The organism is Promicromonospora sp. NPDC110617 (assembly GCF_055598465.1).
This window is the reverse complement of sequence record NZ_JBVKBM010000001.1, coordinates 1,425,418-1,537,527: the sequence shown is the minus strand read 5'-3', so window position 1 is coordinate 1,537,527 and position 112,110 is coordinate 1,425,418. Positions and strand designations below refer to the sequence as shown.

General features: G+C 71.9%; 108 protein-coding genes (2 of these 108 cut by a window edge). 36 read left to right on the top strand and 72 right to left on the bottom strand.

Annotated features, from left to right (window positions below; translation table 11 throughout):
* Nucleotides 1-425, bottom strand: the beginning of a protein-coding gene (locus tag ACZ7LE_RS06730) for an LCP family protein (RefSeq protein ID WP_470402530.1). It extends 541 nt beyond the left edge of the window; only the first 425 of its 966 coding nucleotides appear in the window; the start codon lies at nt 423-425; its stop codon lies beyond the left edge, outside the window.
* A gap of 352 nt (nt 426-777) precedes the next feature.
* On the opposite strand from ACZ7LE_RS06730, the gene rfbA reads away from it, so the two are divergent.
* Nucleotides 778-1,641 (top strand): glucose-1-phosphate thymidylyltransferase RfbA, encoded by an 864-nt coding sequence (rfbA, locus tag ACZ7LE_RS06725; RefSeq protein WP_470402529.1) that lies wholly within the window; start codon nt 778-780, stop codon nt 1,639-1,641.
* A 143-nt stretch (nt 1,642-1,784) separates the two neighbouring features.
* Nucleotides 1,785-2,333, top strand: a complete 549-nt coding sequence (locus ACZ7LE_RS06720) for a hypothetical protein (protein WP_470402528.1) — start codon at nt 1,785-1,787, stop codon at nt 2,331-2,333.
* Between the two features lie 124 nt (nt 2,334-2,457).
* Here ACZ7LE_RS06720 and rfbD read toward each other — a convergent pair whose 3' ends face one another.
* Nucleotides 2,458-3,330, bottom strand: a complete 873-nt coding sequence (gene rfbD / locus ACZ7LE_RS06715) for a dTDP-4-dehydrorhamnose reductase (RefSeq protein WP_470402527.1) — start codon at nt 3,328-3,330, stop codon at nt 2,458-2,460.
* A gap of 54 nt (nt 3,331-3,384) precedes the next feature.
* On the opposite strand from rfbD, the gene ACZ7LE_RS06710 reads away from it, so the two are divergent.
* On the top strand, nt 3,385-4,008 hold the full coding sequence (locus ACZ7LE_RS06710; RefSeq protein WP_470402526.1) for a dTDP-4-dehydrorhamnose 3,5-epimerase family protein: 624 nt from the start codon (nt 3,385-3,387) through the stop codon (nt 4,006-4,008).
* A 160-nt stretch (nt 4,009-4,168) separates the two neighbouring features.
* On the opposite strand, the gene rfbB is transcribed toward ACZ7LE_RS06710, so the two are convergent.
* Nucleotides 4,169-5,164, bottom strand: a complete 996-nt coding sequence (rfbB, locus tag ACZ7LE_RS06705) for a dTDP-glucose 4,6-dehydratase (RefSeq protein WP_470402525.1) — start codon at nt 5,162-5,164, stop codon at nt 4,169-4,171.
* A 3-nt stretch (nt 5,165-5,167) separates the two neighbouring features.
* The gene (locus tag ACZ7LE_RS06700; RefSeq protein WP_470402524.1) at nt 5,168-6,334 is read right to left on the bottom strand and encodes a nucleotide sugar dehydrogenase; all 1,167 of its coding nucleotides are present in this window, start codon (nt 6,332-6,334) and stop codon (nt 5,168-5,170) included.
* 155 nt (nt 6,335-6,489) lie between these two features.
* Here ACZ7LE_RS06700 and ACZ7LE_RS06695 point away from each other — a divergent pair, with 155 nt between their 5' ends.
* Nucleotides 6,490-7,290: a siderophore-interacting protein gene (locus ACZ7LE_RS06695; RefSeq protein WP_470402523.1), complete on the top strand. Its 801-nt coding sequence runs from the start codon at nt 6,490-6,492 to the stop codon at nt 7,288-7,290.
* Nucleotides 7,291-7,317: 27 nt separating this feature from the next.
* On the opposite strand, the gene ACZ7LE_RS06690 is transcribed toward ACZ7LE_RS06695, so the two are convergent.
* The gene (locus tag ACZ7LE_RS06690) at nt 7,318-7,857 is read right to left on the bottom strand and encodes a DUF402 domain-containing protein (protein WP_470402522.1); all 540 of its coding nucleotides are present in this window, start codon (nt 7,855-7,857) and stop codon (nt 7,318-7,320) included.
* 242 nt (nt 7,858-8,099) lie between these two features.
* On the opposite strand from ACZ7LE_RS06690, the gene ACZ7LE_RS06685 reads away from it, so the two are divergent.
* Nucleotides 8,100-10,829 (top strand): glycosyltransferase, encoded by a 2,730-nt coding sequence (locus ACZ7LE_RS06685; RefSeq protein WP_470402521.1) that lies wholly within the window; start codon nt 8,100-8,102, stop codon nt 10,827-10,829.
* Between the two features lie 125 nt (nt 10,830-10,954).
* Here the strand turns inward: ACZ7LE_RS06685 and deoC are convergent, their stop codons facing one another.
* From deoC to ACZ7LE_RS06625, 12 genes are all read right to left on the bottom strand, one after another.
* On the bottom strand, nt 10,955-11,710 hold the full coding sequence (deoC, locus tag ACZ7LE_RS06680; RefSeq protein WP_470402520.1) for a deoxyribose-phosphate aldolase: 756 nt from the start codon (nt 11,708-11,710) through the stop codon (nt 10,955-10,957).
* Nucleotides 11,707-12,864 (bottom strand): adenosine deaminase, encoded by a 1,158-nt coding sequence (locus ACZ7LE_RS06675; protein WP_470402519.1) that lies wholly within the window; start codon nt 12,862-12,864, stop codon nt 11,707-11,709. Before ACZ7LE_RS06675 ends, deoC begins: the two co-directional genes overlap by 4 nt.
* A gap of 34 nt (nt 12,865-12,898) precedes the next feature.
* A complete protein-coding gene (locus ACZ7LE_RS06670) occupies nt 12,899-13,108 on the bottom strand; it encodes a hypothetical protein (protein ID WP_470402518.1) in 210 nt (69 codons plus the stop codon).
* 40 nt (nt 13,109-13,148) lie between these two features.
* Nucleotides 13,149-14,039 carry a hypothetical protein gene (locus tag ACZ7LE_RS06665; protein ID WP_470402517.1) on the bottom strand — a complete coding sequence of 297 codons (891 nt, stop codon included), beginning with the start codon at nt 14,037-14,039 and terminating at the stop codon, nt 13,149-13,151.
* A 135-nt stretch (nt 14,040-14,174) separates the two neighbouring features.
* Entirely contained in the window at nt 14,175-15,557 is a 1,383-nt protein-coding gene (locus ACZ7LE_RS06660; protein ID WP_470402516.1) for a thymidine phosphorylase, read from the bottom strand.
* Entirely contained in the window at nt 15,554-15,991 is a 438-nt protein-coding gene (locus ACZ7LE_RS06655; protein ID WP_470402515.1) for a cytidine deaminase, read from the bottom strand. The genes ACZ7LE_RS06660 and ACZ7LE_RS06655 overlap by 4 nt, the downstream gene beginning before the upstream one ends.
* A gap of 11 nt (nt 15,992-16,002) precedes the next feature.
* Nucleotides 16,003-17,298: an ABC transporter permease gene (locus tag ACZ7LE_RS06650; protein ID WP_470402514.1), complete on the bottom strand. Its 1,296-nt coding sequence runs from the start codon at nt 17,296-17,298 to the stop codon at nt 16,003-16,005.
* Nucleotides 17,295-18,647, bottom strand: a complete 1,353-nt coding sequence (locus ACZ7LE_RS06645) for an ABC transporter permease (RefSeq protein WP_470402513.1) — start codon at nt 18,645-18,647, stop codon at nt 17,295-17,297. Before ACZ7LE_RS06645 ends, ACZ7LE_RS06650 begins: the two co-directional genes overlap by 4 nt.
* Nucleotides 18,644-20,167: an ABC transporter ATP-binding protein gene (locus tag ACZ7LE_RS06640; protein WP_470402512.1), complete on the bottom strand. Its 1,524-nt coding sequence runs from the start codon at nt 20,165-20,167 to the stop codon at nt 18,644-18,646. Before ACZ7LE_RS06640 ends, ACZ7LE_RS06645 begins: the two co-directional genes overlap by 4 nt.
* Nucleotides 20,168-20,300: 133 nt before the next feature.
* Nucleotides 20,301-21,383 (bottom strand): BMP family lipoprotein, encoded by a 1,083-nt coding sequence (locus tag ACZ7LE_RS06635; RefSeq protein WP_470402511.1) that lies wholly within the window; start codon nt 21,381-21,383, stop codon nt 20,301-20,303.
* Between the two features lie 153 nt (nt 21,384-21,536).
* Nucleotides 21,537-22,766, bottom strand: coding sequence for an amidohydrolase (locus tag ACZ7LE_RS06630; RefSeq protein WP_377233618.1), 1,230 nt, complete (start codon nt 22,764-22,766; stop codon nt 21,537-21,539).
* Between the two features lie 160 nt (nt 22,767-22,926).
* Nucleotides 22,927-24,060 (bottom strand): mannose-1-phosphate guanylyltransferase, encoded by a 1,134-nt coding sequence (locus tag ACZ7LE_RS06625; protein ID WP_470402510.1) that lies wholly within the window; start codon nt 24,058-24,060, stop codon nt 22,927-22,929.
* Nucleotides 24,061-24,330: 270 nt separating this feature from the next.
* On the opposite strand from ACZ7LE_RS06625, the gene sdhC reads away from it, so the two are divergent.
* The 4 genes from sdhC to ACZ7LE_RS06605 all read left to right on the top strand — a co-directional run bounded on the left by sdhC (nt 24,331) and on the right by ACZ7LE_RS06605 (nt 27,840).
* Complete coding sequence (gene sdhC, locus ACZ7LE_RS06620; RefSeq protein ID WP_285102742.1) at nt 24,331-24,714, top strand: succinate dehydrogenase, cytochrome b556 subunit; 384 nt, start codon at nt 24,331-24,333, stop codon at nt 24,712-24,714.
* The gene (locus ACZ7LE_RS06615) at nt 24,714-25,178 is read left to right on the top strand and encodes a succinate dehydrogenase hydrophobic membrane anchor subunit (protein WP_377228863.1); all 465 of its coding nucleotides are present in this window, start codon (nt 24,714-24,716) and stop codon (nt 25,176-25,178) included. The genes sdhC and ACZ7LE_RS06615 overlap by 1 nt, the downstream gene beginning before the upstream one ends.
* A 68-nt stretch (nt 25,179-25,246) precedes the next feature.
* Nucleotides 25,247-27,079 carry a succinate dehydrogenase flavoprotein subunit gene (gene sdhA / locus ACZ7LE_RS06610; protein ID WP_397392583.1) on the top strand — a complete coding sequence of 611 codons (1,833 nt, stop codon included), beginning with the start codon at nt 25,247-25,249 and terminating at the stop codon, nt 27,077-27,079.
* On the top strand, nt 27,079-27,840 hold the full coding sequence (locus tag ACZ7LE_RS06605) for a succinate dehydrogenase iron-sulfur subunit (protein WP_470402509.1): 762 nt from the start codon (nt 27,079-27,081) through the stop codon (nt 27,838-27,840). Before sdhA ends, ACZ7LE_RS06605 begins: the two co-directional genes overlap by 1 nt.
* An 83-nt stretch (nt 27,841-27,923) precedes the next feature.
* Here ACZ7LE_RS06605 and ACZ7LE_RS06600 read toward each other — a convergent pair whose 3' ends face one another.
* The 7 genes from ACZ7LE_RS06600 to sigE are packed head-to-tail and all read right to left on the bottom strand — an operon-like array spanning nt 27,924 to nt 33,963.
* Nucleotides 27,924-28,865: a YihY/virulence factor BrkB family protein gene (locus tag ACZ7LE_RS06600; RefSeq protein ID WP_470402508.1), complete on the bottom strand. Its 942-nt coding sequence runs from the start codon at nt 28,863-28,865 to the stop codon at nt 27,924-27,926.
* Between the two features lie 10 nt (nt 28,866-28,875).
* Nucleotides 28,876-29,415 carry a 2'-5' RNA ligase family protein gene (locus ACZ7LE_RS06595; protein ID WP_470402507.1) on the bottom strand — a complete coding sequence of 180 codons (540 nt, stop codon included), beginning with the start codon at nt 29,413-29,415 and terminating at the stop codon, nt 28,876-28,878.
* Entirely contained in the window at nt 29,412-30,485 is a 1,074-nt protein-coding gene (gene trpS, locus ACZ7LE_RS06590) for a tryptophan--tRNA ligase (protein WP_470402506.1), read from the bottom strand. The genes ACZ7LE_RS06595 and trpS overlap by 4 nt, the downstream gene beginning before the upstream one ends.
* Before the next feature lie 40 nt (nt 30,486-30,525).
* Entirely contained in the window at nt 30,526-30,912 is a 387-nt protein-coding gene (locus tag ACZ7LE_RS06585; protein WP_470402505.1) for a twin-arginine translocase TatA/TatE family subunit, read from the bottom strand.
* A 56-nt stretch (nt 30,913-30,968) separates the two neighbouring features.
* Nucleotides 30,969-32,426 (bottom strand): S1C family serine protease, encoded by a 1,458-nt coding sequence (locus ACZ7LE_RS06580; RefSeq protein ID WP_470402504.1) that lies wholly within the window; start codon nt 32,424-32,426, stop codon nt 30,969-30,971.
* Nucleotides 32,423-33,361, bottom strand: a complete 939-nt coding sequence (locus ACZ7LE_RS06575; protein WP_470402503.1) for a zf-HC2 domain-containing protein — start codon at nt 33,359-33,361, stop codon at nt 32,423-32,425. The genes ACZ7LE_RS06580 and ACZ7LE_RS06575 overlap by 4 nt, the downstream gene beginning before the upstream one ends.
* On the bottom strand, nt 33,358-33,963 hold the full coding sequence (gene sigE, locus ACZ7LE_RS06570; RefSeq protein ID WP_470402502.1) for an RNA polymerase sigma factor SigE: 606 nt from the start codon (nt 33,961-33,963) through the stop codon (nt 33,358-33,360). Before sigE ends, ACZ7LE_RS06575 begins: the two co-directional genes overlap by 4 nt.
* Nucleotides 33,964-34,138: 175 nt before the next feature.
* Between sigE and ACZ7LE_RS06565 the strand changes: the two genes are divergently transcribed.
* On the top strand, nt 34,139-34,711 hold the full coding sequence (locus ACZ7LE_RS06565; protein WP_470402501.1) for an O-methyltransferase: 573 nt from the start codon (nt 34,139-34,141) through the stop codon (nt 34,709-34,711).
* A 63-nt stretch (nt 34,712-34,774) separates the two neighbouring features.
* Here ACZ7LE_RS06565 and ACZ7LE_RS06560 read toward each other — a convergent pair whose 3' ends face one another.
* From ACZ7LE_RS06560 to dapE, 4 genes are all read right to left on the bottom strand, one after another.
* Nucleotides 34,775-34,942: a DUF3117 domain-containing protein gene (locus ACZ7LE_RS06560; RefSeq protein WP_084467633.1), complete on the bottom strand. Its 168-nt coding sequence runs from the start codon at nt 34,940-34,942 to the stop codon at nt 34,775-34,777.
* A 170-nt stretch (nt 34,943-35,112) separates the two neighbouring features.
* Entirely contained in the window at nt 35,113-36,060 is a 948-nt protein-coding gene (gene folP, locus ACZ7LE_RS06555; RefSeq protein ID WP_470402500.1) for a dihydropteroate synthase, read from the bottom strand.
* Nucleotides 36,061-36,912 (bottom strand): LOG family protein, encoded by an 852-nt coding sequence (locus ACZ7LE_RS06550; RefSeq protein ID WP_470402499.1) that lies wholly within the window; start codon nt 36,910-36,912, stop codon nt 36,061-36,063.
* Nucleotides 36,913-36,921: 9 nt separating this feature from the next.
* A complete protein-coding gene (gene dapE / locus ACZ7LE_RS06545) occupies nt 36,922-38,073 on the bottom strand; it encodes a succinyl-diaminopimelate desuccinylase (RefSeq protein WP_470402498.1) in 1,152 nt (383 codons plus the stop codon).
* 42 nt (nt 38,074-38,115) lie between these two features.
* On the opposite strand from dapE, the gene dapD reads away from it, so the two are divergent.
* Nucleotides 38,116-39,063, top strand: coding sequence for a 2,3,4,5-tetrahydropyridine-2,6-dicarboxylate N-succinyltransferase (gene dapD / locus ACZ7LE_RS06540; RefSeq protein ID WP_397392557.1), 948 nt, complete (start codon nt 38,116-38,118; stop codon nt 39,061-39,063).
* Nucleotides 39,064-39,152: 89 nt separating this feature from the next.
* On the top strand, nt 39,153-40,121 hold the full coding sequence (locus ACZ7LE_RS06535; protein WP_470402497.1) for a hypothetical protein: 969 nt from the start codon (nt 39,153-39,155) through the stop codon (nt 40,119-40,121).
* A gap of 65 nt (nt 40,122-40,186) precedes the next feature.
* Here the strand turns inward: ACZ7LE_RS06535 and ACZ7LE_RS06530 are convergent, their stop codons facing one another.
* The 5 genes from ACZ7LE_RS06530 to ACZ7LE_RS06510 all read right to left on the bottom strand — a co-directional run bounded on the left by ACZ7LE_RS06530 (nt 40,187) and on the right by ACZ7LE_RS06510 (nt 47,248).
* Nucleotides 40,187-42,004, bottom strand: a complete 1,818-nt coding sequence (locus ACZ7LE_RS06530) for an ABC transporter ATP-binding protein (RefSeq protein WP_470402496.1) — start codon at nt 42,002-42,004, stop codon at nt 40,187-40,189.
* A gap of 2 nt (nt 42,005-42,006) precedes the next feature.
* Complete coding sequence (locus ACZ7LE_RS06525) at nt 42,007-43,005, bottom strand: ABC transporter permease (RefSeq protein WP_470402495.1); 999 nt, start codon at nt 43,003-43,005, stop codon at nt 42,007-42,009.
* A gap of 27 nt (nt 43,006-43,032) precedes the next feature.
* Entirely contained in the window at nt 43,033-44,553 is a 1,521-nt protein-coding gene (locus ACZ7LE_RS06520; RefSeq protein WP_470402494.1) for an ABC transporter permease, read from the bottom strand.
* Between the two features lie 194 nt (nt 44,554-44,747).
* The gene (locus ACZ7LE_RS06515; protein ID WP_470402493.1) at nt 44,748-46,562 is read right to left on the bottom strand and encodes an ABC transporter substrate-binding protein; all 1,815 of its coding nucleotides are present in this window, start codon (nt 46,560-46,562) and stop codon (nt 44,748-44,750) included.
* A gap of 230 nt (nt 46,563-46,792) precedes the next feature.
* Nucleotides 46,793-47,248 carry a cold-shock protein gene (locus tag ACZ7LE_RS06510; RefSeq protein WP_470402492.1) on the bottom strand — a complete coding sequence of 152 codons (456 nt, stop codon included), beginning with the start codon at nt 47,246-47,248 and terminating at the stop codon, nt 46,793-46,795.
* Between the two features lie 219 nt (nt 47,249-47,467).
* Here ACZ7LE_RS06510 and ACZ7LE_RS06505 point away from each other — a divergent pair, with 219 nt between their 5' ends.
* Together ACZ7LE_RS06505 and ACZ7LE_RS06500 are read left to right on the top strand one after the other, a co-directional pair.
* Complete coding sequence (locus ACZ7LE_RS06505; RefSeq protein WP_470402491.1) at nt 47,468-48,049, top strand: histone deacetylase; 582 nt, start codon at nt 47,468-47,470, stop codon at nt 48,047-48,049.
* A gap of 9 nt (nt 48,050-48,058) precedes the next feature.
* Nucleotides 48,059-48,589 (top strand): GNAT family N-acetyltransferase, encoded by a 531-nt coding sequence (locus tag ACZ7LE_RS06500; protein ID WP_470402490.1) that lies wholly within the window; start codon nt 48,059-48,061, stop codon nt 48,587-48,589.
* Nucleotides 48,590-48,592: 3 nt separating this feature from the next.
* Here ACZ7LE_RS06500 and ACZ7LE_RS06495 read toward each other — a convergent pair whose 3' ends face one another.
* From ACZ7LE_RS06495 to ACZ7LE_RS06465, 7 genes are all read right to left on the bottom strand, one after another.
* On the bottom strand, nt 48,593-49,381 hold the full coding sequence (locus ACZ7LE_RS06495) for a GNAT family N-acetyltransferase (protein ID WP_470402489.1): 789 nt from the start codon (nt 49,379-49,381) through the stop codon (nt 48,593-48,595).
* Nucleotides 49,382-49,486: 105 nt separating this feature from the next.
* A complete protein-coding gene (locus ACZ7LE_RS06490) occupies nt 49,487-51,328 on the bottom strand; it encodes a BCCT family transporter (RefSeq protein ID WP_470402488.1) in 1,842 nt (613 codons plus the stop codon).
* Between the two features lie 174 nt (nt 51,329-51,502).
* Nucleotides 51,503-52,462: a carbohydrate ABC transporter permease gene (locus ACZ7LE_RS06485; RefSeq protein WP_470402487.1), complete on the bottom strand. Its 960-nt coding sequence runs from the start codon at nt 52,460-52,462 to the stop codon at nt 51,503-51,505.
* Nucleotides 52,452-53,342 (bottom strand): carbohydrate ABC transporter permease, encoded by an 891-nt coding sequence (locus ACZ7LE_RS06480; protein WP_470402486.1) that lies wholly within the window; start codon nt 53,340-53,342, stop codon nt 52,452-52,454. The genes ACZ7LE_RS06485 and ACZ7LE_RS06480 overlap by 11 nt, the downstream gene beginning before the upstream one ends.
* A gap of 2 nt (nt 53,343-53,344) precedes the next feature.
* Complete coding sequence (locus tag ACZ7LE_RS06475; RefSeq protein ID WP_470402485.1) at nt 53,345-54,658, bottom strand: ABC transporter substrate-binding protein; 1,314 nt, start codon at nt 54,656-54,658, stop codon at nt 53,345-53,347.
* Nucleotides 54,659-54,733: 75 nt separating this feature from the next.
* Nucleotides 54,734-56,356 (bottom strand): FAD-dependent oxidoreductase, encoded by a 1,623-nt coding sequence (locus tag ACZ7LE_RS06470; RefSeq protein ID WP_470402484.1) that lies wholly within the window; start codon nt 56,354-56,356, stop codon nt 54,734-54,736.
* Nucleotides 56,353-57,480: a LacI family DNA-binding transcriptional regulator gene (locus ACZ7LE_RS06465; RefSeq protein WP_470402483.1), complete on the bottom strand. Its 1,128-nt coding sequence runs from the start codon at nt 57,478-57,480 to the stop codon at nt 56,353-56,355. The genes ACZ7LE_RS06470 and ACZ7LE_RS06465 overlap by 4 nt, the downstream gene beginning before the upstream one ends.
* Before the next feature lie 285 nt (nt 57,481-57,765).
* On the opposite strand from ACZ7LE_RS06465, the gene ACZ7LE_RS06460 reads away from it, so the two are divergent.
* From ACZ7LE_RS06460 to ACZ7LE_RS06445, 4 genes are all read left to right on the top strand, one after another.
* Nucleotides 57,766-59,478 (top strand): DUF1349 domain-containing protein, encoded by a 1,713-nt coding sequence (locus ACZ7LE_RS06460; protein ID WP_470402482.1) that lies wholly within the window; start codon nt 57,766-57,768, stop codon nt 59,476-59,478.
* A 240-nt stretch (nt 59,479-59,718) separates the two neighbouring features.
* Nucleotides 59,719-59,934, top strand: a complete 216-nt coding sequence (locus tag ACZ7LE_RS06455; protein ID WP_470402481.1) for a hypothetical protein — start codon at nt 59,719-59,721, stop codon at nt 59,932-59,934.
* Nucleotides 59,935-59,978: 44 nt separating this feature from the next.
* Nucleotides 59,979-61,007: a metalloregulator ArsR/SmtB family transcription factor gene (locus ACZ7LE_RS06450; RefSeq protein WP_470402480.1), complete on the top strand. Its 1,029-nt coding sequence runs from the start codon at nt 59,979-59,981 to the stop codon at nt 61,005-61,007.
* A 25-nt stretch (nt 61,008-61,032) separates the two neighbouring features.
* A complete protein-coding gene (locus tag ACZ7LE_RS06445) occupies nt 61,033-61,458 on the top strand; it encodes an arsenate reductase ArsC (RefSeq protein ID WP_470402479.1) in 426 nt (141 codons plus the stop codon).
* Nucleotides 61,459-61,467: 9 nt separating this feature from the next.
* Here ACZ7LE_RS06445 and ACZ7LE_RS06440 read toward each other — a convergent pair whose 3' ends face one another.
* Entirely contained in the window at nt 61,468-62,898 is a 1,431-nt protein-coding gene (locus ACZ7LE_RS06440; RefSeq protein WP_470402478.1) for an FAD-dependent oxidoreductase, read from the bottom strand.
* Between the two features lie 87 nt (nt 62,899-62,985).
* Between ACZ7LE_RS06440 and ACZ7LE_RS06435 the strand changes: the two genes are divergently transcribed.
* The gene (locus ACZ7LE_RS06435) at nt 62,986-63,363 is read left to right on the top strand and encodes an ArsR/SmtB family transcription factor (RefSeq protein WP_470402477.1); all 378 of its coding nucleotides are present in this window, start codon (nt 62,986-62,988) and stop codon (nt 63,361-63,363) included.
* A gap of 16 nt (nt 63,364-63,379) precedes the next feature.
* Here the strand turns inward: ACZ7LE_RS06435 and chrA are convergent, their stop codons facing one another.
* From chrA to ACZ7LE_RS06390, 9 genes are all read right to left on the bottom strand, one after another.
* Nucleotides 63,380-64,768: a chromate efflux transporter gene (gene chrA, locus ACZ7LE_RS06430; RefSeq protein WP_470402476.1), complete on the bottom strand. Its 1,389-nt coding sequence runs from the start codon at nt 64,766-64,768 to the stop codon at nt 63,380-63,382.
* A gap of 158 nt (nt 64,769-64,926) precedes the next feature.
* A complete protein-coding gene (locus tag ACZ7LE_RS06425) occupies nt 64,927-65,304 on the bottom strand; it encodes a DUF4259 domain-containing protein (RefSeq protein ID WP_470402475.1) in 378 nt (125 codons plus the stop codon).
* Between the two features lie 87 nt (nt 65,305-65,391).
* Complete coding sequence (locus ACZ7LE_RS06420) at nt 65,392-66,243, bottom strand: amidohydrolase family protein (protein ID WP_470402474.1); 852 nt, start codon at nt 66,241-66,243, stop codon at nt 65,392-65,394.
* Nucleotides 66,243-66,698: a VOC family protein gene (locus ACZ7LE_RS06415; RefSeq protein ID WP_470402473.1), complete on the bottom strand. Its 456-nt coding sequence runs from the start codon at nt 66,696-66,698 to the stop codon at nt 66,243-66,245. Before ACZ7LE_RS06415 ends, ACZ7LE_RS06420 begins: the two co-directional genes overlap by 1 nt.
* Complete coding sequence (locus ACZ7LE_RS06410) at nt 66,695-67,768, bottom strand: Gfo/Idh/MocA family protein (protein ID WP_470402472.1); 1,074 nt, start codon at nt 67,766-67,768, stop codon at nt 66,695-66,697. Before ACZ7LE_RS06410 ends, ACZ7LE_RS06415 begins: the two co-directional genes overlap by 4 nt.
* Before the next feature lie 54 nt (nt 67,769-67,822).
* Nucleotides 67,823-68,566 (bottom strand): SDR family NAD(P)-dependent oxidoreductase, encoded by a 744-nt coding sequence (locus ACZ7LE_RS06405; protein ID WP_470402471.1) that lies wholly within the window; start codon nt 68,564-68,566, stop codon nt 67,823-67,825.
* 32 nt (nt 68,567-68,598) lie between these two features.
* A complete protein-coding gene (locus ACZ7LE_RS06400) occupies nt 68,599-69,387 on the bottom strand; it encodes a carbohydrate ABC transporter permease (RefSeq protein ID WP_470402470.1) in 789 nt (262 codons plus the stop codon).
* Between the two features lie 2 nt (nt 69,388-69,389).
* Complete coding sequence (locus tag ACZ7LE_RS06395) at nt 69,390-70,337, bottom strand: carbohydrate ABC transporter permease (protein ID WP_470402469.1); 948 nt, start codon at nt 70,335-70,337, stop codon at nt 69,390-69,392.
* A 109-nt stretch (nt 70,338-70,446) separates the two neighbouring features.
* Complete coding sequence (locus ACZ7LE_RS06390) at nt 70,447-71,838, bottom strand: ABC transporter substrate-binding protein (protein WP_470402468.1); 1,392 nt, start codon at nt 71,836-71,838, stop codon at nt 70,447-70,449.
* A gap of 153 nt (nt 71,839-71,991) precedes the next feature.
* Here ACZ7LE_RS06390 and ACZ7LE_RS06385 point away from each other — a divergent pair, with 153 nt between their 5' ends.
* The 4 genes from ACZ7LE_RS06385 (at nt 71,992) to ACZ7LE_RS06370 (ending at nt 76,829) form a co-directional block, all read left to right on the top strand.
* Nucleotides 71,992-73,047: a LacI family DNA-binding transcriptional regulator gene (locus ACZ7LE_RS06385; protein ID WP_470402467.1), complete on the top strand. Its 1,056-nt coding sequence runs from the start codon at nt 71,992-71,994 to the stop codon at nt 73,045-73,047.
* A gap of 51 nt (nt 73,048-73,098) precedes the next feature.
* A complete protein-coding gene (locus ACZ7LE_RS06380; protein ID WP_470402466.1) occupies nt 73,099-74,388 on the top strand; it encodes an endo-1,4-beta-xylanase in 1,290 nt (429 codons plus the stop codon).
* Nucleotides 74,389-74,516: 128 nt separating this feature from the next.
* Nucleotides 74,517-76,316 carry a galactose-binding domain-containing protein gene (locus ACZ7LE_RS06375; protein ID WP_470402465.1) on the top strand — a complete coding sequence of 600 codons (1,800 nt, stop codon included), beginning with the start codon at nt 74,517-74,519 and terminating at the stop codon, nt 76,314-76,316.
* Nucleotides 76,317-76,463: 147 nt separating this feature from the next.
* Entirely contained in the window at nt 76,464-76,829 is a 366-nt protein-coding gene (locus ACZ7LE_RS06370) for a nuclear transport factor 2 family protein (protein ID WP_470402464.1), read from the top strand.
* 15 nt (nt 76,830-76,844) lie between these two features.
* Here the strand turns inward: ACZ7LE_RS06370 and ACZ7LE_RS06365 are convergent, their stop codons facing one another.
* The 7 genes from ACZ7LE_RS06365 to ACZ7LE_RS06335 form a co-directional block, all read right to left on the bottom strand.
* On the bottom strand, nt 76,845-77,141 hold the full coding sequence (locus ACZ7LE_RS06365; RefSeq protein WP_470402463.1) for a hypothetical protein: 297 nt from the start codon (nt 77,139-77,141) through the stop codon (nt 76,845-76,847).
* A 68-nt stretch (nt 77,142-77,209) separates the two neighbouring features.
* Complete coding sequence (locus tag ACZ7LE_RS06360; protein ID WP_470402462.1) at nt 77,210-77,746, bottom strand: AAA family ATPase; 537 nt, start codon at nt 77,744-77,746, stop codon at nt 77,210-77,212.
* Nucleotides 77,743-78,042 (bottom strand): hypothetical protein, encoded by a 300-nt coding sequence (locus ACZ7LE_RS06355; RefSeq protein ID WP_470402461.1) that lies wholly within the window; start codon nt 78,040-78,042, stop codon nt 77,743-77,745. Before ACZ7LE_RS06355 ends, ACZ7LE_RS06360 begins: the two co-directional genes overlap by 4 nt.
* A gap of 267 nt (nt 78,043-78,309) precedes the next feature.
* Nucleotides 78,310-79,395 carry a redox-regulated ATPase YchF gene (gene ychF / locus ACZ7LE_RS06350; RefSeq protein WP_470402460.1) on the bottom strand — a complete coding sequence of 362 codons (1,086 nt, stop codon included), beginning with the start codon at nt 79,393-79,395 and terminating at the stop codon, nt 78,310-78,312.
* A gap of 11 nt (nt 79,396-79,406) precedes the next feature.
* Nucleotides 79,407-80,183 carry a DinB family protein gene (locus ACZ7LE_RS06345; protein ID WP_470402459.1) on the bottom strand — a complete coding sequence of 259 codons (777 nt, stop codon included), beginning with the start codon at nt 80,181-80,183 and terminating at the stop codon, nt 79,407-79,409.
* Between the two features lie 73 nt (nt 80,184-80,256).
* Nucleotides 80,257-81,870 (bottom strand): hypothetical protein, encoded by a 1,614-nt coding sequence (locus ACZ7LE_RS06340; protein ID WP_470402458.1) that lies wholly within the window; start codon nt 81,868-81,870, stop codon nt 80,257-80,259.
* Nucleotides 81,852-82,682 carry an ABC transporter ATP-binding protein gene (locus ACZ7LE_RS06335; RefSeq protein ID WP_470402457.1) on the bottom strand — a complete coding sequence of 277 codons (831 nt, stop codon included), beginning with the start codon at nt 82,680-82,682 and terminating at the stop codon, nt 81,852-81,854. The genes ACZ7LE_RS06340 and ACZ7LE_RS06335 overlap by 19 nt, the downstream gene beginning before the upstream one ends.
* 196 nt (nt 82,683-82,878) lie before the next feature.
* On the opposite strand from ACZ7LE_RS06335, the gene rmuC reads away from it, so the two are divergent.
* Nucleotides 82,879-84,378 carry a DNA recombination protein RmuC gene (gene rmuC / locus ACZ7LE_RS06330; RefSeq protein WP_470402456.1) on the top strand — a complete coding sequence of 500 codons (1,500 nt, stop codon included), beginning with the start codon at nt 82,879-82,881 and terminating at the stop codon, nt 84,376-84,378.
* A 277-nt stretch (nt 84,379-84,655) separates the two neighbouring features.
* On the opposite strand, the gene ACZ7LE_RS06325 is transcribed toward rmuC, so the two are convergent.
* The gene (locus ACZ7LE_RS06325; RefSeq protein ID WP_470402455.1) at nt 84,656-85,693 is read right to left on the bottom strand and encodes a 4-hydroxy-3-methylbut-2-enyl diphosphate reductase; all 1,038 of its coding nucleotides are present in this window, start codon (nt 85,691-85,693) and stop codon (nt 84,656-84,658) included.
* Between the two features lie 63 nt (nt 85,694-85,756).
* Between ACZ7LE_RS06325 and xseA the strand changes: the two genes are divergently transcribed.
* The 4 genes from xseA to ACZ7LE_RS06305 all read left to right on the top strand — a co-directional run bounded on the left by xseA (nt 85,757) and on the right by ACZ7LE_RS06305 (nt 89,688).
* Nucleotides 85,757-87,019: an exodeoxyribonuclease VII large subunit gene (xseA, locus tag ACZ7LE_RS06320; RefSeq protein WP_470402454.1), complete on the top strand. Its 1,263-nt coding sequence runs from the start codon at nt 85,757-85,759 to the stop codon at nt 87,017-87,019.
* Between the two features lie 32 nt (nt 87,020-87,051).
* Entirely contained in the window at nt 87,052-87,948 is an 897-nt protein-coding gene (locus tag ACZ7LE_RS06315) for a phosphotransferase enzyme family protein (RefSeq protein ID WP_470402453.1), read from the top strand.
* 40 nt (nt 87,949-87,988) lie between these two features.
* Complete coding sequence (locus ACZ7LE_RS06310) at nt 87,989-89,131, top strand: epoxide hydrolase family protein (RefSeq protein WP_470402452.1); 1,143 nt, start codon at nt 87,989-87,991, stop codon at nt 89,129-89,131.
* A gap of 149 nt (nt 89,132-89,280) precedes the next feature.
* Nucleotides 89,281-89,688, top strand: a complete 408-nt coding sequence (locus ACZ7LE_RS06305) for a RidA family protein (protein ID WP_470402451.1) — start codon at nt 89,281-89,283, stop codon at nt 89,686-89,688.
* Here the strand turns inward: ACZ7LE_RS06305 and ACZ7LE_RS06300 are convergent.
* On the bottom strand, nt 89,649-90,332 hold the full coding sequence (locus ACZ7LE_RS06300) for a TetR/AcrR family transcriptional regulator (protein WP_470402450.1): 684 nt from the start codon (nt 90,330-90,332) through the stop codon (nt 89,649-89,651). The two genes, ACZ7LE_RS06305 and ACZ7LE_RS06300, sit on opposite strands and share 40 nt — an antisense overlap.
* Before the next feature lie 49 nt (nt 90,333-90,381).
* Entirely contained in the window at nt 90,382-91,131 is a 750-nt protein-coding gene (locus ACZ7LE_RS06295; protein ID WP_470402449.1) for a class I SAM-dependent DNA methyltransferase, read from the bottom strand.
* A gap of 94 nt (nt 91,132-91,225) precedes the next feature.
* Between ACZ7LE_RS06295 and sigJ the strand changes: the two genes are divergently transcribed.
* Nucleotides 91,226-92,182 (top strand): RNA polymerase sigma factor SigJ, encoded by a 957-nt coding sequence (sigJ, locus tag ACZ7LE_RS06290; RefSeq protein ID WP_470402448.1) that lies wholly within the window; start codon nt 91,226-91,228, stop codon nt 92,180-92,182.
* Here sigJ and ACZ7LE_RS06285 read toward each other — a convergent pair.
* Nucleotides 92,148-92,891, bottom strand: coding sequence for an SDR family oxidoreductase (locus ACZ7LE_RS06285; protein ID WP_470402447.1), 744 nt, complete (start codon nt 92,889-92,891; stop codon nt 92,148-92,150). The genes sigJ and ACZ7LE_RS06285 overlap by 35 nt on opposite strands.
* A gap of 93 nt (nt 92,892-92,984) precedes the next feature.
* Nucleotides 92,985-94,604: an ABC-F family ATP-binding cassette domain-containing protein gene (locus ACZ7LE_RS06280; protein WP_470402446.1), complete on the bottom strand. Its 1,620-nt coding sequence runs from the start codon at nt 94,602-94,604 to the stop codon at nt 92,985-92,987.
* Nucleotides 94,605-94,730: 126 nt separating this feature from the next.
* Here ACZ7LE_RS06280 and ACZ7LE_RS06275 point away from each other — a divergent pair, with 126 nt between their 5' ends.
* The 4 genes from ACZ7LE_RS06275 (at nt 94,731) to ACZ7LE_RS06260 (ending at nt 98,123) form a co-directional block, all read left to right on the top strand.
* A complete protein-coding gene (locus ACZ7LE_RS06275; RefSeq protein WP_470402445.1) occupies nt 94,731-95,003 on the top strand; it encodes an exodeoxyribonuclease VII small subunit in 273 nt (90 codons plus the stop codon).
* Complete coding sequence (locus ACZ7LE_RS06270) at nt 95,000-95,926, top strand: carbohydrate kinase family protein (RefSeq protein ID WP_470402444.1); 927 nt, start codon at nt 95,000-95,002, stop codon at nt 95,924-95,926. Before ACZ7LE_RS06275 ends, ACZ7LE_RS06270 begins: the two co-directional genes overlap by 4 nt.
* Nucleotides 95,927-95,934: 8 nt before the next feature.
* Nucleotides 95,935-96,585: a carbonic anhydrase gene (locus tag ACZ7LE_RS06265; protein WP_470403285.1), complete on the top strand. Its 651-nt coding sequence runs from the start codon at nt 95,935-95,937 to the stop codon at nt 96,583-96,585.
* Between the two features lie 92 nt (nt 96,586-96,677).
* Nucleotides 96,678-98,123 (top strand): class II fumarate hydratase, encoded by a 1,446-nt coding sequence (locus ACZ7LE_RS06260; RefSeq protein ID WP_470402443.1) that lies wholly within the window; start codon nt 96,678-96,680, stop codon nt 98,121-98,123.
* Nucleotides 98,124-98,191: 68 nt separating this feature from the next.
* Here ACZ7LE_RS06260 and ACZ7LE_RS06255 read toward each other — a convergent pair whose 3' ends face one another.
* Nucleotides 98,192-98,959 (bottom strand): GOLPH3/VPS74 family protein, encoded by a 768-nt coding sequence (locus tag ACZ7LE_RS06255; protein WP_470402442.1) that lies wholly within the window; start codon nt 98,957-98,959, stop codon nt 98,192-98,194.
* A 272-nt stretch (nt 98,960-99,231) separates the two neighbouring features.
* Complete coding sequence (locus tag ACZ7LE_RS06250; protein ID WP_470403284.1) at nt 99,232-100,491, bottom strand: PhoH family protein; 1,260 nt, start codon at nt 100,489-100,491, stop codon at nt 99,232-99,234.
* Nucleotides 100,492-100,995: 504 nt separating this feature from the next.
* Between ACZ7LE_RS06250 and ACZ7LE_RS06245 the strand changes: the two genes are divergently transcribed.
* Nucleotides 100,996-101,559: a DUF1697 domain-containing protein gene (locus tag ACZ7LE_RS06245; RefSeq protein ID WP_470402441.1), complete on the top strand. Its 564-nt coding sequence runs from the start codon at nt 100,996-100,998 to the stop codon at nt 101,557-101,559.
* A 112-nt stretch (nt 101,560-101,671) separates the two neighbouring features.
* A complete protein-coding gene (nhaA, locus tag ACZ7LE_RS06240) occupies nt 101,672-102,964 on the top strand; it encodes a Na+/H+ antiporter NhaA (RefSeq protein WP_470402440.1) in 1,293 nt (430 codons plus the stop codon).
* A gap of 97 nt (nt 102,965-103,061) precedes the next feature.
* Here the strand turns inward: nhaA and ACZ7LE_RS06235 are convergent, their stop codons facing one another.
* The 5 genes from ACZ7LE_RS06235 to ACZ7LE_RS06215 form a co-directional block, all read right to left on the bottom strand.
* Nucleotides 103,062-104,321, bottom strand: coding sequence for an acetyl-CoA C-acyltransferase (locus tag ACZ7LE_RS06235; RefSeq protein WP_470402439.1), 1,260 nt, complete (start codon nt 104,319-104,321; stop codon nt 103,062-103,064).
* Between the two features lie 73 nt (nt 104,322-104,394).
* Complete coding sequence (locus ACZ7LE_RS06230) at nt 104,395-105,045, bottom strand: CoA transferase subunit B (protein ID WP_470402438.1); 651 nt, start codon at nt 105,043-105,045, stop codon at nt 104,395-104,397.
* A 3-nt stretch (nt 105,046-105,048) separates the two neighbouring features.
* Nucleotides 105,049-105,903, bottom strand: coding sequence for a CoA transferase subunit A (locus tag ACZ7LE_RS06225; protein ID WP_470402437.1), 855 nt, complete (start codon nt 105,901-105,903; stop codon nt 105,049-105,051).
* 82 nt (nt 105,904-105,985) lie between these two features.
* On the bottom strand, nt 105,986-106,750 hold the full coding sequence (locus tag ACZ7LE_RS06220) for a 3-hydroxybutyrate dehydrogenase (RefSeq protein ID WP_470402436.1): 765 nt from the start codon (nt 106,748-106,750) through the stop codon (nt 105,986-105,988).
* Between the two features lie 85 nt (nt 106,751-106,835).
* Complete coding sequence (locus ACZ7LE_RS06215) at nt 106,836-108,197, bottom strand: MFS transporter (RefSeq protein ID WP_470402435.1); 1,362 nt, start codon at nt 108,195-108,197, stop codon at nt 106,836-106,838.
* Between the two features lie 167 nt (nt 108,198-108,364).
* On the opposite strand from ACZ7LE_RS06215, the gene ACZ7LE_RS06210 reads away from it, so the two are divergent.
* Nucleotides 108,365-109,294, top strand: a complete 930-nt coding sequence (locus ACZ7LE_RS06210; protein ID WP_470402434.1) for a LysR family transcriptional regulator — start codon at nt 108,365-108,367, stop codon at nt 109,292-109,294.
* Between the two features lie 276 nt (nt 109,295-109,570).
* Here ACZ7LE_RS06210 and ACZ7LE_RS06205 read toward each other — a convergent pair whose 3' ends face one another.
* The 3 genes in view from ACZ7LE_RS06205 to ACZ7LE_RS06195 are tightly spaced (at most 17 nt apart) and all read right to left on the bottom strand, a layout consistent with a single transcriptional unit that may run on beyond the window.
* The gene (locus ACZ7LE_RS06205; RefSeq protein ID WP_470402433.1) at nt 109,571-110,548 is read right to left on the bottom strand and encodes an alpha/beta fold hydrolase; all 978 of its coding nucleotides are present in this window, start codon (nt 110,546-110,548) and stop codon (nt 109,571-109,573) included.
* Nucleotides 110,545-111,177 (bottom strand): TetR/AcrR family transcriptional regulator, encoded by a 633-nt coding sequence (locus tag ACZ7LE_RS06200; RefSeq protein ID WP_470403283.1) that lies wholly within the window; start codon nt 111,175-111,177, stop codon nt 110,545-110,547. Before ACZ7LE_RS06200 ends, ACZ7LE_RS06205 begins: the two co-directional genes overlap by 4 nt.
* Nucleotides 111,178-111,194: 17 nt before the next feature.
* Nucleotides 111,195-112,110: the 3' portion of a class I adenylate-forming enzyme family protein gene (locus tag ACZ7LE_RS06195; RefSeq protein ID WP_470402432.1), read on the bottom strand. 635 nt of this gene lie beyond the right edge of the window; 916 of the gene's 1,551 nt are visible here — the last part of the coding sequence; its start codon lies off the right edge, out of view — the gene reads right to left on this strand; the stop codon is at nt 111,195-111,197.

Below are 112,110 nucleotides of genomic sequence, written 5' to 3'. Positions count from 1 at the left end.
ATGCGCACCCCGGTCAGGGCCTCGACCGTCTGGACCATCAGGCCCGGGCCGCCGTAGGAGAAGGCCCCGTTGATCTTCCCCTCGCCGAAGCCAGGGATGTCCACCCAGGAGTCCCGCGGGATCGAGATCACCGCGGCCGACTTGCGGTCCCCCGACAGGTGCAGGAGCAGGATCGCGTCGGTGCGCTGCGCGCCGAGCTCCCAGGCGGAGGGGTCGCCGGCGGAGATCCGGCTGTCGGAGCCGAGCGCCAGGATGTTGACGGGCGCGGCGGTGCCCTCCACGGGCGCCGGCTCGGGGCGGGCGGCCTCGTCGATGTCGGCGAACGGGTCCTCGATGCGCTCGATCTTCTCGTCGAGCGAGATCTTGTAGCCGTAGTACGCCATCGCGCCGCTGGCGCAGACGAGCACCAGGGCGCCGACGATCACCAGCGCGACGAATCCCTTGCCCCGGCGACGACGTCGCGCAGGAGCACCCTCGGGTTCGGCGGGACGTGGCGCGGTAAGGAGGTCGCCGACTCCATCAGGTCCATGCATACCCATCTGAGTACCGCTCGGAGGACCTGCGCCGCATCACCCTGCGAAAGAGATCACCCGTGGTTCACCCTGCCCCTGACCTGCACGATGACGGCCCGTGTGCGAGGAAAGCATTTCATCCGGGTGAATTCTCCACGGGTATTTCCTGATGAGAGAAAGACGGCGGAGGAAGAGCAGGAGAACACCCTCCGACCACCCGCTTCCGCCCTTCGGTGACCGGCCGTCGCGTGGGAAGATCCGGCTCATGCGCGGAATCATTCTCGCCGGCGGTTCAGGGACACGGCTGCACCCGATCACCCAGGGAATCAGCAAGCAGCTCGTGCCCGTCTACGACAAGCCGATGATCTACTACCCGCTCTCCACCCTGATCCTGGCCGGGATCCGCGACATCCTGGTCATCACCACCCCGCACGACGCGGGCCAGTTCGAGCGCCTGCTCGGCGACGGCAGCCAGTTCGGCATCTCGATCACCTACACGACGCAGGCTTCGCCCGACGGCCTCGCCCAGGCGTTCGTGCTCGGCGAGGACTTCCTCGGCGCCGACTCGGCCGCGCTCGTGCTGGGCGACAACATCTTCTACGGCCCCGGCCTGGGCCACCAGCTCACCCGGTTCGCGGACCTCGACGGGGGCGCGGTCTTCGCCTACCGCGTCGCCGACCCCACCGCCTACGGCGTGGTCGAGTTCGACGAGCACGGCAAGGCGCTCTCCCTGGAGGAGAAGCCCACGCGGCCCAAGTCGAGCTACGCCGTACCCGGTCTGTACTTCTACGACAACGACGTCGTGGCCATCGCCAAGGGGCTCGAACCCTCGGCGCGCGGCGAGTACGAGATCACCGACATCAACGCCGAGTACCTGCGCCAGGACCGGCTCCAGGTCGAGGTGCTGCCTCGCGGCACTGCCTGGCTCGACACGGGGACGTTCGACTCCCTGCTGGAGGCCTCAGACTACGTCCGCACCATCGAGCGCCGCCAGGGCCTCAAGATCGGCGCCCCGGAGGAGGTCGCGTGGCGGCGCGGTTTCCTGTCGGACGACGACCTGCGCGCCCGGGCGGAGAAGCTCACGAAGTCGGGTTACGGCACCTACCTGCTGAGCTTGTTGGACCGCTGAACAGGAGACGCCGACCTGCCCATACCGGGCGTACGGCGTGTCACCCTTGCAGCCGCAAAGTCGCACCTCCGTAGCCTCACCACACCTACGGAGGAGATCGAGTGAGCGCCCGCATGCCCAGAAGCCGACGACCAGACCCCGTGGTGAGCTCCACGGCTACCGCGAGCCCCGCTCACTGGTTCGTGGACGAGACCAAGGGGAGCCGGTTCATCGTCGTCGTCGCGGCTGTCTCGACCGCGGCGCTCGGTGCCGCCCGGAAAGATCTGCGCCAGCTTCTCCGCGCCGGACAACGGAGCTTGCACTTCACCAAGGAGAGCAACTCGTCCCGGCACGCCGTCCTCAAGATCATCGCCGATCTGCCCATCGAGGTCACTGTCTACCGGGTCGTCGGCAAGCACGGCGCACGGGCGTCCCGTGAGCGGTGCATCCGAGCGCTGGCCCGTGCCGCTGTCACCACGAGGCCTCGGCGGATCGTCCTGGAGCGAGACGACTCGCTGCAGGTCCACGACGAGCGATGGCTCTACGAGGAGCTCGGCCCGGGTAACCGCCGCGACACCGAGTACCAGCACCTCAACCGGCACGATGACCCGATGCTCTGGGTCCAGGACGCGATCGCCTGGTGCATCCAGAAGGGACGGCCCTGGCTGGACGAGGTGGCGAACATCGTCGTGCGCACGGTCGACCTGCCGTAGACAGCGCGAAGCCCGGCTCACCAACCGTCCGGATGGCTGCCGGGCTCACTTCTCGGAGCTCCTGCCCCTAGCGGGATCAAGAGTACGACACCGGTTGTGCCCTGTCCACGACATGGCCTACCGCTCAGCGGGTCCCCAGCACCGCCGGCGCCGCCGCCTTCCAGCGGTCGGCCCAGTCGCCGATCGGCTCCACGCCGACCTCCCGGAGCCGGTCGTGCCCGAGCACCGAGTACGCCGGCCGGGGCGCCGGGAGCTGGTAGGCGGCGCTCGTGGTCGGGTCCACCGGCGTCGTGAGCCCGGCGGCCGCCACCACCTCGCGGGCGAACCCGTGCCACGTCACCCGGCCCGACGCCGTCCCGTGGTACAGCCCGCCGGGCGCCCGCGCCGCCACGAGCCGCACGATCAGGTCCGCCAGGTCCGCGGTCCAGGTGGGCTGACCGGTCTGGTCGTCCACGACGCTCAGCCGGTCCCGCTCCCCCGCCACACGCGCGATCGTCTGCGGGAAGCACTTCCCGCCCGCCCCGTAGAGCCACGCGGTCCGGACCACGAGGGCGTCCGGCGCGTGGGCCCGCACGGCCCACTCGCCGGCGGCCTTGGTGCGCCCGTAGGCCGACCGGGGGTCCACCGGCGCGTCCTCGGCGTAGGGCTGCGTCGCGCCGCCGTCGAACACGTAGTCCGTGGACACGTGGACCAGGCGCGCCCCGGACGCCGCGGCGGCGCGCGCGAGGTGCGCGGGCCCGGTCGCGTTGGCGGCGAAGGCCTCGGCCTCGTGCGTCTCGGCGTCGTCGACGGCGGTCCAGCCCGCGCAGTTGACGACGACGTCGTGGCCCGCCACCGCGACGAGCACGGCCGAGGCGTCGGTGATGTCGACGTCGGACCGTCGGATCTCGGTCACGCGGTGGCCCGCGGTACGGGCGGCGGCCACCACGTCCTGGCCGAGCATGCCGGCCGCGCCGAAGACCACCCACTGCTGTGCCGTGCTGCGTCCGCTGGTCACCCTAGGATCCTAACCAGGGCCGCAGGACCGCCGACGAACCACGCGAGGAGTTCCATGGAGTACCGCGAGCTGACCGTGCCCGGCGCCTTCGAGATCACCCCGAAGCAGTTCGGCGATCCGCGCGGGCTCTTCCTGGAGGCGTTCAAGGCGGGCCCGTTCGCCGACGCCGTCGGGCACGCGTTCGACCTCCAGCAGGCGAACTGCTCGGTCTCGGCCGCCGGAGTGGTCCGGGGCGTCCACTTCGCCGACGTGCCGCCCAGCCAGGCCAAGTACGTCATGTGTGTCAGCGGGGCCGTGCTCGACGTCGTCGTGGACCTCCGCGTGGGCTCGCCCACCTTCGGCACCTGGGACGCCGTCCTCCTGGACGACGTCGACCGCCGCGCCGTCTACCTGTCCGAGGGCCTGGGCCACGCCTTCATGTCCCTGGAAGACGGCTCGACCGTCCTCTACCTCTGCTCGGCCGGCTACGCCCCGGGCCGCGAGCACGGCGTCCACCCCCTCGACGAGGACCTCGCGATCGCCTGGCCCACCACCGCCCGAGACGGCACCCCGATCAAGCCCCTCCTCTCGGACAAGGACGAAAAGGCCCCCACCCTGGCCGAAGCCAAGGAACAAGACCTCCTCCCCACCCAGGAAGCAGTCGACGCCTTTCTCGCCACCCCAGCGACCAGGCCCTGACGGAGCCCAAGTACGCGGCCTCGGGACAGCCAGCCGAACGCAGAGGCCGGGGGCGAGAGCAGTGTGCGCGCCGCCGTAAAGCCGTAGCGGAGGGCCCCCTGGGGCCCGTGAGCGAGGCGGCGCGCACACTGCTCTCGCCCCCGGCCGGACCCAAGGAACGCTACTGCCCCGAAGCCGCGTACTTGGCCTCCGTCAGCGCCTTCGCACCTCTCCACCAGGTCTCGTTCTCCCGGTACCACCTGACCGTCGCCTCCAGCCCCGCCCGGAAGTCCGTGTACCGCGGCGCCCACCCCAGCTCCGTCCGGAGCCGGCTCGCGTCGATCGCGTACCGCAGGTCGTGCCCCGGCCGGTCGGTCACGTGGTCGAAGTCGTCGGCATCCCGCCCGAAGATCTCCAGGAGGGTGCGCACCACGTCGAGGTTGCTGGTCTCACCGTCGGCACCGATCAGGTACGTCTCGCCGATGCTGCCCTTCTCGATGATCGTCCACACGGCCGCGTTGTGGTCCTCGACGTGGATCCAGTCGCGCACGTTGAGCCCGGCGCCGTACAGCCGGGGCCGCACGCCGTCGATCAGGTTGGTGACCTGGCGCGGGATGAACTTCTCGATGTGCTGGTAGGGGCCGTAGTTGTTCGAGCAGTTCGAGATGGTCGCCCGCACGCCGAAGGACCGGACCCAGGCCCGGACCAGGAGGTCGGAGCCCGCCTTGGTCGAGGAGTACGGCGACGACGGGTTGTAGGGCGTCTCCGGCGTGAACCGGTCAGGCGTGTCGAGCGGCAGGTCCCCGTACACCTCGTCCGTCGAGATGTGGTGGAACCGCACCTCGTGCCGGCGCACCGCCTCCAGCAGCGTGAACGTGCCCACCAGGTTCGTCTGCACGAACGGCGACGGGTCGTTCAGGGAGTTGTCGTTGTGCGACTCGGCCGCGAAGTGCACCACGAGGTCCGCGTCCCCGACGAGCCGGTCGACCAGCGGCGCGTCCGTGATCGAGCCCTCGACCAGCTCCACCCGGTCCGCGACCGGGTCGAGCGAGGTGCGGTCGCCCGCGTAGGTCAGGGCGTCGAGCACGGTGACCCGTGCGTCAGGACGCTCGCGCACGGTCTGGTGCACGAAGTTCGCGCCGATGAAGCCCGCGCCGCCGGTGACCAGGACCCGCATCGGTCAGTCCCGCCCGTAGATGTCGCGGGTGTAGACCTTCTCCGCGACGTCGTCGAGCACCTCGGTGCGCCGGTTGGCGATGATGACGTCGGCGCGCGCCTTGAACTGGTCCAGGTCGCGCACCACCTCCGAGGAGAAGAAGTCGTCCGCCTCCAGGGTGGGCTCGTAGACGATGACCTCGACGCCCTTGGCCTTGATCCGCTTCATGATGCCCTGGACGCTGGAGTCCCGGAAGTTGTCCGACCCGGCCTTCATCACCAGCCGGTACACGCCCACGGTCTTCGGCTCCCGGCGCAGGATGTCCGCGGCCACGAAGTCCTTACGGGTGGTGTTGGCGTCCACGACCGCGTTGATCAGGTTCTGCGGCACGGTGGCGTAGTTGGCCAGCAGCTGCTTGGTGTCCTTGGGCAGGCAGTACCCGCCGTACCCGAAGGACGGGTTGTTGTAGTGCGTCCCGATCCGCGGGTCCAGGCCCACGCCCTCGATGATCTGCGCGGTGTCGAGGCCGTGCGTGGCCGCGTAGGTGTCCAGCTCGTTGAAGTACGCCACCCGCAGGGCCAGGTACGTGTTGGCGAACAGCTTGATCGCCTCGGCCTCGGTCGGATGGGTCAGGAGCACCGGGGTGGTCTCGTCCAACGCGCCCTCCAGCAGGAGGTCGGCGAACTGCTTGCCGCGGTCGCCGCGGTCCCCGACCACGATCCGCGAGGGGTGCAGGTTGTCGTACAGGGCCCGGCCCTCGCGCAGGAACTCCGGGGAGAAGATGATCCCGGCGTCGGGGTGCTCCGCCCGCATGCGCTCGGTGAACCCGACCGGGATCGTCGACTTGATCACGATCGTCGCGTCGGGCACGCGCTCCAGGACGTCGTCGATCACGGTCTCGACCGAGGACGTGTCGAAGAAGTTGGTGACCTCGTCGTAGTTGGTCGGTGTCGCGATCACCACGACACCGGCTCCTGCGTAGGCCTGTTCCTTGTCCAGCGTCGCGGTCAGCGCGAGCTCGCGGCCGGCCAGGTACTCCTCCAGCTCCGGGTCCACGATCGGCGAGATCCGGTCGTTGACCTGGGCCACCTTGACCGGGTCCACGTCCAGCGCCCACACCTCGTGCTTCTGCGCCAGCAGCACCGCGTTCGACAGCCCGACATACCCCGTACCGACAACAGCGATCTTCACGACCAGGCTCCTGACAGGAAGAGTTCGACCACGGGCCCATGGTAGGCGCGCCGCGCGGTCCGTAGGTCCGGCGCCGGAGCGCCCCGGAGTCGCTTCATCCAGTGACGCACGCCACACCGGCGACCGAGCGTGCCCGAGGTTAGGCTTGCCTCACCATGTCTGAGACCACCACCGCACCCCCCGCAAGGCCCCGCAAGGGCGTCCGCACCACGGCGACCGTGACCGCGGTCCGGCAGCTCACGCCGCACATGATCCGGGTGACGCTCGGTGGCGAGGCGCTGGCCGGTACCGACCCCACGCCGTTCCCCGACCGCTACGTCAAGCTGGTCATGGCCGAGCCCACCGAGCCCGAGGGTCGCCCGACCCTGCGCACCTACACGATCCGCGCCGTGACGGAGTCCGGCTGGGACATCGACGTCGTGACGCACGGCGACGTGGGCCACGGCGGCCCGTGGGCGCAGCGGGTCCGGCCGGGCGACGAGGTCTCGTTCGTGGGACCGGGCGGCGACTACGCGCCCTCCCCCGAGGCCCCGTGGCACCTCCTCGCAGGCGACGAGTCCGCCCTCCCGGCGATCGCGGCCGCGTGCGAGGCCCTGCCCGACGGCGCCGTGGCGCACGCCTTCGTCGAGGTCGCCGACGCGTCGGAGGAGCAGGAGATCTCCAGCGCCGCGAACCTGCACCTCACCTGGGTCCACCGGTCCACGGGGGCGAGCCTGGCCGACGTCGTGCAGGCCGCCGAGCTGCCGGACGGCGCCCCGCACACGTTCCTGCACGGCGAGGCCGGCTGCGTGCGCGACCTGCGCCGCTGGGCGCGCGGGACGCTGGGCGTGCCGCGTGAGCTGCTCTCGGCGTCGGGCTACTGGCGGCTCGGCCGCGACGACGAGCGCTGGCGCGCGGAGAAGCCCGAGTGGCGGGCCGCCGTCGAGCAGGACGACCTGGTGCTCAGCGCGCACTGAGCCCGCCGCGCCCGGGCGTACCGCCTCCTAGAGCGCGTCGAGCACCGCGAACCAGCGGTCCGCCGTCGCGCCGTCGTACGGTGCCTCCCCGGCGCTCACCGCGGCGAGCAGGGCGTCGGCGTCCGCCCGCACCTGGGCCACGACCTCCGGCGGGTACCCGTACCGGACGGTGTGCTCGGCGAACTCGTCCTCGTCGTCGACGAAGAACTCGCCCTGCGTCCTGGCCCGCTCGCTGCCGGGCTGCAGGGCGAGCACGTCGAGGTCCATGTCGACGGCGGAGACCTCGAACGCCGGACGGCGGCGGCCCCCACCGTCCGGGACCGCGCGCCACTCGGGCACCGTGGCGAGGTCGATGTAGAGCAGCACGCCGCGCGGGTTGCCGCGGTAGAGATCCGCGACCCACCCGCCGTCGCCGAAGAGGACGACCCCGGGGTGGCGCGTACGGTACTCCCGCCCAGGTCGGCTGAACCGGGTGCCGGTCGGGTAGCCGAGCCACACGCCGTGCTCGTCCCGGCCGAGGTACGCGGCGTCGAACCGCCAGTGCGGCGTGCCGTCCCACTTGCGCATGCGGCAGCCCACGAGGGTGCCCCGCTCCGTCGGTTGCGACGCCGACCCGGAGGTCCGCCCGGACGGCGGCTGCGACGACGAAAAGGCCTGGTCAGCAGGTTGTTGCGCAGACATGTCCGGGAGCCTACCCAGTCGTCGTCGGGGCGTAACCGGAGGGCACTACGCTCTGGCCACCGTCGGCGCCGTGCACACGCCGGGACGACGGTTCTCCTGCTCAACCGTCGACCCCACGAGGAGTCTTCATGTCCCCTGCAAGCCGCCGTCTCGCCGCGTCCGGTGAGACTGCGCACCAGGTCCCGGCCGCCGACGAGATGATCGCCGAGGCGCTGCTCACCGCCACCGCCGAGACCCTGTACAACCCGCATCCCGACAACCCGGGCCCGTTACCCGAGGCCCGGCCCCTCCCGACTCCCGACCAGGAGTCCTGGACCCAGGCCAAGGAGCCCAGCCGCCAGCCGCGCGAGGTGTGGTCCGCCCCGGACCGTGCCGCGGACCGCCCCTTCCAGGAGCGTCCCGAACCCCTCTCCGGTGACGCCGTGGTCACCGCCGCCCTGCGCCGCGGCCTGCCGATCGACGAGGCCGTCACCACCTCGATCCGCATCTCCGGCAGCCTGGACACCGCCCAGTGGCGGTCGCTCTGCCACTCGCTCATGGCGCGCCCCGAGACGCGCCGTGCCGGCGTCGCCGGCGCCGCGCTGATCGCGCAGCGCGTGGGCCTGCGCGAGCTCGCCTGGGACCTGCTCCGCCAGCTCGGGCCGGACGACGCCGCCCGCCTCGCCCCGGCGGAGTACCTCCGGGCGGGCATCGCCATGGCCAGCCCCGACGTCGCCCGCACCGCGGCGACCTGGGTGCGGCACGGGATCGTGTCCGACGCCGCCGTCCTGCTCGACCTCGCACGGCTGCTGTTCGTCGCCGACGAGGCCGCGCTGGCCGCCGAGGCCCTCGACGCCGCCCGCCGCGGGGCCGGCCTGACCGACCAGGTCCAGGCCTCGATCGACCACCTGGCGCCCTGGATCGACAAGGCGCACCGGCCGGCCGCACCGGCCCGCGTACAGGCCGGGCACGTGTCGTTCGCCGTGCTCGACTACAAGGCGCCCGACGAGAACGTGGCGTCCACCAACATCGGCGACACGATCCAGACCGTCGCGAGCCTCGGCCACCTGCTGCGGCACGAGGGGCTGCGCCTGCACGGCGACGCCGCCGTCACCGAGCCCGTGCGGCTCCTCGCCGACCGTGTGCGGCCCGAGCACGTCGTACCGGGTCCCGGCGCCGACGTCGACCTGACGCTGGTCCAGCGCGACATGTCGCGGCTGGACGCCGTGCCGGAGAACACGTGGATGCTGGCGTACGGCTGGTACATGCACAGCCAGTTCGACCTGCGGTTCGACTTCCCGTTCCACGAGAACCTGCAGCCGCTGTTCGTGTCGTTCCACGTCAACAAGCACGCCGTGCTCACGCCCGCCGCCGTCGACTACCTGCGGGCCCACGGGCCGATCGGCTGCCGGGACTGGACCACGGTGCACCTGCTGCTCAACGCGGGCGTCCCGGCGTTCTTCAGCGGCTGCCTCACCACCACCGTCGACACCGTGTTCCCGGCCGGCTTCACGTCCGCGCCCGCCGGTGCCCCGGCCGCGTACGTGGACGCACCCGTCCCGGAGCACGACGTCACGGGTGAGTCCGTCACGCACCTGTACCCCGAGGTGCGCCGGAACTCGTTCGCCCGCAACGTGCGCGACGCCGTCGACCTGCTCGACGCCTATCGCAGCCGGTACTCGCGCGTGGTCACCTCGCGCCTGCACGCCTTCCTGCCGGCGTGGTCGATCGGAGCCGACGTCGACTTCCGGCCCCGGAACGACGCCGACATCCGGTTCGCCGGCCTGCTCGATGCCGACGAGGCCGGCCGGCGTGCCATGCAGCGGCGCATCCGGGACGTCGTCGCCCCCGCGATGGCCCGGATCCTCGCCGGCGCCACGCGCGACGAGGTCTACGCGACCTGGGCCGCCACCGTGGCCCCCGAGGTCGAGCTGGCGCGGGCGGTGCACGCCGCACCCGTGGCGGTGCCGCCCGGCACCTGCGACGTGGCCGGCATCGTCGCCGGGGTGCGCGCCACGCGGACCGTCGTGGAGGCCGTCTCGCCCCGCACCGGCACGGGCCTGGCACTGAACGTCGCCATGGCCCTCGACGGCAACCTGCGCTCCCAGATGGAGGTGGTCGTGGCCGGGGTGGTGCGGCACACCGACCGCCCGCTGCGGGTGATCGCGCTGACGCGGGACCACACGGCCGCGGACCACGAGCGCCTGGGGGCCCTGTTCCCCGAGGTGACGTTCGAGTGGTACGCCTGCGACGGGATCGACTACGGGCCGGTGCTCGGCATGCTCAAGCACATCACGGTCGCCACGATGGACCGCCTGCTGCTGCCCGACCTGCTGCCGCACCTCGACCGTGTGCTCTACCACGACCTGGACGCGCTGTGCGTGGTGGACGTGGCCGAGCTGTACGACACCAACCTCGGCGGTGCGCCGCTGGCAGCCCGCCCGTCGATCTCGTACAACTACCGGCACGGCGTCGGAAACGTCATCCGGTCCACGCGGCTGCTCCAGCACGACCCGGGTGCCGCGCGCGACCTGGTGCGCGCCATGATGCAGCGGCACCGGCACGGCTACCAGGGCTTCAACGCGGGCATCCTGGTGCTCGACCTCGCCGTCATGCGCGCCGACGGCTTCACCGCGGAGTTCGTGCCGTACGCGGAGCGGTACGGGCTCAACGACCAGGACGTGCTGAACGCCTACGCGGGATCGCGCTACCGCGTCCTGGACGCCCGGTGGAACGCGTGGCCCACGCAGGAGCTCGTGGACGAGCCGGGTCTGATCCACTGGGCCGGCCCGGTCAAGCCCTGGCACGAGGACCGGTACATCCTGCTCAAGGAGCACTGGGCCGCCGCGGAGGCATGGCTGGCCACCCGCCGGGCCTGAACTCGCTGGTCGAGCGACCTCGCTGGTCGAGCGACCTCGCTGGTCGAGCGACCTCGCTGGTCGAGCGACCTCGCTGGTCGAGCTTGTCGAGACCCGGGTCTCGACAAGCCCGACCAGCGAGCACGTCAGTAGGTGTCGGTCGAGGCCGGCGGCGGGGTGGGCCCGTCCTGGTCGAAGCCGGCCAGGACCGAGGCCGTGCCCGACAGGCCCAGGCGGGTGGCGCCCGCCTCGATCATCGCGAGCGCCGTGTCGAGGTCCCGGATGCCGCCCGAGGCCTTGACCCCGAGCCGGCCCCCGCCCCCCGCGCCCACGGTCCGCGCCATGAGCGAGACGGCGTGCACCGAGGCACCGCCCGCCGGGTGGAAGCCCGTCGAGGTCTTGACGAAGTCGGCGCCGGCGGCCTCGGCCGCCTTGCACGCGCCCACGATCTGCTCGTCGGTGAGGGCGGCGGACTCGATGATCACCTTGAGGATGCGGCCGGGCTGCACGGCCCCGCGGACCGCGGCGATGTCGGCCTCCACCACGTCGAACCGGCCGGCGCGCGCGGTGCCGACGTCGATCACCATGTCGACCTCGTCGGCGTCGTCGGCCACGGCGCGGGCCGCCTCGAACGCCTTCACGTCGGTCATGTGCTTGCCAGACGGGAACCCGCACACCGTCGCGACGGCGAGACGTCCGGCGGCGACCTCGACCGCGAGCGACACGAACGACGGCGAGACGCACACCGAGTAGACGCCGAGCTCGGCGCCCTCCTCGACGAGCGCCGCGACGTCGGCGGCCGTGGTCTCCGGCTTGAGCAGGGTGTGGTCCACGAACGCGGCGAGGGACGCCTTGTCGCGCGGCATCCGGGCGGGCTGCGACGCGTGGGTCTGTGCGGTCATACGAGGGCACCTTCGACTTTCTGGAATCCGGGCATGATGACCTGGTCGACCAGGTCGCGGCGCTCGTCGTGGTGCATGAAGGCACCCCAGGCGGCGGTGACGGTCACGTCGACGAGGTCGTCGATCGTCCAGCCGGCCTCGTCGACGAGCAGCTTCATCTCGTGCGTCATCGACGTGCGGGACATGAGGCGGTTGTCGGTGTTGAGCGTGACCGCGAAGTCCAGCTCCTTGAGGCGCGTGATCGGGTGCGTCGCGATCGAGTCGGCGACGCCCGTCTGCAGGTTCGACACCGGGCACAGCTCGAGCGGGATCTGGTGGTCGCGCACCCAGTGCGCGAGCCGGCCGAGGTCGGCCGATCCGCCGCGGCCGTCGGCCGTGAGCGCACCGTCGGACGGGTCGTGGTCGCCGTCGGTGACGAAGGCGATGTCGTCGATGATCCGGGCGCCGTGGCCCAGGCGGTCCGCCTGCCCGAGGTGCACGGCCTGCCCGATGGAGTCGAGGCCGGCGGCTTCGCCGGCGTGGATGGTCACGGGGACGTCCTGCTCCGCGAGGAAGCGCCAGATCCCGAGGTGGCGCGACGGCAGGAACCCGTCCTCGGGCCCCGCGATGTCGAACCCGACCACGCCGCGGTCCCGGTAGGTGACGGCCAGGTCGGCGACCTCCTGCCAGCGGTCGGCCTGGCGCATCGCGCCGACGAGCTGGCCGACCCGGATGATGTGGCCACCGGCCGCGGCGGCCGCGATGCCGTCGTCGATCCCGGCCTGCACCGCCTCGACGGCCTCGTCGAGCGACAGCCCGCCCCGCAGGTGCTGCTCGGGCGCCCAGCGCTGCTCGGCGTAGACGACGCCGTCGGCGGCGAGGTCGAGCACCGCCTCGCGGGCGACCCGGGCCAGGTTGTCGGCCGTCTGCATGACGGCGATGGTGTGCTCGAAGGTCTCGAGGTAGCGCACCAGCGTGCCGGAGTCGGCCGCGTCGCGGAACCAGGCGGCGAGGGAGTCGGCGTCGGTCGCGGGCAGCTCGTGCCCGGCGGCGTCCGCGAGCTCGAGGACGGTCTGTGGCCGCAGGCCCCCGTCGAGGTGGTCGTGGAGCACTACCTTGGGCAGGGCGCGGATCAGCGCCTCGCCGGGGCGCGCCCCGTGGTCTTGCGTGGTCATGCTGACAACCTACCGTCCGGCACCGACACCGGCGTCAGCCGGCGCCGGGGCTGTCGTCGCCCTCGTCGGCGGAGGCGTCCAGGGCCTGCTCGACGACGTCGGCCTCGTTCGCGTCGCCGTCGCTGTCCGGGCGGGGCGCGTCCGGGACGTACTCGTCCGGCTCGTGCGTGGTGTCGACCTCGGCGTCCTCGGGCGGGTCCAGCCCGGCGTCGCGCCAGGAGTCGGGGCCGGGCAGGGTGCTCATCTGGCCTCCTCGTCGGCGGTCCGGCGTCACGGTCCGCCTGTCAGTGGGCTTCCATCGTCGCCCCGGTGCCGCCGCCCTGCCACCGCCCCGCGCGCTCCGGCAGCACCACCCAGGTCACGTGCGGCCAGCCGCCGAGCGCCGCGGTGAGCGCCTTGCGCACCCGTGCGGCGGTGCGGTCACCCGTGGTCTGCTGCGTCGTCTGCTGCGTCTCGGCCTCCCGCGACGGGGCGGGCGGCGGGTCGAGCAGCACGGCCACGGGGACGGTGTGCAGGCCCGCCCCGGACGGCTCGTAGATCACCGCGTTGCCCTCGGTGCCCTCGCCGTCGGCCAGGGTGAGCAGCACGACGTGGCGCGGGACGGCGGCGTCCCATCCGCTCGTCACGTCGCCGCCCGTGTACAGGGGCACCGGGATGCCGGCGCGGGCGGCGGCGACCGCCGCCTCCAGCAGCCCGCGGGAGCCCGCGACCCGGTGGGTGTAGCGCACGCCGCCGTAGCTGGCGAACCGTGCGGCGCCCCAGGGCGGCGTGCCGTAGGTGCGCGGCCAGGCGGCCACGACCAGCCCGTGCCGGTTCGTGGCCGCCTGGACGGCGTGCTGCAGCCGCACGAACCGCGCGGCGGGGTCGTCGCCGGCGATCCGCAGCGCCGCCCGCGGGTCGCCGGCCAGCCCCAGCATCGCGAGCACGGCCGACCCGCACGTGGTCTCGTCGACCTGCACGGCGGCGGCGGTGTCGCCGTCGAGCGACGGAAGGTTCAGGCGCCGGGGGAAGCCGACGGTCCCGGTGCCGCGCTCGCGCCCGAGCGGGTCCAGGACGGACCGCCGGGCGCGCGACGTCACCGACTCGAGCCGCCGCTCGACGTCGTCCGGGATCGCGGGGCGCTCGAAGCGGCCACGCGGCGGCGGCGCGGGGACGGGCCCGGCGAATGCACGCATCGCACCGAGCAGGGACGAAAGGCGCAATGTCGACTGCACGTTCGTCAGGCTAAGCCGCGCCCGGGCGACTCGCCGGTTCGCCACGCTGGGGAAGCGGGGCGACCCTCTTCCGGTGGGTGAAAACCGCCTCTCACCTCAGACGATGCGGTCGAGGACCACCGATCCGCGCGACGCCAGGGCGGCGCCGACCAGGGCACCGGCCCCCATGTCCATGCTCGCCAGCGCGCCGGCGGCACCCCCGAGAGCGCCGCCCAGCACGCCGTCGCCGGCCGGGTCCACGGACCAGCCGCCGTCAAGCGCCTCGCGGGCCCGGGCGAACCGCTCGGGCGTGTCGGTGTGCAGGGTCAGCAGGGGCTGCCCGGCGGTCACCTCCTCGCCCGGCTTCACGTGGATCTCGATGCCGGCCGCCGCCTGGACCGCGTCCTCCTTGCGGGCCCGGCCCGCGCCCAGGCGCCGGACCGCCACGCCCACCGCGTACGCGTCCAGCGACGTGAGCACGCCGGACTCGGGCGCCACGACCGTCTCGGTCTCCTTGGCGACCGGCAGCGGCGCGTCCACGTCGCCGCCCTGCGCGGCGATCATGGCCCGCCACTTGTCCATGGCGCGGCCGTCGGCCAGCGCGGCCCGCACGTCGTCCTCCGGCCGGGGCCGGTCCGCCGCGGCGAGCATCTCCACGGCGAGCGCCACGGTCAGGTCGACGACGTCGGACGGGCCGCCGCCCGCCAGCACCTCCAGCGACTCCCGCACCTCCAGGGCGTTGCCGGCGGTCAGCCCGAGCGGCACGGACATGTCCGTGACCAGGGCGACGGTGCGCACCCCGGCGTCGGTCCCGAGGTCCACCATGGTGCGGGCGAGCTCGCGCGCGCTGTCCAGGGTCTTCATGAAGGCGCCGGAGCCGACCTTGACGTCGAGCACCAGCGCGCCGGTGCCCTCGGCGATCTTCTTGGACATGATCGAGCTCGCGATGAGCGGGATCGCCTCGACGGTCGCGGTGACGTCGCGCAGCGCGTACAGCTTCTTGTCCGCCGGGGCGAGGCCCGCGCCCGCGGCGCAGATGACCGCACCCACGGAGTCGAGCTGGGCCATCAACTCGGCGTTGGTCAGCGAGGCCCGCCAGCCCGGGATGGCCTCCAGCTTGTCCAGGGTGCCGCCCGTGTGACCGAGACCGCGGCCCGAGAGCTGCGGCACGGCGACGTCGAACACCGCGACCAGGGGTGCCAGCGGCAGCGTGATCTTGTCGCCCACGCCGCCGGTGGAGTGCTTGTCCGCCGTGGGCCGGGAGAGCGCGGAGAACGACATGCGCTCGCCGGACCGGATCATCGCGGCGGTCCACCGGGAGATCTCCTGCCGGGTCATCCCGTTGAGCAGGATCGCCATGGTCATCGCGGACATCTGCTCGTCGGCCACCGCGCCACGCGTGTAGGCGTCGACCAGCCAGTCGATCTGGGCGTCGGTCAGCGACTCCGTGTTGTCGCGCTTGACCCGGATCAGGTCGACGGCGTCGAACGGCTCGGTCATCGGGTTGCCTCCCGCACGTGGTCCAGGTCGCCCGGCCCGAAGGCCTGGGGCAGTACTTCCGTCATCGGCACGATGCCCAGCGGGGTGTCCACGAGCAGCTCGGCGCCGCCGTGCTCCCACAGGAGCTGCCGGCACCGCCCGCACGGCATGATCGTCTCGCCGAGCGCGTTCACGCAGGTGAACGCGGCCAGCCGACCGCCGCCCGACATGATCAGGGCGCTGATCAGCGAGCACTCGGCGCACAGGGTGACCCCGTACGCCGCGTTCTCGATGTTCGCGCCCGTCAGGAGGCGTCCGTCGGCGGCGAAGGCCGCAGCGCCCACCTTGAATTCCGAGTAGGGCGCATAGGCCTTGGTGACCGCGTCGCGGGCCGCGGCCCGCAGGCCGTCCCAGTCCACGACGCCGTCCGGGCGCACCTGTTCCGCAGAGCTCACGTCCACCATCCTCACCCCTTGACGTACGGTTCGCCGGACGCGGCCGGCGGGCGCGAGCGCCCGACGAGACCCGCGACGGCGAGCAGGGTGACGACGTACGGGATCATGAGCATGAACTGGCTCGGCACGGGCGAGCCGACCACGGACAGCACGTTCTGCAGGTTCGACGCGAAGCCGAACAGCAGGCCCGCGAAGGCGGCGCGCACCGGGTCCCACTTACCGAAGATGACGGCGGCCAGGGCGATGTAGCCCGCGCCGCCGGTCATGTTCTCGCCGAACTGGCTGAGCTGGACGGTCGTGTAGAACGCACCGCCCAGGCCCGCCACGGCGCCGGCCACGAGCACGGCGTTGTACCGGGTGCGCACCACGTCGATGCCCACGGTGTCGGCGGCCTTCGGGTGCTCGCCCACGGCACGCAGGCGCAGGCCCCAGCGGGTGCGGTTCAGCGTGTACCAGACGGTCGGCACGGCGATGAACATCAGGTAGATGAGCAGCGGCTGGTCGAACAGGACCGGGCCGATCACGGGGATGTCCGACAGCACCGGGATCGGGATGGACTGGAACCGCGTGGTCGAGTTCAGCGTCTCCGCGCTCGGCACGAGCACCTGCGAGTACAGGAAGCTGGTCAGACCGACCACCAGCACGTTGAGCACGACACCGACGATCACCTGGTTCACGTGGTACGTGATCGCGAACACGCCGAGGACCAGCGCCACCAGGGCGCCCGCGGCCACGGCCGCGACCAGGCCGGCCACGGCGCTGTTCGTGATCGAGGAGACGATCGCCGCGGTGAACGCCGCGCCGAGCAGCTGCGCCTCGATCGCGATGTTCACGACGCCCGCGCGCTCGCCGATCACGCCGCCCAGCGCGCCGTACACGAACGGCACGGACCACAGCACGGCACCACCGAGCAGACCCACGATCGACAGGTCGCGGGGGCTGCCCGCGCCCGCCCACGCCAGGAAGCCGAGCAGTCCCGCGAAGGAGAAGAGCACGACGAGCCAGATCGACGTCCGGCGCCCACGCGCCGTGAGCAGGAAGGCGACAACCGTCACCGCCAGCATCACCGCGCCGCACACCCACGCGAGCACCGTCGCGGGGAGCACGATGACGGGGATCTGGAAGAAGTCGCCGCGCTGGGACAGCAGGAACCGGGTGTCACCCGCGTGCGGCACGGCGAGCAGCAGCAGCGCGTACAGCACGGTCACGGTGAGCAGCACGCCCGCGGTCTTCCACGACACGACCGTGACGGTGCGCGTCGTCTCCGACAGCGGCGCGTCGAGCTGGGTGGTGGGGTCGGCGCTCACGCTGCCGCCTCCTTCCGGTTCCGGGCCGCCTTGGCCTTCTTCGGTGTCCGACGCCGGTTCGGGTCGGGCAGCCGGAAGATGGCCCGCACCAGCGGCGGCGCGGCGATGAACAGCACGATGAGCGACTGGACCACGAGGACGATGTCGCTGGGTACGCCCTCGGCGGCCTGCATGGTGGTGCCGCCCGCCTTGAACGCGCCGAACAGGATGCCTGCCGCGAGCACGCCCCACGGGTTGGACCCGCCGAGCAGGGCGACGGTGATCGCGTCGAACCCGATCCCGGCGTCGATGTCGGAGCTGAAGCCGGTGGTGACGCTGCCCAGCACCTGCGAGGCGCCGGCCAGGCCGACCAGGCCACCGGCCACGAGCATCACGTTGATGGTGGCGCGCCCGGTGTCGATGCCCGCCACGCGCGCGGCGCGCGGGTTCTCGCCGACGGCGCGGAACGCGAAGCCGGTGGACGAGCGGTTGAGCAGCCACCACACGCCGACCACGGCCAGCAGGGCCAGCACGAAGCCCCAGGTCACGTTGAACCGGTCGCCCAGCAGGGCGGGCAGCTGTGCCGACTCGGGCGTCGGCGGCGTCTTGGGGTTGGACGAGCCGGGCGCCTGCAGCAGGCCCGGCGTCGCCAGGAAGTAGGAGATCAGGTAGTACGCGACGTAGTTGAGCATGATCGTGACGATCACCTCGTGCGCCCCGGTGCGGGCCTTGAGCACGCCCGCGATCCCGGCCCACACCGCGCCCGCCGCGATACCGGCCACGAGGGCCAGCAGCAGGTGCAGCGGGAACGGCACCCCGCTGACGCCGAAGCCCACCCAGCCGGCCGCCGCGGCCGCCACGAGCATCTGCCCCTGGCCACCGATGTTGAACAGGCCAGCCCGGAACGCGAGCGCCACGCCGAGGCCCGCCGCGATGAGCGGGGTCGCGTAGCTGAACGTCTCGGTCAGCGGCCGGATCGCGGTGACGAAGTCCGGCGCCTGCAGGTTCACCACGGAGCCGCGGAACAGCGCGGCGTAGGCGCCGCCGACCGCCTGCCCGATCGCGACGAAGGTGTCGGTGGGCCGTGCGAAGAAGTACACCGCGGACGCCTTCACCTCCTCGTCGGTGAACGCGATCATGATCGAGCCCGCCAGGACGGCGAGCAGCACGGCACCGAGGGCCACGGTCCAGGAGCTGGTCATCGTCTGCTGCAGGGCCCTGGCCATGCGGCTGGCGGTGTCCTGCACCTCTTCGCCGGCGGGTGCGCCCAGCTCGCGGGCGCGCTCCTGCTCCAGCTCCTCGGCGGTGCCGGGGTCGAGGCCCGGCTCCTGCTCGGGGTTGCTTCCCGAGCTCGGTTCGGGCGCGTTCACGCGACCTCTCCCTTCGCGTCTTCCGGCGAGATCCCCGCCATCATCAGGCCCAGCACGTCGCGCGGGGTGTCGGCGGGCACGATGCCCACCACCTTGCCGCGGTACATCACCATGATGCGGTCGGCCAGGGCCACCGCCTCGTCCAGCTCGGTCGAGACCACGACCACCGGCACCCCGGCGTCGCGCGTGGCGACGATCCGCTTGTGGATGAACTCGATGGAGCCCACGTCCACGCCGCGCGTCGGCTGGGCCGCCACGAACAGGCGCAGGTCGCGGGACAGCTCGCGGGCGAGCACCACCTTCTGCTGGTTGCCGCCCGACAGACGCCCCACCGGTGTGGTGATGCTCTGCGTGCGGACGTCGAACTCGGCGACCTTCTCGTCGGCGAACCGGTCGCGGTGGGACAGCTGCAGCGCGCCTGCCTTCACGAAGGGCGGCCCGTCCGTGCGGTCGAGCATGAGGTTCTCGGCGATGGTGAACTCGCCGATCAGCCCGTCGAGCGTGCGGTCCTCGGGCACGAAGCCCACGCCCTGGTCGAGGATGCGGCGCACCGAGCGGCCCACCAGCTCCTTGCCGTCGAGCGCGATGCTGCCGGACACGTCCGCCTGCAGCCCGATCAGGGCCTCGGTGAGCTCGGTCTGGCCGTTGCCCTGCACGCCGGCGATCACGAGCACCTCGCCGCCGCGCACCTCGAAGCTGACGCCGTCGACCACCACGACTCCGGACTCGCTGGTGACCACCAGGTCGGAGACCTGGAGCGCGTTGTCCCGCAGGGTGGGCGTCTCCTTCTGCACGGTGAGCTCCACGGCGCGGCCCACCATCAGGGACGCGAGCTCGGCGTCGGACGCCGTCGGGCTGGCCTCGCCCACGACCTTGCCGTGCCGGATCACCGTGATGCGGTCGGCCACGGCGCGCACCTCGCGCAGCTTGTGGGTGATGAACACGATCGCGGAGCCCTCGTCGCGCAGCTGGCGCATGATCGCCATCAGCTCGTCGGTCTCCTGCGGCGTGAGCACCGCCGTCGGCTCGTCGAAGACCAGCACGTCGGCGTTCCGGGAGAGCGCCTTGATGATCTCGACCCGCTGCTGCACGCCCACGGGCAGGTCCTCGACCACGGCGTCGGGGTCCACGTGGAAGCCGAAGCGGGCGGAGATCTCCCGCACCTGGGCGCGGGCCGACTCCAGGTCGAGGCGCCCGCCGCCGCGGGTCTGCTCGTGACCGAGCATGACGTTCTCCGCCACGGTGAAGACCGGCACGAGCATGAAGTGCTGGTGCACCATGCCGATGCCCGCACCCATGGCGTCGCCCGGGCCGGCGAAGTCCTGGACGACGTCGTCCAGGAGGATCTCGCCCTCGTCGGCCTCGTACAGGCCGTACAGCACGTTCATCAGGGTGGACTTGCCCGCCCCGTTCTCGCCCAGGAGCGAGTGGATCTCACCTGGTTGCACCACCAGGTCGATGTGGTCGTTCGCGACGAGCGCGCCGAAGCGCTTGGTGATGCCGCGCAGCTCGAGCCGCATAGGAATCCTTCCCGACAGGGGTCCTGCTCATGACAGGTCCCGGGGCGCACGGCGCGTGCCGTGCCCCCCGGGACCATCTTGCGTCAAGTCTCGACCGTCGACCGATCAGCCGTCCACGGCCATGACCCGCGGGTCACTTGGCGAGGTAGGACTCCACCGCGACGTCACCGGCGATGATCGACTCCTTGAGGGCCTGGACCTCTTCCCAGAGGGCCGGGTCCACCTTGTCCTCGAAGTTGTGCAGCGGGGCGAGGTCCACGCCGCCGTTCTCGAGGGTGCCCACGTACGGCGTCGGGTCGAACTCGCCGTTGCCCGACGCGACCACGGCCTCCTGCGTGGAGACGTCCATACCCTTGAGGATGGAGGTGAGGACCAGGTCCTGGGTGGTCGGGTCCGACTCGAAGAAGTCGGCGTCGACGCCGATGAGGGCGACGTCCTCACCCGAGTCGGCGATGGCGTCCATGGCCGACTGGTAGATCGGGCCACCGACGGGCAGGATCACGTCGACGCCCTGGTCGAGGACGTTCTGCGCGGTCTGCTTCGCCGCCGGGTCGGCCGCAAAGCCGCCCGTGAACGAGCCCTTCTTGCCGTCCCAGCCGACGAGCTCGACGTTCTCGCCCTTGGTCTCGTTGTAGTAGTCGACGCCCTGCTTGAAGCCGTCCATGAAGATGGTCACCGTCGGGAAGTCCATGCCGCCGAACGTGCCGACCTTGCCGGCCTCCGAGTAACCCGCGGCGAGGTAGCCCGCGAGGAACGCGGCCTGCGCCGTGTCGTACAACAGCGGCTTGATGTTCTCGGCGTCCGCCTTGCCGTCGAAGTCGGCGTCCGCCGCGTCGTCGACGAGGATGTAGTCGATGTCCGGGTTCTCGGTCGCCGACTCCACCGTGGTCGCCGACAGGGCGAAGCCGACGGTCACGATCGCGTTGCAGCCCTCGGCCACGAGGGACTCGACGTTGCCCTTGTAGTCGCTCTCGGAGGTCGACTGGACGTCGACGAGCTCGGTGCCGAGCTCCTCGGCCGCCGCGGTGGCGCCCTCGAAGCTGAGCTGGTTGAAGCTCTTGTCGTCGAACCCGCCGGCGTCCGAGACGATGCAGGGCTTGAAGTCACTGCCGGCGGCGGACTCGCCGCCGGTGGACTCCTCCGGGGCGGCGCCGCACGCCGAGAGCGCGAGCGCCGTTGCTCCCGCCAGGGCGGTGAGCCAGACAGCCTTCTTCACTGGTGCTCCTTCGATGATCCTGAGGGCGATGTCCAGACGGGTCTGGAGCCCTATACCGCACCGAGGGTAGCCAGCGCATCTGGCATTTCGCGTTTCGAGACGGTAACCGGAGTAAGTCGTTACCGAAGCGTCATCGACAGCAACACTTCTCGCTCAGGAGGCAGCGAACTGGGCGAGTGTCCTTACGCCGACGCCGATCGCCCGCTCGTCCACGACCAGGTCCCCCTGGTGCAGGTCGTAGGTGCGGCCGCCCGGCGTCCGCACGCCGAGCCGCGCCATCGTGCCCGGGACCTTGCGCAGGTACCAGGCGAAGTCCTCGCCGCCCATGGACTGCTCGGTGAGCTGCACGGCGTCGGGCCCGACGGCGTCCCGGATCGCCGCCTCGAGGTCGCCTGTGGCCTCCGCCTCGTTCTCGACGGGCGGCACGCCGTGCGTCACCGTCACCGAGATGTCCACCTGGTACGGGGCAACGACCTGCTCCACGGCCTCGCGGACCAGCTCGCCGGCCTTCTCCCAGGCGCGGACGTCGAGGCAGCGCAGCGTGCCCTTCAGGATGCCGGTCGAGGGGATCGCGTTCGGCGTCGAGCCTGCCTGGACCGCGCCCCACGTGAGGTTCACGCCCGAGCGGGGGTCCAGCCGCCGGCCGAGCACGGCGGGCGTCTGCGTGATGACCTGGCCGAGCGCGAAGACGACGTCGCCGGTGAGGTGTGGGCGCGAGGTGTGGCCGCCGGGCGACGAGATGGTCACCATGACGGAGTCGCTCGCCGACGTGATGGGGCCGATGCGGGTACCCACGTGGCCGACGTCGAACTTCGGGTCGCAGTGCAGCGCGGCCATGCGGTCCACGCCGTCGAGCTCGGAGGTCTTGTTGATGATGTCCTCCGCGCCACCCGGGAAGACCTCCTCGGCGGGCTGGAAGAAGAGCCGGACGCCACGGCGCAGCCGTCCCTCCTCCTGGAGACGGGCGAGCACGAGACCGGCGCCGAGCACCACGGTGGTGTGCACGTCGTGCCCGCAGGCGTGGGCCACGCCCGGCCGGGTCGAGGCGAACTCCACGCCGCTCGTCTCGTGCAGCGGGAGCGCGTCGAGGTCGGCACGCAGGCCCACCCGGCCCTCGCCGTCCGGCCCGTGGTCAGGACCGATGTCGCAGACCAGGCCGGAGCCCGTCGGCAGCGGGCGCGGGTCCAGCCCGGCGGCCCGCAGTCGCTCGACCAGCAGCGCGGAGGTGCGGATCTCCTGGCGCGACAGCTCGGGGTGTCGGTGCACGTCGCGGCGGAACGCGACCAGCTCCGCGTCGAACCCGTCGGCCAGCTCGCCCACCCGGGCCGCCAGACCTGCGACGACGTCCGTCGCGTTGCCCCCGGGCACGTCCCCGACCGGCATCTGATCGTGCGAAACGATCTGATCGAAGTCGGCAATACTGACGGGCTGCTGGGTCGGGTTCACGCACTCACGGTAGCGCCGTCCGCCTCGCGAGACACGGCAACGGGCGATGCGTCCCACCATGCGGACAACTGTGAGACATCAGGGAAAGATCCTTGATTCAGAGCAGATCCTCCCTGCCCCGTTCGCGCACCGCGGCGACCACGTCCTTGACCTGTTGCGCACGTGCGCGCGTGGTCACCAGGAGCGCGTCGGGCGTGTCGACGACGACGACGTCGTCCAGCCCCAGCACCGTCACCAGCCGGCCGGACGCCGGGACCACCACGGAGCCGGCGCTCTCGATGCGCAGCACGTCGCCGGGGTCACCGAGCACCTTGGCGCCGCGGTCGTCGTCGGACGGCAGCAGCACGGCCAGCGAGTTGTAGTCCCCGACGTCGTCCCACCCGAAGGTCCCGGGCACGACGGCGACGCCGCCGGCCTCGGCGACCGGCTCGGCCACCGCGTGGTCGATCGCGATCTTCTCCAGGCCCGGCCACACCTCCGCGAGCACGGCCGCGCGGCGCGGGGTGTCCCACGCGTCGGCGACGGTCCGCAGGCCGTCGTGCAGCGCGGGCCGCTGCTCGGCGAGGTGCCCCAGCAGCACGGACGTGCGCGAGACGAACATGCCCGCGTTCCAGCGGTACTCGCCCGAGGCGAGGTAGGCGCGCGCGGTGGCGGCGTCCGGCTTCTCGGTGAACCCGCGCACGTGCAGCGTGTGCGGCGCGCCCTCGACGCCGAGCGGCTCCCCCGAGCGCACGTACCCGAAGGCGGTCGACGGCCGCGACGCGGCGATCCCCACGGTCGTGACGTAGCCCGCGCGCGCGGCGGCCACGGCCTCCCGGACCGCCAGCTCGAACGCACGCGTCCCGTGGATCACGTGGTCGGCGGCGAACGAGCCGACCACCACGTCGCCGTGCCGCTTCTCCAGGACGGCCGCCGCCAGCCCGATCGCCGCCATCGACTCGCGCGGCGACGGCTCGGCGAGCACCACGTCGTCCGACAGGCCGGGAAGCTGCGCGCGGCAGGCCGCGACGTGCTGCTCCCCGGTGACCAGGACGACGCCGTCGGGCCCCGCCAGCGGGCGCAGCCGGCGCTCGGTGGCCTGGAGCAGGGACTGGCCCGATCCCACGAGGTCGTGCAGGAACTTGGGCTCCCCGCCGCGCGACAGCGGCCAGAGCCGGGTGCCGGACCCACCGGCGGGTACCACTGCGAAGAAGTCGTCGATCGGGGACGATAGGGCGGCGGCCGAAGTCATGCCCCGCAGGATGTCAGCCGGACAGTGTCCCCGCAGCCAAAACTCGCCGAAATCCGGGCGAACCCTGGCTGATACCAGGGGCGGGTCCGGGCAGCAACGCACGAGCAACCTGACGGGTGCCCGAAGCCACGACATCTCCCCTGTGGGATCAGTCACAAATGCCGTGTCTTGATGCCCGCGAGGGCTGCCGGGCGGCGATCGAGGCGAACCTTTGTCATTACAGTGGGGACCAGCCACCCCCCAGCCGGACAGCCATAGGAGGCTCCCGAAGTGCCCACCGCACCAGCAGGCACGTTGTACCGCGGCCGCGAAGGCATGTGGTCGTGGGTCGCGCACCGCGTGACCGGCGTGCTGATCTTCTTCTTCTTGCTCGTGCACGTGCTCGACACAGCCCTGGTGCGCGTGTCCCCCGAGGCGTACAACGCCGCGATCGGCACGTACCAGACCCCGATCATGGGGCTCGGCGAGGCCGGGCTCGTGGCAGCGATCGTCTTCCACGCCTTCAACGGCATCCGCATCATCCTGGTGGACTTCTGGGCCAAGGGCCCCAAGTACCAGAAGGTCATGCTGTGGGTCGTCGTCGGCCTGTTCGTCGTGACGATGGCGGGCTTCCTGCCGCGCCACCTCATCAACGTCTTCACCGGGGGTCACTGATGGCACACGGAACCGCTGCGGTGGCCAAGATCGACTCCCCCCGCTCCCCGTACGTGCGTCGCAAGACGACGCGCGGCAACTACGAGCTGTACTCCTGGGTCTTCATGCGCGCGTCCGGCGTGGTGCTGATCGTCCTGATCTTCGGCCACCTGTTCGTGAACCTGATGGTCGGCGACGGCGTGCACGCCATCGACTTCGGCTTCGTGGCCGGCAAGTGGGCGAGCCCGCTGTGGCAGGTCTGGGACCTCCTCATGCTGTGGCTCGCGATGATCCACGGCACCAACGGCGTGCGCACCATCATCAACGACTACGCGACGCGGGACCTGACGCGCGGCATCCTCAAGGGCCTGCTGCTCCTGGCGTTCACCGTCGTGGTCGTGCTCGGCACCCTCGTGATCTTCACGTTCGACCCGTGCCCGCCGGACGCTCCCGCGGAGCTGCTCGCCTCCTTCTGCACGGCCTAGCGCTCCCGCACGACCGGCACACCCCCAGCCCCACACTCCGAACCTCATAGCAGGAGGCATCGAGCCCGATGCAGACCCATCAGTACGACGTCGTGATCGTCGGCGCCGGCGGCGCAGGAATGCGCGCCGCCCTCGAGTCGTCGAAGGAGGCCCGCACCGCGGTGATCTCCAAGCTGTACCCCACCCGCTCCCACACGGGCGCCGCCCAGGGCGGCATGGCCGCGGCCCTCGCCAACGTCGAGGACGACAACTGGGAATGGCACACCTTCGACACCGTCAAGGGCGGCGACTACCTCGTCGACCAGGACGCGGCCGAGATCCTCGCGAAGGAAGCCATCGAGTCGGTCCTCGACCTGGAGCGGATGGGCCTCCCGTTCAACCGCACCCCCGAGGGCAAGATCGACCAGCGCCGGTTCGGCGGGCACACGCGTGACCACGGCCAGTCCGCCGTGCGCCGCGCGTGCTACGCCGCCGACCGCACCGGCCACATGATCCTCCAGACGCTCTACCAGAACTGCGTCAAGCAGGACGTCGAGTTCTTCAACGAGTTCTACGTGCTGGACCTCATCACCGACCACGACCTCACCACCGAGGAGATCGCGGACGGCGAGGAGGTCAACGCCACCGGCGTGGTCGCCTACGACCTGGCCACCGGCGAGATCCACGTGTTCCAGGCCAAGGCGATCATCTTCGCCACGGGCGGCGCCGGGAAGATCTTCAAGACCACCTCGAACGCCCACACCCTGACCGGTGACGGCATGGCGCTGGCGTACCGCCGCGGCCTGCCGCTGGAGGACATGGAGTTCTTCCAGTTCCACCCGACAGGCCTGGCTGGCCTGGGCATCCTCCTGTCGGAGGCGGCCCGCGGCGAGGGCGGCATCCTGCGCAACTCCGAGGGCGAGCGCTTCATGGAGCGCTACGCCCCCACCATCAAGGACCTCGCACCCCGCGACATCGTGGCCCGGTCCATGGCGAACGAGGTCCGTGAGGGCCGCGGCGCCGGTCCGAACAAGGACTACGTGCTGCTCGACCTGACGCACCTGGAGCCGGCGCACATCGACGCCAAGCTCCCGGACATCACCGAGTTCGCGCGCACCTACCTCGGCATCGAGCCTTACACCGAGCCCGTCCCGGTGTACCCCACGGCGCACTACGCCATGGGCGGCGTACCGACCAACATCCAGGGCGAGGTGCTCCGCGACGGCGTCAACGTGGTCAAGGGCCTCTACGCCGCCGGTGAGGTCGCCTGCGTGTCCGTGCACGGCTCCAACCGCCTCGGCACCAACTCGCTGCTCGACATCAACGTGTTCGGCAAGCGCTCCGGCCGTGCGGCCGCCGCGTACGCCAAGACGGCGACGTTCCACGACCTCCCCGAGGACCCGACGGTCCGCGTGGTCGAGCAGCTCGACGAGATGCGCAACCGGCCCGACGGCGAGCGCGTGGCGGACATCCGCAAGGCGCTGCAGGACACCATGGACCTCAACGCCCAGGTGTTCCGCACGGGCGACTCGCTGAACGCGGCCCTGGCCGACATCCGCGAGCTGCAGAAGCGCTACCGCAACGCGTCCGTCCAGGACAAGGGCAAGCTTTTCAACACCGACCTGCTGGAGGCGATCGAGCTGGGCTTCCTGCTCGACATCGCCGAGGTCACCGTGGTCGCGGCGATCAACCGCAAGGAGTCGCGCGGCGGTCACTACCGCGAGGACTTCCCGAACCGCGACGACGCCAACTACATGCTGCACACCATGGCCTACCGGCGCCCCACCGCGGCGTCCGACCAGGCTGAGGGTCACGTCGAGGGCTACTTCGACCACGTCGAGGAGTTCGACGGCTACAAGGTCGTCCTGGGCTCCAAGCCCGTCGTCCAGACCCGGTACGAGCCGATGGAGCGTAAGTACTGATGACTGCCACACTCGAAGCCGCCGCACCCACCCCCGCCGCCGGCGAGATCCCCTCGTTCACCGTCACGCTGCGCATCCGGCGGTTCAACCCCGAGGTGTCCGACGAGGCCACCTGGCAGGACTTCACCGTCGAGGCGCACGGCACCGACCGCATCCTCGACGCCCTGCACAAGATCAAGTGGGACGAGGACGGCTCGCTCACGTTCCGCCGCTCCTGCGCCCACGGGGTGTGCGGTTCGGACGCGATGCGGATCAACGGCCGTAACCGCCTGGCCTGCAAGACGCTCCTGAAGGACGTCAACCCGGACAAGCCGATCACGGTCGAGCCCATCAAGGGCCTGCCGGTCGTCAAGGACCTCGTGGTCGACATGGAGCCGTTCTTCGCCTCCTACCGCGAGATCATGCCGTTCCTCATCACCTCCGGGAACGAGCCCTCCAAGGAGCGCTACCAGTCCCCCGAGGACCGCGCGAAGTTCGACGACACCACCAAGTGCATCCTGTGCGCCGCGTGCACGTCGTCCTGCCCGGTGTTCTGGACGGACGGCCAGTACTTCGGCCCGGCCGCGATCGTGAACGCGCACCGCTTCATCTTCGACAGCCGTGACGAGGGTGGCACGCAGCGCCTGGAGATCCTCAACGACAAGGAGGGCGTGTGGCGCTGCCGCACGACCTTCAACTGCACCGAGGCGTGCCCCCGCGGCATCGAGGTGACGAAGGCGATCCAGGAGGTCAAGCGCGCGATGATCACTCGGGCATTCTGAGCCCTCGCGTTGCTTCCGCCGCGGGCGGAAGGTAGTGGCGGCCGGCCTCGCTCACGCGCCCCAGGGGGCGCTCCGCTACGGCTTTACGGCCGGCCGCCACTACCTTCCGCCCGCGGCTCTTCTGTGCCCGAGCCGTCCGCATTCCCTCGCCCGGCGGGAAGGTCGGGGTCGGCCATCCAGGCGCAGGCCATGAGCAGGACCCTCGCCAGGAGGTTGACCAGGACCAGGATGGTCACCACCACCGCGAACGACGCCAGCAGGGCGTTGCGGGCGGCGGCGTTCGAGATCACCTCGGTGCCGAGGTAGCGCAGCGCGCCGGCGACGACGCCGACCGCGAGCGAGCCGAGCAGCAGGTCCCGCCAGGCGGGCCGCACGCCGCCCACGTACCGGACCACGGCGGCCACGACCACCGCGTCCAGCGCCAGGGTCACCAGGGCCCCGCCGACGCGTACCGCGAGGGACACCGCGCCCCCGTCCAGGCCCAGGCTCTCCAGCGTCCAGGGCACCGCCGCCGAGACGGCCACGCTGGCCGCCGCCGTGACGAGGACGCCGACGCCGAGCAGCACGAACCCGAGGAGCTGCCGCAGGCGGTCGGTCACCGGGTTGCCGTGCCCGTCGATCTCCCCGAACATCGCGCGCACCGACGTGCGCAGCGCGCCCATGAAGTTCGTGGCGGACCACAGCAGCACCAGCGCCGCCACGGCCGAGGTCCAGCTCAGGCCGGTGGAGATCACGAGATCGTTCGGCGACAGCACCCCGCCGCTGCCGGTGTCGACCAGCCCCGGGATCCACGTGTCGATCTGGTCCAGCACCGCGACCCGCAGGTCGGCGTCGCCGCCGAGCACCCGCACGAACACGGTGTAGCCGATCGCGAGGGCCGCGAACAGGGAGAACAGGGCGGCGTAGGCCATGCCCCCGCTGAGCACGGCGCCGTTCGCCGTGTTGAACCGGGTCAGTGCCCGGCCGGGACGGGTCGCCTCCCAGCGCGCCCAGAGCGCCTGCCCCCACTCGATCAGCCGCCTCATCGCGACGAGACTAGACGCCGAGGGGGAACGCCGCCTGTGGTCGCCAGATCCCGTCGTCACCGTGCTCGTACTGGTAGAACCGGTCGACGTCGAAGTCCGCGGAGTAGTCCGCCATCGCGTCGAACGCCTTGTCGAGGTCGGCGTCCGGCACCTCGTGCGCGATGGTCACGTGCGGGTGGTAGTTGAACCGCAGCTCACCGTCCAGGATCCCCGAGCGCACGCTCGCCTCGAGCCGCTCGCACTCGGAGATGCCCTGCGCCAGCGCCACGAACACCACCGGCGAGATGGGCCGGAAGGTGGCCGTGCCGCGCAGCCGCACGGTGAACGGCGGCGCGGCCGCGGCCACCGCCGCCAGGTGCTCCCGCGCCTCGGCGAGCCGCCCGGCGTCGAGCAGCGTGGGTCCCAGCAGCGTGATGTGCGGAGGGATGAAGTTCGCGAGCGGGTCGTCGGCAGCCACCCGCGCCGCGCTGAGCTGCGCGGCGTAGGGCTCCGGGATCTCGATCGCGATCCCGATGCGGACCTGGCCCGGTCCGCGCTCGGGGAGGTTCACCGTTCGCCTCGCGCGGGCAGCAGCCCGAACCGTTCGTACATCCGGTCCAGCACCGGGCGGGCGATCGCGCGGGCCCGGTCGGCGCCGTCGGCCAGCACCTTGTCGAGCTGCGCGGGGTCCGCGAGGTACGTGTTCGCCCGGTCCTGGAACGGCTCGAGGAACGCGACGACGGCGTCGGCCAGGTCCACCTTGAGGTAGCCGTAGCCGCGGCCGTCGTACTCCTTGGCGATCGCGTCGATGTCGCGGCCGGTCACGGCCGAGAAGATCGTCAGCAGGTTCGAGATGCCCGGCTTCTCCGCCGGGTCGAAGCGCACGCCGTAGGACTCGTCGGCGTCGGTCACGGCCGACTTGATGGCCTTGACCGCCTTCTTCGGGTCCTCCAGCAGCCATACGACGCCCTTGCCGCCCGTGCTGGACTTGCTCATCTTGGCGCTGGGGTCCTGCAGGTCCTGGATCTTCGCCACGGCCTTGACGATGTGCGCGTCCGGCACGACGGCGGTACCCGCGCCGAAGCGGGTGTTCAGCCGCTCCGCGAGGTCGCGGGTGAGCTCCAGGTGCTGGCGCTGGTCCTCGCCCACGGGGACCAGGCCGGCGTCGTACAGCAGGATGTCGGCCGCCATCAGCACGGGGTAGGTGAAGAGCCCGACCGTGGTGCCCTCGCTGCCCTGCTTCGCGGACTTGTCCTTGAACTGCGTCATGCGCCCGGCCTCGCCGAACCCGGTCTGGCAGCTCAGCAGCCACGCCAGCTCGGCGTGTGCCGCCACGTGCGACTGCACGAAGAGGATGGACCGCTCCGGGTCGATGCCGCCGGCCAGGTACTGCGCCGCGGTGCGGCGGGTGCGCTCGCGCAGCAGCGCCGGGTCGGGGTTGACCGTCAGCGCGTGCAGGTCGACGACGCAGTAGAGCGCGTCGTAGGAGTCCTGCAGCGCGATCCACTGGGACAGGGCACCGATGTAGTTGCCCAGGTGGAGCGAGCCGTCGGTCGGCTGCATCCCGGAGAAGATGCGCTTCCGGGTGGGGTGGTCGGCCACGGCAGCGGTGTCCGGCGCGGTCGGGGTGTGGGACGACATGGCCAACATTCTGGCAGGTCCATGCGCGCTCACCGAATCCTCAGGTCGCTTCGTCGTCGTACGGCGCCTTCCCGGGTTCCGCGGCCGGTCCGGCCGACGTCGCTGACATGCCGTTGCGGGCCGCCACCCCGTCCGCGGCCCGCGCGGCGGCGGACCGGGTGTAGTCGGACGGGCTGTCGTCCATGAGCGCGTCCCGCACGATCCTGCGCGGGTCGTACTGGCGCGGGTCGAGCTTGGACCAGTCGACGTCGCTGAACTCCGGCCCGAGCTCGTCGTCGACGCGGGCCTTGGCGTTCTGGAGCAGGTCGCGGCCGCGGCGCACCATCGCGCCGAGCTGTTCCGCGTAGGTGGGCAGCCGCTCCGGGCCGATGACGAGCATCGCGATCACGACGATGATCACGAACTCCCAGCCGTTGATACCGAACACGGGTCAGAGCCTACTCGCGTCGCGGGACGGCCCGGAGAACGCCGGATGAATCCCGTTCACTGGCCGCTCGACCGCTCTTCGAGCACCACGCGGACCTCGCGCTCGTCGTTCCCGGAGCGCACCTGGAGCGTCACCGGGTCGCCGGGCGCCTTGGCGCGGATCGCGACGATGAGCTCGTCGGCCACGGACACCGGCCGGCCGTCGACCGCGAGGATCACGTCGCCGGGCTTGATGCCCGCCTGGTCGGCGGGGCCGTCCGGCGTCACCGCGGGCGTGCCCTGCTGGGCCTCCTGCGACACCTGGACGCCCTCGCCCTGGTAGCTGGGGTCCAGCAGCACGCCGATGATCGGGAACGTCGCGGAGCCGGTCTCGATGAGCTGCTCCGCCGTGTGCCGTGCCTGGTTGGACGGGATGGCGAAACCGAGGCCGATGTTGCCGGTGGCCGTGGTGGTGCCCGGCCCCTGCGCGATCGCGGAGTTGATGCCGATCACCTCGCCCGCCGAGTTGACGAGCGGGCCGCCGGAGTTGCCCGGGTTGATCGCGGCGTCCGTCTGGATGGCGTCGATGAACGCCGCCTCCGCGGACTCCCCCGCCTTGACCGGGCGGTGCAGCGCGCTGACGATGCCGGTGGTCACCGTGGCCTCCAGGCCCAGCGGCGAGCCGACGGCGAGGACCGAGTCGCCGACCACGACGTCGTCGGAGTCGCCCAGCACGAGCGGCTCCAGCCCCGTCTCGTCGACCTTGATGACGGCGAGGTCGTAGTCCGGCGTGGCGCCCACCAGCTCGGCGGGCTGCTCGTGGCCGTCCGAGAAGGTGACCGTCACGTCCGCCCCCGAGGCCGCCTCGGCGACCACGTGGTTGTTGGTGAGGATGTAGCCCTCGGACTTGAGGATCATGCCCGACCCGGTGGCCACGCCCTGCTGGGCGCGCACCTCGATCGACACCACGCTCGGCAGCGCGGCCGCGGCGATCGCGGCCACCGAGCCCTCCGGGCGGTCCACGTGGGTGGTGCCCGCGGCGGGCTGGGGCAGCGCGGCGTCGGCCGGGCGCGCCGTCCCGCGGGCGTCCAGGAGCGCGTAGGCGCCGACGCCGCCGCCGGCACCGGCGAGCAGGCCCAGCAGCACGACGGCGGACACCGCGCCGGCGCCGAGCCGGCTCCGGCGCGACCGGGGCGGCTGCGCCGTGCCGTACGGGGCGGTCCCCGCGTGGGACGCGTGCTCGGAGCCCTCGTGCGCGTCCTGCCCGGCGCCGGACGGCGCGGGGATCGTGGTCAGGTAGCCCGTCGTCGGGAGCTGCTGGGTCGGCTGAGCCTGCGTCGGCGGGACCGGCGGGACCGGCTGGGCCGGGGCGTGCTGCGCCGGGAGCTGCTCCGTCGGGCGTCCGGCGGCCGGCTGCTCTGCCGGCGTCCCCGCGGGCGCGGGTTCGGGCGTGCTCCCCGCGGCCGGCGTCGGCTCGTTCGCGGGGGGCACTGCTGCGCGCGGTGTAGGAGGCGCGAACGGGTTCTCGTCGGTCATGGGCTTTCGATGGCTCCTGTCACGGTGTGCCACCCGCGGGCGATGCGGGGCAGGACCCCGGCATCGTAGCCATGCTCACCGAACGACGCCACGAGCTCGGTCAGTACCTCTTCCGGCGCGTCGGCGACGACGTCGACCACCATGTCGTCGGACTGCCACGCCACGTGCGCGGGCTCCGTGGCGAGCACCTGGACGCCGCCGACCGTCGTACCGCCCTGGGCGAGCTGCCCGGCGCGCTCGCGCACCACGGCGTGCCCCGAGGGCCCGGTGAGGTCGATCTCCAGCGTCTGACCCTGCTCGCCCACCAGGCGCATCGCTGAGACCGTGTAACCGTCGGGCAGGTCGGCGGGCGCCACCCAGCCGTTGTCCGCGGCCCAGTCGAGCGCGGCGGGCGTGACCTGGCCGGGGTCCACGTCGAGCTCCGCGAGCACGTCCTGGCCGGCCGCCGCGGCGTCCGGCCCCGTCCGGCCGAGCATCGTCATGCTGGTCTGCGCGGAGAGCTGCGGGGACACCACGGGCACGTCGCCGAGCGTGAAGAGGGCGAGGCCCAGCACACCGGCGCCGCCGACGCCGAGCGCGGTGATCCGGGCGGTCCTGCGGCGGCGGGCCGGGCGGTCGATCCGCCCGTCGAAGTCGCCGAACCCCGAGGCCTGCCACACCGGCGCGGCGAGCGGGTCCGGACCCAGGAACGGCCGGCGCAGCGGGTCCTCGTCCGTGGACGGGATGCTGGCCTGGAGCGCCATGAGGCGGGCGGTGAGGGCCGGGTCGGGCACCACGTCGGCGGCCGACGAGAGCGCCCGCCGGGCGGCGCGCGCCGTGTCGAGCTCGCGGGCGCACAGGCGGCACATCGTCACGTGGGAGAGCGCGCGCTCCGTCTCCGCGGGCGAGAGCTGCCCGTCGGCCAGCGCGCTGACCAGGTCACCGAGGTGGCTCATCGCACGCCCCCGCGCGTCGGCGCGAGGTGCTCCAGCGCGTCGCGGAGCTGGGCGCGGGCGCGGTGGATCCGGGAGCGCACGGTGCCGAGCTTGACGCCCAGGGTCACGGCGATCTCCTCGTAGCTCAGGCCCTCGATGTCGCACAGCACCACGGCCGCGCGGTACTCGGGGCGCAGGGCGTCGAGCGCGCGCTGCACGTCCTGGTCGAGGTTGGCGTGCTCGTACCCGCGCTCCGGCCGGCCGAAGTCGCCGGTGTCGGCGACGTGGCCGTCGTCGTCACCCATCGCCTCCATGCGGATGCGCTTCTTGCGGCGCGCCTGGTCCAGGAACAGGTTGGTGGTGATGCGGTGCAGCCAGCCCTCGAACGTGCCCGGCGTGTAGCTCGACAGCGAACGGAACACCCGGATGAAGGTCTCCTGCGTCAGGTCCTCGGCGTCCTGCTTGTTGCCGGTCAGACGATAGGCGAGCCGGTAGACGCGCGCGGAGTGCTCGCGCACGATCTCTTCCCAGGTAGGCGGCTGCCAGGGCAGGTCTGCCGCGCCGGCCCCGGAGGGTACCGACGCGGTCGCGTCTGCTGCTGGGTGAGTGCTCACAGAAGTCATCGTCCTCTCAACGTACGTCAAAGCCCAGGCGTTCCCACGGGCTGTACCCTGACGCCGCACGTGATGTACACAACTGCCCGGTTCAGCGGAGGAAGCCATCAGCACAGCGGAGCCGTCAGGCCACGGCAGGGTCGCGGCCTGGGTCTACAGCGAGGCCTTCGTCCCCGAGGACGAGGTGCTGCTGCGCGCCCGCGAACGCGCCGCGGAGCTGGGCTGCACCGCCGTGCTGCCCGGGGTCGGGGCGGTGCTCCGGGTGCTCGCGGCCGCCACGAACGCGCACGCCGTGGTGGAGGTCGGCACCGGGGCCGGGGTGGCCGCGCTCTGGCTGCTGCGGGGCATGCCGCAGGACGGCCAGCTCACCACCATCGACCGGGAGGTGGAGCACCAGCGCGCCGCGCGGGCGGCGTTCGTGGAGGACGGCGTGGCCCCGCACCGCACCCGCATCATCCCCGGGCGGCCCGGGGACGTGCTGCCCCGGCTGGCGGACGGCGCCTACGACCTGGTGCTCGTGGCGAGCGACCCGCTGGCGTACCCCGAGTACGTCGACGAGGCCCTGCGACTGCTGCGCCCGGGCGGCGTGCTCGCCGTCGACAGCGCCCTGCTGCGGGACCGGGTGGCGGACCCCGCACGCCGCGACGAGCTCACCACCGTGGTGCGCGAGGTGGGCCGGACGCTGCGGAACGACGAGCGGGTGCTGCCCGCCATGCTGCCGAGCGGGGACGGGCTGCTGCTGGCCGTCCGCCGCTGACCCGCCGAGAGGCCGGTTCTCGCGACGGACGGCCGCCGAAAGACTGGAGACCGGGTCGGCCGGTCAGCCGACGACGGTCTGGAGAGCGTCTCCGAGCTCGCTGGCCTCGGTCGCGTTGAGCTCGACGACGAGCCGACCGCCGCCCTCGAGCGGCACACGCATGACAATGCCGCGCCCCTCCTTGGTGACCTCGAGCGGTCCGTCACCCGTTCGCGGCTTCATCGCAGCCATGTGTGGCTCTCCCATTCCGTTGTCCGGTGTGTAGCAGCATTCATGTCTCCGGCGAACGCCGAGGGCACAGACCCATTCTAGTTCAAATGACGCCCCTTACTTTCCACTCGCCCATTCGTCGGCCGTTCACCCGACCGGGTGCCCGGAAGGGAGTCGAATCGTGCGTGGGCTCAGGCAAGACCCCTCAGGGCGGCGGCCGGTGGCGCCTCGTCGCGCAGGGCCGCCACGAGGTCGAGCACGCGGCGCGTCGCGGCCACGTCGTGGGCCCGGAAGACCCGCGCGCCGAGCCACGCGGCCACCGCCGTCGCGGCCAGCGTGCCCTCCAGGCGCTCCTCGGGCGGCAGGTCGAGCGTCTCCCCCACGAAGTCCTTGCGGGAGAGCGCCATGAGCAGGGGGAAACCGAGTCCGGCGAGCGCCTCGGTGCGGCGCAGGAGATGCAGCGAGTGCCACGTGTTCTTGCCGAAGTCGTGGGTCGGGTCCACGAGCACGGACTCGCGCGGCACGCCGCACGCGACGGCCCGCTCCGCGGCGGCCCGCAGGGTCGCCACGACGTCGGCCACGAGCCCGTCGCGGCCGTCCCGCTCCCCCGTGTCGGGGTATTCCACGCGGTACGGGTCGGTGCGCGGCACGGCACCGCCGGTGTGCGAGCAGACGACGCCGACGCCGGCGGCGCCCGCCACCTCCACGAGGCCGGGGTCGTGCCCGGCCCAGGTGTCGTTGATCAGGTCCGCGCCGGCGTCGATCGCGGCGCGGGCCACCCCCGCGCGCCACGTGTCGACCGACACCAGCAGGTCGGGCACGGCACGGCGCACGGCCGCCACGAACGGCACGACGCGCCGGATCTCCTCGGCCTCGTCGACGGGGGCGCCGTTGCCCGCCCGCACGCCGCCGACGTCGAGGATCTCGGCGCCGTCGGCCCAGGCGCGCTCCGCGGCGGCCAGCGCCGCGGCGTCGTCGGGCAGCCGGGCGGGCGCGTAGAACGAGTCGGTGGTGCGGTTGAGCACCGCCATCACGACCGGGCGCACCTCGCGGCCGGCCCGCCCCACGTCGCGCCCGCGCAGCACCAGCCGCTCGGACGGCGGCGGGACCACACCGGCCGCCGTCTCCGGGCGGTCCACCTAGGAGTTGCCCACGACGACGTCGTGCCGGCCCGCGACAGACGCCTGCTCGGTGGCGCGCTCGGCGGCCACCGCCGCCTGCAGGGCTGCCTGCTCCGCCGCGATCTGGTGGGCCCGGTCGACCACGTGCCGCACCGCGTCGGCCGGGTCGTCGGTCAGATGGATGATGTCGAGATCGGCGGCGCTGATGACACCGTGCTCGAGCGCCGTCGTCCGGACCCACTCCAGGAGCCCGCCCCAGTACTTCTTTCCCACCAGGACGATCGGGAACTGGGTGACCTTGTGCGTCTGCACCAGGGTGACGGCCTCGAAGAGCTCGTCGAAGGTGCCGAAACCGCCCGGCATGACGATGAATCCCTGTGCGTACTTCAGGAACATCGTCTTTCGCGCGAAGAAGTAGCGGAAGTTGATTCCGAGATTTACGTACTCGTTCACACCCTGCTCGAAGGGCAGCTCGATACCGAGGCCCACGGACGTGCCGCCCGCCTCGGCGGCGCCCTTGTTCGCGGCCTCCATGATGCCGGGCCCGCCACCCGTGATCACGGCGTAGCCGGCCTCGACGAGCAGCCGGCCCACGGTCTCACCGGCGGCGTAGTCCGCGTGCCCCGGCTTGGTGCGGGCCGAGCCGAACACCGAGACGGCCTGGCCGAGCTCGGCCAGCGCGCCGAACCCCTCGACGAACTCGCTCTGGATGCGCAGCACCCGCCACGGGTCGGAGTGCAACCAGTCGGTGTCCTGGTCGGAGGCCAGGAGGCGCTGATCCGTCGTGGTACGCGGAATCTGGTTCCCGCGCAGGAGCACCGGCCCACGGCGATAGCCGCGGCCGGACTGTGGAATGCCGTCGTCGCTCATGCGTCCAAACTAGTCGTCCAGGAGCCAGGCTCGCAGCGCGTCGCGGCACTGCGCGAGCTGCGCGACCGGCAGGTGCTCGTCGTCCTTGTGCGCGAGCAGCGGGTCGCCGGGCCCGAAGTTCACCGCGGGCACCCCCAGCTCCGAGAACCGGGCGACGTCGGTCCACCCGTACTTGGGGGCCGGGGCGCCACCCGTCGTGGCCAGCACCGACTTCACGAACTGCGCCGCCAGCGGGTCGTCGAGACCCGGGCGGGCGCCGCCGGCGGCGTCCGTCACGAGGACCTCGAAACCGTCGAAGACCTCCCGCAGGTGGGCCTCCGCCTCCGCGACGGACCGCGAGGGGGCGAACCTGTAGTTCACCTCCACCGTGCACGCGTCAGGGATCACGTTGCCCGCGATGCCGCCCTCGATCCGCACGGCGTTGAGGCCCTCGCGATAGACCAGCCCGTCCACCTCGACCTCGCGCGGCTCGTAGGCCGCCAGCCGGGTCAGCACGGGCGCGACCGCGTGGATCGCGTTCTCGCCCGTCCAGGCCCGCGCCGAGTGCGCGGCGACGCCGTGCGTGCGCACCTCGACGCGCATCGTGCCGTTGCAGCCGCCCTCGATCCCCGCGTTCGAGGGCTCCCCCAGGATCGCGAAGTCGCCCCGCAGCAGCTCGGGGTGGTTGCGCGCCAGCCGGCCCAGGCCGTTCAGCGCGGAGTCCACCTCCTCGTGGTCGTAGAAGATCCACGTCAGGTCGTGGGCGGGGGCGGTGCCGGGCGCCCCGAGCTCGGCCGCCAGCGCGAGGGCCACGGCGACGCCGCCCAGCATGTCGACGGTGCCGCGGCCCCAGAGGACGGCGTCCGACCCGCCGTCGGGGCCCGTACCGTCGGCCCCCTCGACCAGGCGCGTCGGCAGGTTGTCCGCGATCGGCACCGTGTCGATGTGCCCGGCCACGACCACACGCCGGTCGCGGCCGAGGTGCGTCCGGGCCACCAGGGCGTCGCCGTCGCGCAGCACCTCCAGGTGCGGGCAGTCGCGCAGGACCGCCTCGATCGCGTCGGCGAGGGCCTTCTCGTCGCCGCTGACGGACGGGATGTCGCAGAGGATCCGGGTGAGGGCGACGAGGTCGGCCCCCGCACCGGACGGGTCGAGCAGGGCAGGGTCGATCGCGGTGTCCACAGGGCAAGCCTATGGGCTCCCCGTGGCCGTTAGGCTGGACGCATGACGACCGCATGGGGCTTCGGCCTTGCCACGATCGCCGACGACGGCACCACCCTCGACACCTGGTACCCGGCGCCCGCCCTCGGCGACGCGCCCGCCGGCGCCACGCCGCCCGAGTCGCTCGCCGCGGCCGCCGGCACCGACGACGTGCGACGGGTCCGGCTGGAGGTCGTGACCACGCAGATCGACCTCGCCGACCCGCCCAAGAGTGTCTCCGACGCGTACCTGCGGCTCCACCTGCTGTCCGCCCGCCTGGTCCGCCCGCACGGGCTCAACATGGACGGGATCTTCGGGGCCCTGACGAACGTGGTCTGGACCAGCGCCGGCCCGTGCGCCGTGGACGGCTTCGAGGAGACCCGCCTGCGCCTGCGGGCCCGCGGCCACGTCACCGTCTTCGGCGTCGACAAGTTCCCCCGCATGGTCGACTACCTCGTGCCGTCGGGCGTCCGGATCGCCGACGCCGACCGCGTCCGCCTCGGCGCGTACCTCGCGCCCGGCACGACCGTGATGCACGAGGGCTTCGTCAACTTCAACGCGGGCACGCTCGGCACGTCCATGGTCGAGGGCCGCATCTCCGCGGGCGTCACGGTCGGCGACGGGTCCGACGTCGGCGGCGGCGCGTCGATCATGGGCACCCTGTCCGGCGGCGGCAAGCAGGTCGTGTCGCTCGGCGAGCGCTGCCTGCTGGGCGCCAACGCGGGCCTCGGCATCCCCCTCGGCGACGACTGCGTGGTCGAGGCCGGCCTGTACCTCACGGCGGGCACCAAGGTGACGGTGCTCGGCGCGGCGGCCGACCCGTACGGCGACGGCACCGCCCCGGTCAAGGCGCGCGACCTCGCGGGCCGGAGCAACCTGCTGTTCCGGCGCAACTCGACCACGGGCGCCGTCGAGGTGCTCGACCGGACCGGCGTCGGCATCGAGCTCAACGAGGTGCTGCACGCCAACTGAGGCACCCGTCCCCGTTTTGCACCATCCCTGACCAGGCGGATTACAATTCGTGGCCCTCCTGATACCGCCCCGGACGACAGGGAGCTCGCATGGCCCTCCTGGCTGAGACCGGTTCGTCGGTCCCGCCACCCGCAGACGGCCCCACGCCGCCGCGGTCGGTCGGTCGCGCCCTGAAGTACGTCGTGGCGGTCGGGGCGGTGTGCGTGGTCGCGACGGTGGGCGTCGTCGTGGGTCTGAACCGCCTCGCGGGCTCCGGTCCCGTCACCGAGCGCTGCACGGCGGTGCTGGAGGACGCGAACTGGTACCTCTCGCCCGACCAGGCGGACAACGCGGCGCTCGTCGCCGGCACCGCGGTGGCCCGCGGCCTGCCCGCCCGGGCGGCCACGATCGGCCTGGCCACGGCGCTGCAGGAGTCCAAGCTCATCAACATCGACTACGGCGACCGCGACTCCGTGGGGCTGTTCCAGCAGCGGCCGTCCCAGGGCTGGGGCACCGTCGACGAGATCCTCGACCCGGCCTACTCGACCAACGCCTTCTACGACGTGCTCATCGAGGTCGAGGGGTACGAGGACATGGAGGTGACGGACGCCGCGCAGACGGTGCAGCGCTCCGCCTACCCCGACGCGTACGCCCAGCACGAGACGCGGTCGCGCGCCTGGGCCTCCGCCCTCACGGGCAACTCCCCCGCCGCCCTGTCCTGCGAGCTCGCCCCGGTGGCCGACGGGGACCAGATCGCCCCCGAGGCCGCCCGCGACGTCGTGGCGGGCCGCCTGGGCCGGGACCTCGGGCTCGCACCCGCGACCGGTGCGGCGGACCCCAACCGGCAGGACCCGGCATCGGCGACCGTGACGGTGGACGCGGCGCCGCTGACGCCCGACGACCCGGTGCGCGGCGCCTGGGCCACCGCCCAGTGGGCCGTCGCGACGGCGCAGGCCACGCAGGCGGTCGAGGTGCACGTGGACGACCAGGTGTGGCTGCGCGACGAGGCAGCCTGGAGCGAGGCCGAGACGCGGCTGAACCCCGGCGAGGTCCGCATCACGGTGGACGCCGCGGAGTAGCCGGAACGTGTCAGACCCTCAGGTCACCGGGGTGATCCGAGGGTCTGACACGTCAACCGGGCGGGTCAGTTCCCGCCGTCGGCCATGAAGCCGCCCAGGCCGGAGGGATTGCCACCCTCGTCCTGCTTCGGACGGGGCCGCTCGTAGTCGTCCTCGATGTGCAGCTCCGCGACGTCGTCGCCGAGCTTGTTCAGCAGCGCGTGGCGCGCCTCGCGACGGCGCCGCTGCTCCAGCGGCTCCGGCACGGGGGCGGCCGCGATGAGCCGCTGCGTGTACTCCTCGCGGGGGTGGTGCAGCACCTCCTCGCGCGGGCCCTGCTCCACGATCCGGCCGTTCTGCAGCACCACCACGCGGTGGGCCAGCAGGTCGATCACCGCGAGGTCGTGGCTCACGAAGAGGCAGGCGAACTTGTACCGCTCCTGGAGCGCCGTGAACATCTTGAGCACGTTGGCCTGCACGGACACGTCCAGGGCCGACGTCGGCTCGTCGGCGACCAGCAGCTCGGGGTCGAGCGTGAGCGCACGGGCGATGCTCACGCGCTGGCGCTGACCGCCGGAGAGCTCGTGCGGGTACCGGTTGAAGACGCTGCGCGGCAGCTCGACGGCGTCGAGCAGCTCCAGCACGCGACGCCGGCGCGACTTGTCGTCACCCTCCTTGTGCACCACGAGCGGCTCGGCGATCACGTCGCCGATCGGCAGGCGCGGGTTGAGCGACGACGCCGGGTCCTGGAACACGACGCCGATGCGCTTGCGCAGGGCCTTGAGCTCCTTGCCGCGCAGCTTGCCGAAGTCGGACCCGAGGATCGACACCGAGCCGGAGGCCGCGGGGATGAGCCCCAGCGCGCACTTGGCGATGGTGGACTTGCCGGAACCCGACTCGCCCACCAGGCCCACGATCTCGCCCTGCGCCACGGCCAGCGACACGTCGTCGACGGCCCGGAAGGTGGGCTTGCCCAACCGGTGGTACTCGATGACGAGGTTGCCGAGGTCGAGCGCCGGCAGGTCCTCGGGCGCCGCCTCGACCGGGGCGACGTCGCCGAACTGGCCCGGCCCGGAGCCCAGGTGGGGCACGGCGGCCAGCAGGCGCTTGGTGTACTCGTGCCGCGGGTGGTTGAGCACCTGGTCGGCGGTGCCTGTCTCCACGAGGTCGCCCTTGAGCATGACGGCGACGCGGTCGGCCATGTCCGCGACGACACCCATGTTGTGGGTGATCAGCAGGATGCCGGTGTTCAGCTTGTCCTTGAGCGAGCGCAGCAGGTCGAGGATGTCGGCCTGCACGGTCACGTCGAGAGCCGTGGTGGGCTCGTCGGCGATGATCACCTTGGGGTCGCACGCGATGGCCATGGCGATGACCACGCGCTGGCGCTGACCGCCGGAGAGCTCGTGCGGATACTGCTTGAGCCGGCGCTCGGGCTCGGGGATGCCGACCATGGCGAGCAGCTCGGCCGCCCGCGCCATGGCCTGCTTGCCGAACGCGATGCCGTGCAGCTGCAGGCCCTCGGTGAGCTGGTCGCCGATCGTGAGCACGGGGTTCAGCGCGGTCATGGGCTCCTGGAAGACCATGGCCACGTCGTTGCCGCGCATGTTGCGCAGGCCCCGGCCGTCCAGCCCGCCCACGACCTTGTCGCCCACGCGGATGGTGCCGCCGACGCGCGCGTTGCGGGGCAGCAGGCCGAGCGCCGTCATCGAGGTGACGGACTTGCCCGAGCCGGACTCACCCACGAGCGCGACGACCTCACCGGGCCGGACCTCCAGGTCGATGCCCTTGACGGCGTGCACGTCGCCGAACTCGGTCTTGAACGTGACGTTGAGGTCCTCGAAGGAGAGGACGGCGTCGCCGGTCGCCGAGGCGGAACCCGGCGCGCTGATGTCGAGAGTCGTCATCTTCAGTCCTTGCTCCGGTTCTGGCGGGGGTCGAACGCGTCGCGCAGGCCGTCGCCGATGAAGTTCACGCACAGGGCGATGGCCAGGATCATCAGGCCCGGCCACCAGAACAGCCACGGCCGGGTTGTGAAGGCGGCCTGGTACTCGGAGATCAGCGTGCCGAGCGAGGTGTCGGGCGGCTGGACGCCGAACCCGAGGAAGCTCAGCGAGGTCTCCAGGAGGATCGCGCTGGAGATCGAGAGCGTCGCGGACACGATGATCACGCCGACGGCGTTGGGCAGCACGTGCTTGCTGATGATGCGCCACGGGCTCGTCCCGACGGCCTGGGCGGCGAGCACGAAGTCGCGCTCGCGCAGCGAGAGCACCTCGCCGCGCACCAGGCGCGCGAGGCTCGTCCAGGTGACCAGGCCGAGCACCAGGGCCAGGCCCCAGATGCCCCAGCCCGACGCGGTCTTGCCCAGCACGGCGGCGATCACCAGCAGCGGGATGACGATGAAGACGTCGGTCAGGCGCATGAGCACCGACTCGACCCAGCCCCGGTAGAAGCCCGCCAGGGCTCCGATCAGCGTGCCCACGATGGTGGAGATGATGCCCACGGCGAACGCGATGATCAGCGAGAACTGGGTGCCGCGCATGACCAGGGCGAAGTAGTCCTTGCCGCCGGTGTCCTGGCCGAACGGGTACTGCCAGGTGGGCGCGCCGTCCCCGATCTTGTCGTACTGGAGCGTGTAGTTGTTGGGCCACCAGCCAGGGATCGGGCCGATGCCGATCGAGGTGAAGGCCACGATGATGATGATGCCGAGCACGATCATCGAGCTGAGCGCCGCGCGGTGCCGGAAGAACCGGCGCGCGACGAGCTGGCCCTGGCTGTAGGACTTGTCCTCGCCGGGCAGCGGGGCCGCCGAGCCGCCGGCAGCGAGGCCGACCGCGTCGGTGCTGGCCACGGAGATCTGGGGCTCGTAGTCCTCGCCGCCAGGGGTGCTGTTCCTGATGTCACTCATGTCTGTGTCTCCTGCCGTGGCCCGCGCTCAGCGCCGGATCCGGGGGTCGAGGGCCGCGTACGCGATATCTGCCAGCAGGTTCATCAGCACGGCGGCAATACCCGTGACGAGGAAGAACGCCATGACCGGCGCCGGGTCCACGGCGTTCAGGCCGTCCTGGAACAGGGCACCCATGCCCTTCCAGCCGAACACCTGCTCGGTGATGACCGCGCCGCCGATGAGGGCCGCGAAGTCGAAGGCGACGATCGTGGTGATCGGGATGAGGGCGTTGCGGAAGGCGTGCTTGACGATGACCTCGCGCTCCGACAGGCCCTTCGACCGGGCCGTGCGCACGTAGTCCTGGTTCAGGGTCTCGAGCATCGACGACCGCGTGTACCGGGAGTGCGTCGCCACCGAGACCAGGGTGAGCAGGATGGTCGGCAGCAGGATCTGCGTCGCCATGTCGAGCACCTGCTCCCAGAAGCCCCCGGTGAAGTTCGGGGTCTGGGAGCCGATCGTCGAGATGGGTCGCGACTTGACGCCCAGGAAGCTGGCCCAGTGCGCGATCAGGAGGTCCGCGAAGACCATCAGGCTGGTGATGACGCCGGTGATACCGGTGACCAGCATCGACTGCTTGCGCGCGTAGCCACCCCAGGCGGCGCCGACGGCCACCGAGACGACGATCGCGAGCACGAACAGCCCCGCGAGCAGCGCCCAGGACGGCTGGTTGACCAGGAGCGGCGCGAAGACGAGGTAGGCGATGACGCCCACGACGACGGTGGTGAGCGATGCGTAGAGGGCACGCCGGTTACGCAGGCCCGCGACCAGTGCGGTGACGAGCACGGCCCCCGCGGCTGAGACCAGAAGCACGCCGCCGATGCCGAACATCGGGTTGCGCCACCAGTCGAGGGCGTTGAAGACGAAGAGCATGACCGCGACGAAGGCGAACACGGCCGCGGCCGTCACCAGCCGGCGTTTCCGGGACCCGCCGAGCACCGCCTGGATCAGGAACCCCGCCACCACCGCGATGATGACTATGGTCCATGGCGCGTACTGGCCCACCGCGATCCAGTTGTTGTACTGGATGGCCGCGTACTCCTTGAGCAGCGTCGCCGCCCAGAAGACCGGCAGCGAGAAGAAGAGGAACGCGCTGAAGGTCACGCTGTAGTCGAAGCCGGAGTACTGCCGGATCGCCGTGAGGATGCCGAGCGCGATGCCGACGACGATCGCGAGCACCGTGGCGATGGTGATGAGGCGCAGCGTCGAGACCGCCGCCTGCTGCGTCAGGCCCAGCACGTCGACGCCGTTGACCGTGACGCCGAGGTCGCAGTTCCCTGTGAAACAACCTCCGACGCCCTTGAGCCAGTCCCAGTACCGCTCGTACCAGGGATCGTCGAGCCGCATGATCGCGATCCGCTGGTCGATGAGCTGGTCGCGGTTCGGGTCGTTGGACTCGCGCAGGTCCTTGAGGGGATCGCCCGAGTTGATGGTCAGGACGTACATGAGCAATGAGGCGCCGAGCAGGACGAGCGCCGAGGCGCCGATGCGCCGGAGGATGAACTTGAGCACGGGTTGGCCCTTCGAGGCGGACGCAGCACGGCGTCTGCTGGGGAATGCGATCAGCGTGTCACTATAGGACACCGGATGAAAATTGCCGCCATCCGCCCAGGTCAGGACTGGAAATAATCCCGGGTGGAGGCGGACAGCCCTGCGGGGAAGGGACCAGAGGCACCCTTCCCCGCAGGTCTTTCGTCAGGCTCGCGTCAGGAGGCGCGGGCCCACTGCTCGGCGTTCCACACGACGCCGCTCTGGGCGGCGGTGTTCCGCACGTTCTCCAGGCTGGAGCTGCTGGCGATGACGCCCGGGTGGGCGAACAGCGGGATACCGAAGAGCGTGTCCCACAGCTGCTTCTCGATGATCACGGTCTGCTCGGCGTGCACCGTCTCGTCCGTGGTCGAGGCGAGCGTCTTCCACGCCTCGTCGACGGTGTCGTCGGCGTAGCCGCCGTAGTTCTGCTGACCGGTGCTGGCGTAGATGTTCTCGCCCGAGGCGATCTGGCCCGAGCCGGCCCAGGCGAACAGCGCCACCTCGTAGTCACCGTTCGGCAGGTCCTTGTCGAAGAAGTCCGGCGCGGCGGAGTCGACGATGTCGAAGCCGACCTGGTCGCACGAGGACTTGATGGCCTCGACCTCGGCGGCACGACGCGGGTTCGGCGCGGCGTAGCCGATGCGAACCTTCTCGCCCTCCTTGAGGCCCGCGGCCGCGAACTTCTCCTTGGCGGCGTCGAGGTCGACCTCGTCGTACTGGCCGTTGTAGGACTGCGAGACGACGTCCTCGTAGTTCTCCTGGAAGGGGAAGACCTCGCGGGCGTTCATGACCACGGCCTCGGGGGCGATCGGCTTGATCAGGTCGTCCACGATCTTCTGGCGCGGCACGCAGAGCGCGAACGCCTCACGGGCCTCCAGGGAGTCGGAGAAGATGCCCGAGTTGAAGTTGAAGTCGAGGTGCTCCCAGGTCAGGTTCTGGTTGGTGTCCACCGTGACGGCGTCACCGAGCTGCTCGAGCTGCGTCGTCGTGTCGACCGTGGGGCCGTTCGGCTGGATGACGTCGAGGTCACCGTTGGCGAGGGCCTGGATCTGCGCGTCGGCGGCGACGAAGCGGATCGTCAGCTCCTTCGTCGCGGCCGGGGTGCCCCAGTACTTGTCGTTCGCCTCGAGGGTGATGTACTGACCGGCCTCCCAGCCGTCGGCCTTGAAGTCGTACGGGCCGCTGACCGGAGCGATCGCCGGGTCCGGAACCTCGCCCGGCTGCGACAGCCAGCCCTCGTTCCAGAACTTGGCAGCCTTCTTCAGGACGCCCATGTCGAGGTCCTGGATGGCGGTGACGAGCTCCTCGGTGGAGACGCCGGCCTGCTCGGCGACCACGTGCGCCGGGAACGGCGAGCCGATCTGGATCTTCCAGTCGGCGTACACGCGCTCGTAGTCGTAGGTGAACGACTTCGCGTCCGGCGAGTCCGCCTGCGGGCCCTCGGGGACGTAGTCGCCCAGGCTCAGACCGGAGATGTGGTTGAACAGCGGCACCTCGGAGCCGTCCTTGGTGACCTTGCCGTCCTCGGTGATCGCCTGGGCCGCCCAGTCGAGCACGTAGTCCGCGTAGGTGATCGGGGTGCCGTCGGACCAGGTCGCCTCGTCGTTGAGGGTGTACTCGACCTGCAGCGGGTCCTCGGACACGGCCTCGTAGGTGCCGTACTGCTCGTCGGCGCAGATCGCACCGTCGTCACCGAAGTACCAGAAGCCGCCGAAGAGGCGCTCCGTCACGGCGCTGTTGTAGGTGGAGTAGGTCTCCGGGGTGTTCGAGTTGTAGCCGAGGAACTCGTCCTCGACGGACACCTTGATCTCACCGTCTGCGGTGGTGACATCCCCGAGATCTGCCTTGCACGGGCCGTCGGCCGAGGCCGAGGTCGCAGTGGCTTCACCTTCGGTCGGGTCGTCGTTCCCCGCCGGGCTGGTGCACGCCGAGAACAGCAGCGCGCCACTGGCGGCCACTGCGACGGCGGCGCTCAGTCGCCTGATCTTCAATGTTCCTCCTCATGGGGATGACGGTCACGAACCACCGCCGTCCGCCTCAGCGCAGGGGTGAGATGTCCGTCACCGTCAAGGTTTCCGCTCACGCTACTCACGCGATGGGAGGGTTTGCCCTACTTCGCCGTTTGCTGGAACTGATCGTTACCGACCTGATATCGCTCCGTAGCGGCACCGTCGCCGAGCATCAAGAACGGAAACAGGGCGGTAACACCTCGGGTGAAATTTCACACCCATCCGTGCGAACGCGCCACCGCGACGAACGCGCCCCGGGTCGCGAGCACCTGCTCGGCGGTGAGCGTGGGCACCCCGGCGAGCAGTACCTCGGTCACCTCGACCGCGAGCTCCCGCTCGGACGGGCCCTCGCCGTCGGGGCGCGACCCGGCGTCAGGCAGGGGCGGGAGAAAGGTGGGCACGGGCGTGGTGGTCGCACCCGCGCCGACGGCGGCCGACGCCATCGCCGGGGCCAGGGCCGGAGCCGGCGTCACCAGCGTGACCGTCGAGGCCTTCAGGCCGCGGTCACCGTCCTCCACCGCGAAGTCCACGACCGCGCCCACCGCGAGGTGGCGCTTGTCGAACTCGAGGTCGTTGACGTGGATGAACACGTCGTCCCCACCGGTGTCCGGGGCAACGAAACCATAGCCGCGAACCTCGTCGAACCTGATGACCTTGCCTTGAACCACGGCACACACTCCACCTCGTGAGAAACCCTGCACCTTCGAGTCTAGGACGCTTGTCCAACTCCGCCTGGGCAACGTACACGGTGCCCCTCGCGTTCCGTCCAGGGACTCTCCGGCAGGGCCTGCGGCCGTAACCGTGGTTCCGTGGCGGTGGCATAGTGCGTAGCGTGTGCGGGACCCCCCGGCACCGAGGAGAGTCCGCTGAGCACCGAGGTCTGGTACGTGAGCTACGGGTCCAACATGGCCCGGGCCCGGCTCGCCTGCTACCCCGAGGGCGGGTGCCCGCCCGGTGCGCGACGCCGCTACCCCGGGGCGCGCGACCGCACGATGCCGAGCGAGGACCGGGCGGTCGAGCTGCCCGGACGCCTCTGGTTCGCGGGCGAGTCCGCCGTCTGGGGTGGCGGCACGGCGTTCTACGACCACGACGCCGAGGGCCCGACACCGGCCCGGGCGTACCGGATCACCGCCGCCCAGCTCGCCGACATCGCGGCCCAGGAGATGCACCGCGTCCCCGTCCTCGACGATCCGCTGGAGGCCACGCTCCGCTCGGGGATCGCGCGGCGCCACACCGCGGGGCCGGGTCGGTACGAGACGCTCATTGCCGTGGGGCGGCTGGACGGGCTGCCGATGCTCACCTTCACCGCGCCGCACGGGCACGCGGGCCGGCCGCACACGGCGCCGTCCCCCGCCTACCTGGCGACGATAGCCGCGGGCCTGCGCGAGGCGCACGGCTGGTCCGACGCCGAGGTGCGCACCTACCTGGCGTCGGTCGTCCCTCGCGACGGCTCCGCCCGACGGCGCTAGCGTGCGCACATGACGATCCGCGCGCTGGACACCTCCGAGGTGCTCCGGCGCGCGGACGAGATCGCCGGGGTGTTCCAGCGGGCGTTCGGCTACTCCGACGAGCGGCGCGACCACTTCCGGGACACCCGGCTCGCCTACCTGCCGCTGTACGACGGCGCGTTGACGCTCGGCGCGTTCGAGGGCGAGACGCTGGTGGGGTTCGTGTACGGGTTCGACTACCAGCCCGGCCACTGGTGGCCGCAGCAGGTGGGGCCGGCGCTGGAGCGTGCCGGGCACGGCGGGTGGACCGAGGACGCGTTCGAGCTGAACGAGCTGGAGGTCCTGCCGGAGCACCAGGGACGGGGCCTGGGGACCGCGCTGATGCGGGAGCTGCTCGGCCGGGCCGCGCACCGCCACACCCTGCTGTCCACCACCGCCGACCCCGCCGACCGGGCCAAGGTGCTCTACCGCCGCCTCGGGTTCGTGGACCTGATCCCCGGGTTCCGGTACGCCGGCGTCAGCGAGCCGGCGAACATCATGGGCCGACGGCGCGCGGGCTGACGCTCAGCGCTCCCAGACGTAGGGCGTCGTGGTGGACACCCGGGCGAAGCCGTAGCGCTCCAGGATGGGGCGGGAGTACTCGGTGGAGTCGCTGTGGACCAGGGTCTTGCCCTGCGCGAGGGCCGAGCGCGCACGGGCCGCCGTCAGTGCCCGGTAGATGCCCTTGCCCCGCCACCCCGGGCGGGTGCAGCCACCCCAGATCCCGGCGAAGTCGGTACCCGGCACGGGCTCCAGCCGGCCCGCGGTCACGATCTCGCCGTCGGCCTCCGCGACCCACAGCTCCATCTCGGGGTCGATCGCCTGCCGGCGCAGGATCGCGTTCGCGGTGCTGTCCGAGACCGGGCTGCCGAACACCTCGTCCTGCATGGCGCACATGGCGCGGACGTCCGGCTCCTCGGTGACGCGGCGCAGCGTGACGCCGTCGGGCAGCGGGACGTCGACCGCGAGGGCCGCCGCGTCACCGATCATGATCGACTCGGGCTCCTCGGCGACGAACCCGTGCTTCAGCAGGGCCTCGTGCAGGCCCGGCGCGTGGTCGTGGCCGCGGGTCTTCCACTCGACCTTCGTGATGCCGCCGTCCGCCCGGAAGTGGGCGACGGCCTCCTCGACGAGCTCCTGCACCCGCGCCTCGTCGGCCCCGCCCAGGTCCCGGTAGGTGACGAAGCCGCGCCCGCCCAGGAAGGTCACCAGCCGCAGCGGCCCGAGGACGGTCACGGAGATCGCGCTCGGCGTCTCGGCGTCGGTGCGGAGCTGCTCGTCGTACGCCCGGAGCAGGCGCGAGGTATCGGTCATGGGGACACCGTCCTGCGCGGAACACGCCCGGGGCAACGGAATTTCGCCGCTGTCAGACGTACAGGTCACGGGAGTGACCTGTACGTCTGACAGGTGGCGCGGCGGTCAGTCCTTGAGGGCAGCGCCGCCGTCGGCGACGAGCGGCACCCCGTTCTCCGGGGTCGCCGGGGTGTCGTCCGCGTCCGCCTCCGGGGCCGACGCCGACGTGGAGAGCTCGAACGGCTCGCCGTCGTGCTTCTCGACGCCGGTGTCGACCGTCTCGGCCAGCACCTGCACCGCCAGCTCCCGCTTGAGGACGAGCGGGTCGCTGGAGAGGTCCTTCCAGAGCGCGACGCAGAGCACCAGCATCACCACGACGAACGGCAACGCCGAGACGATGGTGATGTTCTTCAGGCCGTTCAGTGCCGCGGCCGGGTCGTCGCCGCCGGCCAGCAGCATCGCGGCCGCCACGGCGCCGGTGCTCACGCCCCAGAAGATCACCGACTTCCTGGTGGGGTTCTCGGCACCGTTCTCGGACAACCCGCCCATGATGATCGAGGCCGAGTCAGCGCCGGTGACGAAGAAGATCGCAACGAGCACGACGGCGAGGATCATCAGCGCGATCCCGACCCAGCCGGGCACCGGCAGGGCGCCGAGCAGCTGGAAGAAGATGAGGTCGAAGTTGATGTCGGCCCCGCCCTGACCGATCGCGGCGAGGGCCGCGCCCGTGTCCTGCGCCTGCTCGGCGCGCTCCTGCAGGCCGATCGCGCCGCCGCCGAAGATCGCGAACCACACCGTGGAGACGATCGAGGGCACCAGCAGCACGCCGGTGACGAACTGGCGCACGGTGCGGCCGCGCGAGATGCGGGCGATGAACGGGCCGACGAACGGCGTCCAGGACACCCACCAGGCCCAGTAGAAGATGGTCCAGGAGCCCATCCAGTCCGCGAGCGCCTGGTCGCCGGACGCCGCGGTCCGCGAGGCCATCTCGGGCAGGTTGCCGACGAAGGCACCGAGGGAGGCGGGCAGCACGTTGAGGATGAACAGCGTGGGTCCGCCGATGAAGACGATGATCGCGAGCAGGAGCGCGAGCCACATGTTGGCGTTGGACAGCCACTGGATGCCGCGCTCGATGCCGGAGACGGCCGAGAGGACGAACAGGCAGGTCAGGATGGCGATGATGACCACGAGCGTGGCCGTGCCGACGGACTCCATGACGCCCGAGTGCTGGATGCCGCCGCCGATCTGCAGGGCGCCGAGGCCCAGGGAGCAGGCGGAGCCGAAGAGGGTGGCGAGGATGGCGAGGATGTTGATGACCCGGCCGCCCGCGCCGTTGACGGCCTTGCGGCCGAACAGCGAGGTGAACATCGAGCTGAACAGCTGCGCGCGGCCCAGGCGGTAGGTGCCGTAGGCCATGCCGAGGCCCACGATGGCGTACATCGCCCAGGGGTAGAGGGTCCAGTGGAACAGGGTCTGCCCCATCGCGGTGGACGCGGCGGCGGGCGTGGACCCGTCGACGGTGCCGGGCGGGGGCGCCATGTAGAAGTACAGGGGCTCGCCCACGCCGTAGAACATGAGGCCGATGCCCATGCCGGTCGCGAACATCATCGCGATCCAGGACGGGGTGGAGAACTGCGGCTTCTCGCCGTCCTGCCCCAGGGGGATCTTGCCGAACTTGCCCATCGCCACGACGATCACGAAGACGGTGAAGATGGTGGCCGCGGTGACGAACAGCCAGCCGAAGTTCTTCAGGACGGCGCTCAGCGCGTTGTCGGCGACGGAGCCGAGGCTGTCGGGGCTGGCGAAGCCCCACACGATGAACGCGAGCGCGATCAGGCCGGCGACGCCGAAGACGATGCGGTCGGTCCCGACGCGGTGGTCCTGCGGGCCGCGTGCGGCCCGTTCGACCCGGCGTGCGGCGTGCTGGACACGCCCCAGCAGGGTCTTGGTGGTTTCTGAGGTACTCATCACAACGGCCCTCCGCTCCCCCCGGGTCTGCCGGGTGGTCACACAGGGAAGGCCAGGACTCCTTACATGTGAAGCGATCGATAGAGAGCGCTTCACGTTAGCATCACACCTGCTTTTCACCCCGGCGAGGCGAGGCGGCGGACGGCGGCACGCCCGGGAGCGTGCCGCCGTCGGTCAGCCCTTGAGGCCGCTGTGCGCGAGCCCCTGGACGAACTGCTTCTGCGCCACGAGGAAGACGGCCAGGACGGGTAGCACGGTGAGTGTCGTCGCTGCTAGCTGGACGTTCCACATCGGGCCGCCGTACGCGTCGACGTACTGCGTCAGCGCCTGCGGCAGCGTGAAGTTCTCCTTGCTGGACAGGTACACGATGGGTTCGAGGTACAGGTTCCAGGACTTGAGGAACGTGAAGATCGCCACGGCGCCGAGCGCCGACCGCGACAGCGGGACGGCGATGCGCCAGAAGACGCCCCAGCGCCCGAGGCCGTCGATCCGGCCCGCCTCCTCCAGCTCGGTGGGCAGCCCCAGGAAGAACTGGCGCATGATGAAGACGGCCAGGACGGCGGGCGCCCCGAGCACCGGGATCACGACGAGCGGCCAGTGCGTGTTGATGAGCCCGAGGCTGTTGACGATGCGGAACAGCGGGACGATCGTCACCTCCGAGGGCACGAGCAGCCCCACGAGCACCAGGACGAACAGCGCGTTGGCCCCGGGGAACCGGATCCGCGCGAACGCGTAGCCGGCCATCGCCGCCACGAGCATGGTGCCGACCGTGACCAGCACCGCGATGTACAGCGAGTTCCAGTACTGCTGCGCGAACGGCTGCAGCGTGAACACCCGCCCGTAGGCCTCCAGCGACGGGTCCTGGGGCCAGATGGTCGGCACCCGGCGCAGGATCTCGCTCATCGGCTTGAGGCTGGAGGTCGCCATCCACCAGGTGGGGAAGACGAACGGCACGCTCAGCACGGCCAGGACCAGCACGAGCAGCCAGCGGGTCAGGCGCCCGCGGGCCCGGGCGCCCAGCCCCCGGCGGCGCGGGGCGGAACCCTCGGGCCCGGGTTCTGGCTCGGACAGCACGTCGGACGCCGGGTCCGGCTGCACGCCGGACGGCACGTCAGGCTTCACGTCAGACTTCATGGAAGACCCATCTCTTGCGCGACTGCCACTGCAGGAGCGTCAGTACGAGGACGACGACGAACAGCAGCACCGCCAGCGCGCTGGCGTAGCCGAACTCGTTGAACCGGAACGCCTGCTGGTACAGGTAGTAGACGAGGACGGTGGTCGAGTTCCCGGGGCCGCCGCCGGTGAGGACGTCGATCTGCGCGAACACCTCGAGCGAGCCGACGATCGTGATGATCGAGACCAGCAGGATCGTCGGGCTGATCAGCGGCAGGGTGATCGAGCGGAACCGGCGCCACGCGCCGGCCCCGTCCAGCCGGGCCGCCTCCTGCAGCTCCTCGGGCACGCCCTGCAGGGCGGCGAGGAACAGGATCATGTTCAGCCCGACGTTCTTGAACACCTGGACGATGATCACGGCGATCATGGCCGTGGTGGGATGCCGCAGCCAATTCGGCCCCTGGACACCGACCTGCTCCAGGAACCCGTTGATACCGCCGTCGGCCTGGAGCAGGAAGCTCCAGACGATCGTCCAGGCGACCAGCGAGACGACGACCGGCGAGAAGAAGAACGTCCGGAACGTCGTGGTCCCGGGCAGCTTCTGGTTGAGCAGGACGGCGAGCAACAGCGCCAGCGCGATGTTCACCACGACGAGCCCGATCGAGAACCACACGGTCGCGAGCAGCGCGTCCGTCAGCCCGGGGTCGGACGCCATGCGCTGGTAGTTCTCCGCCCCGACGAACGTGAACGTGTTCGCCAGGACGTTCCACTCGTGCAGGGAGTACCAGACCACCATGCCGAGCGGCAGGACGACGAAGGCGAGAGACCCCAGCACCACCGGGGCGACCATGGTGTACCCGACGAGCCAGTCGCGGCGCGCCGCCGCTGACGCCGTTGCCACGGTCAGTCCTCCAGCAGCGGCGTGATCGCCGAGCAGGTGTCGGCCAGGACGGCCTCGACGTCGGCGTCCTCAACCCAGAGCGCGTCGAGCTCGGCGCGCACCGTCTCCGACAGCTTGGCGAAGTTCTTGTGCGCCGGCTTGGTCACCGCGTCCTCGACGCCCTCGACGACCACGGCCTCGAGCTGGTCGGCGGTGAGCTTCGGGTTGGCGGCGGCCAGGCTGTCCCCGTTGAGCAGGGACTGGCGGGGCGGCGGGAAGTAGGCCGCGAGCTGCTCGGCGTTCTCCGGGTTGGTGAAGTACGCGAGGAAGTCGGCGGCGACGTCCGGGTGCTCGCTCGCGGCGAAGACCCCGACCCCGGCCTGGCCCACGACGTTCTGCTTGCCGGCCGGGCCCTCGGGCATGGGCACGATGTCCCAGTGGAAGGAGTCGTCAAGCGACGACGCCCGGCTGATCTGGGTGATCGTCATCGCGGCGTCCCCGGCGAAGAAGTCGGCGGTGGTACCCGGCGTCGGCAGGGCGCCGTCGGTGAACACGGCGTCGTGGAACCAGGTCATGGCGTCGACCATCTCCGGCTCCGTGAAGGTGCACTGCGTCCCGTCCGCGCTCCAGGGGGCCGCCTGCCACCCGGACCAGACCGTCGCCAGGTTCTCCCACGCCTGGTAGTCGAAGTCCCGCACCACCAGGCCCTGCTTGCCCGAGTCCGCGGCCGTCGCCGCGGCGATGTCGCGGGCGGCGTCGAAGGTCCACGTGCCGTCCGCGACCAGGTCGACCGGGTTGGGCTGGCCCGCAGCCTCGATCTGGTCGGTGTTGACGAACATCGCGAACGGGCTGTTGGAGAACGGGTAGGCGTACAGCCCGTCGCCGTCCTGCCACAGCGACAGGGCGCTGGGCACCAGGTCGTCGTACGCGTAGCCGTCGGTGCCCTCGAGCACCGGGGCCAGGTCCACGAGCGCGCCGCTGGCCACGAACTCCGGGGCGTTGCTCTCGAAGATCCACGCCAGGTCCGGGGCGTTGCCGCCCGCGAGCTGCGTGGTCAGCGCCGTCGTGTAGTCCTCGAACGGGATGGTCTCGAACGTCACGCTCGCGGCCAGCTCCGGGTTGTCGGCCACGTAGGCGTCCGCGATGGACTGGAAGAGGTCGAGCTGGGTCTGGTCCGCCGTCCAGACGGTCATCCGCAGGTCGACCGGCTCGGACGGGGTCTCGGGCTCGCCCACGGGCGCGTCGGTCCCGCCCGCGCACGCGGTCAGGGCCAGGGCCGTCCCGAGGACGGCGGCGGTTCCCGCCGTCCTGCGGGTCCGGGGGTGCAGTGCAGACATCAGTTCTCCTTTGAACAGGGGGTGCGTCAGTGGGGTGGACGCCTTCGGCGTCGGTACGGGTGGACGCCTTCGGCGTCAGTACGGGTGGGCCTCGGCCGGCCAGCGCAGCTCGACGCCGGAGGCGACGAGCTCGGCCTGGTAGTCGGCGAGCAGGTCCGGCTCGGACTGGACCGCGTGCGGGGTGCGGCCGGTGGCGACGCAGTGCGCGGCCAGGTGGCCGGCGGCCTCGCCCACGTTCCACTCGACCGGGTGCAGCCGGTAGCACCCGTTCGTGATGTGCGTGGTGCCGATGTTCTTGTTGCCCGCGAGCAGGTTGGTCGTGCGCCGCGGCAGCAGGGCGCCGAGGGGGATCTCGAACGGGGTGGACGGCACGTCGATGTAGGTGTCGCCGCCCGTGGAGGGGTGCAGGTCGATCCGGTACATGCCCACGCCGACCGAGTCCGCGTACCGGGTGGCGCCCCGGTCGCCGCGCACGGCGTAGGAGACGTCGTTCTCGGTGACCGTCGTGACCGCCCTGATCCGGCGGGACTCGCGGTGGTACGCGGCCTGGGCCAGGCCGTCCGCGTTGCCCATGACGTCGGGGCGCAGGCGCAGGCCCGGGAACCCCGTGCCGCCGTCGGGCCGCGGCGCCTCGGTCTGCATCCAGTAGAGCATCGAGAGGCTGAGCTGCCGGGCGTCGGCGATCCGGGCCTCCTCCTCCTCGCGGGTCACGTCCAGGACGTGGCCCAGGAAGTAGTCGATGCTCGGCCAGTTCACCAGGCACAGATCGCTCTCGTAGAAACCCGGCTCGTGCAGGTCGCGCGCGGCGATGCGCCGGAACAGCCACAGGTTGCCGTCGCCGGCGTTCTTCGACTGGTCGGCATCCACGGCGAGCGGGTCGTCGCCCGGGTTCGGGGTGAACGACCGCTTCTCCAGCGCGAGCGTGCGCGGGTTGGGCGCCGTCCACGACAGGAGCTGCTCGCCACCCCAGGCGGCCGGCGCGTAGGTGCGCCAGAAGTCGTAGCGCTCCGGCTTCTCGATGGTGTGGTCGCCGTCCGTGTGCTCGACGACGAAGCAGACGCTCAGGGCCTGGACGTTGTCCGGCTGGGCCTCGTCCGGGGCGCTGGGCTCCCCCGTCTCGTGCCGCGACTCGAAGCCGGTCACGTACTCCGTGCCGGTCAGCGGCAGGAGCTCGCCGGTCTCGGTCGCGTCGATCGTGTAGGCCGCGGCGACCGTCACGTGCGCGCCGTCCACCACGGAGCGCAGCGTCACCGAGGTGACGCGGTCGCCGTCCGTGGTGGCCGACGTCGGGCGGACGCGCTCCAGCAGCCGGATGCGGCCGGACGAGCGGTACGGGGCGAGCATCTCCTCCAGGACGCCGACGGCGACCCGCGGCTCGTGGCACAGCTTGGACACCCACCCGGCGCCCGGGTTCAGCTCCGCCCAGTCTCGCGCCCCGTCGGTCAGCCGGTAGCGCCGCCGGTAGACGTCGCGGATGCCGTCGCGCAGCGCGCGGTAGCGGGCCGTCACGCCGAACCGCTCCACCCAGGGGTGCTCGTCCGGCGGCACGCCCTGCGACGTCAGCTGCCCGCCGATCCAGGGGTGCTCCTCGGTGAGGACGACGCGGGCACCCCGGTCGGCGGCGGCCAGCGCGGCGGCGACGCCGCCGAGTCCCGCGCCCACCACGAGCACGTCGGTCTGCAGGTCTTGAGGGGTCACGCGTGGTCCGTCCTGTCGTCAGTCGTGGTTCGGGAGCCTGTTCGGGGGCTGGTGCGCGCACCCGGCGGCGGCGCGACGGTGGCGCCCTCCACGTCCGGGCACACGAGGACCTGGTGCAGCTCGGCGTCCGTCACGGCGGCGGGCCGCCGGGCGTCGCGGTCCCGCCGCGGCTCGTCGTCGGACACGAGACGGGAGAGGAGGTAGAGCGCGCGGGCGCCCATCTCCTCGCGGGGTACGGAGAAGCCGGACCACTGCCGGCCGCCGCGCCGCGGGTGGTGCGGCTGCCCGAGCAGCAGCACCGAGACGTCGTCCGGCACGCGCCGGCCGCGGCGTTCGAGCTCGTCGGCGAGCTCCTCGGGGTGGTTCTCCGGGGCCACGACGACGGCGGTGAAGCGCTGGTCGACGATCTCGGCCGCGGTGGCGGCGACGTCCTCCAGCTCGACGAACCGGGTGGTGAGCCCGTGGGTCTTCATCGCGGTGCGGTAGCCCTCGACGCGGTCGAGCGTGGGCTGGTCGGTGCCGCGCATCCCCACGTAGCCGATGCGCTGGTGGCCGTGGGCGACCAGGCGGTCGATCTGCCGCACGGTCCCGCCCACGTAGTCGGCGCCCACGTAGGGCAGCCGGCCGCCGTCGCTGCCGCGCTTGCCGATGAAGACGAAGGGGTAGTTGGTGTCGAGCAGGTGCTGCAGCTCGCCGCGGTGCTCGTGCTGGCCGAGCAGCAGGCAGCCGTCGGCCACGCCGAGCCGCTGCCAGCCGTCGCGGGTGAGGCGGCGGCGGCCGTCCGCCACGGGCGCGCTGGTGAACAGCAGGATGTCGACGCCCAGCCGCTCCGCGGCGTGCTCGATCCCGGTCAGGAACGGCCCGTAGAAGTCGCGGCTGGCGCGCGGGAACGTGGCCTCGTAGGTGAAGACGCCGAGGATCTGGGCGAGCCCGCCCGCGAGGCGCTGCGCGGCCGGGTTGGCCGTGTAGCCCGTGATGCGGATGGCGTCCAGCACGCGCTGGCGCGTCTCCTCGCTGATCCGCACGCCGGCCGGCGTGCTGCCGTTGAGCACGAACGAGACGGTGGCCTGGCTGACGCCCGCCATGGCGGCGACGTCCGTCTGGGTGATGCGACGACGTGGCACGGCTCCTCCTCGAACGCCTGGTCGGGTCATCGTTGACCCCGGGAGTCTCACGGGCGGTCGAGCGTGCGGTCAATCTGATGATGCGCATTATTAGCAACCTGCCCGGCCGGGGCCGTGGGGCCCGGAACGGCGGCCCAGGACGCCGCCGGCGCCGGATGTGGCGCATTATCAGCGGCCGCGTTGCTGAACTTGATTACCTCCCTTGACCGCCGGTCCGGTGCGCCCGAAGGCTGGCGCGGTCGCCACACCGCGACGTCATGGCACTGCGACGAAGGAGTACGCATCATGGCTGTTCCCACCGCGCGCCGAGCCCTCGCCGGCGCGACCCTCGCCCTCGTGGTCGCGCTGATACCGGGCGTGACGCAGGCGGCGACCGCCGCGCCACCGGGTCAGGGCGCGCCCGGGGCGCCCGGAGCCGCGCTGCCCGTGTTCACCTCGACCGGAGCGATCGTCGACCCGCTCGACGACACGCTGCCGCACAACCCCAACCAGGAGTTCATCTTCCCGTCGGTGTTCCACGCCGGGGCGCACCTGAGGGACCCGCTCGGCGAGTGGTACGTCTACTACGCGCCGCACGACGACCCGGGCGGCATCAACCTGATGTACGCCGACTCCCTCGACGGGCCGTGGACCCAGTACGAGGGCAGCCCGGTGGTCTCCAACCAGTGGGAGGGCATCTACGACGTGCCGCACGTCTCCTCCCCCGACGCCGTCTGGAACGCCGCCGAGCGCCGGATGTACCTGTACTTCCACGGCGACAACACGGTGACCCGGTACGCGACCTCGACCGACGGCGTCACCTTCGACTACGGCGACGAGGCGGTCACCACCGAGATGGTCGACGCCGCGCAGCCCGGCCGGCACGCCACCGAGACGTCGTACGCGCGGGTCTTCCCCAACCCCGACCGGTCGTCCCGCGACCGCTGGGCGATGCTGTTCATGACCAACTACGACACCAACGTGCGGCACATCAACCTGGCGTACTCACGTGACGGCAAGGACTGGCGGGTCGAGCCCGAGCCGATCGTGACGCCGGGACCGGCGGAGGGCACGAACGTGTCGGCCGCCGACCTGTGGCGCTGGAAGGGCAAGGACTACATCGTCTACGGCTCCACCGTCGGCACGATCTTCGCGCGCCAGGTGGACCGGACCCTGACCGAGGTCGGCGAGCCCGAGCCGCTGTTCATCCCCCGCCCGGCGCCGCCCGAGGCCGGGCGGGCGTCGTCCCCGCAATTCGTCACCGACCACGGCCGGACGCACCTGATCTACGAGTACGGCGAGCGGTCGCACACGACGATCGGGCACGCGGTGCTCGATCCCGACGGCGTCCGGGACCCGCTGAACACCCGCCCCGAGGACCCGATGTACGCGCAGTGCACCGGCGCGGGCTCTGACGAGCTCGACGGCACGTCGCTGGACCGTTCGCTCTGGTCGACGGCGGTCCGCGGCACCCTGGACCGCTCGGTCGTGGCCGACGGCGCGTGGCGCATCCCGACCTATACCGGCAACTCGACGTCGGCCCCGCTGGTGCTGCAGCCGGTGCCGGCGACGCCCTGGGAGGTGACCACGCAGGTCACGCTCGACCCGCAGGTCAACTTCCAGCAGGCCGGCCTGATCGTGCGGCGCGACGACGCCAACTCGGTGCGCATCGACATCTCGCACGTCGACGCCGGCAAGCGGTTCGACTTCGTGTGGCGCGCCAACGGCGTCGACCGGAACAACTCGTGGACAGCGGAGGACTCCGCGCTGGCCCCGCCGGAGACGGGCGACACCGTGTGGCTGCGGGTCACGAACCACGGCGAGTGGCTGACGGCGTCGTACAGCGTGGACGGCGCGACCTTCGTCAACCTCGGGCGCGCCACTCCCGCCGGCGAGCTCGCCGCGACCGACGTCGGGCCGTTCGCCTACCGCGGACCGGCGGCGACGCCCGAGCTCACGGCGGCCTTCGACTGGATCCGGTTCACCCCGGACGAGGAGGAACTGGCCGGCTGCGCCTGAGGGTGGTGCGGCGGTGCCGGGGCCGGTGGTCGGCAGAACGTCAGATGGTCGGTAGAAGGTCAGGTGGTCGGCACCTCGCGGTGCCGACCACCTGACCTTCTACCGATCACCCTCACGTGTCCCCTGTCGTTGGAAGCCACGCTGACCTGCGACGACGACGTAACCACGAAGCATCCCGACGCCTCTCTCCAGAGCGCCGGCCGCGCCGGTGTGAGAGCTGGAACGGTCCGAGGGGGACCTGTGCTTCGCATTCACTTCTCCTCCGTCGACCCGATGCGCACCCGCGTGGGCGGCCGGCTGGACCCCATGTGGGAGCTCGTGCTGAGCATCCATCAGATGACCCGGCCCCAGGCGGCCCACGGCAGTGATCCGGGCGACCTCGTCGTCGGTGAGTGCGACGTCGAAGATCGCCAGGTTCTCTCGCTGCCGGTCGCGGCCGGCAGCCTGCTATATTGATGGACGTCAACATAGACATACGTAAATACAGCAGGAGGACCGCGATGACAGTGTCCACGCCGTCAGCCTCCCGCGGCCTGGAGTCGCACGCGATCGGCGTGGACGCCGCAACCGCCGTGGCGTCCACGCTGAAGGCCCTGGCCGAGCCGCTGCGGCTGCGCATGCTGTCGGCCGTCGCAACCAGCCCGGACGGCGAGCTCACCGTGGGTGAACTCGCCACGCTCACCGACGTGTCGCAGCCCACGGTGTCCCACCACCTCAAGGTGCTGCGCGACGTCGGCCTGCTGAGCGCGGACCGGCGGGGCACCTCCGTCTGGTACCGCATCGAGCCGGCCTACCGCGGCGCCGTGCACACCCTGCTGGACCGGTTCGCCCCGGCGGCGGTCGACGTGGCGGGCCGGGCGCACGCGACCGCGCTGAAGAACGTCGAGCCGGCCCTCGACCGCCTGGCCGCCGCGCTGGCCGGGCAGTTCCCGGCGACGCCGCGCGGAGAGTGCGTGCGAGTGGTCCGTGAGTCGTACGTGGCCCTGGCCCGCCGGGGCGGCGAGGCGGGCGACCTCGTGCCGCTCACCGAGCACTTCGCCCGCCAGCGGATCGCCGACGCGGAGCAGGCGCACGCGCGGGAGACCGGCGCGGACGGCACGCGGCGCCCGCAGGTGCTGTTCGTCTGCGTGGCCAACGCCGGGCGCTCCCAGCTCGCCGCCGCCCTCATGCGGCACTACGCGGGCGACCGGGTGGTGGTCCGCTCCGCCGGTTCGGCGCCCGCCGCCGACGTGCACGCCGGGGTCCGCGGGCTCCTGGCGGAGCTGGGCGACGCCACGGCGGCCGACGAGGTGGACGACGTGACCCGCTTCTACCCCAAGCCCCTGACCGACGACGCGGTCCGCGCGGCCGACGTCGTGGTGACCATGGGCTGCGGCGACGTCTGCCCGGTGCTGCCCGGCACCCGGTACGAGGACTGGATGGTGGGCGACCCCGCCCTCGCCTCCCCCGCCGGCGTCGCCGCGATCCGCGACGAGCTCGACGAGCGCGTGCGCGCCCTCCTCGCGGACCTGGCACCCCTGGCCGCCTGACCCACCCATGGAGCCGGAGAACCTCATGAACAGTACCGAGTCCAGCAAGCCGTCCGCCCTGTTCGTCTGCGTGCACAACGCGGGTCGCTCCCAGATGGCCGCGGGGTTCCTGCGCGAGCTGTCGGGCGGCGCCGTCGAGGTGCATTCGGCGGGTTCCATGCCCGCCCAGCTGATCAACCCCGTCGCCGTCGACGCCATGCTGGAGCGCGGCATCGACCTCCGCGCCGAGCAGCCCAAGGTGCTGACGGACGAGGCCGTGCGGGCCTCCGACGTCGTCATCACCATGGGCTGCGGGGACGCGTGCCCCTACTACCCCGGCAAGGACTACCAGGACTGGGAGCTCGACGACCCGGCCGGCCAGGGCATCGAGGCGGTGCGGCCCATCCGCGACGAGATCGAGCGCCGCGTGCGCGGCCTGCTGGCGCAGCTCGGCGTCGATCCCGTCGCGTGACGGCGTAGGTCAGGCCTGGGCCGGCTCGGGCTGGGCGGGCTCGCGCGGCGCGCCCAGGCCAAGCGGCACCACCTGCGGGCCCGACGGCGCCGCGCAGCATCCGCCGCCCGTGCCGCCCACCAGCGCGAGGGCCTCCGAGGAGACCACGCCGTCGGCGTCCGCGGCGAACGCCAGGTCCGAGGAGCAGACGCCGGTCTGCGGCAGGTTCAGCTCGACGGCGTCGGCCGCCTCCCGGTCCCCGGCCAGCGCCGCGACCACGGACCGCACCTGCTCGTACCCGGTGGCCAGCAGGAACGTGGGCGCACGGCCGTAGGACTTCATGCCGACCAGGTAGAACCCGTCGTCGGGGTGAGCCAGCTCCGTCTCGCCGTGCGCGGGCACGGTGCCGCAGGAGTGCAGGTTGGGGTCGATCAGGGGCGCGATGGCGCGCGGCGCCTCGACGACGGGGTCCAGGTCGAGGCGCACCTCGCGCAGCATGCCCAGGTCGGGCCGGAACCCGGTGGCGTTGACGATCGTGTCCACGCGCAGGTCCAGGGCGCCGTCGACGCCGTCCGTACGCGCTGTACCCAGCACCCGGACGCCGCCCGGCTCCTCGGACTCGATCCGCTCGATCGCCACCCGCGTGCGAAGCTCGAGGTGTCCGGCCTCGACCGCGTCGCGCAGCCGGGTGCCGAGCAGGCCGCGGGCGGGCAGCTCGTCGTCCGACCCGCCGCCGTACAAGCGGCGTGCCGACCCACCGCGGATGGCCCACACGATGCGGGTGGCGGGCTCCTCCTTGGCCAGCTCGACCAGGCCGAGCAGCGTGTTCGCGGCCGAGTGACCCATGCCCACGACCAGGGTGGTCTGCCCGGCGAACCGCTCCCGGTCGGCACCGAGCACGTCGGGCAGGGCGCCGGTCAGGTGGCCGTCCGCCGACTCCTCGCCGATCGCCGGGAGACCCGACAGTCCGAGCGGGTTCGGCGTCCCGAAGGTGCCCGAGGCGTCGATCACCGCACGCGCCTGGACCTCCCGGACCTGTCCGTCCGCCGCGTACCGCACCAGGTAGGGCCGGCGCTCGCGGCCCAGCGACCGGGACCGGTCCGCCCCGTCCCGCGCGACGCCGGTGACGCGGGCGCCGTAGCGGACGCGGTCGCCGAGGGCGTCGGCCAGCGGCGTCAGGTAGTCCTCCACCAGGTCGCGGCCGGTGGGCAGGGCGTCCGGGTTGGGCTCGGCCCAGCCCGTCCCCGTCAGCAGCCGACGGGCGGCGGCGTCGACGTCGTACCGCCACGGGGAGAAGAGGCGCACGTGGCCCCACGAGGCGACGGCGGCGCCGGGGCCGTCGCCGGCCTCCAGCACGAGCGGCTCCAGGCCGCGTTCCAGCAGGTGCGCCGCGGCGGCGAGGCCGACCGGCCCGGCGCCGATGACGACGACGGGCAGGTTCTCGCGGGACGTCTCGGACATGACCCACTCCTTCTCAGATCGAAGTTTCTCGATGGGATGACCTGTGCAACATATCCATAATCTTCGATGCGTGGCAAGATGGGGGGCATGGTCACCGCTCTCACCCTGACGGACACGTCGCGCACCAGCCCGGACACGGCGTCGGGCGCCTGCTGCGCACCCCTCGTGCGCGAGGCCGCGGACCCGCAGACCGCCGCCGAGCTGGCCCGGGTGTTCAAGGCCCTCGGTGATCCCACGCGGGTGCGCCTGCTGTCGATCGTCGCGGCGCACGACGGCGGCGAGGCGTGCGTCTGCGACCTGACCGAACCGGTCGGCCTGTCGCAGCCCACGGTGAGCCACCACCTCAAGCTGCTGGTCGACGCCGGTCTGCTCACCCGCGAGCAGCGCGGCAAGTGGGCCTACTACTCGGTGGTGCCGGGCGCGCTGAACCGGCTCGGGGCGCTGCTCACCGAGGCGACGGCCTGAGACGAGGCCGGGACGGTCAGACCAGCCCGGCCAGCCCCAGCGCCAGGCCGAGCACCGCGCACACGCCGAGGGTCCGCAGCACCGACCAGCGGACCACGAAGAGCAGGAGCGCGGCCAGGACGGCGATGCCGAGGGCGACCGGCTCCAGCGTCGTCGGATCGGGGACGTCGAGGCTCAAGGGGCCGGCGGTCCAGGTGGTCGACTCGGCGAACAGGGTGTGGGTGGTGAAGTAGAGGGCGAGGTTGGCGATGACGCCGACCACCGCGGCCGTGATCGCGGTGAGCGCCGCGGACAGGGTGCGGTTGCCGCGCAGCCGCTCCACGTAGGGCGCGCCGAGAAAGATGAACAGGAACGAGGGCACGAACGTGACCCAGGTGGTCAGCAGCGCGCCGAGCAGCGCGGCGGCCCACGGGTCGAGGTCGCCGGGGTTGCGGTAGGCGCCGAGGAACGCGACGAACTGCACCACCATGATCAGCGGCCCCGGCGTGGTCTCGGCCAGCGCCAGGCCGCGTGTCATCTCCCCCGGCGTCACCCAGGCGTAGGTCTGCACCGCCTGCTGCGCCACGTAGGCCAGCACGGCGTACGCCCCGCCGAACGTCACCAGGGCGCTGCCCGAGAAGAACAGGCCCTGCTGGGTGAACACGCTGTCGACACCGGTCAGCAGGGCGACCGCGGCGACGGGCAGGGACCAGGCGAGCAGGCCCAGCAGCAGCACGCGCAGGGCCCGGCGACCCGACGGGCGCTCGGCGTGCAGGGTGTCGTCCGGGATCACGGGTGCCGGGCCGTCGTCCTGGACCCGGGCGGTCGACGTCGCGATCCAGGACGGGGCGAAGCGGTGCACGAGCCACCCCGCCACGCCCGCACCGAGCACGACCAGCGGGAACGGGACCGCGAACAGCGTCAGGGCAACGAACGCGGCCACCGCGAGGACGATCAGGGCGGGGCTGGTCAGGGCGCGCCGTCCGACCCGGAGCACGGCCTGGACCACGATGGCCAGCACCGCCGGTGCCAGGCCGGCGAACAGCCCCGCCACGACGGTCGTGTCGCCGAACGCGACGTAGACCGCGGACAGGAGCAGCAGGGCGAGCATCCCGGGCAGCACGAACAGGCCCCCGGCGACCAGGCCGCCGCGCCACCCGTTGAGCAGCCAGCCGGTGTAGACGGCGAGCTGCTGCGCCTCGGGTCCCGGCAGGAGCATGCAGTAGTTCAGGGCGTGCAGGAACCTGCCCTGCCCGATCCAGCGTTTCTCGTCCACCAGGGTGCGCTGCATGACGGCGATCTGGCCGGCCGGGCCGCCGAACGTCTGCCAGGAGATCGCGAACCAGGCCCGCACCGCGGTCCGGAACGGGATCAGGTCACGCGGGGAGGCGTCGGCCGGGCCGGCGCCGTCCTGCTCGGTGCTCATGGTTCTCCTGCGCTCGGACGGCAGCAGCTGCGCCGCGCCTGGTCGGACCGCCTGGTCGGGCGGTCCATCCACCGACGATAGAGCGGCGTGGGTTCCTCAGGGTAAGAGCGGGGTGAACACTTCTCGTCCCCGCGCGCTCACCAGCGGGTCTCGCGCGGTCAGCCCGCGTCCTCCGCCTTCCGGAGCTCGACGAGGTCGTCGAAGGTACGGACCAGGACCGAGCGCCGGGCCTCCTTGAACGACTCCGAGGGACCGAGGCCGTCGACCGTGCTCTCCCATGTCTCCAGGAACGTGCTCTTCCACGCCTCGATGGTCGCCACTTCCGGCAGCAGGACGCCCACGTAGTCGAGCCGGGCGAGCACCGCCAGGAGCTCGAGGTTTGCCGGGACGGCCACGCCCCAGTACTCGTCGGGCTCGATGCGCACCGGGTCGCCGGACATGGCCTCGGCCACCTCGGTGACGAGCTGGTCGGAGAGCCGCGACAGGTGGTCCGCAGCCGTGTCGTCGTCGAAGTTTCCCGGACCCCAGGTGCCCATGGATCTCTCTCCCGTTCGTGGTTCCAGTGGACGGATCGTCTCGGTCGCCCGTCCGCGTCCGCGTCCGCGACCGCGACCGCACGAAGCCTAGATCCTGAACACCCGCTCCGCGGTGCCCGCGAGCACGGCGGCCCGCTCCGCGGGCGTGAGGTCCCGAACCGCGTGCCGATACGCCTCGACCACGTCGGTGTAGCTGGAGTACATCCGCTCGACCGGCCAGTTCGTGCCCAGGAACACCCGGTCGGCGCCGAACGCCTCGATGGGTGCGAGCACCCACGGCCTGCGCGACGCCGGGGTCCACACCGGGTCGACCATGCCCAGCGACGAGACCTTGCAGAACGTGTTCGGTTCCGCCGCGAGCGCCCGCAACATGGCCTGCCACGCCTCGAACGTGTCGACGCCGCGGTCCGGGGGCATGCCCGCCTGGTCCAGCACGAACACGGTCCCCGGGCTGGAGCGCACGAGGTCGAGCGCCGACGCCGTGCCTGTCAGTCCGACGGTGTGGAAGAACAGGCCGCCCACCCGGCCCAGCTCGGCGTAGCCGCGCCGGAAGGCGGGGTCGGCGAACCGCGCGGTAGGCCCCAGGTCGCGCACGCCCCGGAAGATGCGGTGGGCGGCGTGCCGGGCGAGCTGCTCGGCGACGTCGGGAGCGGCGAGGCCGCAGGTCACGACGGCGGCGTCGGGCCAGCCCGTCTCGTCGGCCAGCCGCTGGAGCCAGGCGGTCTCCGCGACGGGGTCGGCGGCGGTGGACGCGGCACTCATGTGCACCACCTTGGTGAGGCCCGCCAGGCGCCCCTCCGCCCGCAGCTCGGGCACCGAGAAGCGGGCGGTGCGGACGGCGACGAGGTCTCCGAAGGGGAAGTCGTCGCCGTCCAGCCACCCGTACCCGAGGTCGCGCTCGCGCCGGTCCCAGAGGTGTACGTGGGTGTCGACGAACATCAGGCGTGCGGCTTGATGTTGAGGTTGACGCCGAGCGCGGCCTCGGTGTCCATCACCGTCCACGAACCGCCCGGGTAGTTGGCCTCGACGCGCTTGGCGAAACCCGCCGTCCCGAGGCCCGCCACGACCGCGTCGCGGGCGTCGCCGACGGCGAAGCCGAGATGATGGACGCCCTCACCGTGCTCGGTCAGGAACTCGCGGAAGGTCGACGGGTTGGCGTCGGGCTCGTTGAGCTCGATGACGACCTGGCTCCCGGGAACCCTGATCACGGCGAGCCGCAGCCGGTAGTCGGCCGGCTGCCCCCGGTAGGTCTCGTCGTGGTTGGGGCGGCCCATCGTGACGACGTCCGGCCGCTCGATGTCGAACAGCGCGCACCAGCGGTCGAGGGACGCCTCGATGTCCTCGACGACGAGCGCCACCTGGATCAGCCCGCCCACGGGCACCGGCGCGCTCATGCCCACGGCTCGCCCTCGACGACGACGTCCTGGTGCGTCCGCGCCGACTCCTCGATCGCGAGACCGAGCGCGTGGTCCTGGCAGGCAGCGGCGAGCGAGTAGGGGCCCTCGGCCTCGCCGCGCGCCCACGCCCCGACGGCGACCAGGTGGTCGGCGACGGCCAGGTCGTCCTCCGAGAGGCGGGTGCCCACCCAGGAGTTGCGCCACACCACCGAGCCGTTGAACGAGGCGTGGACGACCTCGTTGCCCTCGAGGTTCATGTCGACGCCGGTCCGGCGGTACTCGATCCGCGACGTGACCGGGTCGTGGCCGTCCCACGAGGTCACGGTGTCGTCCACCAGCTCGCCCAAGGTGCCGCGCACCACGACGCGGCGCGCGAGCAGCGGGTTCCACCACTGCATGTTCATGAAGTCGTAGACGCCCACGCGCCCGTCGCCGAAGTCGAGCGTCGCGTAGGTCGAGGTCTGCACCTCGGGCCGCGGGGCGGTGTTCCAGCCGTCGAACCCGAGCGGCAGCGCCATCCGGGTCTCGAAGGACCGCCCGGACACGACCGCCCGCTCCGTCCCCACCGCGAGGAAAGCGCGGATCAGGGAGGTCGCGTGGTACAGGTGCGTCGAGGCGACCTCGACGGCCTGCGGCGTACCGATGACGCCGCCCGCGATCACCGCCAGCCGCGCGGCGTGGCCGGGCATCAGCACGTACTGCTCGGCCACCTGCACGAGGGACTCGTCCTTGATGGTGGTCCACAGGTCGCGCAGCCCGGCCAGGTCGGGAGCGGGCGGGGTCTCCGCCAGCACCCGGACGCCGCGCGCGCTCAGCTCCTTGAGGATGCCGGGCATGGCGGGCCACGAGACGTCGGCGACCACGAACTCCGGCTCGTGGGCGAGGAGGTCGTCGATCGAGGTGACACCGGGCACGCCGTGGCGGGCATGGATCGCGTCGGCCTTCGCCTGGTCGCGCGCCATCACGGCGACCGCCTCGAGCCGGGCCGGGTCGGCGGCGGCCACGCGCAGGTGGAACTGCGCGCGCCACCCGCTCCCGATGACGGCGAAACGTGCGGGGTTGCTCATCCGTGCTGTCCTTTCGTTGATACGTCTGGGGTGTCCGTCGGTCCGGGACGGGAGTCAGACCTGGCTCATGCCGCCGTCGACCGTCAGCTCAACGCCCGCGACGAAGCTCGACTCGTCGCTCGCGAGGAAGCACACGGCGGCCGCGACCTCCTCCGGACGACCGACGCGGCGCAGCGGGATCTGCGCGACGACCGCCGCCTCGACGTCGTCCGACCCTCCGGTGAACGCGTCGAAGCCCGCGGTGCGGGTCGGTCCCGGGCTCACCGCGTTCGCGCGGATCCCGCGGTGGCCGAGCTCAGCCGTCAGCGTGCGGGCCAGGGACCGCACGGCCGCCTTGCTCGCGTTGTAGACGGCGTGGCCGGGGCCGCCGTTGGTGCCGGCGATCGACGACGTCAGCACGATCGACGCACCGTCGGCCAGGTGCCCGGCCAGCGCCCGCACCGTGAAGAGCGCGCCCCGGAAGGTCAGCCCCGCGACGGCGTCGAACTTCTCCGGCGTCAGCTCGGCCACCGGCGTGGGCTCGACGTCGCGGCCCGCGTTGACGTGCAGCACGTCGACCGGCTGGCCGAGCCGGCCGACGGCGTCCGCCAGCCGCTCCAGGTCCGCGACGCTCGACGCGTCGCCGACGACGCCGACCGCCCGCGGCCCGAGCCGGGCGACCGCCGCGTCGACCGAGGCGGCGGACGGCGAGGTCACCACGACGGTCGCGCCCTCCGCGACGAAGCGGGTCGCGACGGCCAGGCCGATGCCGGCCGTCCCCGCGGTGACGACGGCGAGCCGTCCTTCGAGCAGGCCCATGGGGGTTTCCTCCGTGTTCGGTCGAGCCGTGTTCACTTGAGCGCACCCGCCGCGAGGCCCCGCTCGAAGTACTTCTGGAGCGCGAGGTAGGCGACGAGCATGGGGACGGCGGCGATGACCGCCGCGGCGAGCACCCCGGTCTGGTCGTTCGTGTACTGGCTGACGAAGTACGACGGGAGCAGCGTGAGGACCTGCCGGCCGGGGTCGTTGAGCATGAGCATCGGCAGCAGGTACGCGTTCCACGCCGAGATGAGCGTGAGCACGACGATCGCGGCCGCGATCGGGCGGGTGAGCGGCAGGACCACCTGCCAGAAGACCTGCCAGATGTTCGCGCCGTCGACGCGGGCGGCCTCCATGAGCTCCGAGGGGATGCCGTCGTAGAAGTTGCGGGCCAGCAGCACCGTGAACGGGATCTGCAGCGCGGCGACCGGGAGGATCACCGCGACGAGCTGGTTGTACATGTCGAAGGCGGACGCGGTGACGAACAGCGGCGTCAGCAGCACCGCCTCGGGCATCGTCAGCGCCAGGAGCAGCGCCCAGAACCAGATCTCCTTGCCCGCGATGCGTAGCTTGGAGAACCCGAACGCGGCGAGCATGGTGCAGGCGTAGACGATGAGGATCGCGAAGACCGAGATGAGCACGGAGTTGAGCAGGTAGGTGGGCAGGACGCCCGTCTCCCAGACCTTGACGTAGTTGCCGAGGCCGCGGCCGCCGAGCGACCCCTGGACCATCGCCACCAGCGGCGCGAGGAACGGCAGCGCCAGCAGGGTCACGACGACCTGGATCACGACCCTCGAGGTGCGCGAACGTGTCACGAGCATGGTCAGGCCCTTCCCTCTCGGCGGTTGCGCAGCGACATGAAGACGCCGCAGGCGAGTGCGAGGACCAGGAGGGCGACCGAGATCGCGGCGGCATAGCCGAACCGCTTCTCCGACAGCATCGTGTGGTAGATGTACGTGCCCAGGAACTCGGTCGCGTAGTTGGGGCCGCCCTTGGTGATGAGGTACGGCCAGTCGAACGTCTTCAGGGCGCCGATCAGGCCGAGGGTCGCGAGCGCGACCGTGGTGCCCTTGCACATCGGCCACACGACGGACCACAGGGTCCGCAGGTTGCCGGCGCCGTCCATCCGGGCCGCCTCGAGCACCTCGGTGTCGATCTGGCTCATGGCGGCGTAGAAGAGGATGAAGGTGAGCCCGGTCCACTGCCAGATCGTGGCGAGCATGACCACGGCCATCGCGGTGGCGCCCCCGGCCAGCCAGGTCTGCGCGAGACCGTCGAGACCGACGGCCCTCAGGAACGTGTTGAGCTGACCGTCCGCGTCGAAGATCTGGCGGAAGACGGGCGCCATCGTGGCGGGGGCGAGCACGGTCGGCACGAAGATCACGACCTTGTACACCCCGCGCAGGTAGACCTGGGAGTGCATGAGCGCCGCGAACGTGAAGCCGAGCGCCGTCTGCACGGTGAACGTGACCACGTAGAAGACGGCCGTGTGCTCCAGCGCCTTCCAGAAGACAGGGTCACCGAACATCTCGGCGAAGTTCGCGAGCCCCAGGAACGCGGGCTCCGTGAGGATGAAGCCGTTCCAGTCGAGGGTGGAGACGTAGCCGGTGTAGCCGATCGAGAAGTAGATCAGCCCGACCACCACGACGACCGCGGGCAGGATCCACGGCAGGCCGTTGGCCGTCGGCTTCAGCCCGTGGCGGCGGGGTCGCGCGGCGGGCGCGCCTCCGGTGGGTGTCGCGGCGTCAGGCAGCGTTGCGCTGAGGCTCATTGCTTGTCCTTCGGGTGGGTTGAGGGTCGGACGACGCCGCGCCGGGCGGCTCGTGCCAGGAGGAGGGGTTGGGCCGGCCGCAAGGGGTCGGCCGACCCAACCCGGTCGTTCACTCCGCGTCGACGACGTCCTGGAGGGTCTGGAGCGCGTCCGGGACCGACACGTCCCCGCTGGCGACGCCGACCAGCGCGTCGCGGAAGGCCGTGTTGAGCTCGGAGCTGACGGAGGCGAAGCGCGGCTGCGTGGCTGCCGCGGCCTGCTCGCTGTAGGCGGAGAGCACGTCTGCCTGTGCCTCCGGGTCCACGAGGTCGATCTGGCCCCAGTCAGGGGTGACGCCCTGCAGCGCGGGGATGTTGTTCAGCGTGTTCGCCACGGACTGCTGGCCGGCCTGCGACGTGGAGAGCCAGGTGACGAACGTGGTGGCCGCCGCCTGGTCGTCCGAGCGGCCGGAGACGGCGAGGCCGTAGTCCGCGTCACCGAACATGTTGCCCACCTGGCCGGTGCCGGCAAGGTCCGGGAAGTCCACGGGGACGAGGGTGATCGGCTCGGGGTCCGACACGCCGGCCGCCTCCATCGCGGTGACCATCGAGTCCTTGACGGCGTACTGGGTGTACCAGGAGCCCATCATGATCATGGCGTACTTGCCCTGCATGAACTCGTTGTTCGCGTCGGGGTACTGCTGCAGGCCGACCGCGCCGTCCTGCATGATCCCCTCGTCGAACAGCGACTTCCAGGTCTCCATCGCCTGCGTGAACTTCTGGCCGGAGTCGCCCTCGGTGTACGACGCCTCGCCGAGCGAGGCCTTCTGGTACAGCCCGGGCTCGATGTTCTCGACGATGGCCTCGAAGGTGTCCATGTCGAACGCCCACTGTCCGGCACCCTGGACGAAGCAGCCCTCGCCGGCCGCCTCGAGCGTGTCGCACACCTGCTTCCAGGAGGCGAGGTCCGTCGGGGGCTCCAGGCCGTACTCGTCGAAGATCCCCTGGTTGATCCACAGGTTGCCCGAGTAGACGGCTCCGGCGGACAGCCCTACCAGCTTGTCGTCCACGGTCAGGCCGCTGACACCGAGCTCGGAGACCTTGCTCGCCCAGTCGGCGCCGAGGGCCTTCTCCACCGCCGGGGTGAGGTCGATCGCCCCGGGCCCGAAGGTGTCGACGCCGCCGTTCGCGGAACCGGGCGCCACATTGAACACGTCCGGCCCGTCAGACGACGTGATCGCCGGCGACAGCACCGAGTCGTAGCTGTCGATCGGCTTCGAGACGAACTCGACCTCGATGTCGGGGTACTCCTCGTTGAAGGCCGCGATCAGCTTCTCCGCGTTGTTCGCGTCGGGCGTCCAGCCCCACCAGGTGATGCTGCCCTTGGTCGCGTCACCGCTCACGGCTCCGCCCTGGCCGCCCATCGCGCTCGGGGTGCACGCCGCCAGGAGGAGGCTCGCCGTGGCCACCGCCGCGACAGCACCGACGCGACGGCCGGACAACGTCTTCTTCGACGTCTGCATCTCTGCATCCTTTCCTCGTCCTCGCGACCGCTGCGGTCTCAGCGAGGCGCGAAAGTTTCTTTAAGGCTTTCGCTTGCCGGTACGATAGGGTTCGTGCCACGACGGCGTCAACACCCGTCGTGCACGTTGTTCGACACCGAGGAGGGGCGCGAGATGACAGGGACGGCCACGAGGCCCGAGGCCGGCGCGGGGAAGAAGGAGCGGCGCGGCGGTGTCACGATCGCCGAGGTCGCCGAGGCCGCCGGGGTCTCGGCCCCCACGGTCTCGAAGGTCCTCAACGGCCGCCCGGGAGTCTCCGCGGCCACGCGCCGCCAGGTGGAGGAGGTGCTCGCCGAGCGCGGCTACGAGCAGCGCCGGCCGCACCCGGGCGCCGGGAGCGGCCTCGTCGACTTCGTGGTCGAGACCCTCGACACCCAGTGGGCCACGACCCTCCTGCGCGGCGCCCAGACCGAGGCCGCCCGGCTGGGTCTCGACCTGGTGCTCACCACCGCCAGCGGCGACTCGTTCGGCACGGCGGCCTGGGTCGACCACCTCGCCGAGCGCGGCTCGGAGGGTGTCGTCCTGGTGGCGGCGCACGTGCACGAGTCGGTCGAGTCCGAGCTGTCCCGGCTGCGCATGCCCGTGGTGCTCGTGGACCCGATCGGCGCCGCTCCCCCGTCGCTGCCGACGGTCGCCGCCACGAACTGGGCCGGCGGGCGCGACGCGACGGAGCACCTCATCGCGCTGGGCCACACCCGGATCGCCGTGATCACCGGCCCGATGGACGAGGAGGCGCACCGCGACCGCCTCGACGGCTACCGCAGCGCGCTGCAGCGGCACGGCCTGCCCGTCGACGAGCTGCTGGTCCGCCACGGCGACTCGCTGGTCGGCGGCGGCCGCGAGCACGGTCACGAGCTGCTCTCGCTCCCGGACCGCCCGACCGCCGTCGTCTCCGGCTCGGACGAGCAGGCCTACGGCGTCTACCTCGCCGCCGAGGAGCTCGGGCTCTCGGTGCCGGCGGACGTGTCCGTCGTCGGGTTCGACGACGTCGAGCTGTGCCAGTGGGTCACGCCGCACCTGACCACGGTGCGCCAGCCGCTGCTCGAGATGGGACGCGAGGCGACGCGCATCGTCATCGAGATGTCCCGCAACGAGCTGAGGCCGGCCCTGCGCACCGAGCTGGCCACGTCGCTCGTCGAGCGTCGCTCGACGGCCGCCCCGCGGCAGTGACGCCGCGCCAAGCCTGCCCGCACCCGTGAACTCCCGTTAAGGAAACTTTCCATGAACCATCGCGTCGCGATCACCGCCGATCCTCGCTACTCCCACCGGCACACCCGGGCCACCGTCACGGTCACCGACGGCGCGGGCCGGCCCCTGGCGGGACGGGAGGTCCGCGTCGAGCAGACCGGGCACGTGTTCCTGTTCGGCAACATCGGCTTTGACTTCGTCGGCCTGGCCGACGACCTCGGCACGACGTCGCCCTCCTCGCCGTTCGGCGGGGCGTCGGTCGAGGCCGCGCGCACCCTCGCGCCGCTGTGGCTCGACCTGTTCAACCAGGTGACGCTCCCGTTCTACTGGCGCGGGTTCGAGCCCGTGCGTGGCGAGCCCGACACCGAGCGGCTGCGCCGCACCGCGGCGTGGTTCGCCGAACGCGGCGTCGCCGTCAAGGGGCACCCGCTGCTGTGGCACACGATGGCGCCCACCTGGCTGCTCGACCTCTCCGACGAGGAGGTCGAGCGGGAGATCCGGCTCCGGATCACGCGCGAGATCTCGACGCTCGGCGACGTCGTGCCCACGTGGGACGCGATCAACGAGGTGGTGATCATGCCGGTGTTCGACCGGGAGGACAACGCGGTCACCCGCCTCGCGCAGCGCCTCGGCCGGACCGGCATGGTGCGCCTCGCGGTCGACACCGCCCGGAAGGCCGCCCAGGACGCCGGCCGGCCCGTCTCGCTCCTGCTCAACGACTTCAACCTCTCGCCCGACTACGAGCGGCTCGTCGAGGAGGTGCTCGACGCCGGCATCCGGATCGACGCGCTCGGGCTGCAGTCGCACATGCACCAGGGCTACCGGGGCGAGGAGTACTTCGCCGACGTGCTCGACCGGTTCAGCCGCTTCGGGCTGCCGCTGCACCTCACCGAGAACACGCTGCTGTCCGGCGACCTCATGCCGGCCGAGATCACCGACCTGAACGACTACGTCGTCGACCACTGGCCGTCGACGCCCGAGGGCGAGGACCGGCAGGCCGAGGAGATCGTGCGCCACTACAGCCAGCTCGTCGCGCACCCCGCCGTCCAGGCCGTCAACTACTGGGGGATCACCGACGAGGGCGCCTGGCTGGGCGCTCCGTGCGGGCTCGTGCGCACCGACCGCACGCCCAAGCCCGCGTACGAGGCCTTGAAGGGCCTGATCAAGGGCGCGTGGTGGCTGCCGCCGACGACCACGCGCACCGACGAGCACGGCCGGCTCGAGATCGACGCCTTCGCGGGCGACTTCCGGGTCAGCGCGGGCGGCGGCGCGGCGGACCTCACGCTGCCCGCCGGCGAGCAGGAGCGATCGATCGCCCTCTGACCTGTGCGCCGGGACTCGCTCCGCCCTTGACACCACATCGGCCGACCACCATTCTACTTTTGCACGTATAGCGGCAGAAGTCGCATGGTCGTCGCTATCAACCGACAAAGTCGTCAATCGGAGCATCCATGCAGATCTCGCTACCTTCGACTCGTGCCCGTCGCCTCACCACGGCCCTGACGGGCGGCGCGCTCCTCGCGGGCACCCTCGCCGGGGCCCCGGCCGTCGCCGCTCCCTCGGCCCTTGCAGCCGCCGCTCCGACCACCACGGCGGCCCAAGCCTGCGGGGAGGACGACGGGCTCCCCGACTCCAAGATCTCCATCCAGCTGTACACCCATGTCGGCGAGCTCGGGTCCGGGACACCGACCCCCGAGACGATCGACCGCGTGCTCGGCGAGGTGGCCGACGCCGGGTTCACCAACGTCGAGCCGTTCAGCCAGCCCTACTCGATGCCCGTCGACGACTACAAGGCGATCCTCGACCGCCACGGCCTCGAGGTGTCCTCGAGCCACGGCAGCACCGACTGGGACACATGGCCCGCCACGGTCGACTACGCCGTCGCGCTGGGCCAGGACTACATCGGGACCGGCGGGATGGCCGGCAACTACGGCACCTACGAGGAAGCCGTCGCGACCGCGGCATACGTCAACCAGCTCGGCCGGTACGCGCACGAGAACGGCGCGAACAAGATCGTGCTGCACAACCACCAGAGCGAGTTCACCACGCGCTACCCCGACCCGGAGACGGGCGAGATGGTCAGCGCCTGGCAGGTCATCGAGGAGAACACCGACCCGCGCTACGTGACGTTCCAGCTCGACGTCGGCTGGGCCGCGGACGCCGGCATCGACGTCCCCGCGTGGATCGAGGAGTACGGGGACCGCATCGAGCTCCTGCACGTCAAGGACGCCGTGAACGTCAACGCCCAGGGCGACATGCGGCAGGTCGCCCTGGGCAGCGGCGAGATGGACCTGCCCGCGATCATCGCCGCGGCCGAGCCGTACGTGCAGTACTACACCTACGAGTGGGACAACGCGCCGTCGTTCGAGACGTCTGCGGAGTCCTACCGGTACCTGCGCTGCTACCTGGCCGACGGCGGGGGCGACGTCTGCGAGCCCAACGACGGTCCGTCGCTGGCGCTGGGCCGGCCGGTGACCACGTCCAGCATCGACGACCCCACGCGCACCGGCGAGATGGCGGTGGACGGCAATGCCGGCACCCGGTGGGGCAGCCAGTGGAGCGAGCCGGAGTGGATCGCGGTGGACCTCGGGGCCGAGTACGACCTCAGCCGGGTCGTGATCGACTGGGAGACGGCGTACGCGTCGGGGTACGAGATCCAGACCTCGCCGGACGGCGAGACCTGGACCACGGTGCACTCCGTCACCGACGGCGATGGTTTCTTCGACGAGATCGACCTCTCGGGCACGGGCCGGCACGTGCGCCTCTACGCGACCGAGCGCGCCACGCAGTGGGGCTTCTCGATCTACGAGCTCGAGATCTACGGCACGCCGAGCGGCGCGGAGCCGGCGCCAGAGCCCGTGACGCGCGGCGCCGGATACTGGACGTCGGAGTTCCGGCAGGTCAGGAACCCCGACCACACGACCGACGAGCTGCTGTGCCTCCTGTCGAGCACGCGCGCGCAGAGCGACGTGTTCGACGAGGTGGTCGACCTGAGCACGCCGGACGACGCCGTGCAGGTGCTGTGGCCGCGCCACCACGACGAGCGGGTCGATGCGTTCGACCGGCAGATGCTGAGTGTGTGGCTCAACGTCAACGCGGGCTCGGTCGCCCTGGAGGACAGGGTTCGCGGGGGCGGCACGGTCGGCGATCTGCTGGTTGCCGCAGAGACCGCGCGGCTTGACGAGGACTCGACGTGGCGGGAGCTCCGGGGATACAAGAAGACGCTGGAGGCGGTGAACACCCGGCACTGACCGACGCTCGGCCGGGGTCGGGTTGCGCTCGTCGAGGCGTGGTCCGGCCCCCGCCGTCCGTCCATGGGGAGCGCGACGGGGCCGTCGTGATTTCGCTTGCGGGAGATATGCCCGCAATCGTCCGGTCCCGGTGCCTAGACTCGGGCGATGAGTCTTCTTGCCGCGGAGCATGCGCTCCAAGCCGCCCAGCGGGCCGGCGACGTCAACGCACTGGAGGCGTTGCTGCACCCTCGGTGCGTCGGCACCGGCCCGGACGGGTCCGTGTTCTCCAAGGACGACGACCTGGAGAGCTACCGCTCGGGTTCACTGCGGGTCACCCGCCTGGAGGAGGAGTCGCTGGACGTCCGGGAGGACGCCGTGAGCGGGGTGACCCGGCTGGTCGCCGCGGTGGAGGCGATCCAGGGCGGCACCGCGGTCTCCGCACGGCTGATCTACACGCGTCTCTGGCTGCGTTCGGACGAGGGTTGGCAGGTGCTGGCTGCCACGCTCGCGCCGGCCGCCGAGCCCGCCTGACCGGACCGGACGGGGTCAATCGGTTGTCACGTCAGCGGCCGAGACAGCCAGCGTTCCCAAGCCATTCGCCGTACGGACCCCATGCTTGAACGTCACCTGGACTACCCCTTTGGTCTCGACGAGTTCGATATCTGCTTCGATCCAGAACTCAAGGGGGAAACTCGACGCTGGGGTGATATCCAGCGTGGTGAGAACAGGAACCTTGTCGATGATGCGATGATCCTCGCCGCTGGCATCGCGGACGGATGCCTCGATGAATCCGGGAAAGTTGTCTGACTCCCACCTGACGGCGGTAGCCCGCACTCTTGCCATCGGGACAGCCTATGGTGGCGCGTGGTTTTGGTGCGTCGCCCCGCGACCTCTCGCCACCTGCGATGTCTTCACGGCAGCAGGCTGTTGAACACCTGGCGTGCCAAACCTGCGGGTTCCTGCCCCTCGACGTGCAGGCGTAGGCCGCCCGGCAGGTGCGCCACATGATGCGAGTAGGCCTCGTGCTCCGCGCGGAGGAACTCTGGATCCTTACTCACCCCGCGTCCGGAATCTGCGCGCGCTCGAGCGAGTGAGGCGTCGAAGTCCGCTGTCAGCACGACGTGGAAAACGTCGTTGCCCTCGGGCACCTGGTCAAGGACCTGTTGCACCTCGGTCGGGTTGGACGTGCCTTCGTCGACCACGATGTCGATGTCAGTCGTCAGCCAGGCACCGACCAGCTGTGCATGGATCCCATGAGCCCAGTCCCAGTCCGGAAGAGTCGGCAGCGCCATCTCCGCGACGGTGTCGAGGTCGGTGAGCGCCACCGAGAAGCCCTCCAGCCGTAGCAGCCGGACCAGTTCGACAGCCAGTGTGCTCTTCCCGGACGCGATCGGGCCGCTGATCATGACCAGCCGCGAACGCGCACGGCGCTGGACCTTGTCGGTCACCTCCTGACCGTGTTCTCGAACGGCTCCGCCAACAGCACTACCCGATCGCTCTCGACGTCGAACCCGAGCAGGGGATGGTGCCCGTCGCCGCCTTCGGAGCTGATCAGCACTGGTTTCGCCACTTGCCGTCCGATCGCGGATAGGAACTCGCAGAACAGGTCGAGGCGGTCCTGCCCCTGGAGTTCCCACAGGTCGACGTCAAAATCGATCTCGTCCGCCGAGTGGAAGCGGAAGATCGCCAATGCGTCGGCGGCGAGCCCAGACCTGTAGGTCTGGGCTCGCGTCGTCCGATGCACGCGACAGAACGGTTTCCGCCCGTGGCACCGGTACTACCGCTTGCCCGTCGAAGTACTGGTGCTTCCAACCGCGCTCGGCGATGAGCTCGAGGACGGCCTGCCAGTCCTGGACCGACGCCCCGGGAACGAGCAAGTCCGGCAACCTACCCATCAGATCGGGGTCGAAGAACGGTTTGACTTCGTCCCACAGCAGGTCAGCCACTCGCAGATCTTGCCTCTGCGCCGGAGTTCCTCGCCAGCCAATTCACGCGACAGAGGCACTGGTTGTTAGACGTTGAAGCGGAACTCCACCACGTCGCCGTCCTGCATGACGTAGTCCTTGCCCTCGATGCGGGCCTTGCCCGCCGCCTTCGCCGCGGCGACCGAGCCGGTCTCGACGAGGTCGTCGAACGAGATGACCTCGGCCTTGATGAAGCCGCGCTCGAAGTCGGTGTGGATCACGCCGGCGGCCTGCGGTGCCGTCCAGCCGCGGTGGATGGTCCAGGCGCGCGACTCCTTGGGGCCCGCGGTGAGGTAGGTCTGCAGGCCGAGCGTGTCGAAGCCGACGCGGGCGAGCTGGTCCAGGCCGGACTCCTCCTGGCCTGTCTCCGCGAGCATCTCGGCGGCCTCGTCGGGCTCGAGCTCGACGAGCTCGGACTCGAACTTCGCGTCCAGGAAGATCGCCTGCGCGGGCGCGACGACCTTGCGCAGCGCCTCCTGGGAGGCGGTGTCGGCCAGGCCGGCGTCGTCGGTGTTGAAGACGTAGATGAACGGCTTGGCCGTCATGAGCTGGAGGCTGGCGATCTCGGCGAGGTCCAGGCCGGCGTCGGCGGCGCCCTGGTAGAGCGTCACGCCGCTGTCGAGGATCTCCTGCGCCTTCTTGGCCGCCGCGTACAGGACGGGGTCGCCGCGCTTGATCTTGACCTCCTTCTCCATCCTCGGCAGGGCCTTCTCGAGGGTCTGGAGGTCGGCCAGGATGAGCTCGGTGGAGATCGTCTCGATGTCGCCGGGGGCGTCGAGCGAGCCGTCGACCCGCACCACGTCCGGGTCGTCGAAGGCACGTGTGACCTGGCAGATCGCGTCGGCCTCGCGGATGTTCGCGAGGAACTTGTTGCCCAGGCCCTCACCCTCGGAGGCGCCCTTGACGATGCCCGCGATATCGACGAACGACACCGTCGCCGGCAGGATCCGCTGGCTCTCGAAGATCTCGGCCAGCTTGCTCAGCCGCTCGTCGGGCAGCGAGACCACGCCGACGTTGGGCTCGATCGTGGCGAACGGGTAGTTCGCCGCGAGCACCTGGTTGCGGGTCAGAGCGTTGAAGAGGGTGGACTTGCCGACGTTGGGCAGGCCGACGATGCCGATAGTGAGAGCCACGTCGCGCAAGTTTACGTGGACGGAGCGGCGCCCGCGTCGATCAGGTCCAGGTCCCGGGTCGCGTACTGGTGGTGCTGCCACTCCTCGGTGAGGATCACCCACACGCACTGGGCCGCGACGAAGGCCTCGGACTGGTCCATCCAGGGCGGCGGCTCGGCCGGGGTGCCCGCCTGCTCCGGCGAGACACCGGCCAGGTATTCCCGCACCTCGCGCAGCCGGCCCCGGCGCACCTCCAGCACCTCGTCGTACGACGGCGCCGCGGCCGGGTCGATCCCGAGGTCCGGCGCCCCGGCGGCGAACCCGGAGTGCGGCATGCCGGCCGGCCAGAACACGTCGTCCCGCCGCCCCTGCGCGCCCCAGCGCAGCCAGCCGTCCGTGCAGAACACGAGATGCCGCAGGGTCTGGGCGAACGACCACTCGTCGTCGACCGAGACGTCCACCGTGCCCGGCGGCATCGACGCGACGCGCTCGACCGTGGCCTGCCACATGCGCTCGTAGGCGTCCAGAGCCGCGCGCAGCCCCGCGATCGTACGGTCCTGGAGCAGGGCGCGCTCCGGGTACCGCTTGTTCAGCTCCGCCTCGATCAGGGGCTCGACCTCGACGCCGTTGATGCGCAGGTCGTAGATGTCTCCGTCGATGTCGGCACCGGCCAGCTCGACGCCGCGCATCCGCACGCCGTTCAGGGCGACCTCGCGGAACGAGGCGCCGCTCATGTCGGCTCGGCGCACGACGGCTCCGCGGAGGTCGGCGCCCTCGATGCCGTCGACTCGTCCTGTGATCTGATTCATGCCGGTGACGCTACGCCGAGCCTCTGACACTCGGCCGCCGGGGCGCGACCCGTGCGGGCCGCGCCCCGTACGGTCACGGGAACGACTGCACCTGCTGCAGCAGCTCCGGCAGCCGTCGGTCGTACACGCGGGCGCCGAACCGCACCGCCAGCACCAGGACCACGACGCCGTACACGACGCCGACCACCAGGGTGGCGACGCCCCACAGCACGCCGCCCAGCACCAGGGCCGCGATCCCTACCGCGAACACCGGGACCGACAGCCCGAGGGTGATCACGAAGCCGATGCCCTGCGACACCATGGTGGCCACGGCGGCGCCCTGCGGGGACTTCAGCGGGCTCTCGCCCGGCTTGGCCACCGGGTAGACGAGCCGGGCGGAGACCGCGCACGCCACGGCCGTGCTGACCAGCAGCGAGCCGAGAGCCAGCCCCAGCAGCGGCAGCGTGAGGTGCCAGGCGTCAGCCACCCAGACCGACGCGATCACGGTGGCCGCGCTGACCACGGGCCCCACGGTGAGCATCGGGATGGCCCGGCCCCACCGGTCCGCCCGGCCGTCGACACCGGAGGCGACGTGCAGCGCGAACGCCGTGTTGTCGTAGGCGATGTCGTTGGAGATGCTGAAGCCGAGGATCCAGGCCACGAACGGCCCCGTCGCGAGCAGCAGGAAGTAGTTGCCCGTGCTCTGGCCGGAGAAGTACATGATCACGGGCAGCAGCGGGACGATCGCCAGCGATCCCGAGTAGCGCGGGTCGCGCAACCAGTACGTGGCGGTCCGCGCCGTCACGGCCCAGGTGGGCGAGAACGGGACCCGGCCGAACGCACCGAGGCCCTTCGCCCGGCCACCGCCGCCGTCGCCGACGGGCGGGCGCTCCAGGGCGCGGCCCAGCGCGCGGTCCCAGACCAGCCAGCCCAGGGCGATGGTGCCGAGCGCGACGGCGAGCCGCCCCGCCAGACCGGCCCAGTCGCCGTCGTGCGCGGTGCCCGCGAGCGCCCAGGCGGCGCCGAACGGCGTCCACCCCACGAAGCCGGCCGCCTGCTCGAAGACGGGTAGGAGCTGCATGCCGGTGCTGCTCTCCGGGTCCGCCTCCATGGACACCTCGACGCCGTTGGCGAGCCAGCCGATCATCGGGCCGATCGACACCACCAGCACGAGCGCCACGAGCGTGACGACCTCGCGGTAGCGCCGGGACTCGAGCACGGGCGCCAGGAGCGTGGTGATGGCGCGGGAGCCGATGACGCAGGTCGCGACGCCGAGCGTCCCGCCGGCGAGTGCCACCAGCAGCGTGCCCGGCTCCAGCACCCAGGCGAAGGAGGTGCCGAGGACGACCAGGACGGTCGCAATGCCGGGCACGGAGACCAGGCCCGCGACGGCTAGCCCGGCCACGAGGGTGCGCCGGGGGATCGCGAACGTGGCGAACCGGTGCGGGTCCAGGGTGGCGTCGACGCCAAAGGCGAAGATCGGGATGATCCACCAGCCCAGGACGGTCAGGGCCCCGCCGAGCGTGATCGCCAGCCCGGCCCACGCCGGGTCCTGCAGCACGCCGAGGCCCACGACGGCGACGACCACCAGGCCGACGATGCTGAGGGCGTACAGCGAGGCGACGACCAGGCCGATCGTCTGCCACACGCTCTTGCGGAACGTGTTGCCCATCAGTGTCAGCTTGAGGGTCAGGAACCGCGCAACCATGAGAGCCCCTCCGAGTGCTGGCGACCGCCGACGAGGTCGACGAACCGGTCCTCCAGGCTCTGCTCCCCGCGCACCTCGTCGACGGTGCCCGCGGCGAGGACCTGCCCCGCCGCCATCACCGCGACGTGGTCGCACATGCGCTGCACCAGGTCCATCACGTGGCTGGAGACGATCACGGTGCCGCCGGCCGACACGTAGTCCTTGAGGATGTCGCGGATGTTGGCCGCGCTCACCGGGTCCACCGCCTCGAACGGCTCGTCCAGGACGAGGGTGCGCGGGGCGTGGATCATGGCGCTGCCCAGCGCGATCTTCTTGGTCATGCCCGCGGAGTAGTCGACGACGAACGTGTCGGCGTCGGCGCCGAGGTCGAACGCCTGGAGCAGGTCGTTCGTGCGCTCGACGACAGTGGCCTTGTCCATGCCGCGCAGCATCCCGGCGTACGTGAGGAGCTGGCGGCCGGTCAGGCGGTCGAAGAGGCGGACGCCGTCGGGCAGGACGCCGAGGGTGGCCTTGGCCTCGTCAGGGCGGGCCCAGAGGTCCACGCCCTGCACCCACGCGGTACCGAAGTCCGGGCGCAGCAGGCCGGTGGCCATCGAGAGCATGGTGGTCTTGCCCGCGCCGTTGGGGCCGACCAGGCCGTAGAACGAGCCGCGTGGCACGTCCAGGCTGACGCCGGAGACGGCGATCTTCTGCCCGAACCGCTTCCAGAGGCCGCGGACGCTGAGCGCTGCCGACGGGTCGTACGGGGGCGGCTCCGGGGCGCCCTGCGGGCCGGCGCTGCCCGGCGGGCCGGGGTCGACTGGGGTCGTCATGGCACCCAACCTAGCCGGGACCTCCGACGCACCGGATCCGACGCGAGGATGAGGGCGGGTGATAGTCCGTCCGTCTCCGGTTGGACAACGTCACCTGCGGTGATACGGGACCGATGTCCGGCGCATACCGGACGATCGGGGCAGCTCGGGGTGTCGGCGCACGGGACTGTCGGTGGCTCGTGGCAGCCTGTCGCCCATGGACATCGCCGCAACGATTCTGCTGGCCCTCGGCGCCCTCGTCGTCGGTGCGCTGCTGGGGTGGCTCGGGCACGCACAGCGCAGCACCTCGGCCGTGCGCGAGGCGGACCTGGAGGCCGTGCGGCTGCGCGCCCAGGTCGAGTCGGCCGAACGTCAGGTGGAGGCCGCGCGGGACCGGGCGGACGAGCAGATCGCCGACGCACGGGAGCGCGCCGCCGAGCAGATCGCGGCCGCGCGCACCGAGCAGGAGCACGCGCGGCGCCAGTTCCAGGCGCTCGCCGGCGACGCGCTGGACGCCAACAGCAAGCGGTTCCTGGAGCTGGCGGAGGAGCGGCTCAAGCGGTCGGCGTCGGCCGGGGAGCAGGCCCTCGCCCAGCGCGAGCAGGCCGTGAAGTCGCTGGTGGACCCGCTGACCAAGGCCGTCGAGCTGGTGCGCAGCGAGGTGCTCCAGGCGGAGAAGGCCCGCATCGAGGGTCAGGGCGCCCTGGTCGAGCAGATGCGCAACGTCGCCGAGGTGTCGACGGACCTGCGCAACGGCACGGCCGACCTGGTCACGGCGCTGCGCTCGTCGCAGACCCGCGGCGCGTGGGGCGAGCTGCAGCTCCGCAAGGTCGTGGAGTCCGCGGGCATGATCAACCGCGTCGACTTCACCGAGCAGGCGCAGGTCACCACGGAGGACGGCGTCCTCCGCCCGGACATGGTCATCAACCTCGCCGGCGGCAAGCGCGTCGTCGTCGACTCCAAGGTCGCGTTCCTGGGCTTCCTGGAGGCCCAGCAGTCCGACGACGCCGCGTACCGCGAGCAGCGCCTCGACGCGCACGTGCGGCACATGCGCAAGCACGTGGACGACCTGGCCGGCAAGAAGTACTGGAACCAGTTCGAGCCGGCGCCGGAGTTCGTCGTGATGTTCGTGCCCGCCGAGGCGTTCCTGTCGGCGTCCCTGGAGCGTGCCCCCGAGCTGCTGGAGTACGCGGCGCAGAAGAACGTCATCATCGCCACGCCCACCACGATGCTCGCGCTGCTGCGCACCGTCGCCTACGCCTGGCGGCAGGAGGCCCTCGCCGAGAACGCGCAGCGCGTGCTCACCGTCGGCAAGGAGCTGTACGCGCGCCTCGTCACGATGACCGGCCACGTCACCCGGACGGGACGCGCGCTGGAGTCGGCGACCAAGAGCTACAACCAGATGATCGGCTCGCTGGAGCGCAACGTGCTCACGTCGGCCCGCCGGATGGTCGAGCTCGACGTGGTCGACGAGAAGGACGGCATCGAGGAGATCCGGGGCATCGAGGAGGTGCCGCGGCCGATCACCAAGCCCGAGCTGCTGGCCGCCGAGGAGGGCGGCGTCGTCGCGATCGACCGGGCGCAGGACCAGGAGACCGACGGGATCCTGGTCCAGGCGCTGGAGGTCACCGAGCTCGCGGTGTCCGACCGGCGCGCGCTGGAGGCGGTCGAGGACGCCGCCGCCAAGAGCGAGGCAAAGGACAGCGCGGCGGGCTGAGCGCGGCGCGAGCCGGGCTAGGCGCGGGCCGGGCTGAGCGCGGCGCGGGCCGGGCTGAGCGGGACGCGGGCCGGGCTGAGCGCGGCGCGGGGAGCGCGCCCCGGCCGGATCCGGGTGGTCGGTAGAACGTCAGGTGGTCGGCCACCCGGGTTGCCGACCACCTGACGTTCTACCGACCACCCGATCTACCGACCACTTGATCCGCCGACCACCCCGCGCCCCGGCAGCAGCGCTCAGCCAGGCAGCAGCGCACCCGCGCTCAGCCGGGCACCCGCGCTCAGGCCTGCGGGAGCTCCTTGCGGGCCTCGCGGCGCGGGCGCTTGGTCTCCTCACCCGCGGCCTTGAGGCCGGCGCGCAGCTCGCGCGGCAGCGAGAACATCAGGTCCTCGGTGGCGGTCCGCACCTCGTCCACGGTGCCGAAGCCGTGCTCCGCGAGGTGCGCGATGACGTCCTGCACCAGGATCTCCGGGACCGAGGCGCCCGAGGTCACGCCGACCGTGGTGACGCCCTCCAGCCACTCGTCCTTGATCTCCGTCTTGCGGTCCACGCGGTACGACGCCGCGGCGCCCGACTGGAGCGCCACCTCGACCAGCCGCACCGAGTTGGACGAGTTCGCCGAGCCGACCACGATGACCAGGTCGCAGTCCGGCGCCAGCTTCTTCACCGCGACCTGGCGGTTCTGCGTGGCGTAGCAGATGTCATCGCTGGGCGGGTCCTGCAGCGACGGGAACTTCTCGCGCAGCCGGCGGACGGTCTCCATGGTCTCGTCCACGGAGAGCGTGGTCTGCGAGATCCACACGACCTTGTCGGGGTCGCGCACCACGACCTGGTCCACCTCGTCGGGCGAGTTGACGACCTGCACGTGCTCGGGCGCCTCGCCGGCGGTGCCCTCGACCTCCTCGTGACCGGTGTGCCCGATCAGCAGGATGTCGTAGTCGTCCTTGGCGAACCGCACGGCCTCCTTGTGCACCTTGGTGACCAGGGGGCAGGTCGCGTCGATCGTGTCGAGGCTCCGCGCCACGGCCGAGGCGCGGACGGCGGGCGACACCCCGTGCGCGGAGAACACGAGCCGGCTGCCCTCGGGCACCTCGTCGGTCTCGTTGACGAAGATGGCGCCGCGCTCGCGCAGCGTCTCGACCACGTGCTTGTTGTGCACGATCTCCTTGCGCACGTACACGGGTGCGCCATAGGTCTCCAGGGCCTTCTCGACGGCGACCACGGCGCGGTCCACTCCGGCGCAATAACCACGGGGTGCAGCCAGCAGGACGCGCTTCGTCTTGGTCCGGGCAGGGCGCTCAGGGCTCGTGACACTCACAGGATCAGTCTAGGGGCGGTGTGCGGAGGGCTTGTGTCGGTGGTGGGTGGCAGGGTTGGACACGTGACGGAACCGACCCAGCAGACCCTCCCGACCGAGCTGCCCCGCAAGGCGCTCGACACCACGCCCACCAGTCCCTGGCCGGTGCGCGTGCTCTCGGAGAAGATCAAGGGCTACATCGACAAGATGCCGCCGGTCTGGGTCGAGGGCCAGGTGGTGCAGTTCAACCTGCGGCCCGGTTCCGGCATGCAGTGGCTGACGCTCCGCGACACGGACGCCGACGCGTCCCTGCCCGTGACGATCTTCTCGCGCGTGCTGAGCACCCTGGCGCAGCCGCCGGCCGAGGGCGACCACGTGGTGGTGCACGCCAAGCCTGTCTTCTGGACCAAGCGCGGCACCCTGCAGATGCAGGCGAACGAGATCAAGGCCGTCGGCGTGGGCGAGCTGCTGGCCCGGATCGAGGCCCTGAAGAAGGTGCTCGCCGCGGAGGGCCTGTTCGACGCCTCCCGCAAGCGCAGCCTCCCGTTCCTGCCCGCCGTCGTCGGGCTGGTGTGCGGGCGCGAGTCCAAGGCGGAGCACGACGTCGTGGTCAACGCCCGCGCCCGCTGGCCCCAGGTGCGGTTCGAGATCCGCGAGGTCGCTGTGCAGGGCGTCAACGCCGTCCGCGAGGTGTCGAACGCCATCACCGAGCTCGACCAGGACCCGCGGGTCGACGTCATCGTCGTGGCGCGCGGCGGCGGCTCGGTCGAGGACCTCCTGCCGTTCAGCAACGAGTCGCTGGTGCGCACGGTGTCGCAGGTCCGCACGCCGCTGGTCAGCGCCATCGGGCACGAGACCGACGCACCGCTGCTCGACCTGGTCGCCGACTACCGCGCCTCCACCCCCACCGACGCCGCCAAGCGCATCGTGCCCGACGTCTCCGAGGAACGGCTCCGCCTGAACCAGGCCCGCTCCCGCATGCGCGGCGCTGTCGCGGCCATGCTCGACCGCGAGCAGCGCGGGCTCGACGGCGTCCGCTCGCGCCCCGTCCTCGCGACGCCGCGGACGATGCTGGAGTCGCGCGAACGCGACGTCCTCCAGGCGATCCGGCACGGCCGGCACGCCCTCGACGCGCTGCTGCTGCGGGCGAGCGGCGAGATCGGCCGGCTCGGCGCCCAGGTCAGGGCGCTGTCGCCCGCCTCGACCCTGGAGCGCGGCTACGCCGTCGTGCAGCGCGCGGACGGCCACGTGGTGCGCCGTCCCGACGACGTGACGGTCGGGGCGGGCGTGCACGTGCGCCTGGCGCAGGGCGCGCTCGACGCGGAGGTCACCGCGACTATTCCCTAGGCCGGCGCACCAGCCGGTGTGAAGGTGGCGAGATGGACGCTCAGGCACTCGGCACGGCCCTGCTGAACCACTGGCGACTGGACGCGACGGCGGTCACGGCGATCGACGGCGGCATGAACTCCAGGACGTGGCTGGTTCGTGCGGGCGACACCTCCTACGTCGCCAAGCGGGTCTCCGCGGCGGACGTGGAGCTGCTGGCCGCAGGATGCTCGGTCGCCGAGCAGCTGGGGCGCGCGGGCCTGACCACCGGCAGGCCGGTGCGCACCGTGCTCGGCGCGCTCGTCGCACCGGGCGAGCGGCTGGCGCTCCTCGAGCACGTCCCCGGCCGAGAGCTCGGCGGGACGACGGTCGAGGAGCAGCGCTGGATCGGGGCCACCCTGGCCCAGGTGCACCACGCCGGCGCCCCCGCACGACAGGAACCGGGCGCCACCGGGTTCTTCGGCTGGCTGACGGCGGACGCGCCCGGTGTGCGCGACCACCCCTGGCTCCCTCGCGCGGTGGACACGGCCCGCGAGGCGACCGACGGCCTGACCGTCACCTGGTCCGTCCTGCACACCGATCCCGCGCCCGAGGCGTTCCGGTACGACGCCGCCGCCGACGCCGTCGGCCTGATCGACTGGACGGGCGCGTGCCGCGGCCCCGTGCTGTACGACGTCGCCTCCGCCGTGATGTATCTCGGCGGGCCGGAGCGAGCGGGGGCGTTCCTGGACGCCTACGCGGCCGCGGGCCCGCTCGACGGGTCAGAGCTGCGCCACCTCGACGCGTTCCGCCGGTTCCGCTTCGCGGTACAGGGGGCGTACTTCGCCCGGCGGCTGACCGAGCGTGACCTGACCGGCGTCCGCGACCAGCGCGACAACGAGCGCGGGCTCGAGGACGCCCGGCGCGGCCTGGAAAGCCTCGCAACGCCTGCCTCAGGCGAATCGAAGTAGCGGACAGAACCTGTCCGCCTCTCCTGGAAAGGTAGCTGTCATGACCGAGAACACCGCACTCACCCCGTTCCGCATCGACATCCCCCAGGCCGATCTCGACGACCTGCTCGACCGGCTCGCCCGCACGCGGCGGCCCGTCCCCGTCCCCGGCCGCGACGACCGCGCGGACTTCAGCCGCGGCATCCCGCAGGCCTACCTCACGGAGCTCGCTGAGTACTGGCGCGACGGGTTCGACTGGCGCGCGCAGGAGGCGGCGCTCAACGCCTACGAGCAGCTCACGACCGTCGTCGACGGCCAGACGTTCCACGTCGTGCACGTGCGTTCGGCCAACCCGGACGCCACCCCGATCATCCTCAGCCACGGCTGGCCGGGCTCGTTCGTCGAGTACCAGCGCCTGATCCCGCTGCTCACCGACGAGTTCCACGTGGTGATCCCGTCGCTGCCGGGCTTCGGGTTCTCGACGCCGCTGTCGGGAACGGGCTGGGAGGTCGCGCGGACGACCGAGGCCTACGCCGAGATCATGACGCGGCTCGGCTACGAACGGTTCGCCGCGCACGGCACCGACATCGGCGCGGGCACCACGGGCCGGCTGGCCGCGCTCTACCCCGAGCGAGTCATCGGCACCCACGTGGGCAGTGACGGCAGGTCGCTCGGGATGGTCGGCGACAAGTTCCCCTACCCCGAGGGCCTGACCGAGGACGAGATCGCGCAGATCGAGGCCGTCCGGGCCAAGGACGGCGCCGAGCGCGGCTACTTCGAGATGCAGAACCACCGCCCCGACACGATCGGCGCGGCCCTGGTCGACTCCCCCGTGGGCCAGCTCGCGTGGATCGCCGAGAAGTTCCAGACCTGGACCAACCCCGCCCGTCCGACGCCGGACGAGTCGGTCGACCGCGACCAGCTCCTGACGAACGTCAGCCTGTACTGGTTCACCCGCAGCGGCGCCTCCAGCGCGCAGTTCTACTACGAGGCCGAGCACTCGGGCCTCGACTGGATCGCCCCCTCGGGCGTGCCCGCGGCCTGGGCGGTGTTCGACACCCACCCGCTGATGCGCCGCGCGCTGGACCCGTGGAACGCCGTCAGCCACTGGAGCGAGTTCGCCGAGGGCGGGCACTTCCCCGCGATGGAGGAGCCCGAGCTGCTCGCGAACGACATCCGCGACTTCTTCCGCAACCTCGACTGAGCCGGGCCTCCTCCGCCGCTCGGCCCGCGCCGGTCGGGCTCGCCGCCCGCCCGGCCGGCGTGATCCTGGCCACACCTTCTCGATAACATAGCATTGCAGTGTTATGTTTTAGGCGTTCGAGCAGACCGTGGAGAAGAAGGAGCAGGGCGATGACCGTCAAGCTGGTGCACCCCGAAGGTGTCAACCGCGTCGACGTCCACCACCAGGTGGCCGACACGCAGGGTTCGCGCACCATCTACCTCGCCGGCCAGGTGTCGTGGGACACCGAGGGCAATCTCGTGGGCCGGGACGACGTGGCCGCGCAGGCCGAGAAGGCCTACCTGAACATCGCCGCCGCGCTCGACGCGGTCGGGGCGACGGCGGCCGACCTGGCCAAGGTCACCGTCTACATCGTCGACCTCGACGCCGAGAAGGCCGAGCAGTTCGTCGTCGGGCGCGAGCGGGCTGCCGCGACGCTGGGCGTCGAGCTCCAGCAACCCAGCACGTGGATCGGCGTCACCGCGCTGGCCGCGCCCGGCTACGTGGTCGAGGTCGACGCCATCGCCGTGCTGCCCTGAACCGTCCGGCCCCGAGGCGCCCCGCCCCGAGGCGGCCGCAGCGCGACCCAGCCGGCCTCGACCGAGCGCCGGCACACCGCGGGATCGTCGCCGGCCGCGACGATCACCGCGGTGAGCAGGGGAACCCCCGAGGCGAGCGTGCGCCGGGAGGCGACCCGGCTCACGACCAGCGACACGATCCCGTGGCTCACGGTCCACACCTCGGTGGCGAGCCGCTCGGGGTCGGCGTCCTCGGCGATGCGCCCCGCGTCCCGACACCGCCCCGCGGCGCGCACGAGGTAGCCGAGGGTCGCCTCGGCGGCCGCGACGTCCTCGAGCTCGACGGTCGCGTCGAACATGACCCGGTAGAGGTCGGGGAACTCGAGCGCGTTGACGACGTAGGCCGCCACCCCCGCCACGAGGTCCTCGACGGGGTCCTCCGGCACGACGAGCGCCTCGAACCGCGCCGCCAGCCGCGTGAAGCCCTCCTGGCGCAGCGCGCGCCACACGCCGTCCATCCCGCCGAAGTAGGTGTAGACCGCCATCGTCGAGACCCCGGTCCCGTCGACGAGCGACCGCAGCGTGATCGGTTCGCGCTCGCGCAGCATCCGCGCCGCACGCTCCAGGAGCTGCGTGCGCACCGCCGGGTCCTTCTGCCTCGCCATGCGGGAATCCTATGACATGGCGCTGCCATGTAAAGGACGCGCCGCGCCCCTAGCCCCGGCGGGCCACGAACACCCATTCCAGGCCCGGCCGGTCGGGCGCGTCCAGCACCTCCTCGACCGTGAACCCGGCGGCGGCCAGCGACGCCTCCACCTCGTCGCGCCCCCGGAACCGCAGGGTCGAGACCGAGGTGACCACGTCGCCGTCGGGCAACAGGCCGGGCGGGAAGCGGTAGGTGTGCTGGAAGGTGACCAGCGGGAGCGCGACCTCCAGCAGCTCGGTCCAGGTCTCGACCTCGCCGACGCCGGGGATCGTGCGGCGGGCCGACCCGTTCTCACGCGTCCAGCCGAGCCAGGCCTGGCGCGCGGGGACCCGGGTCTCGAAGACGAGGACGCCGCCGGGCCGGAGCGCGTCGTGGACCGCCGCGAGCGCCCGCGCCCAGTCGTCGTCGCCGGTGAAGACCTGCGCCACGTTGCCGGTCATCGTCGCGAGGTCGGCCGCGAGGCCCAGCCCGGCGACGGCGTCGGCCCCGCCCTCGACCCAGGTGACGTCCTCGGCGCCGGGCTTGCGGCGGGCCACCTCCAGGGATGCGGCGGCGGGGTCGACGCCGGTGACGGCGAGGCCGCGCGCGGCCAGGAGCAGGGCGAGCACGCCGGTGCCGCAGCCGACGTCGACCACGCTGCGGGCGCCCAGCCGCTCGGCGAGGCCGGCGTACAGGTCGAGGTCGCTGCGGTCGTCGTCGAAGGCGTCGTAGAGGCGCGCGAGGCGGGGATCCACGAAGATCGGGTCGGGTGTGGTCATGGCAACATGTTCGCCCGCCGTCGAACCCGTCCCAAGCACATTTCGTCGGTTACGGTCGGGAAGGCACGAGACCTGCACTACCCGGGAGAGCACGATGACAGGCGATGTGGACACGCTCGATGACGCCGCGGAGGTCTTCGCGTCGGCCCGCCGCCGGCTGTTCGGCATCGCCTACCGCATGCTCGGCTCCGCCGCGGAGGCCGAGGACGTGGTGCAGGAGACCTGGGTGCGGTGGCAGACGACGGACCGGTCGGTCGTCGTCAACCCGCAGGCGTTCCTGACGACGGCGGCGACCCGGCTGGCGATCAACGTGCTGCAGAGCGCGCGGTCGCGCCGCGAGACGTACGTCGGTCCGTGGCTGCCGGAGCCGGTGGACACGAGCGCGGACCCGACGCTGGGCGCGGAACGCGCCGAGGCCCTGGACGTCGCGGTGCTGGTGCTGCTGGAGAAGCTCTCCCCCACGGAGCGCGCCGCGTACGTGCTGCGTGAGGCGTTCGACTACGGGTACCCGGAGATCGCCCAGATCGTGGGCGTCTCCCCCACCGCCACCCGCCAGCTCGTGAGCCGGGCCCGCAAGCACCTCGCCTCGGAGCGCACGAACGCGGTGAGCGACACGGCCCGCCGTGAGCTGCTCACGGCGTTCCTCGCCGCGGCCCGGGTGGGCGACGTCGCCCGGCTGGAGCGGCTGTTCGCCGAGGACGTCGTGACGCGCGCGGACAGCAACGGCCGGGCCAAGCACGTCGCCCGGGTCGCGGTCCAGGGCCGGACCAAGGTGGCCCGGGTCCTGTCGTCGTTCGCGGAGGAGTTCTGGGCGGGCATCACCACGCGTCCGATCGAGGTCAACGGTGCCGAGGGCTTCGCGATGGAGCGGGACGGCGCGCTGGTCGGCGTCCTGTCCGTCGTGGTGTCCGACGCGGGCGTGCACGAGCTGATGTGGCAGATGAACCCCGACAAGATGGCGCCGCTCCGGCGGGCCTGGGCGGACCAGGCCGCGCCGGAGGCGGGCACCGGGGAGGCTACGCCTGAGCCGCCCGCCACTGCTCGTAGCTGACCTCGCCGAGCTGGGCCTCCCCCGCGGGGACGAGCTCGGCGTCCTTGAGCTCCGCCCCGAAGTAGGTCGCGCTCGGGTCGGCGCGCACCTCGCGGGGGTCGTCCTTCGAGGCGAGGTGCTTGCGCACGATCTCGTCGAACCCGAAGGTCTCGGGGCCGGCGATCTCCATGGTCGCGCCGAGCGGCGTGCCCGCGGCGGTCCGGCCGACGAACCTGGCGACGTCCGCCGAGGCGATCGGCTGGAAGCGGACGGGCGCGATGTGGACGACGCCGTCGACGGTCGCCGTGTCGGCGATCGAGGCGAGGAACTCGAAGAACTGCGTGGACCGGACGATCGACCAGCCCGAGCCGGAGGCCTTGACCAGGTCCTCCTGCACGATCTTGGCGCGCATGTAGCCCGAGTCGATGCCGTCGGCGCCCACGATCGAGAGGATCACGTGGTGCTGCACGCCGGCCTTCTTCTCCGCCTCGAGCAGGTTGGTCGTCGAGGTGCGGAAGAAGTTGGTGACGTCCTCCTCGGCGAACGACGGCGAGTTGCTGAGGTCGATCACCACCTGCGCGCCCTCGAGCACCTCGTCAAGACCTTCACCGGTCAGGGTGTTCACGCCGGTCTGGGGCGCCGCGGCGACCGCCTCGTGCCCGTGCGCCTCCAGATTCTTCACGACCTGGCTGCCGACGAGGCCCGTGCCGCCGATGACCACGATCTTCATGGTGTGCTCCTTGGTTGGCGATGTTCGCGGACGGGCCGGGACGGCCCGTCACGTGTTCGACCGGGAGCACCCCGGATCTGTGACAGGCGCCGCTCAGCGCTCCCGCTCGACCCGCCGTTCGTCCCAGACCGGCTCCGGGGTCTCGCGCACGATGCCGTCGGAGCCGAAGACCAGGTACCGGTCGAACGACCGCGCGAACCAGCGGTCGTGGGTCACGGCCAGCACCGTGCCGTCGAAGGACTCCAGGCCCTCCTGCAGCGCCTCGGCCGACTCCAGGTCGAGGTTGTCGGTGGGCTCGTCGAGCAGCAGCGCCGTCGAGCCCGCGAGCTCCAGCAGGAGGATCTGGAACCGGGCCTGCTGACCGCCTGACAGCCGGTCGAACGGCCGCTCGGCCGCCACCGTGAGCTCGTAGCGCCGCAGCCGTGCCATCGCCTTGCCCTTGTCCTGCGCGTGGTCCTCCCACAGGATGTCGAGCAGCGCCCGGCCGAACAGTTCGGGGTGCGCGTGCGTCTGCGCGAAGTGGCCGGCCACCACGCGCGCCCCGAGCTTCCACGAGCCCGTGTGCGCCACATCGCCGCCCGCGAGCAGCCGCAGGAAGTGGGACTTGCCCGACCCGTTGGAGCCCAGCACCGCGACCCGCTCGCCGTAGAAGATCTCCAGGTCGAACGGCTTCATGAGCCCCGTGAGCTCCAGCCCCTCGCAGGTCACGGCCCGCAGGCCCGTGCGCCCGCCGCGCAGGTGCATCGTGATGTCCTGCTCGCGCGGCGGCTCGGGCGGCGGGCCGACCTCCTCGAACTTCTTGAGCCGGGTCTGCGCCGCCCGGTAGCGCGAGGCCATGTCGGGGCTGCTCGCGGCCTGGTTGCGCAGGGTCAGCACGAGCTTCTTGAGCTGCGCGTGCTTCTCGTCCCAGCGCCGGCGCAGCTCCTCGAACCGCGCGAACCGCTCGCGCCGGGCCTCGTGGAACGTCGCGAAGCCGCCACCGTGCACCCAGGCGTCGGCCCCCGCCGGGCCGGGCTCCAGCGACACGATGCGGTCGGCCACCGTCGAGAGCAGCTCCCGGTCGTGCGACACGAACAGGACGGTCTTGCGGGTGGCCTTGAGCTGCTCCTCCAGCCACCGCTTGCCCGGCACGTCCAGGTAGTTGTCCGGCTCGTCGAGCAGCAGCACCTCGTCGGTGCCGCGCAGGAGCGCCTCCAGCACGAGCCGCTTCTGCTCGCCGCCCGACATGGTCCGCACCTCGCGGAACTGTGCGCGGTCGTACGGCACGCCGAGCGCGGCCATGGTGCACACGTCCCAGAGCGTCTCGGCCTCGTAGCCGCGCACCTCGGCCCAGTCCGACAGGGCCTGCGCGTACGCCATCTGGGCGTCCTCGTCGTCGACGGTGAGCATCGCGTGCTCGGCCTCGTCGACCGCGCGGGCCGCCTGCTGCAGGCGCGCGTCCGAGACGGAGACGAGCAGGTCGCGCACCGTGGTCTCGTCGCGCACCGAGCCCACGAACTGGCGCATCACGCCGAGCCCGCCGCTGACCACCACGGAGCCACCGTGCGGCTCCAGCTCGCCGGTGATGAGGCGCAGGAGCGTCGTCTTGCCCGCACCGTTGGGGCCGACGATCGCCGTCGCGCTGCCCTCGCCCACGCGGAACGAGACGTCCCCCAGGAGGGTCCGGCCGTCCGGCAGGTGGTACTCGGCGTGCGCGACTTCTAGATGGCCCATGGGTCACCATGGTCCGATGCCGGACCGGCCGGGACCAAACTGATTCTGCGCCGCCGGCCGGGGTCGCCTGTCGAACCTGTGGACAGCGGACCCCGGATGTCGGCGGTGTGCTGTTGACTGTTCCCCGTGAGTACAGATGCTGTGACCGGTACCGATCCCACGAAGGACGCGCCCGACGTCGCCTCCCTCAGCTACGAGCAGGCGCGCGACGAGCTCGTGCAGGTCGTCGGCCGGCTGGAGGCCGGCGGCGAGCCGCTGGAGGCGTCCCTCGCGCTCTGGGAGCGTGGTGAGGCCCTGGCCGCTCGCTGCCAGGAGTGGCTCGACGGCGCCCGCGAGCGCCTCGCCGCCGCGCAGAACGCGTCGACGGCGGCGGCCGACTCGCCGGAGGACGTCGAGTGAGCGCGCACGTCCTCGCCGTGGGCGAGGCCCTGGTGGACGAGGTGCGCCGGCCCGACGGCTCCTCGGCCGAGCATCCCGGCGGCAGCATCGCCAACGTGGCCCTCACGCTGGGTCGCCTGGGCCGGGAGGTCCGGCTCGCGACGTGGCTCGGAGCCGACGCGCGGGGCGACCTCGTGCGCGGCTGGCTCGCGGAGTCCCAGGTGGGCCTCGTCGAGGGCAGCGACGGCGCGGAGCGCACCAGCGTCGCGGTGGCCACGCTGGACGACGCCGGTTCGGCCAGCTACGACTTCGACCTCACCTGGCAGGTCCCCGCGGGCGCGCTGCCGGACGCCGCGGCGGGCGACGCGCTCGCCGTCCACACCGGCTCGATCGCGGCGATGCTCGAACCGGGCGCCGCGCAGGTGCGGCAGGTGCTCGAGGCCGCGCGGGCCACGTCGACCACGACCTACGACCCGAACGCCCGGCCCGCGATCATGGGCCCGGCCGACGAGGTGCGCCCTCGGGTCGAGGCGCTCGTGCAGCTCTCGGACGTGGTCAAGGTGAGCGACGAGGACCTGGCCTGGCTCTACCCGGGCACCGACCCGGTGGCCGTGGCCCGCGACTGGCAGCGCGGCACGCCCGCACTGGTGGTCGTCACCTTCGGTGGCAAGGGCGCGGTGGCCGTGTCCGACGCCGGGGAGGTCGAGGCCGTGGCGCCGAGCGTCGAGGTGGTCGACACCGTGGGCGCCGGCGACTCGTTCATGGGCGCCCTGATCGACGGCCTCTGGGAGCACGACCTGCTGGGCGCCGCCCGGCGGGACGCGCTGAACGCCGTCGCCACGGCCACGGTGCGGCGGCTGCTGGACCGCTGCGTCGCCGTCGCCGCCATCACCGTTTCCCGGGCGGGCGCCAACCCGCCGCGTCGTCAGGAGGTCGGCCTGTGAGCACCACGATGAACCCGGATCAGCTCAGCCCCAGCGAGGCCTGGACGCGGCTGCGGGAGGGGAACGAGCGGTTCGTCGCGGACACCCCCGCGCATCCGTCGCAGAACGCGGACCGGCGGCGTGAGCTGCAGGCCGCGCAGCACCCGCACACCGTGATCTTCGGCTGCTCGGACTCCCGGGTGGCCGCGGAGATCATCTTCGACCAGGGCCTGGGCGACGTGTTCGTGGTGCGCACCGCGGGGCACGTCGTGGACACCACCGTGGTCGGGTCGATCGAGTACGGGGTCGAGGTGCTCGGCGCCTCGCTCGTGGTGGTGCTGGGGCACGACTCGTGCGGGGCGGTCGCCGCCGCCGCGCACACGCTCGCCACGGGCGAGCAGCCCCCGGGCTTCGTGCGCGCCGTCGTGGACCGCGTCATCCCGTCCATCGCGAACATCACCTCGGGCGACCCGGCCCAGGCCATGACCGCGCTGTCCGACCAGAACGTGCTGCGCCGCGAGCACGTCAAGCACACCGTCGACATGCTGCACGGCTACTCGGCCGCGCTGGCCGACGCCGTCAAGGAGGGCCGGTGCGCCGTCGTCGGGCTGGAGTACGACCTGGCCGAGGGCAGCGCGCGCATGGTGAACGTGATCGGCGAGGTCGGCGAGCGGCCCTGACCGCCGGGTGACCGAGGGCTCGGGCGGGCCGGGGTGACACGAGTCACGCGCTGGGATGCGTCACCCGCCCGAGCCTGCGGCACGATAGACCCATGACTGCTGACACCGTCGTCTCGTCGGGCTCGTCCGAGCCCGGCGACACCAACGCCGCATACCGCATCGAGCACGACACCATGGGCGAGGTCCGCGTCCCCGCGAACGCCCTGTACCGAGCGCAGACGCAGCGTGCCGTCGAGAACTTCCCGATCTCCGGCACCCCGCTGGAGCGGGGCCACATCGAGGCCCTCGCCCGCGTGAAGAAGGCCGCCGCGACCGCGAACGCGGAGCTCGGGGTGCTCGACCAGGACATCGCCGACGCCATCGTCGCCGCGGCCGACGAGGTCGCCTCCGGCAAGCACGACGGCCACTTCCCGGTCGACGTCTACCAGACCGGCTCGGGCACGTCGTCGAACATGAACACCAACGAGGTGCTCGCGACGCTCGCCACGGCTTCGCTCGGCAAGGACGTGCACCCGAACGACCACGTCAACGCGTCGCAGTCCTCGAACGACGTGTTCCCCACCTCGGTGCACGTCGCCGCGACGTCGGGTGTGGTCAACGACCTGATCCCCGCGCTCACGCACCTGGCCGACGCGCTGCAGGCAAAGTCCGACGAGTACGCCACCGTCGTGAAGTCGGGCCGCACGCACCTGATGGACGCCACCCCGGTCACCCTCGGCCAGGAGTTCGGCGGGTACGCCGCCGCGATCCGCTACGGCGTCGAGCGCCTGCAGTCCGCGCTGCCGCGCGCCGCCGAGGTCCCGCTGGGCGGCACCGCCGTGGGCACCGGCATCAACACCCCCGCCGGGTTCCCGCAGCGGGTCATCGCGCTGCTCGCGCAGGACACGGGCCTGCCGCTGACCGAGGCGCGCGACCACTTCGAGGCGCAGTCGGCCCGCGACGGCCTGGTCGAGCTGTCGGGCGCGCTGCGCACCATCGCGGTCTCCGTGACCAAGATCTGCAACGACCTGCGCTGGATGGGCTCCGGCCCCAACACCGGCCTGGGCGAGATCGCGCTGCCCGACCTGCAGCCGGGCTCCTCGATCATGCCGGGCAAGGTCAACCCCGTCATCCCCGAGGCCGTGCTCATGGTGTGCGCGCGCGTCATCGGCAACGACGCCACCGTGGCGTGGGCCGGCGCGAGCGGCTCCTTCGAGCTGAACGTGCAGATCCCGGTGATCGCGCAGGGCGTGCTGGAGTCCATCCGCCTGCTGTCGAACGCGTCGCGCGTGCTGGCGGACAAGACGATCGTGGGCATCACCGCCAACGTCGAGCGCGCCCGCGCGCTGGCCGAGTCGTCGCCGTCGATCGTCACGCCGCTCAACCGCGCGATCGGCTACGAGGCCGCCGCCAAGGTGGCCAAGCACGCGGTCAAGGAGGGCATCACGGTGCGTCAGGCCGTGCTCGACCTCGGCTTCGTCGAGCGCGGCGAGGTCACCGAGGAGCAGCTCGACACGGCCCTCGACGTCCTGTCGATGACGCGTCCGCCGCAGGCCTGAGCCACCCGGTACGCACACGAGGGCCGCTTCCAGGACGGAAGCGGCCCTCGTGTGTGCGGCGGGGTAGGTCAGGCGACCGGGGTGCCCTCGGCAGCCGGGATCGCGGCGGCCTCGGCCTCCGCGGCCTCCTTGGTGTTCGCGATGATGACGGCGGCGGCGACCGCGGCACCGACGGTCGCGACGGCCGCGACCGAGGCCGCGATGGCGACCTGCGTGGCGACGGTGGCGACGCCCCACTCGCTGCCGGCGATCTCCTCGGCGCGGTCCTGGGCGGCCTTGCGCTGCTCCTTGCCGACCAGGCCGGAGATCAGGCCGGAGCCGTGCAGCAGGGAGATGAGGGTGGCGGTGCGCTCGTCGGGCTCCGCGCCCTCGACGAGGACCTTGGTGAGGTTCGCGCGCAGGGCGGTCTCGTGGGTCGAGTCGGGGGCCGGCCAGCGGGTGACGGGGAGCATGCGGAAGAGCTTGGTCTCCTCCTTCTCCAGGATGCCCCGCTCGACGAGCGCGGCCAGGAGGTTCTCCTCGGCGTCCTTGGAGATCGCCTCGACGACCTTGCGCGCGGGGGCGTCGGGCGTGGCGAGCACGGCCTGCAGCGCGGCGTCCAGGGCGACGTGGCCCACGGGGCTGTTGTCGGTCACGATGATCGTGGCGTCACCGGCCTTCTCGCGCTCCTCCTTGGTGGCGCCGGCCTCGGGCGCGCCCCGCAGCAGGGTCTTGCGCGCGTCGGAGAGGTCGGCCAGGAGCGCACCGGCGAGGCGAACACCCAGGTTGTCGACGTTGGCGGTCTTGCCCGTCTCGTCGTCGACGGCGAGCAGCAGGAAGTCTTCGGCAATCAGCATGGGGCAGATGCTATATCCGACAAGCGAGACACGCCCCGATTGAACCAGTGGCCGAGAACGTCACCCCGACCTATGACTATGGTTAGCCTTACCTAAGGTGCTATCCTCGGGATGCACGCAGCGGGAGGCAGGCAAGCCGGACATGCGGGGCTGGGGGGTTCCGTCCGGCCTGCCCGCCTCCCCAGTGCCAGAAGTTCCGAAGGTGCCAGAAGCCCAGGTCGTTTGCGGCGACCTGGGCTTCTGGTTTTCCGGAGAGAGTGCCCGCGAGGGCGTCAGACCTCCAGCCGCTCCAGCATGTCGGTCACCAGCGCCGCCACCGGCGAGCGCTCCGACCGGGTCAGGGTCACGTGCGCGAACAGCGGGTGCCCCTTGAGCGCCTCGATCACGGCCGCGACGCCGTCGTGCCGCCCGACCCGCAGGTTGTCGCGCTGCGCGACGTCGTGGGTGAGCACCACGCGCGAGCTCTGGCCGATGCGCGACAGCACCGTGAGCAGCACGTTCCGCTCCAGGGACTGCGCCTCGTCCACGATCACGAACGAGTCGTGCAGCGAGCGCCCGCGGATGTGCGTGAGCGGCAGCACCTCGAGCATGTCGCGGGCGATGACCTCCTCGACGACGTCGGGCGAGACCAGCGCCCCGAGCGTGTCGTAGACGGCCTGCGACCACGGGTTCATCTTCTCGGACTCGGAACCGGGCAGGTAGCCCAGCTCCTGCCCGCCCACCGCGTACAGCGGCCGGAAGACGAGCACCTTGCGGTGCTGCTGCCGCTCCAGCACGGACTCCAGGCCGGCGCACAGGGCGAGCGCCGACTTGCCCGTACCGGCCCGGCCGCCGAGGGAGACGATCCCGATCTCCTCGTCGAGCAGCAGGTCGATGGCGACGCGCTGCTCGGCCGAGCGACCGTGCACGCCGAACACCTCCTGGTCGCCCCGAACCAGCCGCACCTTCTTGTCCGGCGTCACCCGGCCGAGCGCGGAGCCGCCCGGCGAGTGCACCACCATGCCCGTGTGCACCAGCAGCGGCGCGGCCGCCTCGACCGTCGCGGGGTCCAGGCTCGCGATCTCGACGGACTCGTTCTCCCAGAGGGAGCCCATCTGCTCGTCCGAGAGGTCGATCTCGCGCATCCCGGTCCAGCCGGAGTCCACGGCCAGCTCGGCCCGGTACTCCTCGGCCTGCAGGCCCACGGCGGACGCCTTGACCCGCATGGGCAGGTCCTTGGAGACGACGGTGACGCTGCTGCCCTCGGCCGCCAGGTTGGCGGCCACGGCCAGGATGCGCGTGTCGTTGTCACCCAGGCGGAAGCCGGCGGGCAGGACGGAGGGGTCGATGTGGTTGAGCTCCACCCGGAGCGTGCCACCCGTGTCCCCCACCGGGACCGGTGAGTCGAGCCGGCCGTGCTGCACCCGCAGCTCGTCCAGCATCCGCAGGGCGCTCCGGGCGAAGTACCCGAGCTCGGCGTGGTGGCGCTTGGCCTCCAGCTCCGTGACCACGACGATCGGGAGTACGACGTCGTGCTCCGCGAACCGCAACATCGCCTTCGGGTCGCTCAACAGCACTGACGTGTCGATGACGAAGGTCCTGCGTTCGTCACCTGCCGCGCCGGCAGCGGCGTCGGCACTCTGGTCGGACGGACGGGTGGTGTGTGCGGAATGGCTCACTGCGGTTCTCCCTCCGGCGCCGAAACGCCGTGACAGCCTCGTCGCTACCTGGCGGGTACCGCCTGCCGGCGGAACCGACCCGGTCGAACCGGGGCTGGTGGATGGGCCGAGCGACCGACTCGGTGCGCCGCGTCGTGGCGCAGAGCCGGGGCCGGCCCTTCTCCACGGAGCGAGCACTCCATAGGTTGGCCTCCCGAAGGGGCGACTGGGTGCCGTCCCTGAGGTGGAAACTACGCGCCCTGCCATCCCGTGACCAGACCCACGCCCCGGCGGGTCGCAAGTTGTCACGAACTGTTCACATGGTGGCAATAGCTTGATTTTTACTCCAAGAAAGAGCAAAACTCGCAGGGAGGCACGCCCAGACGGCAGGATGGTCGCATGGCTTCCTTCGCCGTCCTGCTCCGGGCCGTGAACATCGGACCCGGCCTGCGCGTGTCGTCAGCGGACCTGCGCGGAGCCGCCGAGGACGCGGGTCTCGCCGACGTCCGCACCCTGCTGAACAGCGGCAATCTCGTGGTCACGCCCGGGACCTCCGGGGCCGGCAGCGCCGCCGACGTCGCCCGGCTGGTCGAGGAGCGACTGACCGAGCGCGTGGGCCAGGACGTGGCCGCCGTCGGGCTGAGCGCGGAGCGGCTGGAGACCATCGCCTCGGCCAACCCGTTCCCGGCCGCCGCCCGGGACGACCCGTCCCACCTGCAGGTGCACGTGCCGTTCGGCGAGCTCGACGAGGCGGGCATCGCCAAGCTCGACCTGGCCAGCCCCGGCCGGGAGATGCTCGCGACGGCCGCGGGCGTGCTGTACGTGCACTACGTGGACGGGATCGGCCGGTCCAAGCTCACGCCGAAGGTCATCGACCGGGCCGTCGGCGCGCCGACCACGGCCCGCAACTGGAACACGATCACCAAGCTGCGCGCCGCCTGCGCCGGGCTGGCCTCCAGGTAGTCCTCGGCCCGCGCCCGGTAGGGTGGAGTCCAGGGAGTGCCGGGAAGTCTGGTCGGCGTGGACCGGGTCGACCGGTCCGTGTCAGCCGACCCCGTACCCGAGAGGACGACCGTTGACCGGTTCCGCCCCCGCACCCATCCGAGCCCAGCGCCTGCGCACCTGGCTGTCCCGCGAGACGACCGGCGGCGCGCTGCTGATCGGGGCCGCGTTCCTCGCCCTGGTCTGGGCCAACTCCCCCTGGCGCGACTCCTACCAGGCGCTGTCCGACGCCGTCGTCGGCCCGGCCGCGATCGGGCCGATCCCGGTGCACCTCGACCTCTCCCTCGCCACCTGGGCGGCCGACGGGCTGCTCGCCATCTTCTTCTTCGTGGTGGGCGTGGAGCTCAAGCAGGAGTTCGTCGCCGGGAGCCTGCGCAACCCCCGGGAGGCCGGCGTCCCGATGATCGCCGCCGTGGGCGGCATGGCCGTGCCCGCGCTGATCTACGTGGCTGTCGTCCTGCTGCTCGGCGAGCCCGGTGCCCTGCACGGCTGGGCCATCCCGACCGCGACCGACATCGCGTTCGCGGTGGGTGTGCTGGCGATCTTCGGCCGGGGCCTGCCGGCGGCGATCCGGACGTTCCTGCTCACGCTGGCCGTCGTGGACGACCTGCTCGCGATCGTGGTCATCGCGATCTTCTACACCGAGGAGATCCACTGGCTGCCGCTGCTCGGCACGCTCGTCTGCGTCGCCCTGTTCGGCTGGCACGTGCGCTCGCGCCGGCCCCGGTGGTTCGTGCTGCTGCCGCTGGCCGTGGTGGCATGGGCCCTGATGCACGCGTCCGGCGTGCACGCGACGATCGCCGGCGTGCTGCTGGGGTTCACCGTCCCGGCGGTCGCGCTGCACGGCGAGGCGACGTCGCGCACCACGCAGTACGAACACCTGGTCCGGCCGTTCTCCTCCGGCTTCGCCCTGCCCGTGTTCGCGTTCTTCGCCGCGGGTGTGTCGCTCGTCGACGGCGCCGGGCCGGGCGCCGTGATCGGTCAGCCGGTCGTCCTCGCGATCGCCGCCGGCCTGGTCGTGGGCAAGCTCGTGGGGGTGCTGGGCACCACCGCGCTGGTCACCCGGATCACGCCGCTGCGCCTGCCCGACGGGATCGGCGTGCGCGACCTGCTGCCCGTGGGGCTGCTGGCCGGCATCGGGTTCACCGTGTCGCTGCTGATCAGCGAGCTGTCCTTCGGCGACTCGGAGCACACCGACGGCGCGAAGATCGCGATCCTCGGCGCGTCGGTGCTGGCGGCGATCCTGGGCGGCATCGCCCTGCGCCGGGACGCCCGGCAGGCCCGGACGACGGACATGAACCTCGACGGCCGCCCGGACGACGTCCGCGACTTCATCGGCGACGCCAAGGACCGCGAGACCCACTGACGCCCCCGCCGGTCGAGCCCTCCGCCGGTCGAGCTTGTCGAGACCTGGTGAGGTCTCGACAAGCTCGACCGGCGAGGGGTCGACCAGCGATGGGCCCTCACACCTCCAGCAGGAGCGCCTCGCCCTGGCCACCGCCACCGCACAGGCCGACGGCGGCGCGGCCACCGCCGCGGCGGGCCAGCTCGTGCGCCGCGTGCACCGCGATGCGCGCGCCGGACGCCCCCACGGGGTGCCCCAGCGCGATGCCGCCGCCGTGCACGTTGACGATGTCGAGCGGCACACCGAGCTCCTTCGCGGACACCCCGACCACCACGGCGAACGCCTCGTTGATCTCCACGAGGTCGAGGTCGGCGGCCGTCCAGCCCTCGCGCTCCAGGGCCTGGCCGATCGCCCGGGCCGGCTGGGAGTGCAGCGAGTTGTCCGGCCCGGCCACCTGACCGTGCGAGCGGACCGTCGCCAGCACGGGTACGCCGGCCGCCTCGGCCCGGGCGCGCGTGGTGAGCACGAGCGCGGCGGCGCCGTCGGAGATCTGCGACGAGTTGCCCGCCGTCAGCGTCCCGTCGCTCTTGAATGCAGGGCGCAGTCTGGCGAGCGACTCCGGGGTCGTGTCGGGACGCACGCCCTCGTCGGTGCGGACCTCGACCGGCTCACCGCGGCGCTGCGGCACCGAGACCGGCGCCAGCTCCGCCTCGAAGAGGCCGTCCTTGGTCGCGGCGGCGGCCCGCTGGTGCGAGGCGGCCGCGATCGCGTCCTGCTCCTCGCGCGAGACGAACACGTCGCCGGCGTTGTGCTCCTCGGTCGAGATGCCCATCGAGACGTCGTCGAACGCGTCGGTCAGGGCGTCGTGCGCCACGGAGTCGGTCAGCTCGGCCGAGCCGTAGCCGAACCCGGACCGGGCACCGGCCAGGAGGTGCGGGGCGTTGGTCATCGACTCCTGCCCGCCCACCAGCACCACCGACGCCTCGCCCGTGCGCAGCAGCCGGGCGCCGTCGATGATCGACGTCAGCCCCGACAGGCAGACCTTGTTCACCGTCACGGCCTGCACCTCCCAGGGCACGCCGGCGGCCACCGCCGTCTGCCGGGCCGGGTTCTGCCCCGCGCCCGCCTGGATCACCTGGCCGAAGACCACCTTGTCGACGTCGGCCGCGAGCGCCCCCGCGCCCTCCAGCGCCTTGCGCGCCGCCACGGCGCCCAGCGCCACGGCGCTCAGCGCCGACAGCGAACCCTTCAGCCGACCCTGCGGCGTCCGCGCCGCCGAGACGATCACCACGTCGTCCGCGCTGTGTGTCGCGCCCTGACCCGTGGCGCCCGGACCGGTGCTCGTGGCACCCGTCGGGGCTGCAAATGCGTCACTCATGAGACCTCCTTTGGCCGTTCTTCCCAGCGTATCCCCCGGATTCACCGGCGAGCCCAGCAGTCGCGCGCGGGCCTCAGCCCGCGGAACCGACCAGCTCGACGGTGAGCTCCGGCTCCGTCTTCTCCACGACCTCCTCGGCCGTCACCCCCGGCGCGAGCTCGCGCAGCACCAGGCCCGACGGCGTCACGTCGAGCACCGCCAGGTCCGTGATGATCCGGTTCACCACGCCCTTGCCGGTCAGCGGCAGCGAGCACTCGCGCAGGATCTTCGGCGACCCGTCGCGCGCGACGTGCTCCATGAGCACGATCACGCGGCCCGCGCCGTGCACCAGGTCCATGGCGCCGCCCATGCCCTTGACCATCTTCCCGGGGATCATCCAGTTGGCCAGGTCCCCGGCGGCCGAGACCTGCATGCCGCCCAGGATCGCGGCGTCGATCTTGCCGCCGCGGATCATGCCGAACGACGTCGCCGAGTCGAAGATCGACGAGCCGGGCAGCAGCGTCACCGTCTCCTTGCCCGCGTTGATGAGGTCCGGGTCCACGGCGTCCTCCGTGGGGTACGGCCCCACGCCGAGGATGCCGTTCTCGGACTGCAGCACCAGGTGCCGGTCGTCCGGCACGTAGTTGGGCACGAGCGTCGGCAGCCCGATGCCCAGGTTCACGTACATGCCGTCCTGCAGCTCGCGCGCGGCGCGCGCGGCCATCTCCTGTCGGGTCAGTGCCATGGTTCAGGCTCCCTTCGTGCCCGGCGTGGCGGACGGCGTGGTGGACGGCGTCGCCGCGCCCGACGACGCCGGCTCGGTCACCGTCCGGCGCTCGATGCGCTTCTCGATGTCGGTGCCGACGTGCACCACCCGGTGCACGTAGACGCCCGGCAGGTGCACGGTGTCCGGGTCGATCTCCCCCGGTTCGACGAGCTCCTCGACCTGGGCGATGCAGATGCGCCCCGCCATCGCAGCGAGCGGCGAGAAGTTGCGCGCCGACTTGTTGAAGACGAGGTTCCCGTGCCGGTCCCCGCGCAGGGCGTGCACCAGGGCGAAGTCGGTGCTGATCGACTCCTCCAGCACGTACTCGGCGGCCGCCTGCCCCGCACCGGACGAGAACGTGCGCACCTCCTTGGGCGGGGACGCGATCGCCACGCCGCCCGCGCCGTCGTACTTGCGCGGCAGGCCGCCGTCGGCCACCTGGGTGCCCACGCCCGTGCGCGTGAAGAAGGCGGCGATGCCCGCGCCGCCGGCGCGGAGCTTCTCCGCGAGCGTGCCCTGCGGGGTGAGCTCCAGCTCCAGCTCGCCCGAGAGGAACTGCCGCTCGAACTCCTTGTTCTCCCCCACGTACGAGCTGGTCATCTTCGCGATCCGCTGGGCGTTCAGCAGCACGCCGAGCCCCCAGTCGTCGACGCCGCAGTTGTTGCTCACCACGGACAGGCCGCTGGTGCCCTGCGCCAGCAGCGCCTCGATCAGCGCGATCGGGTTGCCGCACAGGCCGAACCCGCCCACGGCCAGCGAGGCGCCGTCGGGGATGTCGGCCACCGCCTCGGCCGCGCTCGCGACCACCTTGTCGAACCCGGTGCGTGCCACAGTCATCGTTGACTCCTTCATCAGGTCAGTACCGGCAGGTCATGCCATGTGCCAGTGTCACACTCATCGCCGCCTTCCCGGGCGCGACTCAGCGCGCGCTCCAGCCACCGTCGATGGTCCACGAGGCGCCGGAGACCATCGCGGCCTCCGGGCCCGTGAGCCAGCCCACCAGGGCAGCGACCTCGTGCGGTTCCACCAGCCGCTTCACCGCCGACTCCGCGAGCATGACCCGCGCCATCACCTCGGACTCCGCGATCCCGTGCACCCGCGCCTGCTCGACAATCTGCTTCTCCACCAGCGGCGTGCGCACGTAGCCGGGGTTGACGCACACGCTGGTCACGCCGTGCTCGCCGCCCTCCAGGGCCGTCACCTTGGACAGGCCCTCCAGCCCGTGCTTGGCCGCCACGTACGCCGACTTGAACGGCGAGGCCACCAGCCCGTGCACCGACGAGATGTTGACCACCCGACCCCAGCCTCGCGCGTACATGCCGGGCAGCACCGCGCGCACCAGCAGGAACGGCGCCTCCAGCATGATCCGCTGGACCAGCCGGAAGTCGTCCGGCACGAAGTCCTGGATCGGGCTGACCCGCTGGATGCCGGCGTTGTTCACCAGCACGTCGGTGTCCAGCCGGAGGTCGTCGAGCGCCCGGGTGTCGGACAGGTCGACCACCCAGGCTTCTCCGCCCACCTCCTCGGCCAGCGCCTTGGCGCCGTCGCCGTCCACGTCCGCCACGGTCACGTGCGCGCCGCGGGCGGCGAGCTCCCGCACGCACGCGGCCCCGATACCGCTCGCCCCGCCCGTCACCAGCGCCCGGCGGCCGTCGAGCCGGTGCTCCTGGGTGTTCCCGTTCATCGTCGTTCCCTCTCCTCGGTGTTCCCGCACCCCGTCGATCCCTGCTTGCCCGGCCGGCCGAGTGCCCGGCCGGCCGGTGTGCCCGTCAGTCGTTCCCGGCGAGCGCCCGCTCCCGGGCCTGGTCCTCGGCGTCCAGGGCGTGCAGGGACGCGCCCTTGGTCTCGCGCAGCGCGACCGCCGCGACCAGGGTGATGAGGGCGGCGACCCCCATGTAGACGGCGGTGGGCCACCAGGAGCCGGTGTTCTTGAGCCAGGTGGTGGCGAGGATCGGCGCGAGCGAGCCGGCCACGATGGAGGTGACCTGGTAGCTGATCGAGACGCCGGAGTACCGCATCCGGGTCGGGAACATCTCCGCCATGATCGCCGGCTGCACCGCGTACATCAGGGCGTGGAACAGCAGCCCGGCCATGAGCACGGCGAGGATGACCCAGACGTTCTTGGTGTCCATCGCCGGGAAGGCGAACCAGCACCAGGTGGCGCCGAGCACGGCGCCCGCGATGTACAGCGGCTTGCGGCCGATGCTGTCGGCGAGCCGCCCCACGGCGAGGATCACCACGAAGTGGAAGGCGTGCGCCGCCGCGACCACACCGAGGATGCGCGTGGTGTCCATGCCGAGCGCGGTGCCGAGGTAGACGATCGAGAAGCTCACCACGAGGTAGTAGAGGATGTTCTCCGCGAACCGCAGGCCCATGCCGGTGAGCACGCCGCGCGGGTAGCGCTTGATCACCTCGAGCACGCCGTAGCCCTTGTCGCCCTCCTCGATCTCGGCCTTCGCCTCCTCGTAGATGGGGGCGTCGGAGACGCGGGTGCGCACGTAGTAGCCCACGACGATGACCACGGCCGACAGCCAAAACGCGACGCGCCAGCCCCAGGCGAGGAACGCCTCGTCGGTCAGGGTGGCCGACATCGTGTAGAGCACGACGGTCGCGAGCAGGTTGCCCGCGGGGACGCCGGCCTGCGGCCACGCCGTCCAGCGGGCCCGCTCCTCGTCCTTGCTGTGCTCGGCCACGAGCAGCACGGCGCCGCCCCACTCGCCGCCGAGCGCCACGCCCTGGACGAAGCGCAGGACCACCAGGAGCGCGGGGGCGAGGAAACCGACCTGCTGGAACGTGGGCAGGCAGCCCATGAGCACGGTCGCCACACCGATCAGCACGATCGTGAACTGCAGCGTGTACTTGCGGCCGAGCTTGTCGCCCAGGTGGCCGAAGATGACGCCGCCCAGCGGGCGGGCGAGGAAGCCGACGGCGTAGGTGACGAACGCGGCGATGATCGCGTCGTAGGCGTTGCCCGTCTCGGGCATGAGCACCTTGTTGAACACGAGCGCCGCGGCGGTCGCGTAGAGGAAAAAGTCGTACCACTCGACGACGGTGCCGGCCATCGAGGCGGCGACGATGCGCCTGATCAGCGACCGGTCGTCCGGTGCGTGGGTGCCCTGCGGTGCGGACATGCTGCTGCTCCTAGGTGTCGGCTCTGACACGGGGTGCGGCCGGCCCGCGCGATCCGCGCGGCCCGCCACCTGTGACTCGCCAGAGTGTTCCGGGGAAGCACTGTGCACAGCAATGACGAAGTCGGCAGACGGCATGTGCACGGATGCACACTTGGTAACGTCACGGCATGTCAGCCCGCAACGACCCGCCAGCCGGCCAGGTCGCCGACCAGCTCCTGGTGCTGCTCGCCGTGGCGCGCACCGGCCGGTACACGACGGCGGCGCGTGCGCTCGGCGTCAACCACACCACCGTCGCCCGCAACGTCACGGCGCTGGAGCGTGCCCTCGGCGGGCGCCTCCTGGTGCGCGGGGCCGACGGCTGGGAGCTCACGTCGCTCGGCCTGCGCGCGGCCCGGGCGGGCGAGGCCGTCTCCGACGCCGTCGGCCGGCTCGTCGGGGGCGACACCGAGGCCGACCCGGTCACCGGTGTGGTGCGCATGACCGCCACCGACGGGTTCAGCGCCTACGTCGCCTCCCCCGCCATCGCCCGGCTGCGGGGCGCGCACCCCGAGCTGTCGGTCGAGCTCGTCACGGTCACGCGCGTGGCGACGCACCACCGCTCGGGGGTCGACGTCGACGTCGTGGTCGGGGACCCGAAGGTGCAGCGGGCCAAGGCCGTGCGCCTGGGCGAGTACGTGCTGGGCATGTACGGCTCGCGGGACTACCTGGCCCGGCACGGCACGCCGACGACGGTCGAGGAGATGTCCCGGCACGGCCTGGTCTACTTCGTCGACTCCATGCTCCAGGTGAACGATCTCGACGCGCCGCGCCGCCTGGTGCCCGGCATGCCGGACGCGCTGGCCTCGACCAACGTGTTCGTGCACGTCGAGGCCACGCGCGCGGGCGCAGGGCTCGGGTTCCTGCCCTGCTTCATGGCCGACCGGCACGACGACCTGGTACGGCTCCTGCCCGACGAGGTCACGGAGCGGCTGCCCTACTGGGCGGTGATCCGCACCGAGTCCTGGCGCCGGCCGGCTGTCGCGGCCGTGGTGCAGGTGCTGGGCGACGAGATGAACCGCCAGCGTGACCGCATGCTCGGCCGGCGCCCGGAGGCCTGACGTCGCCGGACCGGAGGCGCGGCGCGCCGGGCGGCGCGGAGCTCGTCGGGGTGAGGCACGCACCGGGAGAGGCGGCCGGGTGGGCTGAACTTTGTTCACCCCGGACCCGCTCGATACGGCCGTGCCGGACAGTCCGGCAGAGCCAGAAAGACCGCGCCTGAGGCGAACAGAATTCAGCCCACCCGGCCACCCCCACAGGCGCGGTGTTCACCCCGCGGCGCTCCCCCGCGACGGCCCACGCCCACGCTCAGCCGACGCCGACGCCGACACCTACCGTCAGCCCACCGCGGCCCTCACTGCCGAGATGCCAGGCTCCGCCATGATGATCGTGTAGTGGTTCACGCCGGGCACCTCGCTCGCCGTCAGCCCGGGGAGCCGGACCGACCACTCGGCGACGGTCTCGGCCGGGTACATGCCGCCGGGCTGATCGAGCAGCCCCCGCGGGGCGCGCAGGAACGTGATCGGCAGGCCGGTCTCGGCGGCCCACGCCAGCGCGGCGGGCAGGGCGTCGCCTCGTGCGGAGTCGGCCGAGTCCGCGGCGACGGCGTCGGGCGACGTCGCCGGCCGGAGCACCGAGGTGCCGGCCGGGCCGTCCGCCGCGCCGACCGCCGGGTACTCCGCCAGGTCGTAGTCCACGTACTGCTCCACCACGGGGCTCCACCGGGCGAAGGCGGGGTGCGCCCGCCAGAACTCGCGGTACGCCTCGGCGCTGGGGAAGGTCTGGGTCAACCGCTCGATCGCGGGTCCGAGCAGGGCGCGCACCAGTTCCTCGGGGGTGGCGCCGTCCGGCACGCCCGGCGGCAGCGGGATGGGCAGGCCGCCGTCGACGAGCACGAGCCGGGCCACCAGGCCCGGGTGGCGGTGCGTCAGCACGAGCGACACGAAACCGCCCATGGAGTGCCCGACGACGACCGCGGGTCCGTCGGCGAGCGCCCCGATCACGGCCGCGACGTCGTCGGCGTGCGCGGCCATGCCGTACGGGCCGGGCAGCGTGTTGCTGCGGCCCCGGCCGCGCAGGTCGGGCGCGACGACGCGGCGTCCGGGCAGCGCGGAGACGACCGCGGGCCAGGCGCGGTGCGAGGCCGTGATGCCGTGCACCAGCACGACGGCGGGCAGGGGCGCGCCGTCCGGGCCGGCCACCGTGGGCGCCGTCGGCTCCCAGACGCCCACCCGCAGCCTGCCGCCCGCGACCGCCACGTCGTGGGTGGCGTAGGTGTGCGAGCCGGTGGCCTCCACCTGGTCGACCATGCTCATGGACGTACCTCCCCCTCGTTCCGGCCCGTGCCGGTCCCCCCGGGCGCCAGTGCGCGCTCGATGAACTTCATCGCCTGGTCGAACACCTCGGGCGGGACGGCCGACGTCGGGCCGCCGGGCTCGACGTCCGGGCCCCACAGGACCCACCGCATCCCGACGATCTCGCCGATGCCCATGAGCGCCCACGCGGCCACCTCGGGGTCGATGTCGCCGACCTCTCCCGCCGCCTGCGCCTTGGCGAGGCCGTCCCGGTAGCCCTCGACGATCCGCGTGTAGTGCAGGCGCAGCGCGCCCGGCGAGACGAACTCGGCCTGCCGCACGATCCGGTACAAAGCGGGGTGCTCGGCCGTGAACTCGAAGAAGGCGCGGAACCCCGCCCGTTCGGCCTCGATCCGGCCGGACGCCTGCGAGGACGCCGCGATCATGGCGTGCCGCACGCGCCGGTTCAGGTCCTCGACCACCTCGTCGAAGATCTCGATCTTCGAGGTGAAGTACAGGTAGAACGTGCCCTGCCCCACCCCGGCCGCCTCCGTGATCTTCACGATGGAGGCATCGTGGAAGCCGAGCTCGGCGAACACCCGCTCGGCGGCGACGAGGATGCGCGCGCGGGTGCGCTCCCCCTTGGTCATGGGCTGGGAGTTGGTGCTCACCGGGCCTCCTCGGCAGGGCGTACGTGGAGCGCCGAGCGCACCACCTTGTTCAGGGACGAGCGTGGCAGGTCGGGGACGAGGTCGAAGTGTCGGGGCACCTTGTAGCCCGCGAGCTCGCGGCGGCAGAAGGCCTCCAGGTCCTCCGCGTCGGTGAGCTGCCCGCCGCGCGGCACCACGAAGGCGTGGCCCACCTCGCCCCAGCGGTCGTCGGGCACGCCGACGACGGCGGCGTCGGCCACGGCGGGGTGCCGCCGGAGCGCCGCCTCGACCTCGGCCGGGGTCACGTTCTCGCCGCCCGTGATGAACACGTCCTTGAGCCGGTCCACCACGCGGTAGTACCCGTCGGCATCGCGTTCCACCAGGTCACCGGTGCGCAGCCAGTCGCCGGCGAACGACGCCGCGGTCGCCTCCGGCTCGCGGAAGTAGCCCGCGAACACGCTCGGGCCGCGCACCAGCAGCTCGCCGACGGCGGTGCCCGCGAGGTGCTCGCCGGTGACCGGGTCGGCCACCGCCACCTCGACGTGCGGGTACGGCACCCCGGCGGAGCCGACGCGGTCGCGCGCCACGTCGTCGGGCAGGCAGAGCACGTTGGGGCCGGCCTCGGTGAGGCCGTAGCCCTGGGTGAGCGCGACGCCGCGCCGGTGCCAGGCGCGCAGCAGCGGCTCCGGCATGGGCGCGCCGCCCACCACGGCGTGCCGCAACGAGCTCAGGTCGGCGTCCGCGAAGCCGGGATGCTCGGCCAGCAGCAGGTAGTTGGTGGGCACGCCCATCATCGTCGTGACCCGCCGGTCGGCGACCAGCCGCAGCACGCGCTCGGGCTCGAAGGTGCGCTCCAGCACCACCGTCGCGCCCGTCCACCAGGCCAGCAGCGGCTGGATGTTCCAGCCGCCCACGTGGAACTGCGGCAGCACC

Excerpts from the sequence above, each read along its gene's own strand:
- ACZ7LE_RS06310 (WP_470402452.1), top strand. The coding sequence starts at position 87,989 with ATGACCGAGAACACCGCACTCACCCCGTTCCGCATCGACATCCCCCAG.
- ACZ7LE_RS06300 (WP_470402450.1), bottom strand. The coding sequence starts at position 90,332 with ATGGCGAGGCAGAAGGACCCGGCGGTGCGCACGCAGCTCCTGGAGCGT.
- ACZ7LE_RS06710 (WP_470402526.1), top strand. The coding sequence starts at position 3,385 with ATGGAGTACCGCGAGCTGACCGTGCCCGGCGCCTTCGAGATCACCCCG.
- ACZ7LE_RS06525 (WP_470402495.1), bottom strand. The coding sequence starts at position 43,005 with ATGAGTGACATCAGGAACAGCACCCCTGGCGGCGAGGACTACGAGCCC.
- ACZ7LE_RS06560 (WP_084467633.1), bottom strand. The coding sequence starts at position 34,942 with ATGGCTGCGATGAAGCCGCGAACGGGTGACGGACCGCTCGAGGTCACC.
- ACZ7LE_RS06255 (WP_470402442.1), bottom strand. The coding sequence starts at position 98,959 with ATGCTGATTGCCGAAGACTTCCTGCTGCTCGCCGTCGACGACGAGACG.
- ACZ7LE_RS06535 (WP_470402497.1), top strand. The coding sequence starts at position 39,153 with ATGGCCCTCCTGGCTGAGACCGGTTCGTCGGTCCCGCCACCCGCAGAC.
- rmuC (WP_470402456.1), top strand. The coding sequence starts at position 82,879 with ATGGACATCGCCGCAACGATTCTGCTGGCCCTCGGCGCCCTCGTCGTC.
- dapD (WP_397392557.1), top strand. The coding sequence starts at position 38,116 with ATGACGACCGCATGGGGCTTCGGCCTTGCCACGATCGCCGACGACGGC.
- ACZ7LE_RS06575 (WP_470402503.1), bottom strand. The coding sequence starts at position 33,361 with ATGAGCCACCTCGGTGACCTGGTCAGCGCGCTGGCCGACGGGCAGCTC.
- sigJ (WP_470402448.1), top strand. The coding sequence starts at position 91,226 with ATGACAGGCGATGTGGACACGCTCGATGACGCCGCGGAGGTCTTCGCG.
- ACZ7LE_RS06500 (WP_470402490.1), top strand. The coding sequence starts at position 48,059 with ATGACGATCCGCGCGCTGGACACCTCCGAGGTGCTCCGGCGCGCGGAC.
- ACZ7LE_RS06335 (WP_470402457.1), bottom strand. The coding sequence starts at position 82,682 with ATGACGACCCCAGTCGACCCCGGCCCGCCGGGCAGCGCCGGCCCGCAG.
- rfbB (WP_470402525.1), bottom strand. The coding sequence starts at position 5,164 with ATGCGGGTCCTGGTCACCGGCGGCGCGGGCTTCATCGGCGCGAACTTC.
- ACZ7LE_RS06485 (WP_470402487.1), bottom strand. The coding sequence starts at position 52,462 with ATGAAGTCTGACGTGAAGCCTGACGTGCCGTCCGGCGTGCAGCCGGAC.
- ACZ7LE_RS06365 (WP_470402463.1), bottom strand. The coding sequence starts at position 77,141 with ATGGCAAGAGTGCGGGCTACCGCCGTCAGGTGGGAGTCAGACAACTTT.
- ACZ7LE_RS06245 (WP_470402441.1), top strand. The coding sequence starts at position 100,996 with ATGGCTTCCTTCGCCGTCCTGCTCCGGGCCGTGAACATCGGACCCGGC.
- ACZ7LE_RS06415 (WP_470402473.1), bottom strand. The coding sequence starts at position 66,698 with ATGAGCGCGCCGGTGCCCGTGGGCGGGCTGATCCAGGTGGCGCTCGTC.
- ACZ7LE_RS06390 (WP_470402468.1), bottom strand. The coding sequence starts at position 71,838 with ATGCAGACGTCGAAGAAGACGTTGTCCGGCCGTCGCGTCGGTGCTGTC.
- ACZ7LE_RS06280 (WP_470402446.1), bottom strand. The coding sequence starts at position 94,604 with ATGGGCCATCTAGAAGTCGCGCACGCCGAGTACCACCTGCCGGACGGC.
- ACZ7LE_RS06265 (WP_470403285.1), top strand. The coding sequence starts at position 95,935 with ATGAACCCGGATCAGCTCAGCCCCAGCGAGGCCTGGACGCGGCTGCGG.
- ACZ7LE_RS06370 (WP_470402464.1), top strand. The coding sequence starts at position 76,464 with ATGAGTCTTCTTGCCGCGGAGCATGCGCTCCAAGCCGCCCAGCGGGCC.
- ACZ7LE_RS06315 (WP_470402453.1), top strand. The coding sequence starts at position 87,052 with ATGGACGCTCAGGCACTCGGCACGGCCCTGCTGAACCACTGGCGACTG.
- deoC (WP_470402520.1), bottom strand. The coding sequence starts at position 11,710 with ATGACCGCACAGACCCACGCGTCGCAGCCCGCCCGGATGCCGCGCGAC.
- ACZ7LE_RS06440 (WP_470402478.1), bottom strand. The coding sequence starts at position 62,898 with ATGTCCGAGACGTCCCGCGAGAACCTGCCCGTCGTCGTCATCGGCGCC.
- ACZ7LE_RS06410 (WP_470402472.1), bottom strand. The coding sequence starts at position 67,768 with ATGAGCAACCCCGCACGTTTCGCCGTCATCGGGAGCGGGTGGCGCGCG.
- ACZ7LE_RS06395 (WP_470402469.1), bottom strand. The coding sequence starts at position 70,337 with ATGAGCCTCAGCGCAACGCTGCCTGACGCCGCGACACCCACCGGAGGC.
- ACZ7LE_RS06380 (WP_470402466.1), top strand. The coding sequence starts at position 73,099 with ATGAACCATCGCGTCGCGATCACCGCCGATCCTCGCTACTCCCACCGG.
- rfbA (WP_470402529.1), top strand. The coding sequence starts at position 778 with ATGCGCGGAATCATTCTCGCCGGCGGTTCAGGGACACGGCTGCACCCG.
- ACZ7LE_RS06230 (WP_470402438.1), bottom strand. The coding sequence starts at position 105,045 with ATGGCACTGACCCGACAGGAGATGGCCGCGCGCGCCGCGCGCGAGCTG.
- chrA (WP_470402476.1), bottom strand. The coding sequence starts at position 64,768 with ATGAGCACCGAGCAGGACGGCGCCGGCCCGGCCGACGCCTCCCCGCGT.
- ACZ7LE_RS06695 (WP_470402523.1), top strand. The coding sequence starts at position 6,490 with ATGTCTGAGACCACCACCGCACCCCCCGCAAGGCCCCGCAAGGGCGTC.
- ACZ7LE_RS06210 (WP_470402434.1), top strand. The coding sequence starts at position 108,365 with ATGTCAGCCCGCAACGACCCGCCAGCCGGCCAGGTCGCCGACCAGCTC.
- ACZ7LE_RS06550 (WP_470402499.1), bottom strand. The coding sequence starts at position 36,912 with ATGAGCGACGACGGCATTCCACAGTCCGGCCGCGGCTATCGCCGTGGG.
- ACZ7LE_RS06625 (WP_470402510.1), bottom strand. The coding sequence starts at position 24,060 with ATGACTTCGGCCGCCGCCCTATCGTCCCCGATCGACGACTTCTTCGCA.
- ACZ7LE_RS06385 (WP_470402467.1), top strand. The coding sequence starts at position 71,992 with ATGACAGGGACGGCCACGAGGCCCGAGGCCGGCGCGGGGAAGAAGGAG.
- ACZ7LE_RS06615 (WP_377228863.1), top strand. The coding sequence starts at position 24,714 with ATGGCACACGGAACCGCTGCGGTGGCCAAGATCGACTCCCCCCGCTCC.
- trpS (WP_470402506.1), bottom strand. The coding sequence starts at position 30,485 with ATGTCGTCCCACACCCCGACCGCGCCGGACACCGCTGCCGTGGCCGAC.
- ACZ7LE_RS06445 (WP_470402479.1), top strand. The coding sequence starts at position 61,033 with ATGAACAGTACCGAGTCCAGCAAGCCGTCCGCCCTGTTCGTCTGCGTG.
- ACZ7LE_RS06580 (WP_470402504.1), bottom strand. The coding sequence starts at position 32,426 with ATGACCGACGAGAACCCGTTCGCGCCTCCTACACCGCGCGCAGCAGTG.
- sdhA (WP_397392583.1), top strand. The coding sequence starts at position 25,247 with ATGCAGACCCATCAGTACGACGTCGTGATCGTCGGCGCCGGCGGCGCA.
- ACZ7LE_RS06690 (WP_470402522.1), bottom strand. The coding sequence starts at position 7,857 with ATGCGCAAGTGGGACGGCACGCCGCACTGGCGGTTCGACGCCGCGTAC.
- ACZ7LE_RS06435 (WP_470402477.1), top strand. The coding sequence starts at position 62,986 with ATGGTCACCGCTCTCACCCTGACGGACACGTCGCGCACCAGCCCGGAC.
- ACZ7LE_RS06675 (WP_470402519.1), bottom strand. The coding sequence starts at position 12,864 with ATGACCACGCAAGACCACGGGGCGCGCCCCGGCGAGGCGCTGATCCGC.
- ACZ7LE_RS06405 (WP_470402471.1), bottom strand. The coding sequence starts at position 68,566 with ATGGGCCTGCTCGAAGGACGGCTCGCCGTCGTCACCGCGGGGACGGCC.
- ACZ7LE_RS06495 (WP_470402489.1), bottom strand. The coding sequence starts at position 49,381 with ATGACCGATACCTCGCGCCTGCTCCGGGCGTACGACGAGCAGCTCCGC.
- ACZ7LE_RS06200 (WP_470403283.1), bottom strand. The coding sequence starts at position 111,177 with ATGACCAAGGGGGAGCGCACCCGCGCGCGCATCCTCGTCGCCGCCGAG.
- ACZ7LE_RS06340 (WP_470402458.1), bottom strand. The coding sequence starts at position 81,870 with ATGGTTGCGCGGTTCCTGACCCTCAAGCTGACACTGATGGGCAACACG.
- ACZ7LE_RS06260 (WP_470402443.1), top strand. The coding sequence starts at position 96,678 with ATGACTGCTGACACCGTCGTCTCGTCGGGCTCGTCCGAGCCCGGCGAC.
- ACZ7LE_RS06400 (WP_470402470.1), bottom strand. The coding sequence starts at position 69,387 with ATGCTCGTGACACGTTCGCGCACCTCGAGGGTCGTGATCCAGGTCGTC.
- ACZ7LE_RS06235 (WP_470402439.1), bottom strand. The coding sequence starts at position 104,321 with ATGAGTGACGCATTTGCAGCCCCGACGGGTGCCACGAGCACCGGTCCG.
- ACZ7LE_RS06670 (WP_470402518.1), bottom strand. The coding sequence starts at position 13,108 with ATGAGCACCCTGCCCGGCCCCGACTCCTGGCGCGACGCCGGGCTGGAC.
- ACZ7LE_RS06225 (WP_470402437.1), bottom strand. The coding sequence starts at position 105,903 with ATGACTGTGGCACGCACCGGGTTCGACAAGGTGGTCGCGAGCGCGGCC.
- ACZ7LE_RS06685 (WP_470402521.1), top strand. The coding sequence starts at position 8,100 with ATGTCCCCTGCAAGCCGCCGTCTCGCCGCGTCCGGTGAGACTGCGCAC.
- ACZ7LE_RS06660 (WP_470402516.1), bottom strand. The coding sequence starts at position 15,557 with ATGACCGAGCCGTTCGACGCCGTCGACCTGATCCGGGTCAAGCGCGAC.
- ACZ7LE_RS06345 (WP_470402459.1), bottom strand. The coding sequence starts at position 80,183 with ATGAATCAGATCACAGGACGAGTCGACGGCATCGAGGGCGCCGACCTC.
- ACZ7LE_RS06475 (WP_470402485.1), bottom strand. The coding sequence starts at position 54,658 with ATGTCTGCACTGCACCCCCGGACCCGCAGGACGGCGGGAACCGCCGCC.
- ACZ7LE_RS06530 (WP_470402496.1), bottom strand. The coding sequence starts at position 42,004 with ATGACGACTCTCGACATCAGCGCGCCGGGTTCCGCCTCGGCGACCGGC.
- ACZ7LE_RS06460 (WP_470402482.1), top strand. The coding sequence starts at position 57,766 with ATGGCTGTTCCCACCGCGCGCCGAGCCCTCGCCGGCGCGACCCTCGCC.
- ACZ7LE_RS06285 (WP_470402447.1), bottom strand. The coding sequence starts at position 92,891 with ATGAAGATCGTGGTCATCGGCGGCACGGGCCTCGTCGGCAGCCAGGTC.
- ACZ7LE_RS06490 (WP_470402488.1), bottom strand. The coding sequence starts at position 51,328 with ATGAGTACCTCAGAAACCACCAAGACCCTGCTGGGGCGTGTCCAGCAC.
- ACZ7LE_RS06605 (WP_470402509.1), top strand. The coding sequence starts at position 27,079 with ATGACTGCCACACTCGAAGCCGCCGCACCCACCCCCGCCGCCGGCGAG.
- ACZ7LE_RS06425 (WP_470402475.1), bottom strand. The coding sequence starts at position 65,304 with ATGGGCACCTGGGGTCCGGGAAACTTCGACGACGACACGGCTGCGGAC.
- ACZ7LE_RS06295 (WP_470402449.1), bottom strand. The coding sequence starts at position 91,131 with ATGACCACACCCGACCCGATCTTCGTGGATCCCCGCCTCGCGCGCCTC.
- ACZ7LE_RS06250 (WP_470403284.1), bottom strand. The coding sequence starts at position 100,491 with ATGTTGCGGTTCGCGGAGCACGACGTCGTACTCCCGATCGTCGTGGTC.
- ACZ7LE_RS06375 (WP_470402465.1), top strand. The coding sequence starts at position 74,517 with ATGCAGATCTCGCTACCTTCGACTCGTGCCCGTCGCCTCACCACGGCC.
- ACZ7LE_RS06220 (WP_470402436.1), bottom strand. The coding sequence starts at position 106,750 with ATGAACGGGAACACCCAGGAGCACCGGCTCGACGGCCGCCGGGCGCTG.
- ACZ7LE_RS06630 (WP_377233618.1), bottom strand. The coding sequence starts at position 22,766 with ATGCCGGTCGGGGACGTGCCCGGGGGCAACGCGACGGACGTCGTCGCA.
- ACZ7LE_RS06450 (WP_470402480.1), top strand. The coding sequence starts at position 59,979 with ATGACAGTGTCCACGCCGTCAGCCTCCCGCGGCCTGGAGTCGCACGCG.
- ACZ7LE_RS06215 (WP_470402435.1), bottom strand. The coding sequence starts at position 108,197 with ATGTCCGCACCGCAGGGCACCCACGCACCGGACGACCGGTCGCTGATC.
- ACZ7LE_RS06305 (WP_470402451.1), top strand. The coding sequence starts at position 89,281 with ATGACCGTCAAGCTGGTGCACCCCGAAGGTGTCAACCGCGTCGACGTC.
- sigE (WP_470402502.1), bottom strand. The coding sequence starts at position 33,963 with ATGACTTCTGTGAGCACTCACCCAGCAGCAGACGCGACCGCGTCGGTA.
- ACZ7LE_RS06640 (WP_470402512.1), bottom strand. The coding sequence starts at position 20,167 with ATGCGGCTCGAGCTGCGCGGCATCACCAAGCGCTTCGGCGCGCTCGTC.
- ACZ7LE_RS06205 (WP_470402433.1), bottom strand. The coding sequence starts at position 110,548 with ATGAGCATGGTCGACCAGGTGGAGGCCACCGGCTCGCACACCTACGCC.
- ACZ7LE_RS06600 (WP_470402508.1), bottom strand. The coding sequence starts at position 28,865 with ATGAGGCGGCTGATCGAGTGGGGGCAGGCGCTCTGGGCGCGCTGGGAG.
- ACZ7LE_RS06665 (WP_470402517.1), bottom strand. The coding sequence starts at position 14,039 with ATGCGTGCATTCGCCGGGCCCGTCCCCGCGCCGCCGCCGCGTGGCCGC.
- ACZ7LE_RS06420 (WP_470402474.1), bottom strand. The coding sequence starts at position 66,243 with ATGTTCGTCGACACCCACGTACACCTCTGGGACCGGCGCGAGCGCGAC.